Genomic DNA, 115,343 nt, shown 5'->3' with positions numbered 1-115,343 from the left:
TAACTAAGGAGTTTCTCGCTCCATGACCATTTTTCTACCATTCATATCAATTACATGTTTTAGTATTTTTCTTGAATTTTTACTTATGTAATAAGTATTAATCACCTGATTGTCACTAATGTCATCGGTAACATTTAATTTCCATACTTCTACACTAATTCCATTAACCTGCATCTTCTCCGTTAACACACTATTTATAGTTGCATATAACGCCCCAATTTTCGCATTTGGGTTGTAATCAAAAATGGATATTTTAGCACTAAAACCATCTTTATAAGTAAGCCAACGAATTAACTGAGGGTAGCTGCTGCTATCAAAAATTGAGGAGGGTAAATCTTCATTTACAACTCTTTTTTCTTTCACTTTTTTATCCAAATAATATCCTTTCAATTTCCTACCATATTTCAGCACCATATCCCTATTTTGATTGAAGGATGAGTGGTAAATAGGCTCAAAATTCTTTGTTTTTACAATAGTAGTGTCTACCCAAGGTGAAGTAGCTTGAGGCATTTTTACGTTGACGATAAAATTAATTTCATCTCCTTTAACCTGTATTTCTGTATCAACCTCCCCCATTTTTCGCTTTATTGAATCTTGAACTATATACCAGCTAAAGGAATATTTTTCATCAACCAAGGTAAAATTATCAATTGGATTGCTTTTGGAAGTAATAATTTTTTGACCATAAGAACCTGCAGCTATAGTGCAGACAATAGCTAAAACAATTTTTTTCATGAATAGTATTTAAATTTCTAATGATTTACCCATTACGGGTATAAATTCTAGAAAACAGTCGCAGATTTTTAAATTTGTTACAAGTAAATGGCGTAATTATAATTTTGAAGTTGACATTTAGATAAGGATAAACAAAAAAGCAATTATCTTCAAAGCAGGTATGGGCTCATATTAGATTAAGAAATCCAACAAAATTAATTGGGCAGGTCAGATTTTAGCTTTTTTAATTCAGCATCCGCAGCTTCAATTAAGCTCTTAAAATGATTGCAATCCTTTTTAGGGCATGATTGCGACAGATTGTATTTAGAACTTTCAATAAGTCTTTGGCAATAGGAAATCTTCTCATGTAAGGGACAGTTGCATATTGTTTGACCGTAAAGATGGTCCAATTGATGCAACGAGGGGTCAGGGGAACTATTTTTAAAAAACTTGAACATAAAAACAAATGGGTAACCGGATTTTCCTAAATACTACAAAAATCAAGCCATAACATTTTAGTCTATTCTTCTTCTACTCTAAGCATAAAACCCCGACGACTCACATTAACAATGCCGAGTTTAGGGTCTTGGCCAAGGTGTTTTCGTAAATGCGAGATAAAGACATTGAGACTTTTTTTGTTGAAATAATCATTTTTATCCCAAACGGTGGTCAATATTTCCTTGTGCGTGCAAAGTTGATTTTTGTTTTTGGCCAAAAGGGCCAAAAGGTCAAACTCCTTACCTGTCAATTTTATATGTTGCCCTTTATAATTGAGTTCAAAATTGTCCATATTGAGGATATAATCCCCTATTTCATATTGAGAAACTCGGGTCTCTTGCTCTTCGGTATTCACCAATCTGGCCAATAACGCATTGATGCGCACGACGAGTTCTTCTTCGTCAATGGGTTTTTTAAGATAATCCACAGCTCCTAAAGAAAATCCTTTTAGAACATCTATTTTTAGTGAACGGGCCGTTAGAAAAATAAAAGGTAATTCCGGGTTTATGCTCTTTATTTTCTGTGAGAGTTCAAATCCGTCCATGTCCGGAAGCATTACATCCAAAATGGCTAGGTCGAATACATTAGTTTTTGTTTTGAGAAGTCCTTCAGCGGCGTCTTTGGCCCAAGTAATGGCAAACCCCTTCATTCCCAAATACTCGGATAGCAGATACCCTAAAGCATTATCATCCTCCACCAAAAGCAATTTATATATCTTATCCATTCTTGGTCAATTTAAGGGATAGGATGAATTTAGTTCCTTTTCCCAGTTCGCTTTCCACCGAAATTTTTCCACGGTGCATTTTAATAATTTTTTGTACGTAATATAAGCCCAATCCGTAGCCTTTTACTTTGTGTACATCTCCATTCTTAACCCTATAATATTTGCTGAATATTTTTTTGATGTCCTCTTTGGCAATACCCTGTCCATTATCCGAGATAGTGATGAACAACTTTCCCTTATGGGCATATGCCGTTAGTTGGATCTTAGGGTCATCAGAATACTTCCGTGCATTTTCCAAAAGGTTACCCACTACATTTTCCAAATGGAACCTTTCTGCCCGAATGTAATATGGCCCCTCCCCTAGCTCATAATCAAATTTGATGGTCTCATATTCGGCCAACAAAGCAAAACCCTCACAAATTCGCTTTAAATCAGGTTTAAAATCAATTATCTGAAACTGTAACAGTTTTTTACCGGATTCCATACTGGCCAACTCCAGTACTTTATCAATATGCTTCTTTAGTCTATCTATCTCTGTACGGATTAGCTCCACGACTGCTTTTTTATTATCAGGGAGGTCTTCTTCCAAAATCTTACTGGCCAAACCAATAGAAAAAACAGGGGTCTTGAGTTCGTGTGTTAGGTTGTTTATAAAATCGTTTGTTGTTGTAATAATGCTTCGTTGCAGGTAAAACGATTTTAGCACCCAGACTACTACAATAATAATAAGTAATAGAAACAGTAACCCCGGAATTATCAACCCTCTTAATTGACCTAGAAAATAATTATTTAAGTCTTCAAAGCCTATTTCTAAAATGATTTCCTTTTGTAGCAATTCGGGCAGATATCCTTCGATTTGTATTGGATAGGTCAAATTATCCTCCGCCTTGAGGTGTGGTTGTACAGAATTCAAATAAGTTATGGAGTCACGAGAATACAGGGTGTAAGAAAAAGGTGCATCTATACCGGAAACATTCAATTGATAAGAGATATAATCATTTAAATAGTATTGGGAAGCTTTCTCGAGGCTATCCAACCCTATGTTGACCTCGGATGTATCTTTTCTGATAGCATTTCCCAAGGTATAGGTTAAGGAGTTTACCTCGGATAATTCACTATTGATGTTTTCTCTTGCTTTATCTATTTTGTCTGAAAATTGTGCTTTTGCAAGGCCCAATCCTACCCTTAAATATTGATACTGCACTACCAAAAGGCCTATTACGGCAATTACAAAAACAACAACATACAGGTTTCTCTTGGTCAGCATACCGCTAAATAAACAAAAATTCGTCAGCTATTTACCTATTGGTTACCCCTATTAATCTTTCATTAACCTTTTTGACCTTTTGTTAATCTATATGGATTGAATTAAGGCTTAACTTTGCTCTTGAGTTTAGTTAGAAAATACATTAGTAGTGAATCTATCGAACCGGCCTCTTATAGGCCGGTTTTTTTGTTATGATCATTTCGCTTTCTTTTATTTGACCTTTATCATATTGAATGAGCTTGCAGATCCATTATCTTTACAGTCCAAATTTTATGCATGTTCAGTTTTTTTCAAAAGAAAATTTATTTGGCCGATTACTTGCATGGTCTAGTGGATATTCACAACCATATAATACCAGGTATCGATGATGGTGCCAATACTGTGGAAGATTCCATGGCGTTGATTCATGGCTTTTCCGAGTTTGGGGTAACTAACTTTAGATGTACTCCCCATATCATGCATAATCATTATGATAATACTCCCAAAACAATAAAAAACGCTCACCAACAACTTTTAATGGAGTTGGGGAAACAAAGTCTGTCCAACATTACTGTTAATTGTGCAGCGGAACACATGATTGATGACAACTTTGAAAACATTTTGGAGGAAAAGCAAGTAATGCCTTTGAAAGAAGAGTATCTGTTGATTGAAATGTCCTACCTACAACCCTCTTTCAATTTTGATCTTGCCGTTGATAAAATTGCAAAACACAAATATTTTCCGATCCTGGCACATCCAGAGCGATATATGTACTACCATGGCAAGTACAGTAAGTATCCTTCCATGAGGTCGAATGGTATTTTATTCCAGCTCAACTTGCTTTCCTTAACCTCAGAATCTTATGGTTCAGATGTGCAAAAGGTAGCTGAAAAGCTATTAAAAGGCGGCTTAATAGATTTTGTGGGTACTGACGTTCATAATAGTAGACAACTTGGATTATTAAAAGAAATCAAACTTTCCAAAAAGGTCTTGAACAGATTACTTCCTGTAATTGAAAATACAATTCAGACTTTTTATTGATCAAGCGAATTTCCACCACTTTTTAACGGATTTCCCGTAGCCATATCCGTATTTTCCACCGTAACCCAAATTGGCTTGTTTTACATTGTTTACAACAAAAGACAGGCCTTTGAGTTTTCCCTCCGCTTTAAGCTTAACGGGGAAGTTTAGAACTTTTTTCTCTGTACCTCCTGCTTTTACCACATATAAAATTTGGCTTGCATATTCACTAATTAATAATGTATCTGTTACAACCATAAGTGGCGCTGTGTCAACAATCACATAATCATAGAGTTCAGATACCTTTTTAAACAGTTCAGCCATCCTATCCTTCATTAATAATTCTGTGGGGTTAGGTGGTATTTTTCCTGAAAAGATAATATCAATGGGATTTTCATTGACCTGGGCTGGAACTGTTATATCCTTAATGTTTAAATTAGAATTAACCAAGTATTCCGTTAAACCATCCTTGGTGCTTCTTCTTGGCTTCATTTTGTCAGCCTGAATCATGTCGTCGGTCGCGAAAAAATCATACAATTTTGGGTTCCTGATATCCGCACCAATAAGTAACACCTTTTTACCAGTGTTTGCATAGATGGCCGCAAGGTTTGAAGATATAAATGTTTTTCCTTCCCCTGGAACACTTGAAGTAATGAATATTACATTGCTAGGAGTGGATTTATGAGATCTCTGAATATAATTCAAATTAGTCCGAAGTATTCTAAGGGATTCGGCCAATACAGACCTATCTTCTTTTTTCACCAATCTATTATCTTTCTTACCTAACCTTGGAACTTCTACAATAACAGGAATATCTCCTGCGATCTTTTCCAAGTCCAGTTTGTTATGAACTTTATCATCTAATAGCTCCTTTAAGTATATTATTGAAAAGGGAATTATTAGGCCCAAAATTAAAGAGGCCAAATAAACCAATTTACTTTTAGGTGAAACAGGTTGAAAAGACCCGTATGCAGAATCAACTATTTTTGACTTTGGAGAAGCTGATGCAAATGTTATCTGAGATTCTTCTCGTTTTTGTAAAAGATAAAGGTATAAGGATTCCGTAGTTTGCTGTTTTCTTGTAATATCTCTTAAAGCACGTTCATTACCAGGCGCTGCGTAAATTCTTGAATTAATTTGGGATAGCTGCTTACTCAAGCTATTTACCTGTAAATTAAGGTTGTTAGTAACATTGTTTAAACTAGATTGCATTCCTCTTTTTAGAATTTCCAATTGCTGATCTAATTTAACAATGACCGGATTTTTTTCATTAGAACTCTCAAGTAACCTTTTCCTCTGGGCAACCAATTCGTTATATTGAGATGCAGCATTTGTAATACTTGGGTCAGATATTCCCACGTTAGTTGGGATAATATCATAGCCCTCTTGATCGGCAATCAAATCCTTCATTGAATTGGCTATATTCAACTGGATACTAGCATCTTGAAGTTGCTGCTCACCAATGGTACTTTGCTCAAATGTAACATTCGCCTGAGAACCTAAATCAGTAATACCCCTACTGGATTTAAAGTTCTCGGCAGTTTCATCAGCGCTTGATAAACTGTTGTAGATTTCACCTATTCTGTCATTTATAAACTTTGTTGTACGGTCGGCAACCTCCTTTTTATCTCGGACAGCATTAACATTGTTTATTTCAACTAGGGCATTTATAATATCTATCGCTCTTTTCTGTACTCGATCGGTTAAAGAAATATCAATTATGTTCGAGAATTTGCTGTCTGCTGCAGTTATGAGCATAGCCTCCCTATATCTATCTGCGACTATATATATTGGACTTACTACGACATGTATTCTCTGTCCAATATATTTTTCAAGAATATTATTGGGTGTTAAAATAATATCTCCTATTTCAGTTTCTAGCTTTGACCCAAATGTATATCTGTCTATCGCATCATCCTGCTCAACTGAATATCCAAAATTACTTTCTGAAATTACATCCACAAAAAACTCATGCTCAAGCTTATTTGCCAAAGAATCAGGTGCTATGAAACTTAAGTTGAATGGGTGTTGATCTTCCCCATAAAGTTCCTTGCTCTTAATATTCCCAGTAACAAAATATCTGACATTAAGTTTAAGTTCTTTAACAAGGTTTATATAATTGGATCTAGCATTAAGAATATCAATTTCATCATCAATTTTAGTTTTACCTCCTGAAAAAATATTTAGGTCTTCGAGAACACTTAATTCAGAAGTAGCACCGCTTTCTTCCAAGATTTGAATCTTGGCCGAAGCCATATATTCGGGTACTGCATATCTTAAATATATATGCGCCAAAATGACAGCAATAAAAGCACTTAGCGCAAACCATTTCCATTTCTTAAGATAAGTAGATAATTTTTCTTTAAAATCCAATTCGCTATTTGAACTGGTAAGTCCTGTTTTGTTCATTTAAAAACTTTTTGGGGAAAACGAATTTAATTTCTAGTCAAAAAGATCACCGTAGAAGTAATCAATGTTGAAATAATAGAAATTGCTATTGAAGCTCTTTGGTCCAAACTGGATTGTGATTTACCTGATTTGTTAGGTTCAACATATACAACATCGTTCTGTGTTAAATAATAAACTGGGGATTTAAGGGCACCTTTCTGATTCAAGTCGATTCTATTATAGACCTTGGTTCCGTCAAAATCTCTAATTACCATTACATTATCTCTTCTTCCTTTAATACTTATATCACCAGCATAACCTAAAGCTTCCAAAATAGTTATCTGCTCACCATTTATTGGGTAAGTACCAGGTCGATTAACCGCCCCTAGAACTGTTACTGTAAAATTCCTTATCCGAATATTAATTATTGGGTCTTTTAAATAATCTTTTAGCTTATCTTTTAAAAGTTCTCTTGTCTCACTTGGAGAGAGTCCTTCAATCTTCACTTTTCCAATTACAGGAAAATCAATTTCACCATTTTTATCTACTAAATAATTAACCTGCTCTGGTCGCATAGCCACCCCTTCCTCCAATCCTCTAAATAAATTGAATGGTGCACTAGCTTCTGGGTCAAGGGTTGAAACATGTATGCTGACCAAATCATCCACTTTGAACTTGGTAGTGAAAGTATTGTCATCGACCAACGTTTCAAACTGGCTGGCATCTTGAAAGTAGACCACATCTTTAGATGGTGAGCAGGAAATAATTAGACATGTGATGGCTGTGCAACATGCCAATTTAATTTTTTGGTGCATGGAAATGTACATTTTTAGTTGTTGAGTTGAGGGTGTCCAACTTCAAGAGATTTTTTTACTCCCTTTATCGGATTCTTTTTATCCAATTTACAAAAATCTGAATTATTGGAAATATATTCTGGAACAATGTTTTTCATCAATTGGACTACATTGTCCTTGAAGAAAAGGTTAGATATACAAAGTTCATCAATCATGGTTCGTACTTTTGGATAATTGATTTCCCTTACTTTACTGATCATGATTTTATCATGGTATGTAGGAAGCGTATTTTCACCATTGGCCAAAAGCTCTTCATATAATTTTTCACCTGGCCTCAGACCTGTAATTTTTATATCTATATCATTTGGGAAGTGCAATCCAGAAAGTCGAATCATATTCTTGGCCAAATCCATAATCTTGACCGATTCTCCCATGTCGAATATAAATATCTCTCCACCTTTGCCCATTGCACCCGCTTCCAATACCAATTGCGAAGCTTCGGGAATCGTCATGAAATACCTTGTGATATCCTTATGTGTCACGGTAAGCGGGCCTCCTTTTTCAATTTGTTTTCTAAATAATGGTATAACCGATCCATTCGACCCTAAAACATTTCCAAATCGGGTAGTAATAAATTTGGTTTTCCCTTCTTGTTGTCTACAACTAATATACATTTCGGCAATACGCTTGGTAGCTCCCATTATATTAGTCGGGTTAACCGCCTTGTCCGTAGAAACGAAAACAAACTTTTCCACTTCATATTCAGCGGCGAGATCTACTATGGTCTTAGTACCTGCGACATTAATTTTTACCGCTTCATAAGGATTCTGTTCCATAAGGGGAACATGCTTGTATGCAGCTGCATGAAATATCCTATCAGGCTTATATTGTTCGAATAGGACACGCATTTTATTTTTATCCCTGATATCACTGACAATAGGAACAAAGTTGAAAAAACCAGCCTGCTTCAATTCTTGCTGAAGGTCGTAGATTGCAGATTCTGCTTGGTCGATTATAATTAAAGAACGGTAATTGTACTTGCAAATCTGTTTTACCAATTCACTTCCAATAGACCCAGCTCCACCGGTAACCATAATTACCTTATCATCAAAGTCTTTCATCACCTTGCTGTTCCTGATCTCAATTGGCGGCCTGTCCAATAAATCTTCAATCTGAACTCGCTTGATCTGCGATACCTTTAGCTCCCCATTGATCCAGTCCTCGACAGGAGGGACAATTTTAACATTAACAGGAAGATCAACAATTTCATTGACCAAAGTCCTTAACTGTTTAGGATTGATGGTCTGAATGGAAAAGATAACCTCCGATATATTGTGAAATTTAACAAACTCTTCCGTAAGGATAGATTTGTCATATACTTTGACCCCGTTAATTTGCTTACCTACTTTTTGATGGTTATTATCCACAAATCCAATAACCTTTGCTCCCATTTTGGAATGATTGGTCAATGTATTGTATGTAATTATCCCTGATTCGCCAGCACCGTAGATAATCAGATTTTTTGATGGCGCCTGGCCACTTTTCATTATACTCTCGTAAACGATTTTAAACACATACCGAGATGCCGCAAGAGTTATAAAGGTTAACAAACTATTAATAATGATAATGGACAACGGAATTGTAAATCCATCGACCAAATCCATATATCTATTGGTCAAAACGACAGCAATCGCACCTATACTGGCCAAACATACTGCATTAAAAATTGCATAAACATCTTTAATACCGGTGTGTCTTACAACCCCTTTATAACTACCAGAAATTAAAAACGCAGCCAAAAACAATAAAACAACAACCGGAAGCTGGGCCCAAAGGCGTTGGACATCAAAATCAAAACTAAGATTAAACCTAATAAAGTAAGCTAAGATGAAGGAAAACGAGACAATACAAAGGTCTATTAAAAGGACCGTCCATTTTGAAGCATAACGTTTACCTGTTCTAAAAAAGAATTCTTTGATCATTTTAGTAGGTTTTTAATGATTCCACAAATTCTTTCCAAGTCTCCAGTTTCTAGACTGGAACCACTTGGCAAGCACAGACCTCTTTCAAAAAGGTCTTCACTAACACCATTTACAAAGGAAACATTTTTTTCAAACACTGGCTGCAAATGCATGGGCTTCCATAAAGGTCTTGATTCGATATTTTCGTTCTCCAGAGCAATTCGTATTTTCTCCCTTATATCAAAAGAAGGAGTCAACACACAGGTCAACCATCTGTTGGAATAACTCCCTTCAGGTTCATTGATGAATGTAATTTCGGGTAAACTTGACAAATGTTCTTTATAGAATTCGAAGTTACTACGCCTTGCCTCCACTCTATCGGTAAGAACTTCCATTTGTCCTCGTCCTATTCCAGCCAAAACATTGCTCATTCGATAATTATATCCGATACGGGAATGTTGATAGTGTGGTGCATTATCCCTAGCTTGAGTAGCAAGAAAAACAGCTTTTTCTTTTGTACTTTGGAACTTACATAGCAAAGCACCGCCTCCAGAGGTAGTTATAATTTTGTTTCCGTTAAATGATAAAATCCCAAAATCACCAAAGCTCCCACAATTAAAACCTCGATAAGAACTGCCCAATGCCTCAGCACTATCTTCTATCACAGGAATATCATAGTTTCTCGCGATTGCATGGACTTCATCGACCTTATATGGCATTCCATATAAATGTACCGCAACAATTGCCTTAGGTTTAATTCCTTTTGCCAATCTATCTTTTATGGCTTTTTCCAGAAGTACAGGTGAAATATTCCAAGTTTCCCTTTCACTGTCAACAAATATGGGCTCCGCTCCCAAATAAGTGATGGGATTAGCGGATGCTGCAAAAGTAAAGCTTTGGCATATTACCTCGTCTCCATGGCTAACCCCTAAGAGTTCGAGTCCTAAATGTATTGCTCCAGTTCCAGAACTTAAACAAGCTGCATAGGTATTGTTACCAACATAATCCTCAATAGATTTTTCAAATTGCTGAACATTAGGGCCCAACGGAGCTATCCAATTGGTATCAAAGGCTTCCTTAACGTAAGTTTCCTCGCTTCCTCCCATATGTGGGGGTGACAACCAAATTTTTTTAAGTACTGTGGTTTCCATTTCAGTTTTGGGTTGATATAAGTAGGATGAGAAATTCTGTTTCTCGTTAGTAAAAGTAATAGGAAAATTGGGCTGTTTAATCATTTTAAGCTACTATTCGCCAAAGACAAAAAAAAATCGATTAAATGCGTATTGAGGCTATTTTATTGAAATAAGCAATAAGAATAATTTAAACCTTAAGTTTGTTTGAAAAAGTAATCACATAAATACTTACTTTACTCTTTGATACTATCATAATGATTTTTTCGTTGGATTTAGAACTCTGACTTTAAATAAGTTAGAAAACAAAAAATTAAACCTCAGTTAATACTATGAAAATTTTAGTTACCGGTGCAGCTGGATTTATAGGGTTTCACGTTTGCAAGTCACTGTTGAGTCATGGGCATGAAGTTTTAGGTCTGGACAATATCAACAATTATTATGACACTTCATTGAAGTATGCCAGGCTGGGTATGCTTGGTGTAGCAGAAGCTAATGCATCAATATTCAACAAACTATCCAGTAGTTCCAATTCTCATGGGTTTAGGTTTGTAAGGTTGGATTTGTCCGATAAAGAAAGCTTGTTGGCGTTGTTCCAAGATGAGCAATTCGATGTGGTTTGTAACCTAGCCGCTCAGGCAGGTGTAAGATATAGCCTAGAGAATCCATCGGCCTATATAGATAGTAATATTGTAGGTTTTTTAAATATTTTGGAAGGATGTAGACATAACAATGTAAAACATTTGGTATACGCAAGTAGTTCTAGTGTTTATGGGCTCAACAAAAAAGTACCCTTTGAAACATCCGACTCTGTTGACCATCCAATAAGCTTATATGCTGCTTCCAAAAAAAGCAACGAGTTAATGGCACACACCTATAGCCACCTCTATGGTTTTAAAACAACTGGTTTGCGCTTCTTTACAGTATATGGTCCTTGGGGTAGACCCGATATGGCTATGTTTCTATTTACAAAGGCCATATTAAATAATCAACCAATAAATGTCTTCAACCGAGGTAAAATGGAAAGGGATTTTACATATATCGATGATATTACTGAAGGTGTGGTTAGGATTGTGGAAGATAATTACACTAAACAGTATGACTCAAAACCATTGTATAAAGTCTATAATATTGGAAATAACAACTCAGTGAAACTTATAGATTTTATTGAGGCTATAGAGCAAAAGCTACAGGTTAAAGCACAAAAGAATATGATGGGTATGCAACCCGGTGATGTGGAGAGGACTTGGGCCAACGTTGATCCATTAATAAAGGATTACGGTTATAGCCCCAACACTACAATCCAAGAAGGGGTTGATGCTTTTATTGATTGGTATAGGGAATTTTACAATGTTTAGTGCTCAGGTAAAATTATAGATCAACAGCACTTTATCGGATATTCATGAACGTTGTATAATTTTTCATTTTTATTAAAATTGTTTTCCAATATTTGCACTCCAAAACCTAACTATGAAATTAAGCGATCTTTCTTTTAATCGGAATTCTCATGTATTAGTAACAGGCGGAGCAGGCTTTATTGGCAGCAATTTATGTGATTGGTTGGTTGGCAATGGTAACAAGGTAACTTGTCTTGACAATCTTGCGACTGGGAAAAAATCAAATATAGAACACCTTTTAGACCACGAAAAATTCACTTTTATCGAAGGAGATATTAGAGAATTGGAAATATGCCACAAGGCAGTTAGTGGCGTTGATTTTGTGCTTCACCAAGCTGCCTTAGGTTCTGTTCCAAGATCTTTGAACGACCCTATTACCAGCAACGAAGTGAATGTAAGTGGTTTTTTAAACATGTTGGTCGCCTCGCGTGATGCAGAAGTAAAACGTTTTGTATATGCTGCAAGCTCTTCAACCTATGGGGATTCAAAAAAACTTCCAAAGGTTGAGGATGAAATTGGCAAACCCCTCTCCCCTTATGCCATAACAAAATATGTAAATGAACTATATGCCGAAATATTTTCAAAAACCTATAATTTAGAAACTATTGGTCTAAGGTATTTTAATGTTTTTGGTCGCAGACAAGACCCAAATGGAGCGTATGCTGCCGTAATACCGAAATTCGTTATGCAATTGATCAACCACGAATCTCCAGTAATCAACGGAGATGGAACATATTCCAGAGACTTCACCTATATAGATAATGTTGTACAAATGAACATTCTTGCTATTAAAAGCAAAAATAAAGAGGCTGTCAATAAAGTTTATAATGTGGCTTTTGGGGAACGAACCACTTTAAACGAATTAGTTTCTTCACTAAAAAAACACTTAAGTGTATATGATCCAAAAATAGCCGATACCGAGGTTAACTATGGCCCAGTAAGACCGGGGGACGTACCTCACTCATTGGCATCTGTGGAACGTGCAAAAAGCCTTTTGGACTATCAACCCGAATACGGCATTGACGAAGGGTTGAAAAATGCCATTGCATGGTATTACGAAAACTTAAAATAAAATCTAAAAATAAAAGGACAATCAAATGAAATTAACTGTTATTGGAACAGGATATGTTGGTTTGGTAAGCGGGACCTGTTTCGCGGAAATGGGAAATACGGTAACATGTATTGACGTTGATGCCAAAAAAATAGAAAATCTTGAACAGGGAATTATCCCTATATATGAACCTGGACTAGAGGCTATGGTTCAACGTAATATTGAGAACAAAACACTTTTGTTCAGTACAGATATTAGCAAAAATTTAGAAAATTGCGATGTCGCTTTTATTGCTGTGGGTACTCCTATGGGAGAAGACGGTTCTGCCGACCTTAAATATGTACTACAAGTAGCAGCCGACATAGGGAAATACATGACAACTCCTTTGATTGTTGTAGATAAGTCTACCGTTCCCGTTGGTACGGCAGACAAAGTTAGGGCTACAATAAATGGTGAATTGAAAAAAAGAAATTCCGATATAGAATTTCATGTCGTATCAAATCCTGAATTTCTTAAAGAAGGTGATGCCATTAATGATTTTATGAAGCCAGACCGAGTGGTTATCGGTTCTGATGATGAAGCTGCCACAACAATTATGCGCTCGCTTTATTCTCCCTTTTTTAGGAGTAGCATGGATCGCTTGATAACTATGGATGTGAGGTCAGCCGAAATGACAAAGTATGTAGCCAATGCAATGTTGGCTACAAAAATTTCCTTTATGAATGAGATAGCCAATATCTGTGAGTTAGTTGATGCAGATGTCAACAAAGTAAGAATTGGTATAGGTTCCGATAGCCGTATAGGGTATAGTTTTATTTACCCGGGTAGTGGGTATGGTGGTTCTTGTTTTCCAAAAGATGTAAAGGCACTAAAGAAAACAGCAGAAGAGCATGGTTATTCTCCAAGACTCGTAAAATCCGTTGAAGATGTTAATGATGAACAAAAATTTGTGATTGCAAAAAAAGTGATTGCCAAATATGGAGAAGATTTAAGTGATAAAACATTTGCCGTTTGGGGCCTAGCTTTTAAACCAGGGACAGATGATATGCGCGAAGCTCCTGCCATATACATCATTAAAGAACTAACAAAAAGAGGGGCGACCGTTAATGCCTATGACCCAAAAGCAATGGAGGAAGCAGAACATTTTTATCTAAAGGGTACGCCCAATGTGAATTACTTTGCAGCTAAATATGCCGCGTTGGAAAATGCCAATGCAATGATTTTATTAACAGAATGGAAGGAGTTTAGAGCTCCTGATTTTGGTGAACTCAAAAAACAGCTGAAAAGCCCCGTAATTTTCGATGGTAGAAACCAATATAATGATTTAAAACTAAATGCTATGGGGTTTGAATATCATCAGATTGGAAAAAAAACTAAACTTTAAAATCTGATATGGAAACAAAAATTGCTGTTATCGGCCTTGGATATGTAGGGCTACCATTGGCCAGATTGTTTGCAACAAAATATTCCATTGTAGGTTTTGATATAAATCGAGAGCGGATCCAGGAACTACAATCAGGTACGGATAGCACCTTAGAGGTAGAAGACGAAGTTTTGCAGTCAGTCTTAAAGGAAAACCCATCTGAAGAAAAAGGTCTTTATTGTTCAAACAATCTGGATGATTTATTAGGTTGTAATTATTTCATCATTACAGTGCCTACACCTGTTGACGCAACAAACCGACCAATACTCACTCCACTGTACAAGGCAAGTGAGACTGTTGGGAAAGTCTTGAAAAAAGGAGACATTGTAATTTATGAATCGACGGTTTATCCTGGTGCTACAGAAGAAGAATGTGTCCCTGTACTTGAAAAAGTTAGCGGTTTAATTTTTAATAAAGATTTTTATGTAGGGTATTCACCAGAAAGAATTAATCCCGGTGACAAAGAACATACTGTAGATAAAATACTAAAAGTAACATCTGGTTCTACCCCAAAAACCGGTAAAAAAGTAGATGAACTATATGCCTCTGTAATATCAGCCGGAACACACTTGGCTCCAACCATTAAAGTTGCCGAAGCAGCTAAGGTAATTGAAAACTCTCAACGAGACATTAATATCGCTTTTGTAAATGAACTTGCGAAAATTTTCAACCTTATGGATGTTGATACCAATGAGGTTTTAAAGGCGGCTGGCACTAAGTGGAACTTTCTTCCCTTTAAACCTGGCCTCGTTGGGGGACATTGCATTGGCGTTGACCCATACTATCTTGCTCAGAAAGCACAAGCTTTTGGTTACCATCCGGAAATAATATTGGCCGGTAGACGTATGAATGATGGCATGGGTAATTACGTAGCTTCTGAAGTGGTTAAATTAATGGTTCAAAACGATATGAAGGTGAAGAATAGTTCCGTACTTGCTTTGGGAATTACTTTCAAGGAAAACTGTCCTGATGTTAGAAATACAAAAGCTGTTGACGTAATTAACAACCTCATTAGTTATGGAATAAATGTTGATATATATGACCCTTGGGCATCAAAGGAAGAAGTTCAAAGAGAATATAATCTTAATTTATTGAACAAACTACCCAAATGCCATTATGATGTTATTGTACTCTGTGTCTCACATAAAGAATTTTTAAGCCTTGATCTAAACAACAATAAGCACGAGAAATCTCTTATTTATGATGTTAAGGGTGTTCTGGATTATGCCGATAGAAAACTTTAAGCTGTCCATCCAATAAATTATTGCTTTTAAAAAAATTCGAATTATTACTTTTCTAAAAAAAACAATAGTTCAATTATTTTAAAGTAGAATAGTTCATGTTATATCAAAAAATACTCAAAACCATTGTCGGAGCCTCCTTGTGAGGCTCTTTTTTTATTATACCTACTCATTTGAACCTTTGAACCACTCCTAACAGTTCGGTTCCGCAATATCAGATCTTACTATTTATTTGGTTAACGATAAATTGCTTTAACGGGTTCAAGTTTTCTTACATGCATGGATAATTTTTGGAATCTCCGGTAAACTAAAAAATAACTTCTTCAAAACTTTGCCGTTTCACTACCATAAAAAGTGCCATTTCTCGGACTCACTTTTTCTTTAAAATAACAACCCATACATAATAAAGATCCAAAATATTGATTACCTAATAGTGAGCTTTTTTGATCAATCATTATTTTAATATATGTTAAAATCGTGCATTTCATCGAAAAATAGATCGTTGAAACGTCTAAAAATTAGATACATCCGTAAGTTTGTTGTCGTTGGATATGCATTTAAACCTAAAAAATAAGCATTTAAACGATTTTTTTGAATTTTAAAATTTTAAAAGATTGCCCCACATTTTTAAAAAAATCTTACCTTATGATTAACCCCATTAATAATCGAATGATTTCAACAATCATTTCTTGCATCTTTATTTTTTTTCTTTCCTGTTCCAAGGATAGTGATTTATTTGATGAATATGTGATTGAAGAAGACGAACCAGCAGTTGAGCAACCTCAGGATGATATAAACTCAGATAACGATTCCAGTTCAAATGATAACAGTCAAAGTTCCAATAATCAATCCTCAACGGTTCCCGACCCATTTGTTAGTAAACCAAATGAAATCATAGGAACCTTTTATCCTAAATCTTCAGCAGAAATAAGCGACCCTGCATATGCAAACCATAAGGCGGTTATTGAAACTTCCTTTGATTGTAGCAATTGTACTTTTGCTTCAAACCTGACTATTGAATCAGCAGGAGGAGTCATAAATGGTAGTAACGTTAATTTAAATGGTGCTTTTATTGTAAATACCTTCAAACAGTTATTCACAAGTAGTACAACATTTAATGGCGTATATAACAAGTCTAGGTTAAGCCCGGAAATATTCGGTGCAGACGGTTCAGATTCAATTGCGGATGACAATGCTTTGGTTACCCTAATGATGCAAGTAGAATATGCCATAGGTCAAACAGGTTCGGTTTATATTAAAAATGAAGAATCTACGATTCATATGAGGAATGGTACGTTTGACTGGGACATGAACAATTCGACTGTCAGAACAACTAGTGAATCTAACCTTTGTCACTCAAATGATGGAATATGTGCCAAACAATATCTTTTTCAAATTAGGGATATTGACTTAAAAATTACTAATGGTGAATTTGATGGTCAAGACATAGCTAGCAGATGTTTTTATCTTAGAGGGGTTGCTTCATACGATTTTCAAAATGTAAACATTCACAATTATTTTGCCCCTCCTGGAGCACGAGCAAGGGGAATGGCTTTTCTTATTGAAGTGGAGAATAATTTCAAAGGTGGACAAATTCTTAATAGCACAATAGCTAATATTGGCGCTGCTTCTGATGGAAAGATTGCCAATGTACCTTATGGTTTTGCCAAAGGAATATATTGCACCGTAGCCACGGCAAATACGGGCCAGCATGTATACAGAGGCAACACCTTTAGCAACATTTATGGTGATGACGCTGAAGCTTTTTCAAACACTCATACATATGGATATGCAGGAACATACCAACATGCAAGCAATGGACAAAGCTGGGTAATTGATAACAACAATTTTATTGGATCTGAACGCAGAGCCCTAAAAGTTAATTTAAGTAATGTTGACATCACTAATAATTATTTTGAAAGCAAGTCCACTGCACCAATGTTTCGAAACGCACAAGCTGCTCAAATTCAGGTTTTCACACTGCATCAAGGACAAAACATACAAAATGTAAATGTAACAGGAAACACGGTTAAAATTGTAGGGGAAGCAGAGAATGCCGCCTTTGGTATTCATGATGCAACAAATTGTTTGATAGAAAACAATATTTTTGAAGCCGACCATATTAGCTTATACAGGATGGTCACTTTTGGTTCAACAGACGTTCAAGATGGTTTATATGAAGGAGACTTGAGCAACACAGTTATTTTTAGAAACAACGCATTAAAAAACTTGATTGTAAGGTTACCTACCGTTTATGCTCCAGTTAATGGTGGTTTTATCTTTGAAAATGTAGCTATTGATTTTGATGTAGATAGATATTTAAATGGTCATTATGGTGTTTTCCGTATGCTAGGGTTTACAGGAAATAGTGAAAGTTACTCCTTTAAGGACGTGTCCATAAACATTAATCAAACATACGACGCAGGGAGTTTGTTTGGAGGCGCCTTTAGAAGTTTAGGTGTTAATATGAAGAATTTGAGTTTTGAAAATGTAAATGTAAACTATACTGGAGATTACACCTCTAATTTTATTCAAACTGGTCAACCTGGCTATAATGGTGATTTTGATTCAACAAATACTGTAATAGATTGTAATCTAACTGGTCGTGTTGGGACTGGCGCAATAAGCGTGACTGGAAATTCAGGTGTTTTAATTCAAAATAGTATGGGTGATGAATCTACGCCGATTACAGTGAATTAATGCATTTGTTAAAATCAGAGAATAAATCTTTCTTTTTTTAAATCAGTGTAATTTTATAATAACCCAAAAATCCCGATATAAATTTGTATCGGGATTTTTGGGTTTAAGTATTTTTGTAGATTGAGGTCCAAAAGAAAGTAAAAAAATAAGATAGAGATGGGCGTTGGTCAATATTGATTTTTTTTAAAAACATTTTTTTGAATTTACCTTATTGTTACAATTTTTTCTATCAAAAAAGGTTAATAATTAGCATACTGAACACCAAAGAAGTAGGCAAACACTAATTGTATATTATTTAATATATCAAAAAGGGAGATACACGTGAAAATCGTTAAGTACGTATCAACTTTTGAAAATTTTAAAATGCCTCATGAAAAAAATTCACTTATGTTTTGTTTTTTCAATCCATAACAAAAACCTTTTATTCAATTGCAACCAAACACCTCAAAGTCAAGACTTCTGAAGAACAAATCTGGATTCATCAAGTATTTTAAAAACACCTCATGGTTAATGGGGGAAAGGATATTCCGCCTGGCAATTGCATTAACAGTGGGTGTAATGGTGACTCGCTATCTGGGACCAGAGGATTTTGGAACTTTTAGTTATGCCCAGAGTTTTGTTGGTTTATTTACTGCCTTTTCCTCTTTAGGACTAACAGATATTTTGGTGAGAGAATTATTAAAATCAAAAGAAAAGCATTATGAATTAATGGGTACTTCATTTTGGTTGCAAACTTTTGGTTCTTGCTTTATTATGGTATCCTTGATTTGTTTTGTTTTATTGAACAATAACAAACCATTGACCAATAAAATTATTTTAATAGTTGGATTTACAACTTTTCTGCACAGTTTTAACGTAATAACCAGTTTTTTTAATAGTCAAGTAAAAAGTAAGTTCAATGCCATTCCCGCATTTTTGGGTATCACTATTTCTTCTCTGCTCAAAATTTATGGTATATGGCAACAGGCTTCACTTATTTTCTTTGTTTACATTTTGGTCTTTGACACTCTCTTCTTAGCATTGGGGCAAATTTATTATTATATAAAATCAAGCAATCGATTAAAAAAATGGACATTCAAAAGAGCTACCGCAAAAGCTCTTTTAAAAGATTCATGGCCTTTGATACTTAGTGGCATTGTTATTTCGATTTATATGAAAATCGATCAAATAATGATAAAAGAATTAATTAGCAATGCTGCAGTGGGACAATATGCCGCGGCTGTTCGGTTAAGTGAGGCATGGTATTTTATTCCAATGATTATTTGCACCTCAGTTTTTCCCGCAATATTAAATGCCAAGACAAAAAGTATTGAACTATATAAGGAACGTTTGAGCAATTTATACGATTTGATGGTATTTTTAGGAATTGCCGTTATTATTCCAGTGCTGTTATTCGCAGATTGGGGAATTCAATTTTTGTATGGTTCTGATTTTGATCAAACTGCATTCGTTTTAAAAATACATATATGGGCAGGCGTTTTTGTTTTCTTAGGAGTAGCAAATCGTAGGTGGTTTATAAGCGAAAATTTACAGGTTTATCAAACCATATGTTTGGGTTTCGGGATGATAACAAATATTATATTGAATATTATAATGATTCCTAAGTTGGGCATTGCCGGTGCTGCTTATGCTACTTTAATATCTCAGTTTGTAGCATCAGTTTTGGCTCCCGCTTTTTTTTCCAAAACACGTGAATCTTTCTATATGATGATTCAATCATTACTCTTTATAAGTTTTTTCAATAAAATATTACGGAGATAAGTTGGAATTACAATACAGCTGAATAAGTAAAATACCCTAGACTTTAAACAAAAAAAATTAACTTTGCCCATGAAACAACTAATAGAAATGTGTTCTATGCTAAACCAAACAGAACCATTTAAATCAATTCTGATTACAGCAATATATCAAGGGGTTTATTACTATGATCCCGCCAAAATAAGATTTAGCACTAAAAAAATCCATTAACCTTTAAAAAGCCTTGCCAAAGTAGGTAATCCAACCAAGAATTACACCATTTGTAGAATAAATACAATCAGTATTGATTAAAAAAACATATTTGTAAATAAAATTTAAAAAGTGGCAAAAACAGCATTAATTACAGGCGTCACAGGCCAAGACGGAGCATATTTGAGCGAATTTTTATTAAAAAAAGGCTACATAGTACACGGTCTTAAAAGGCGTTCATCACTATTTAACACGGATCGAATAGATCACTTGTATCAAGACCCGCATCTTGAAAATCGTAATTTCATCTTGCATTATGGCGATATGACAGATAGCACGAATTTAATTCGTATAATTCAAGAAATACAGCCTGATGAAATTTATAACTTAGCGGCTATGAGCCATGTTCAGGTTTCCTTTGAAACTCCCGAATATACTGGTAATGCCGATGGTTTGGGAACTTTGAGGGTATTGGAAGCTGTTCGACTTTTGGGTCTGACCAACAAGACCAGGGTATATCAAGCATCCACATCGGAGCTCTATGGAAAAGTCCAAGAGGTACCTCAATCGGAAACCACTCCTTTTTATCCTCGAAGTCCTTATGCTGTAGCCAAAATGTATGCCTATTGGATTACCGTAAACTACCGTGAGGCATATAATATGTATGCTTGTAATGGAATTTTGTTTAATCATGAATCTCCTGTACGAGGAGAAACATTTGTGACAAGAAAGATTACTCGTGCTACCTCCAGGATTGCTTTGGGGTTGCAGGACAAATTATACCTTGGAAATCTTGATGCTCAAAGAGACTGGGGACATGCAAAGGATTATGTAAGAATGATGTGGATGATTCTTCAAGCAGATGAACCCGAGGATTGGGTAATTGCAACGGGCAAAACCACACCCGTTAGGGATTTTGTTCGAATGAGCTTTGCAGAAGTTGGTATTGAACTTGAGTTTAAAGGAAAAGGAGTTGATGAAAAAGCATATGTAAAGGCTTGTAATAATCCAGACTACCAATTGGAAATAGGTAAGGAAGTGCTTGCTGTGGATTCTACATATTTTAGACCCACGGAAGTTGACCTATTGATAGGTGATCCATCCAAAGCTAAGAACAAATTGGGCTGGGTACCTGAATATGACCTGAACGGTTTGATCAAGGATATGATGCAAAGCGATTTGATATTGATGCAAAAAGATCAATATTTAAAAAAAGGAGGGTACAAAGTTCTCAACTATTTTGAATAAATGAAGAAGAGTTCTAAAATATATGTAGCTGGACATCGAGGTCTGGTGGGAAGCGCAATTGTACAAAACTTAAAAAGTAAAGGGTACCATAACATTGTCCATAAAACCCACTCCGAACTTGATTTGACAAATGGTGATGAAGTAGCTCAGTTCTTTTCAGATGAAAAACCGGAGTACGTTATTTTGGCTGCGGCAAAAGTTGGAGGAATCGTTGCAAACAATACCTACCGAGCTGATTTTATTTATGAAAATCTGATGATACAGAACAATGTCATTCATCAGTCCTATTTAAATGGAGTTAAGAAACTATTGTTTTTGGGCAGCACCTGTATCTATCCAAAAACCTGTCCTCAGCCGATGAAAGAGGATTACCTGCTCACTGGTATTCTTGAATATACCAATGAACCCTATGCCATAGCGAAAATTGCAGGTATAAAGATGTGTGAAAGCTATAATTTGCAGTATGGAACCAATTTTATTTCCGTCATGCCAACCAACCTATATGGTCCCAATGATAATTTTGACTTGGAAAAATCCCATGTGCTGCCAGCGCTGATTCGAAAAATGTATTTAGGGAAATTATGGTCTTCAGGCTTGAAAAATGATTTGTTGGCAGATTTGAATTTAACCGATATTCAAGAAGCAGAAACTCACCTCAATAATTTTGGCATTACAAAAACAGCTGTTGAAATATGGGGTAGCGGAAACCCCATGAGAGAATTTTTATGGAGCGAGGACATGGCGGATGCCTGTGTTTTTTTGATGGAAAACCGTGACTTTACAGATACCTTTCCAAAGAATTCCAAAGAGATAAGAAACACCCATATTAACATAGGAACAGGTGAAGATATCTCAATCAAAGATTTGGCATATCTGGTTAAAGATATTGTGGGGTACGAGGGTGAATTGATGTTTAATACTGAGAAACCCGATGGAACCCTTAAGAAATTGACCGATGTAAGTAAATTGAAATCGCTTGGTTGGAAACATAAAGTGGATTTAAAAACAGGGATTCAGAAGCTATATCAATGGTATTTGTTAAACCATGGCTAGTTCAATTGTCCAAACATTACTCAAATTCCTATTTAGAAACATCAATTAATTCAACAAATGAATTTCAATACTCCAATTGTTGTTGTGGCCTACGATCGTGAAAAATCTTTAGCTAGGCTACTTAATTCATTGAAAAAAGCGAACTACCCTAATTCCAATATAGAACTTATCATTAGCATAGATTTTGCTGACAATAATAACCATGTTCTGGAAATAGCAAATGACTTTTCTTGGGAACATGGAAAAAAAACCGTGGTATACCATGAAGAAAACTTGGGCTTAAGAAAGCACATTATAAAATGTGGCGATCTTAGTCAAGAATATGGCTCAGTCATAATATTAGAAGATGATTTGCTAGTATCTCCCAACTTTTATAATTACACTATAAGTGCACTTAAATTTTGTGAATCAGATGACAAAATCGGAGGTATCTCTCTGTATAACCAACAGTTAAATGTTCATTCCAAGGAGAATTTTTCTCCTTTGGAGGATGGCTTTGACAACTGGTATTTACAATATGCCTCATCTTGGGGTCAGGCTTGGAGTGCCAATCAGTGGAAAGGTTTTAAGGCGTGGTATGACCTTGGTCATAATTTAGATAACAATGTTGAAGTCCCGAATTATGTGCGCAGGTGGTCCGAAAAGTCTTGGTTGAAATATTATATAGCCTATCTAATTTCCAAAGACAAATTCTTCTTATACCCTAGGGTTGCTCTATCAACTAATTTCAGTGATGCAGGTACTCATATGCTAAGCGACAGTACCATATACCAAGTTCCAGTCTTATGTTCTGTTAAAAAAGATTATAATTTTTCTAAACTAAATCGGAGTATTAGCGTTTATGATGCATTTTACGAAAATATGCTACTACATCAGCAGTTGAACCTAAAAAGAGAGGATATCACTATTGATTTATACGGAAACAAGGATATCCATCGCAAGTACCTGTTGACATCTAAAATTTTAGATTATAAGATTGTTCAATCGTTTTCTAAATCAATAAAACCTATTGATGCCAATATATTTTTTAAGATGCCAGGTAATGAGTTATTTCTTTATGATACAGAGTCTGATGCTAAAAACATTCATAAAAAAGATGCAACACGTGCCATAATCTATAATCATAAGTATATTTCTCCAAAAAATGCTTTACAGGTTGTTTGGAACTACTGTAGGCACTTAATTAGAAAAATCTTCTCACTTTTTAAAATTATGTGAGATTTTCAACCATTATAAAAAAGTACATTTACGAATAAGTTCCGAAATAACAATCAATTAAAAAACACTGGCCATTGAATTGATTTTTTAAATGAAATTGGTGAAATTGCTAAATTAAACATCCATAAAGTTATTGACCCAACCGCCATTTCGATAGATTTTTATTCAAGTTAAATTATTGACTATTAATACTTTAATATTAATTCTTCTTTACCTTGATAAAACCAATAATTCAATGAACGATTCATTGCTTAAAACAATAAAGTTAATAGGTATAATCCCTTTCACACTAATCATACTATACCTTTTGAATCCGTATGATAAGGGATTTGTAATCGGGTATTTACTTTTCGTTTTTGCCTATTTTGGAAAAGGATTCTCTTTTAAAACCTTGGACAAAACCTATTTTATTCTTTTAATCTTCTCTTTAGTTTATGCTTCATTTTACTTTTTGGATATGAACCAAGGCAATCAATGGTTGATTATATATGCCACTTCTCCTCATACTTTTTATCTGTTAGGGAAAAGAATGGTGCCAAAAAAGATGGATTCCAAGGTGTTGGCCCAAATATTAATTTTTATAGGTATTATTTATTCGGTAACTGCTATTTTATCTGTAGGTTTTAATATAATTGAAGGAGGGTTTGTTCAAGTTGGCAGAACAATAGGAGACTTTTGGAGTGGTAGGGAAAGATTGGCCACCGCCATGGGGGCTTATTTCGTATTTAATATGTCTATTCCAGGGTTATTGATAGTATCAAAGAAAAACCTATCGCTTTGGTCCAAACTACTTCTAATCATCATTTTTATTATATCCCTCCTCTGTATATTTAGACTGGGGAGCCGCACACAAATTGTATTGGCCATTATAGGTGTTTTTGTTGGAATCACCTATCGTTTAAAGAGTCAAAATGCGATATCAAACCTTAAATTCATAGCGGTATTGGCAATCTTAATATTCCTGGGGGTCAATTATATAAGCATTGATTTAGATGCAGAGTATCTTTCATCTTTGGGAAGACGTTTACAAGAAAGTGACAATGCAGGAAGTGCGGGTGGAAGAACCGAGCTATGGTCAAAATCAATTGAAAACCTTTTTAAAAAACCCTTTGGATGGTCTATCAATGAATTTGGCTATTCCCATAATATGTGGCTTGATACAGCTAGAACTGGAACTGTAATATCTATGTTTTTAATCACAATATTTACTTTCTTTTCATTAAAAAACATTATCAAAGCCTTAAAAGTCAACAAAGATGCTTTTTTCTTAAATGCTACAATATTGATTTTCAATATTATAATTTTTCTGCAGTTTTTTGTAGAGCCTGTTTTCGACTCCCCTTTGTTTCAACTTTTCATATTCTTTTGCCTCACACAAGGTTTCATTAACGAATACAGAAATAAACAGGTAATGGAGTATACCTCCGATTAACATTTTAGACAAACCACAATGACTTTGAATAGAAGGTAGCTCTGTAAAGGGGGCTTTTTAGAATATTACTTGATTTAAACTTCCATTGCACACAATGCCCGCTCACCTGTATGAACGGAATCAAAACAGACCATGTCGCCTTTACGGTTCATTCTAGGATGCAAATCACAACACCAATGTTTATAAGGCCTGGATTGGAATTTCTTGAAAGAATTAACCGAAGCCAATAAGGTGACCTCATTACTTTCAATACCTACCTTATACAATTTTGCCACCCTGTGCTTGTCCGGATAGGTGTCGGTCACAAAAATGTTGTCGGATATAAAACTTTGATGACCATCAGAGTTTAATTGAGGGTAGGCAACTCTCCTATGTTTCTGCAAAGTAGGTTCTTCAAATAACACATGACTATCCTTTTCCCCTATTCTGCTATAGGCTATAATCTGATTTTTGCTGTTCCACACATAGTGAGACACCATCTCATTGGTTGGACTAAAATGGAGTTTTTTGGTCTCACGGTCATAAACAACCAATTGAGTCCATCGTTTCATGATATCCTCTACAACAGTGGCACGATACAGAAAGGAAACATACCTACCGTCTGGCGAGAACAATGAATGTGTAACATATTGATGTGCATCTTCAATAAAATATTGTGCCACCCCCCCTTTATCGTTCAGTTCTTGTAAATTAACCACTAATTCTCGGGTTCCATCTTCCAAGCTCCCGATAAAGAGTCCTGTCTCCTCTGTAATCTTTATATCTTTAAAAGACTCATCTTCATAGTCATATCCGTAACCAGGCATAGTCATTTCCAGTCTACCGTAGCTGAATGAAGTAGCAAACTTTCCACATTGTGAAGCCGTATCAATTGGAAACGGAATTGTTTTGGTGGTTCCTTTTTTTATATTGTATAACCGCGAAACTAATTTCCCTCCTTCTGCATCGTTGAAAATAACATGATTCTCTCCTGCCCATTGTAGCCTACAACCTTTATGATAATTCCAAGCTCTAGATTCCCCTATTTTTGTATACTCTCCAAACTTTCCGTTTTTTATATCAAAATAACCAACTTCTAGGGCATCTTTTTTATTTGGCATCCTTAGGGGTATGGTCAGTTTGTTGGCAAGTATTTTAGTATCGTCATAGGAAAAGGGTGATACGTCGTGAAACCCAAAAAAATAACCTTCTTTAGCTTGTATAGGGTTTAAAGAATAATCCTTTTTATTCGGCAGTGCATCATAAAAAGATTGATATAGGTTCCTGACCTTGATTTTTATCTTAGGATTATGCTTTAACGTATCGTAAACAAATTTTTCAATTTTATTCATCTTGGTGGTAGAATTTCAAATACTCTTTTATGAGGTTGTTCCAATCGAATGGTAAAATAGCTTTATTAAGGCCTTTATAATTTGTGCTGGCAACTTGCTCTATACCCTCCGCTATCGATTCAATATTTTTTGGATCAACGGATTGCCCAACAGGTAGCTCTTCAAAAAAACCGTCGATTCCTTCCCCTTTAGAATATATTATAGGTAAACCTTGAGACAGCGCCTCTATGTACACAAGTCCAAATAATTCAGGTTTTGATGGCATGGTAAAAACATCAGCATTTCTATAAAGCTCCATCAGTTTGGATGCATCCTTGATTTTACCTTTATATTCTAACCAATCATAGCTGTCGACCAACTTAAGAAATTCTTGAAAGTACTCTGGTTCATTATGATTTTGACCTCCAACTACATTCAAATTATACTTTATGGATTCTCCTTTATTATTCAAAAGATCAATGGCGGCAATAAGTTCCTTAATGTTTTTTAATTTCATTATTTGCCCAACATAAATTAAGTTCACCATTTTTCGTTGCGCATTGCTTCTTTCAGGAAAAGGGTTGTTTAACCAAATGTCATTAATGCCGTTTGGAATAATCAGCGTTTTTTTTGCAAGCTTCTTAACTAGTTTCTTGGGCATCATGGAGAAAAGTCTATTTCTATAAATTGGAGAAATAAATATAATTCTTTCCGCATTTTTAAGAACTTTGTTGATACTTGCCCTTCTATGATACATATATTTATACTGCAATGTAATGTCAGTTAACCTCACGGTTACAATGTATGGCACTTTGAATGACTTATTGATCTTATAGGCCAAAGCGCCATCTGTGAATAAGTTATGGGCATGTACAAAATCAATATTGGTATGTAATCCCTGATTAATAAGTCTTTTGTACAAAAAATTGATCTTGCCGAAATAATTGTATTTATGAAAAGGTTTTATCTGCTTATCAAAAAACAACTTAGTATTATCAAGGTCGACTATATTCTCAGGTTTCCTGTTCAGTTTAATAGGAATGTATACTTTTTGGTTTATAAAAGCGTCTAACTTAGAATACAATTGAGAGTAAAGATGATTGTCTATGTAATATGAGTTGAGGTGCAGTATTGTCTTATTACTCATTTAAAAAAGTTTTGACAAACTTAACCAATGAGCTCAATAATATAGTCTCGATAGTTTAAAAAACGATAAAAGCACCCTTTTTTCAGTTGAATTTTAAATGTCGATTAGGTAAAAGTATAGTGTCATTTTTTCTGGATTTAAGCTTTATAGAACTTAAAAACCGCCACAGTAATCAAGCCATAAATTACCTCTTATATTATTGGCTCTAACAATTATCAAATTTGTAAATTACACTATAGGTCATACCTTAAGCGCATAAATTAGTTATACATCGATTTTTATTCCCTTCTAAACACTTTAATTATAATTTCAACCAGATAAAATCAATTATATTAAAGGTAGAGAAATGTATGATATCTCAATTTTGCCTGACTATCAAAATAAAAATGTTATTGCCCAAACTAATTTGTCGGCACTTTATTTAAGAGATAAAGTGAAGATTATCGACTTCTTGTTAAGGCTTTCATTTAGGACCTTTAGTCTTTTTTTGATTATATTGGCTCAATTATATCTTTATAATAATTAACAATTTTTATGGGTTTTCTCAAATAAAAAACCTGTAGCTACTTAAATACCCAACACTTACTTTATCCATTCAAAAAATATGGTTCAAGACTTTCAACCAAAAACACCGAATAATAAGACGATACTGTTTTTTTGCAGGGAAAACTGTGAATTTTCCAAAATGGGAATAAACCTAATGCTAGATTTAGGCTATACCCTTAAAGTAGTATTTAACCAAGGAAAAGGCGGAAAACTTCCCAAAGACATTGAGTTATTTGAGTGTGACTACATAATATGTTTTAGAAGTTGGTTTATCTTGCCAAAACAACTGATTGAAAAGCCAAAATACTTTGCTATAAATTTACATCCAGGCCCCCCTGCTTATCCAGGCTCCGGGTGCATTAATTTTGCTTTTTATAATGAAGAGAATTATTTTGGAGTTACTACACATTTAATGGAAGAAAAAGTGGATAGTGGCAAAATCATTGATTATGAAACATTCCCATTATTACAATCACAAACATTGGAAAATGTCTTAAAAACTACACATCAAAAATTATATAATCAATTAACAGATTTAATTTTAAATCTCTCCGCTTTTGGAAATGAGTATGTTCATCAAAAAATAAAAGAAAACGAAGGCGTAAAATGGTCGGAGAAAAAAAGAAAGCTCAAAGAAGTTGAGGAGCACAGGGAAATTAAATTTGACATGGATAAAAAAGAAATTGCCAAGAGGATTCGATCCTTTCACCATCCCGATTATCCGGTTTTCATTATACTTGACGAAAAGCGTTTTTATCTTAAAAAATAATTTGTTCTGAGCTTTTACAATGAAGAGTTTTTAGTTACAATCCTCCAGCACTTCGTATTGCCAGAAACTCCTCCTTTAAATTTTGTACAGCATTGTGTGGAAATGTATGCTCATTTTCAAAAACAAAACTATCTTCAATTTTAGGCTTTTGCTTAATTTCAAAATAGTTCCACTTTTCAATCCATATGTCCAAATGAAAAATTAGTTCCATAGAATCCTTTATTAGCTCATCCGATAGTAAGTGACTATTTTCAACCAAAAGTTGTAATATATTGTCATTGCATTTTTTAAGTATTTTGGCAAATAAAAATTGCTTATTGTTCTGTATATAACTCGCATAAGTTTTATCAGATCTCTTAAAAAGAATATAAAGCTTACCTAGAAATTCTTTTTTTGCTTCTTTTTGCATTTTTAATGGATGTTAGAAAAATTTATCATTAATGAAATCATGTTCTGTTGATTAGCATTATTGTTCAAATTAATAATCAACTATATTCAATACTATTCATTCTGAATTAATATGACCTCATAAATTCAGAATTGTAAGGCTAACTAATTCTTGTCAAATATCGAATTTTCTCATGTTGTTTCATTAAAAAATAATTACAATCAAATACCATAACAATATTCCCTCCCTTTTTATTATATTTTTATTTTTAATACAATATGTAGGGTATGCATAATCAGATCTGAATAAAATTTCTTTCTTCGCTGGGCGCATAATTTAGTTATACATCGATTTTTATTCCCCTTAGCAGTATTATGACATAATTTTGTATCCTATAATTTTGTGTGTATAACCCCAATCAACATAACTACAAAGACATGTATCGAATTGCTGTGCTACTAACATGCCACAATAGAAAAGAAAAGACCCTAAGCTCCCTTAAATCTCTTAAGACAGCCACCCAAGCTTCAAATCAAAAAATAGATGTCACCGTTTATTTAACTGACGATGGATCTACAGACGGAACATCGGAAGCTGTTGCAAGTCAATTTCCAGACACAGTAATTCTTAAGGGTGATGGAAATCTTTTTTGGGCAAATGGAATGATTAATTCATGGAAAGAAGCCATAAAAAAAGACTTTGACTTTTATCTTTTGTTGAATGATGATACAATTTTGTTTGATGATTTTTTTGATGTGATTTTCGATACACATCATAAATGTTTAGACAAATATGGAATGGGAGGTGTTTATGTAGGGTCAACCAAAGATTCCGAAACTCAAGAAATAAGTTATGGTGGCGCTGTAATAATCAGTAAATTAAAATATACATTTTCCAAAATAAAACCCGACGGCAATATTCATGAATGTGATTTGGGTAATGCCAACATTATGATGGTCAGTAAAAATGTAGTTGAAAAGGTGGGGATTCTGTCCGATGGCTACGCCCATGGTGCAGCTGATTTTGATTACACTCTCAAGAGTAAGAAGAAAGGAATGCCAGTACTGGTTGCTACTCAATATTGTGGATATTGTACAAATGACCATAAAGGTATGTACCACAACTTTGATAAAAAGAGCTTGAAAGAGCGAATAGACTACCTATATAGCCCCACAGGTATTGCCTTTAAATCTAGGTTGCGATTCATGAGAAAGTTTTTTCCAGTCCGATATCCTTTTTTCTTTATCGTAGGTTGGGTTAAAGTCCTTTTTCCTAAAATTTATGTAGCAACCATGACCAGTCGTTAATCTTATACATTTCAGACCATTATTTTTACAAAAAATGAATATTCTATATATCCACCAATATTTTGTAACACCAAGTGAAGCTGGTGGCACAAGATCCTATTGGATCAGCCAAGAGTTGAAAAAAAAGGGACACAATGTTACCATGCTGACAACCAATAGGGCAAGTCTAAATAAAAAAAGGGAGACCATTGATGGAATCAATGTTATATACTTGAACATCCCTTATGACAATAAAATGGGTGTATTTAAAAGAATAATTGCATTTTTAAGGTTTATGCTACTATCCTCATGGTATGTAATAAAAAGCAAGGGCTTCGACTTGGTAATTGCTACCTCAACACCATTAACCGTTGGATTTCCTGCCTTAGTTGCAAAAAAACTAAGAGGAATCCCATATATTTTTGAAGTAAGAGATCTTTGGCCAGAAGTACCAATCCAGATGGGAGGGATAAAAAATAAGTTTGCCATAAAACTATTGCGCCTGTTTGAAAAAAAGATTTACCAAAACGCCAAGCACATAGTTGCACTTTCACCAGGGATGTTCGATGGTGTAATAAAAACCGGCATTCCCGAAAATAAGGTAAGTATGATACCCAACATGTCTAAAATTGATAAATTTTGGCCGCGAAAAAAAAACGAATCGGTTATAAAGGAATTAGGCTTAAAAAAAGATTCTTTTAAAGTAATCTATTTTGGGGCTATGGGATTGGCCAACGGTATGGATTATATACTTGATGGCATAAAACTACTTGGAACTGAGCATAATGTTGAATTCATGTTCTTTGGTTGGGGTTACATGGAATCACTTTTGAAGAAAAGGTGTGAAGAAGAAAATATTCAAAACACTAAGTTTTATGGAAAAATGCCTATGGACCGCCTTTCCGAAATTGTAAACATATCTGATGTATCCCTTGTCACATTTACCAACTTACCCATTTTAACTACAAACTCACCAAATAAATTATTTGATTCCCTTTCGGCAGGAAAACCCATTATTGTAAATTCTCCGGGATGGACAAAGCAAATGGTAGAAGAACACCGTTGTGGTATATATGTAGACCCGACCAAACCACTAGAATTAGCTGAAGGCATCATGTTTTTAAAGGAAAATGAGAAAATAAGTGATGAATTTGGTGAAAATTCAAGAAAACTTGCGGAAAACATGTATGACAAGTCCATTCTATGTGAGAAATTTAGTGCCATGGTTGAAAAACTCAAGTAATTTATTTTCTTTGAAACCATTAAAGCAGCAAAACAATACTGAGTTTTTTAATATGTCATCTTCAAAGGATAATTGGTTATAAAGACTCATTTAAGAATTACGAAAGCAATTAATGTTTTCATGTTTATCCGATAGTGGGGTATTAAATCGAATTTTTTCAATAGCATCATAAAATTGAAATATTTTTAATCAAAAATTCCAATTAACTACTTTGGGTGTCAAAGTATAATAACCTTACAATGTACAAGTTTATAAAAAGGCTTCTGGATTTCGTTTTTGCCTTGTCTTTACTTATTATATCATCCCCCGTAATCATTATCACATCAATTGCCTTATTTGTCTCTTTTAAGGAGAGCCCATTTTTTCTCCAAAAACGACCCGGACTGCATGAAAAGCTTTTCAAAATTGTAAAACTCAAAACAATGAACAGCAAAAAAGATCATGACGGAAACCTTTTACCCGACAAAGATCGCTTGACAAAACTTGGTAAAATTGTTAGAAAGTTGTCAATAGATGAATTACCACAACTTGTGAATATAATTAAAGGGGATATGAGCTTCGTTGGACCACGACCACTATTGGATTATTATTTACCCTATTATTCCGATGAGGAAAAATTGAGACACTCTGTTAGGCCTGGCATTACAGGATTAGCACAAGTATCTGGAAGAAACCATTTAACATGGGATAAACGAATGGCAAAAGATATTGAGTATGTTAAAAACAAATCATTGGCACTTGATTTTAAAATTTTAAAAATGACTTTTTTTAAAGTTATTAAACAGGAAGATATTGTTGTAGATCCAAACTCCCATATGGTAGATTTCGCAACGTATAAAAAGAATCTTCAAAAGGGTACAAACAGTACCTCTTGATAAACAACAAGTGTGTTAGTTTCTTATAATCCCAATTTTGTGAACAATAAGATTAATAAGATTATATAACCAGTATTTTACTTTAACCTTAATGTTCCTGATGTGGATACAAGCTTTTTACTATACTCTTAGCAACCAAACTTCTACCGTGCGTATTCCAATGCTGATCATAAATTAGGGTGACAGGAACCTTAGATTTTTCAAATAGTTTTCCAAAATCAATTACTTTAATATTGTTTTCTCTGCAATAGGATAAAAACTCTTTAGGGGTTGTCCTAAAATCCAATAGAAAACTTGTTTTGTTCTTTTCAATCGGGTATAACTTTAACAAGCTATCAAAATTAGAAATATAAGTTCCCGCAGCTTCATCTTTTTCGTTGCTATCCACTATATCTTCTTCCGCTTCATTGTCAGAATCCTTGGTTTTTCCGGAAACAAATCTCTTTACCGAATCGAGCATTCCTATTTCTGAAGCATAATAAAACAACTTGATGTTATTCCTTAACTTAAATACAGTTGAATTTAACAGTTTGATTCTTTTATAATTGGGTTCGTATGTTGCTCTATGGAAATCGGAAGGATAATCCATATAGATAACAATATGGTCAATTTTCTCAAAATCTTGCTTATAAGCGTTGATAAGGTGCAATTGATCGGCCATATCCCATCCAGCATAACCATATTCGTAAACTTCAAGTCCGTCTACCTTCTGATCTATTTTTTTGCCTATAGATTGATCATATTCTTCATGAAAACCCTGAATAAATGAATCCCCAATTAGAGCGAGTTCATTTTTTGATTCGCTTGGATTAAAATTGCGGTAAGAATTAAAACCTTGTTTGTTTATCCTAAACTCTGAAAAGTTCTGCCTTCTATTACCTGTTACGCTGTAACCCGTATATCCGGGAACCCGTTTCTCCACATTTAATTCATCGATAAACCTAGGAGGGTCTTCGGGATATAAATGAAAAACCCTAACCAAGATTTCCAAGGCTATTAGAACAAGAACTCCATATAACAGAATTTTTCCAAGTAATTTTATCATATCAAAATTGAAAATAAATAAAGGACCTATCTACACCATCATCATAAAACAATAATATACCAAATACCACAAGTGTATAAATGGTGAATCGAACAATGCGAGATTTAAAATTGAATGGTTTACGTTCGTTGTCAGATATTAAAAATTCATAACATACAAATATTCCAATAATCAAAAAGTAATCAATCAATCTATATCCTTGCGGATGAAAGTATGGTTCATAATTCCATTTGGCTAAAATTCCTCCGATGTATTTAAAAGCTTCCTGTAAACTGGAACTTCTAAAAAAAATCCATCCAAATGTTACCAATATAAAGGTTAAGAGCATTTGTAGATAATCCTTTATTGGGGTACCAAAGGCCGCAGTACCCTTATCGGCATATTTTCTGTTACTTCCCATAAGGAACGAGGGCACAAATAGAATCGCATTGAACAAACCCCAAAATACAAATGTCCAATTGGCACCATGCCATAATCCGCTCACTAAGAAAATAATAAAAATGTTTCTTAAGGCTTGGGTTTTCCCATTCTTGGAACCTCCCAAAGGGATATAAAGATAGTCCCGAAACCATAAAGAGAGCGAGATGTGCCACCTCCTCCAAAATTCTCCAATGTTTCTCGAGAAATATGGAAACTTAAAGTTTGACATTAATTCCACACCAAAAAGCTTGGAAGTACCTATGGCTATATCTGAGTATCCCGAAAAATCACCATAAATTTGAAAACCAAAAAATATTGCCCCCATAATAAGTGTTGGTGCGGAATATTCGGAATAATTGGAAAAAATATCATCGACTATTGGTGCCAACGAATCTGCAATCACCATTTTTTTAAACAAGCCCCATAAGATAAGTTTTAATCCATCCGAAGCCTGACCATAGGTAAATTTGCCCTTTTTCATCAATTGTGGCAACAAATGGGACGCTCTTTCAATGGGTCCCGCCACTAATTGAGGAAAGAAGGCTACATAGGCTGCGAAGGATATGAAATCATTAGTGGGCTCAAGTTGTTTACGGTAGATGTCCAGGGTGTATGACATGGTTTGAAATGTATAGAAAGAAATACCTACCGGCAGCAGAATCTCCAATGTCCATACCTGTCCAAGTTGAATTCCAAATAAAGAGAAGGAATCAACAAAGGAATCAACAAAAAAATTATAGTATTTAAAGAATCCTAAAAGCCCTAGATTAAAAGAAACGCTTAACCAAAGTAGTCTTTTTCTCAACTTTGCATCGATTACCTTTCCCATATACCTCCCAACAAAATAATCAACAAGCGTTGAAAGAACTATTAAAGAAAGAAAACGGTAATCCCACCAACCGTAAAATATATAACTGGCAATCAACAAGAAAAAATTCCTGGTGACCAATCCTGCATATCGATTCAATATCCAGAAAATTGTAAGGACTATAGGTAGAAAAACAGCAAAATCAATAGAATTGAAGAGCATGGAAGTTTGTTATATCAATTTGAATTGCACTTGCAATTAAGGTTTTAAAATATTTTCAACTTTTTCATTCAAAGCAATAATTTTGGTGTTATTCTTGCCTTTTAATACCAATAAATTATCATCTTCTAATACCCGAAAAAGTTTAACTTCTTTTGATCGTTCCCCAAACAAATACAAAAACTCAAAAACTATTTTATTGATTTTCGGACCATATTCAGGGATGTGTTCCAATTCAAGTTCTTTATTATCAAATTCTTCAAACTTAGTATTGTAATTCGGACTAAGATTTTTTGTTTGAGGTTCTTTTTTTGAAAACAAGAAATGAATCCGGTTTTTAAGTTTATTAATGTCCTTTTCTCTCAAATATTGTTTAAGCCGAAAATATTTTTGTAAAAGAATGGCAATAGTTGTTGACTTTATTGAAGTTTTATCGTAAACCAAATGATATTCAAAATCATATTTTTTTGTACACCATCGGGTTTTATAATCAAAATAACCCTTGGAAAAATCCAATATGGAAAACCTATTTGTAATACCCCAATCAATAAGGTACATAATATTGACCGAGCCCAGATGAAATTTGAAATAATCAATATCAAACACGGTTATCGCATCAAATATGATATCTTTTGAAAAATAATTTAGAGTTACCGCAATTGGTTTTTTATCATCAAATATAACGAATAGACCAGCTTGCTGATTTAGCAGCATTGGGTAGACAACTTCCTTAAAGAAACCCCATTCTTGCGCATCGAGATTGTTATTATACTCTTCCTTATCGGAAAATCGTTTTTCCAATAGTTCTCTAAAGCAATCAAAAATATGGTCGTATTCGGACTTATCCATATTACCGGTGTACATTTTGACATTAATATCAAAACTCTGCTCCAGTTTTTTCCGGTATTTCTTAAGCTTATACCTACTGCTTTTACCAAATTGTTCTTTCATGAAGCCGGCTAAGTCAGCAAACTTCTCCAATTCAATTAAAAAGCCCGGGTACTGTCTTACTCTTTTCACAGCTCTGCCGCCACCTTTGGTACTTGGGCAATCAAAATATGTTGGAACGTCAAAAATAAGACAGCTTTTCCCACTCAGTCGTTTATTTTTTTCTTCAAATTCGTAATAAACACCTTTGGTATGGGTTCTTCCAACATTAACCCATAACCCTGGAAATCGAGACTTATAAAAATCTGCTCCGATAATACTTTTAATAGTAAATGGTTCGTTTCCCTCATTGAAATGTTTAAGCCAAATATTCTTGAAGATTTCAGAATTGAAAGGGTTGTCAATCATTATATAATTGCTTTAGGAGGTTTCGGAGCGTCTAAACGATATAATGGAAAGAAGGAAGATTCCCCATATTCTTCCTTAATTAGTTCTTTATCATATATTCTTTCATTTACCAATTTCCAATATTCATCTTCATCCACTATATATTTCCAAAGACTAAAATCTCTAAAGTCTTTGGAAAAACCAGATTTAAATCTAAATAGCGAGTCATTATTGCTGCCTCCTAAACCACCGCCCAAATTAAAATACTTCTGATTGCCTTCTTCCGTTGATTGAACTCTGACAAAGTCTATTAAAAATTTGATCGGGTTAATTTTTAAATATTCTTCCTTGGCTCCGGATAAATGATATTGAACGATTCCATTTGTTTTTGTGAAGATTGCCCCACCCACTATTTCCTCTGTTTCCTTGTCAATCGCCAACATAAGGTTAGCATTTATTTGTGGGCTATTAAGAAAATTTATGAAATACTCCCGTTTAAAAAAGTAATGAGGTTTAGCTCCAACCCTTTTCATATTTTCATAATAAATTTCAATAAATGAATCCACAGTTTTATCACACTTACCCTTTTCTATCCTATAAAGTGTTTTGGCCTTGTTAACATAGGATTTAAGTCTTCTATTATACTGTTGTCTCTGAGATTCTAAACTTTGGGTTATATCAATGTTCACTACATCCCCATTTGATACGATTTTTCCGATTCCATTTAGAATCAAGTTCTGGTTTAAAATAAAAGGGTGCAATCTGGAAAACACCGAAATAATCTTATTTTTCCTTAGTAACACATTCAACCTGTGCTTAAAATCTTTGTTGTCAAATCCACTATTGACATTCTTATTGGTGATTGGTCCACAATAGCCGTATACCGAGGTTGCATCATTATAGTGGGTACCCGCTATTTTTCTTATTAGCAAAGGAATGGCTATCAATACCTTTCCATATTCATACTTTATCAAAATCGGCTCTTCATCTTCATTTTTGGATAACATATGATAATCGTATGTATGGTAGAAATCAGATTGCTCACAACATTCAACCACTGAATTCCAATTCGCTCTATCTCTAATTACCAACATAATTTATCAAAATTGAAAATTTTCGTTTTTGTTAATTACAAATGAATTGTTTGAAGTAATTTTTAGATTTTATTTCAATCTACTTTTCCAAAACCCAATTACCAATACAAAGCGCATCCAAACCTGTTGAATAAAAACAGCGCAAAGCATGTTGGGGTGATTCAACAACAGGTTCCCCCTGTATGTTGAAACTGGTATTTAATACAACGGGCACACCTGTTTTTTTCTCAAACTCGGAAATTAGTTGATGGTATCGTGGATGCAACTCCTGGTTAACAGTTTGCAGTCTGGCACTGCCATCAACATGGGTAACTGCAGGAATTACACTTTGTTTCTCTTTAAGAACATCACAAACCTTTAGCATAAACGGTGCTTCAACCTCTAAATCAAAAAAGTCCTTGTATTTCTCCACCAAAGCTGAAGGGGCAAAAGGTCTATAGGCTTCCCTAAACTTGACTTCTGCATTAATCTTGTCCTTCATATTTGGGTATGCGGGGTTTGCAAGAATACTTCTGCTGCCCAAAGCTCTTGGTCCGATTTCCATTGGACCTTGAAACCATCCAATAATTTTTCCTTCAGCAAGAAGAGTCGCTGCTTTCTCGCAAATATTCTCTTCATAGTTTGCCTTAAGCTTTGCCCCTTTGATTGTTTTTTCTATTTCATCATTATTATAAGATGTTCCTATATATGCATTGTTATGAACAAAATTTCGTTTTTTATTTAAAATTCCGTTATACAGATAATAGGCTGCTCCAATCGCAGTTCCATTGTCTCCAGCGGCTGGCATTACATATACATCCTTAAATTTACTTTCCCGTACAATCCTTCCATTCATAACACTATTTAAAGAAACACCTCCGGAAATTACCAAATAATCTGCTTTTGTTTTTTCATACAAAATATTGCATATTTCAAGAACACGGTCCTCTAGCACTTTTTGAAAAGCGGCGGCAGCATTTTTATGTCTATCCTCAAACGGTCCATTTCCATCCCTCGGTTTCCCAAAAACTTCTATAAATTTATTTGAATATGTATTTTTTACAAGATATTGAAAGTTAAAATAGCTAAGGTCTACATTTACCTTCCCTTTCCTATCAACTTTCAATATTTTTTCTACTTCACTTTTAAACACATTAGAGTCGCCCATGGGAGCTAGTCCCATAGTTTTACCTTCATCATAATTGGGTTTAAACCCACAAAATTGGGTTACAGTTTCATAGAAAGAACCAAATGAATTGGGAAAAAATGATTCTTGGAACCTTTCAATAGAATTATCTTTTCCATAGCCCATCCATGTAGTTGCCCATTCTCCAGACCCATCAATTCCTAAAAGAGCAGCCTCTTTATAGGGCGAAATAAAAAAAGAACCTGCCACATGAGTTAAGTGGTGTTCAATAAAATGCACCTTGGGACTATCTTGATTTTCTTTCCAATGATTTTTGTACCAAAGCCAAAACCTTCTTTGCTTTGCATAGGCGTTTACGACATGGTGCCCAAAAAATGGCAAAAACGATTTTGGTCTTTTTAAAATATAAATAAGCTTTTTAAACCAATGTGTAGTAGGTTTAATTGAAACTGCTATATGATCAATATCATCATAAGATATCCCAGCTATCTTTAGGCATCGATCAATAGCCATTTGCGGAAATGCTTGGGTATGTTTATCTCTATTTAATCGTTCCTCCTCGATAGCTACAATAAGTTCACCATCTTTAACGATACATGCAGTAGAATCGTGGAAATAATAATTTAATCCAAGTATGATCATATTACCGATATTTAGTTTGAGGGGAAGATTTTAATGTTGGTTATTAAAACAATTTTCAAAATAATGGGTTGTATCTTATATTTGACGAGATACTCGTTAAAATTACTTTTTTATCGATAATAAGCTAGTTAATCAAAACTGTTCAATAATAAACTCCGATCTCCTATTCCTAGCGTGCTGTTCCTCTGTGCAACGGACACCGTCCCCACAATCGTTTACCAATTGGGTTTCACCAAAAGCTTCATGACTCATCCTATTTTCAGAAATTCCTTTTGCAATTACATATTCTACAGTACGCTCAGCTCTTCTTTCCGAAAGCCATTGATTATATTTTTTAGTGCCCCTTGAATCTGTATGTGCCGTGACTTTGATAATTAAGTTTGATTCATCTTTCATTATGGCAACCAACTGATTTAACAACTCTTTATCTTTAGAGGTCAAATAGGAGGAGTTCAGCTTAAAGTAAACATTGCCCAAATCATTGATTTTAGTTTGGATTGCAGCTCTTCTTGCTTCCTCCGCCTCTCTTTTTGCTTTCTCTGCAGCAGCTAGTTCAGCAGCTTCCTTTTCTTTTTGTAGACGTTCTGCCAATTTTTTGGCTTTCTCCACCTCGGTAATGGAGTCTTGGATACGCTGTTGTTCTTTTTCTAGTTCTTCCAACATAGCCAATTTCTCCTCTCCCTTTCTGGAAAGTCCCTTCTCTACCTCAAACCTATAGGCTACACCGAGTGCATGTTGAATGTGGTTTGAAGCATTTTCGGTATCCATGGCCCATTTTCCTGTTGAATTGAAATCCAACCCCCAATGATCAGAGAACCAGGTCCTAAAACCTATGATTGCGTTGTACGTTCCCCTTCCCTGATTATTGGCATCGGTATATCCAGCGCCAATTCCGATATAAGGGTCAAAAAAGCCGGTTTCACCCAAAATCATGTTCAAATCGTAGCTCACCCTAAAATCAAGGCCCCAATAATCTATATCTTCGGGATTAACTACATTATCAATAATCTTTCCTTCTTTATATCGGTTATAGGAACCAATAGCTTCTAGTCCGAGACCGTTTTTAAAATAACGCCCTACACTCACTCTGGATGGGTAAGGAACCATGTTCCACCCTTCTTTAAAATCGAAAAGTTCACCAAATTCATCTCCAGAATCATCAACAGCATTTGCTCCTAATGTAACAAGCCAGTAACTTTGTACTATACTATCTTTTTTTGTCAATTCAACATCTTGGGCATAGGTCAGAGCAGAAAAGATTAGCGCAAAGACCATCATTAACGGTTTAGAAATGTTCATTTTTATCGATTTGAGGTTATCGACTACAAAGCTAGGTCAACCATTCAATAAACAGAATTTTGCACTTTCAAGTGCGTTAATTTTCGATAAGAAGTAAAAAAGATTTTGAAAGCGCTATTTATCAATCTTTTGGAAAGTGATGGTTTTATCGACCAAAGGCATTTTGTACAGATAAAATGGAAAGTATATAGATTGAATAGTTGATTCTTTTTGTTGCTTTTCTTTGATTATTTCAACAGCGATAGAAATCTCATTATCAGTTTCTTTTAGTTTTGACAACATAGGCGTTTTTCTGCCTCGCTGCTCCCCCAAGCACACCAAAATCACTGTCTCTTTGGAAAAGTCGATAATCGGTACAGGAAGTCCTGGTTTACGGGTTTTGTTTATTTCGGCATAAAATTTCCGTAATGATTTTCCGTCCCTTATCACTCTTGTGTCAAAGGCTTCTATATTGGTGAAGTCATCATGGTCTACCAACTCCATATCTTCTATTTTTTCACCTACAAGGGATTGTTCATCCTTTTGTGCCTTGCATGAAAGCAAACAAACAAATGATATGAATAAAAGAGACCTCAATGTTAAAATGTATTTTTAAAACGGGATTTAAAAGCTTTCTCATAAAGATCCTCATACAATGGCAAAATATGGACAATATCAAACTTGGATGCCACATTAAATGCATTTTCTTTGAACTTTTCCAAGGTATTGTCATCTTTTAAAATCTCAATGGCTTTTGTTGCCATGGTTTCCACATCTCCCACATCTGCCAAGTAACCCGAGACTCCATCTATATTTACTTCCGGAATACCGCCTGTATTACTTGAAATAACGGCAACTTTGTTAATCATGGCCTCCAAAGCAGCCAAACCAAAACTCTCGGTTTCCGAAGGCAAAAGGAACAAGTCGGAAAAACAAAGAATTCTATCAATCTCATTACTGTTGCCCAAGAAGAGTACTTTATCCTTTATTCCCAAGGCGTCGCACATATCTTCAGCTTTCTCCTTTTCTGGACCTTCCCCCACCATAATAAGTTTAGCGGGAATCTCTTTCTGAATCCGATGGAATATTTTTATTACATCAGGAATGCGTTTTACTTTTCTAAAATTACTGATATGTGTAATGATACGCTCATCCTCCTTGGCCATCATAGAGCGTTGACAATCGGTGTAATTATTACTGTACTTAGTGGTTTCAATAAAGTTGGGAATTACCTCTATTTCCTTTTCAATATCGAAGAGTTTTAAGGTTTCATTTTTTAATGCTTCGGAAACAGAAGTCACAACGTCAGATTTATTTATACTGAACGTAACTGCTGGCTTATAAAATGGATGTTTGCCCACCAAGGTTATATCGGTACCATGAAGCGTAGTGATCATGGGAATAAAAATGCCATATTCCTGTAACATCTTTTTGGCCATATACCCTGCATAAGCATGCGGAATGGCATAATGCACGTGTAAAAGCTCAATATCATAAAGTTTGATGGTATCCACCAACTTACTCGAAAGTGCCAGCTCATAAGGCTGGTAATGAAACAAAGGATATTCGGGAACGTGCACTTCATGAAAATGAATATTGTTTCCCAAAAGTTCCAAACGTACAGGTTGACGGTAAGTGATAAAATGTACTTCGTGACCTCGCTCAGCAAGGGCAATACCCAATTCAGTAGCTACAACACCACTACCGCCGAACGTTGGGTAACACACAATCGCTATTTTCATAAGACAAATCTAAGGCAATATTCGTTACCTAATTAATAATGGAATCATAAATGGCCTGCTGAATCCGTGTTCGCAATCCGGATTTTATCAATAACGTATTGGTCGCAGACGGATAGGTCCTGTTGGATAAAAAGACATAAACAATTTCCGCATCGGGGTCGGCCCAAGTATAAGTACCGGTAAAACCACTATGCCCAAAACTATTTCTGGATACACATCCGCATGTGGGCCCTTTCTCCTCTAATTGCGGTTTATCAAAACCAACTCCCCTTCTTACATTTTTGTTACAGAAATAGCATGTATTGAATCTCTTGACCGTACGTGCATTAAAAAATCGTTCGCCACCATAATAACCTCCCTGCAAATACATTTGCATAATTTTAGCCACCTCATTTGCCGTACTAAAAAGCCCTGCATGCCCTCCAACTCCACCTTGCATGGCTGCTCCCATATCGTGGACATACCCCTGCACCGTCTGATATCTAAAATAGTCGTCTTCTTCGGTAGGAACTATCTCTTCTTCAGAGAATTTGTTCAATGGGTTAAATGTGGTTCGTTGCAACCCCATGGGTTTATAAAGGAACTCATCCACCAACTCATTAATAGGTCTGCTATAAGTACTTTCAATATATTCTTTAAACACGTAATACCCTACATCGCTGTATCGATATCTATTGGATTTTAGGCTTTGCCTACCAATTCTATTATAGATAGAATCCTTAAATGTTCTGGTGAGATATAAGTGTTCCGCTACCTTATATGGAAAAGCCTCGGAAGGGTTTTTTCTATAAAATTCGGATGATGGCTTTCTATCCTTGGTCAAAGTGTCCAAATAAAAAGCTATCCAAGAGGGAAGACGACCGTAATGGGACAATGCCTTTAGTACTGAAACATCCTTTAGGTCGGTGTCCGCGTATTCTGGAATCAGGTCTTTAAAGGTATCGTTTAGTGCAATTTTGCTTTCTTCTTCCATCTTCATGATCATGGGCAAGGTGGAGAGAATCTTCGTCAAAGAAGCAAGGTCGTAAATAGATTCTTCTTTAATATCCTCTTTGGATTGATAAGTGGGCTTTCCAAAATTCTTGTTGTAAATTACTTTTCCCCTTCTCGCAATCAATACCTGCGCCCCTGGAAACATCAAAGAATCCATCCCATGCTGCACCAGCGTGTCCACCTCGGCAAGCATTCCGGAGCTCATTCCTACACGTTCCGGAATACTATAGCCCAAACGTTGTATCGGTTTAACATCTACACCTGTGCCCTCTGGTAATTCGTCATGGGCTGATACAGGTAGTTTTCCTGTTGCTCCGATAGCTCCAAAAATAACTTCGGCCACCTTTTCCTGTGCTATTTCACTATTCTGATAGCCAACTACTACCCCATCAACAGTATCAAAATTGAGAACATCCAATAAGGCATAGGGTCTAGCAAATAAAGCCAAAATGGTGTTACTTGTTCGTAAACGCGAAATTTCCTCCAACCAAAAAAGTTCGTTTTTTGAGAATCTATACCCTTTCCAAGGGCTTGAATTGTCTTTATGGAAACCAATGATAACCAAATTGAAATTCGCTAGTTCCTTTTTATATTGAGCAATATCTTTGGCTTGAATATGGGTTACTTTGTAATACTTATTCAGTGTTTTTAAAAAAGGGGCTCCAGAATCATCACCAAAGTGAACATAGGCAACTTTTTTATTGTCCAATTTCTTGATGGGCATCAAAGTAAAATTGTTCTTTGCAACCGTGATGGCACCTTCAATAGCCTCTTCATAAATCACATCATTTTCGATACCGTTTAAGTCTTCGTACAAATTTTGCAAATCCACGGGCTGATAATTGTACAGCCCTGCTTTGTATTTGGCCATCAATATTTTTTTAACTGATTCAGCCAGTCGTTCCTCGGTGATAGTCCCCTTATTATAGGCATCAACGATAGTTTCTTTCGCTTTTAGCACATTTTCGGGCATCAAAAGCATATCATTACCAGCTAAAAAAGCTTCAAGCTCTACTTTGCCTTCAGGAGCAAACTCGGAAACAGCCTTCATATTCAAGGCATCTGTGATGACCAAACCTTCAAAACCCAATTGGTTTTGCAATACTCCTGTCACAATATTTTTGGATAGTGTTGATGGATGTCCCTCCCTTGGCTCCAAACTGGGAACATCCAAATGTGCCACCATAGTGGAACTTAAACCACTCTCCATTACTTTTTTAAACGGATAGAGTTCTATGGTATCCAATTGTTCAACGGAAGAATTGATTATTGGCAAGGATTTGTGTGAATCGGTTGCTGTATCTCCATGGCCAGGAAAGTGTTTTCCACTGGAAAGTACACCCGCTTTTTCCATACCACGCACAAAAGCTCTTCCTTTTTGGGCCACATTTTTGGGGTCTTCTCCAAATGAACGGTTTCCAATGATGGGGTTTTTTGGATTATTGTTGACATCCAAATCCGGTGCAAAATTGATATGTACTCCAAGACGTTTGGCATGTTTTCCAATTTGATAGCCTACTTTTTCCACAATAGTACTATCCTGAATTGCACCCAAGGTCATGTTCCATGGAAATGCATAGGTAGAGTCCAGGCGCATGGCCATACCCCATTCCGCATCGGAACCGATTAACAATGGTATTTTGGATACGGATTGATATTCATTGGTCAATTGGGCTTGTTGAACAGGTCCACCAACCAAAAAGATAACGCCTCCAATACCTTGCTCTTTTACTAGGTCTTTAATTCTATCGGTTGCTGTTTTGCTCTGGTTGGAGGCAACACTGACCATAAACAACTGCCCTACTTTTTCCTGTAGGGACATGTTTGCGTATTGGTTCTCCACCCATGCCATTTGAGCAATAGAATCCTTAACAACCAATGGGTTGATTTGCCCCATGGCTTGCAAACAAAACAGTATGAAAAAGGGAAAGTAGCGATTTATCCGCATAAATATCTTGTCTAAGACCTGAACTTATTGCTGATAAAAATATTGCATTTCATCGAGGAATGCACGAAAATTAAGATAATTTATACAAATCTGGAGTGCCAGCTTTCACTAGCAGGAACCTCCCAATTTTCTAAATATTCCTGTTTGGTGGCTACCAAATTGTTAAATACAATAGTATTTGGGGATACTGATTTGGCCTTGGCTAGCTTCTTGAAATCTTTCAACGGTTTGTAAGCGATGTATTCTCCTTGCTTAAAGGATACATTCATTCTATCCAATAATTCCACATTGTACTTCTGCTCCAAACTTTGAACAAAGTGCACGGAGGCATCAATAGAACAGCCCGAAGCACTTACATTGGTCTGGTCCAGGCCTATCACGATAAATCTTTTATATTTCATTTCAAACCCAGCATTAAGGTCACTACCATGGGCTGTCCATTCCTTTAGGAACTCGGTAAGACTTTCCTCCAATCCCTTCTGCTCTTCTTCCGTAAAACTCCTATTGGCTTGATAAACCCAAATTCGTGAATGATCGGGCAATTCATTAAAATCTACTAGCATGTTTTTTCTCCGTTTCGGTCTCGACTGCGCTCGACCTGATATTTTATATTTAATTTATAGCCCTTGGGAGTTTGCCAATAATTCGGCTACATCCATAACAGCAACACTATCTTCTTTTTCGTGTGCTTTAATGCCATCGGTCATCATGGTATTGCAATACGGGCAACCCGTTGCAATAATATTTGGTTTGGTTTCCAACGCATCTTTAGTGCGTAATACGTTAATGTCCATATCACCTTTTTCCGGTTCTTTGAACATTTGGGCTCCACCTGCTCCACAACATAGAGCCGTTTTTTTATGTCGTTTCATTTCCACCAATTCCGCATTGGTTTTGGAGAGCACTTCTCTCGGTGCATCAAAAACAGAGTTCGCACGACCTAAATAACAAGGGTCATGGAACGTAATACGCTTTCCTTTATATCCTTCTCCTGTAATGGTCAGACGTCCATTATCTATAAGCTCTTTTAGATATTGTGTATGGTGGACCACATCATAATTACCTCCTAAACTTGGATACTCATTTTTAAGGGTATTAAAGGAGTGTGGGTCACAGGTTACAATTCGTTTAATTTCATAGCCATTCAACAGTTCAATGTTCATCATGGCCTGCATTTGGAACAAAAACTCGTTACCGGCCCGTTTTGCAACATCTCCAGTAGAACTTTCTTCTGTGCCCAAAACCGCAAAATCAACATCGGCTTTATTTAGTAGCTTCACAAATGCTCTAGAAATCTTTTTGGCCCGGTCATCGTAACTACCAGCAGAGCCAACCCAAAACAATATTTCTGGCTGTTTGCCTTCAGCCATAAACTCCTGCATGGTTTTAACCTTTAATTGTTCGCTCATAATTCTAGATTTATTCGTTCACCCAATTTAATCGGTCCATTTGATTATAAGGCCAAGGGGCTCCGTTGTTCTCGATGTTGGACATCATATTGTTCAATTCTGTTGGTGCGGCCGATTGCTCCATCACCAAATACCTGCGCATTTCCACAATAATGGACAATGGATCTATACTTACCGGGCAAGCCTGCACACACGCATTACAGGTGGTACATGCCCAAAGTTCTTCTCTACTGATATAATCGTCCAACAATTGCTTGCCATCGGGAACAAACTCTCCCTTGTTGGCATCCATGTTTTTACCCACTTCTTCCAATCGGTCGCGGGTATCCATCATGATTTTTCTTGGCGAAAGCTTTTTGCCTGTCTGGTTGGCCGGACATTCTGAGGTACAACGTCCACATTCCGTACAAGTATATGCGTTCAACAATTGCACCCAGTTCAAATCCATGACATCCGATGCGCCAAATTTTTCGGGCTCAGCAGTATCATCCTCTGCAGGGGCTGCAAATGGATCTGCATCGGGGTCCATCATCAACTTAACTTCATTAGTAACAGATTCCAGATTATTGAATTGTCCCTGTGGTTTTAATTTTCCGTAATATGTGTTCGGGAAGGCTAAAAGGATATGTAAATGTTTTGAATAGTAGAGATAGTTCAAAAAAGCTAGTATGCCCAAAATATGTAGCCACCACGCGGATCGTTCCACCAAAATCAATGAAGATTCTGAAAGGCTGTCCAATAATGGAACTATAAACTGGCTCACGGGGAATGTCCCAGCCTCAACATAGTGGTCCGCTCCCAATTGCTGAAGTTGAAAATCCGCAGCGTTCATAGTTAGGAACAAAGTCATCAGTACCAATTCGATGTATAGAATCATGTTTCCATCGGTTTTGGGCCACCCTTTCATTTCAGGTTTTATAAATCTTTGTATCCGTATGATGTTTCTTCTAATCCAAAAAACAATAACTGCAACAATTACCAAAAGTGCCAATATTTCAAATGACCCAATCAAAAAATTATAAAGGGATCCAAGTTGTGAAAACAATCTGTGGGTTCCTAAAAGTCCATCAAGTATAATTTCCAGTACCTCAATATTGATAATGATAAAGCCAACATAAACAATAATATGCATCAATCCAGCAATGGGCCTGACCACCATTTTGGTTTGTCCTAAGGCTATCTTGGCCATGTTTTTCCACCGTTGGGGTTTGTTGTCACTCACATCAACATCTTTTCCAAGCTTAATGTTCCTGGATAACTTTTTTACGTTACGGGCAAAAAAACCAATACCCACAATAAGGGCTATGGCAAATACGATATTGGGCAAATATTCCATTTATTGATTTTCTTTTTGTTCGGTAGAATCTTGTTTTTCAGCTGGGTCATTCTCAGGAAGTGTGTACTCTTTTTGCTTTTTGCCAAATACCGAAACATTGACGTAACGCTTTGGGTTTAGCCTAAAATCCTGTAGCAAAAGATCTAATTCTTTTGATGCATCGGCCAAATTATTGTAAAGGGCATCATCTTGATGCAATTTACCCAATGATCCTTCTCCCCTTTCAATTTTAGCCAATATGTCGTTCAATTTGCTTACCGTAGTTTGAAACTCAGTAAGTGTTCCGCCAAGATCAGAATTTACCAGAGAATCGGAGAGTTTAGAAAAGTTGGAAGTGATATAGTTCACATTTTTCAAGGAACTATCCAATTGCATTTTATTGTTGTCCAACAAAACGTTCAGATTATCTGCACTTCCCTTAAAAGATTTCACCAACGCGTTCAATGAAACTATGGTTTCTTTAAGCTGCTCTTTGGTAGGGTCGTCCAATATTTGGTTTACGTTCATCAGCAATGAGTCCGCATTCGAAACGGCACCTTCCACCTTTAACTGCAATGGAGTCAGTTTTTGTTGAACCAATTCGGTAATTCCCGGTTTTATTTTTGATTGTAGTGTATCACCAGATTTAGCCCTTGGAGCTTTATCGAAAACAGGGACAATTTGAACTCCTTTACCTCCAATAATTCCTGTATCAAAAAGTTCTGCGATACTGTTTTTAGAAAATTCAAATTCATTGCTAACGGATATGGTAACCAACAATTTACCCGAGCTGTCCTTAAATTTTATACTGGTAACATTGCCAACATTGTATCCATTTATGGAAACCTGGGTACCTGGTTGTAACCCCCCAACATTATCATAAACTGCATAAAAAGTCTTGTTGTTTTCAAAAAGCGGAGAGGATTTTAAGTAGCTAAGCCCAAAAATGAAGGCTACAATTCCAGCGACTACGATAATCCCAGTTTTGATTTCCCTGGATAGTTTCAAAAGATTCGGTTTATGGTTTAAACAAATTTAGGAATAATTATAACAAGAGTGCATTTGAAATGATTCTACTTCAATGCTGCCGTAATCGGTACCCTTACCCCATTTTTGTATGCAACAATATACGATGTGGTATATCCTTTGGCATCCGCCTGTCCCTTCAACTTTTTTGCAGCCTCATATGTACTTGCGCTGCCGTACATATATCGGAACATCTTCTTGTACGGTTCTTTGGAGAGTTCGTTCAACCCATTAAAATTACTGCCAGTAAGCGCAATGTTTTTTCCACTGGCCATCAGTTGCACTTTGAACACCAAACCGGCGCCTTGCTCTTTATTGTTATTTTCTTTTGCCACTTGAACCTCTTTGGATTGGGTAGGTTCCTGTTTGGGAGACTCTTCTATTGCCACTGTATTTTCTACAGGGGCCTCTTCTTTGATATCAACAGCTACTTCTGTGTCTTCAATTTTAGGGTTTTCCGCCACTGGGGCTACCGTAAAACCTATTTCATCCTTATAAGCAAGCACGGCATCCGCTATTGCTCCGCCCATTTCATTTTGCCCTTTTTGGGAATTCAGATAGCTACCTTCATTTTTATTGGTTAAAAATCCGGTTTCTACCAAAACACTTGGCATAAATGTTTGATGAAGCACTATAAAACCTGCCTGCTTTACCTTTCTGTCCTTTCTTTTAAGTTTTTTGGTAAAGTTGTCCTGAAGCTTTTTTCCCAGTTGAATGCTCTGCTCCAAAAACTCCTCTTGCATTATCGTCAATCCAATAATGGATTCTGGAGAGTTGATGTCATACTCTGCATAACGTTGTTCGTAGTTATCCTCCAAATAGATTACAGAGTTTTCCTTTTTTGCTACTTCAAAATTTTGTCGATTGGCGTGTAAACCCAGCACAAAGGTACCCGCACCATGTGCATCGGAATTATGGGAATCGCAATGTACGGATACAAAAAGGTCAGCGTTAGCCTGATTGGCAATTTGCCCCCTGACAAAAAGATCTACAAAAGTGTCATCGTCTCGTGTATAGACCACTTTTACATTTGGGTTTTTCTCCAATTCCTTTCCTGCCTTCAATACAATACCCAATGCTATGTTCTTCTCTAAATAGCCATTACCAAGGTTCCCTGGATCATGTCCACCGTGCCCTGCGTCCAAGACCACAACAAATTTATCTTTCGGAAATTCCCCGGTATCATTTTTGTTAAAAGAGGTCAAAGTAAGGACCAGAAGAATAATAATTAAAAATGCAAACCGACTTTTCTTCATAAGAACTGAGTAATTATAGTGTTCTGTAATGGTTAAAAATATCGTAATCCCCCATAAGTAGAACAAAAAATATATGTAAGTTTGACCCCAAAACTGGGCCGTCTAGCACAAAAATAGGATTTATCACGTTGCAACCAAATAAACATCTTTTACTTTTCCTATTTGTTCTTCTTTGTGGCATAGCAACCTTAAGTGCTCAGGAAGACCTAATTACACCTTTGCCCATAAAGGCTTCAAAAGATACTATCACCGCTCCATTATTGCCTCCCAACATCTTGAACGACTCCATTAGGGTTGATTCTGTCGATACAGATACCGTGCCAAAAAAACAGCCTTTGCTATTGGATAAAATTGAATACAAGGCAAAAGATTACGTAAAACTCAGCCAAAAGGACAATAAAATTTATTTGTACGACGAAGCTGAAATTTATTACCAGGACACAGAGCTCAAAGCTGGTGTTATTGTAATGGATTATGTAAAGAACGAAGTCTATGCCGGTCGGATGAAAGATTCCTTAGGTAATTATTCGCAGTTACCTTTTTTTAAACAAGGGGACAATGAGGTACGTCCAGATTCCATACGTTTTAATTTTGATACACAGAAAGCACTCATCTGGAACTCCAGAACAGAACAACAAGCAGGTTTGGGACAATTGGGAAGCGATGCCATGAAGGTATATGCCCAAAAGACCAAAAAGGAAAATGATTCGGTTTACTTTATGAGCGAAGGTAAACTTACCACCTCCAATGATACGGTTAATCCCGATTATTATATTAGGGTCCGAAAGGCCAAGTTTGTTCCCAAAAAGAAAATAATAGCAGGGTATAGCAATATGTATATTGTTGATGTACCCACTCCGGTTGCCTTACCCTTTGCCTATTTTCCATTAACGGGAGGAAGAGCTCCAGGAATTTTGTTCCCAACCTTTGGAAATGATCCAAGAAGAGGATACTTCATACAGAATGGGGGGTATTATCTACCCATAAGTGATTATGTGGATTTGAGTATTACCGGGGATTACTATACCAACGGCAGTTATGGTTTACAAGGAAGGTCTATTTACACCAAGCGATACAAATTCAATGGCAATGTTAACATTAGCTACGAGAACTTGGTAACCAGTCAAAAAGGGTTTGATGATTACAGTAGAACCAGTAATTATAATATTCGAATATCACACTCCCAAGACCCCAAAGCCAGCCCTAATTCGCGCTTTTCAGCCTCTGTTAACTTAGGGTCAAGCCAGTATTACACTAACTCTTTGAATCAAGTAAACCGAAATAATTCGCAGACCAACACTTTTGCATCATCCATAAGCTACTCTAAAACATTTCCAGCCTACCCGTCTGTCAACACGAGTTTAACTGTTAGCCATACTCAGAACTCCAGGACGCAGGTAATCAATATGTCCTTGCCAACCTTCCAAGCCAGCATGGAACGGATTTATCCTTTTGTTAAACGGGATGAAGTAAAAAAGGGGATTTTTGAAAACATCAACTTTCAATATGATGTAAATGCCCAGAATAGTATAACCACTACCGAGGAAAACTTTTTTAAAAGCGGAATGTTCGATGAAGCCAGAATTGGAGCTCGCCATAGAATTCCTATTGCAACCAACTTTAAATTGGCCAAATATTTAAGCGTTAGTTTAAGTGGTAACTACGAGGATGTTTGGACCATGGAAACCATTAGGCGGCAGTACGATGCTGAAACGCAAGAAACGGTGACCGATACTATCGCTGGTTTTGATCGTTTTAATCGATATAGTCTTGGAACGAGTATCGGTACCACAATGTATGGTACATGGAATTTTGGTGAGAATAAAAAAATTCAAGCCTTACGTCATGTCATGCGACCGTCCATAAGTTATAGTTATACCCCTTCATTTGAGCAGTTTTACGAATCTTACACAGATGAAGATGGGGAAGAAGTACAGTACACTCCGTTTGAGACCAGCATTTATGGTAGACCCTCTTTAAACAAAGGGAGTTCCTTAAGTTTCTCTTTACAAAACTCCCTAGAGGCAAAAGTCAGGGATAAAGACTCCACCGCCACGGAACCAAGAAAGGTGAAAATTTTAAGCAACCTTTCGTTTAATGCCAGTTACAACCTCGAAGCCGACTCCTTACAACTTAGTCCTATTAGCATGAGTGGAGCCACCGAGATTATAAAAAATTTACCCATTAATTTTGCTGCTACTTTTGACCCCTACGCCATTGACAACAATGGTAGAAGAATCAATACCCTGAACATAAAGAATGGTGGGGGCATTGCGCGTTTAACCTCTGCTAGGGTGAATACCAGTTTTTCACTGAATAGTGAAATGTTCCAAAAAGGGGGGGCAAAAGAAAAAGCTAACGAAGAAAAACAATCCGACTTTAGCGACAACCCGTTTGCCATGAATGATGTTCGAGGTTCAAATTCTCGTTTTAACAGAGGGAGCAATAATAGGAACAATAGCAACAACGAAGATCAACCCATATATAATAACAAATTACCATGGGATGCTAGGTTTACTTACGTTGCCTCCTATAATAACAATAACAGGCAAAGCGAAATCACTAACCACTCTTTAATGTTCTCTGGGAATATTCAACTTACACCCAAATGGGAAGTTGGCTTCAACTCGGGGTACGACCTTAAGGACAAAGGTTTTACAGACACCCGTTTTGCTTTCAAACGTGACCTAGGCAGCTTTAGACTGAGCTTTGACTGGACTCCATTTGGCAGGTTTGAGAGATGGTATTTTTTTATTGGGATAAAGAGTTCGCTATTAAGCGATATTAAATGGGAAAATAGAAGCCAGCGTTAATATCCTAGTGATATTTTATACCTTCAACACAAATAAAAACATCAAATGAAAAAAATAATCAATACCTCGAAGGCTCCGGCGCCAATAGGTCCTTATAACCAAGCAGTACTTATAAAGGACACACTTTACATTTCTGGCCAAATTCCAATTGACCCTGCAACAGGTAATCTTGTTGAAGGAGACATCAAAAAGGAAACCAAACAGTCCATGGAGAATTTAAAAGCAATTCTTGAAGAAGCAGGAATGACTTTTGAGCACGTGATCAAGTCCTCTATTTTTATAGCGGACATGCACCAGTTTGCTCAAATAAATGAGGTGTATGGGAGTTATTTTGACGCTGATACGGCTCCAGCAAGAGAAACCGTAGAAGTTGCCAATCTTCCGAAGTTTGTCAATGTAGAAATATCTATGATCGCGGTTAAATAGTTTCCCGATGGAATTCCACAAGACCCTCAATAGGTCTTCGACGGATAACGCCTAGAATCAAGTCGTTGCGCTCCATACAGGCGGTAAGTTCATCTCGCAAGAAATGTGCTATACTCCCTACGAAACTAACCGGAACTTTGGTGGCCAGCTCGTACTGCATGATATAATTGTTCACGAACTGTTGCAGTCCTTTCTCTATTACTCCTTTACAATAAGGATGCTCTTTGTTTTCTATAATGAAGCGCGCAAAAGTCGCTAAATAGGTGTTTGGATTGGGTTGTTTGTAAAGATGATCCTTGATAACATCTGCATCAAGGTCGTATTCCTTAGCAAATTTCATCCCCAAATCCTGTGGCATTTTATGGAAATAGTAATCACGAATCAATTTTCTTCCGAAGAAATTACCACTTCCATCATCCATAAGGATGTATCCCAATGAGGTCACTTTTTGAATCAACTGATGCCCATCATAATAACTACAATTGGACCCTGTTCCCAGGATACAAACAATACCCTGTCTGCCGATTTTAGTGGTGGAGTAGATCGCAGCATACGTATCTTCCCTCACCTCTGCTTTGGCGTTTGGAAAGAAGTCCTTGAAAATGGCTTTTAAAAAATTTTTCATCCTATCGGTTCCGCAACCGGCACCGTAGAAATATAATTGACGTACTTGTTCCTTGTTTTTGGAAAGTTCAAAGTTATTGGCCAACCTATCCTCTATAACTTCTTTGGTCAGCACTTCGGGGCTAAGGCCCAAAGTTTGGGTTACAAACAACTGCTCCCCTTTTTCATCCAGGGCAATCCAATCGGATTTAGTGGCACCACTATCCACAATCAAAACCATACGTCGAGATTTTATATTGAAATCCTGAGGAGGGAAATCCCTCCTCAGGATAAACATTTATGAGATAAAAAATATTATAGGCTTGCTGCGTGCAGGGCCAATTCAATCAACTTATTGGAGTATCCGGTCTCGTTATCGTACCAAGACACCACTTTAAAGAATTTGGAATTTAGCTCAATTCCAGCACCTGCATCGAAAATAGAAGTTCTAACATCTCCCACAAAATCTTGGGAGACTACAGCTTCTTCAGTATATCCCAAAATACCGGCAAGTTCTCCTTCCGAAGCATCCTTCATTGCTTTTTTGATTCCTTCGTACGAAGTCTCCTTTTCCAATTTAACGGTCAAATCCACAACAGAAACATCTGCAGTAGGGACTCTAAAAGCCATACCTGTAAGTTTACCTTCCAACGCAGGAATAACTTTGGTTACCGCTTTCGCAGCACCTGTTGAAGCCGGGATGATGTTCAAAAGGGCACTTCTACCACCTCTGTAATCTTTTTTGGATGGACCATCAACGGTCAACTGTGTAGCTGTAGTTGCGTGCACCGTTGTCATCAAAGCTTCATCAATACCAAAGGCATCATCCAACACCTTGGCTATCGGAGCCAAACAGTTCGTTGTACATGAAGCATTTGAGATAATAGTATCGGTTGCTTTTACATCCTTGTGGTTTACTCCCATTACAAACATTGGAGCGTCTTTGGATGGAGCAGAGATTACTACTTTCTTGGCTCCACCATCGATGTGGCTCTGTGCCATATCCAAAGTAGTGAAGATACCTGTACATTCAGCAACGATTTCAGCACCTACTTCATCCCATTTAAGGTTTTTTGGATCGCGCTCAGCCGTAATTCTGATCGTATTTCCATTTACTACCAAGTGACCATCCTTAACTTCTACGGTTCCGTCAAAATTACCGTGTACCGAATCATATTTCAATAAGTAGGCTAGGTGCTCAACATCCAACAAATCGTTGATTGCCACAACATCTACATCACCTCTTTTTACGGTTGCCCTGAATACCAACCTTCCAATTCTACCGAATCCGTTGATTCCTATTTTCAAATTTGACATGTTCTTCTTTTTTGTGTTTAAATTTAAGTTGTCATTATATCCGAAACTCTAATGAGTTCTTCGTCAATTTCTGTATGTGCCTTTATGGCTTCCGCCAATGGTGTGAGCACTAATTTGGTATCTCTAATACCTACCATTAAATTTGATTTTCCTTCCAAAATGCTCTCAACAGCCTTCACCCCCATTCTACTCGCAAGAACACGGTCGAAACAAGTTGGGTTACCTCCACGTTGCATGTGTCCCAACACGGAAACTCTAACATCGTAAATAGGTAAGTGCTCCTCCACATATTCCTTTAGTTCGAAAACATTCTTACCTGTTTTATCTCCTTCCGCAACAATTACAATACTGGAAGATTTTCCAGAGGCCTTACTTCGCTTAAGGGAATCGAGCAAACGTTCCAGTCCCAAGTTTTGTTCTGGTATCAAAATCTCTTCTGCACCTGCACCTACACCGGCATTAAGAGCAATATGACCAACATCTCTACCCATTACTTCAACAAAAAACAAACGGTTGTGGGAGCTTGCCGTGTCACGTATCTTGTCAATGGCATCCACAACTGTATTTATGGCAGTATCAAAACCAAGGGTGTAAGACGACCCCAAGATGTCGTTGTCTATGGTTCCAGGAATTCCAATTACTGGAAAATCATATTCCTCAGTGAACAAAAGTGCCCCGGTAAAACTTCCATTACCACCTATTACAACAAAGGCATCTATTCCTTCCTTGGTTAATTGGTCGTAAGCTTTTTTTCTTCCTTCCTTTGTCCTAAAATCATCGCAACGTGCAGATTTTAGAATTGTACCTCCCTTATTGATTATATTGTTTACGCTTCGGGCATCCAACGTCTTAAAATCACCTTCGATCATCCCCTGGTATCCTCTATAAATACCTACACATTCTATTTTTAGATAGGCACAAGTACGAACAACGGAACGAATTGCGGCATTCATTCCAGGAGAGTCTCCACCGGATGTAAAAACCCCTATTTTTCTAATTTCTGAAGCCATTCAAATTTTTAAGAGATCAAAGCTAGGAAACTTTATTCAAATTTTGAATATCTTAATAATTTATTTGTTTTCAAGGACTTTCTCAAACGTTTTCGTAATAAATTTATCCAAAAACCTTGAAAAATATAAAATCTAATAAATTGATTTATGGATGATTTACGGGCTTTTCCGAAAAACGTATTAGACTGTCTTTTCCCATCACTTGTGTAGGTTGTTTTCCAGGTGAAGGTTTTTTTTCTTCTTCCAATTTCCCTTGCTTGTTGAACACCTTCTGCATCAACTCCTTAAAGCTATTAAAATCTACTTGATAAGATAGACCAACCCCTTGTGTGTAACCTTGTCGTTCTGCCAAAAATTGTTGTATCTGGTTTTCCCTATTAAAGATTTTGGCACTTAATGTGCCCTGGTCATTCAATAATATTTGGACCTCAACATCTCCGGCCACTACGGTTTCCGACACCCCTCCAACAGGAACACCTACTCTACCGTTCACCAAAATACGGTCTGATATCTGTGTGGAAACGGTAACTCCAATCCTATCTTCCGTAGCAATATCAGCATTAGGATCATTATAGCCTTGCTCATAAGATAGTCCAAAGTTTAGTTTATCGTTGTTCCCCGATAAAATTTGATTGAAAAGACCTGAGGCCGTCTGAATCAGGTTTCCAGTGACCGCCTGTTGGTTGATACCACCTGACTGTGGGTTCACAAAAGTTCCTTGTGCCAAAAGAAAAAAGGCATTTCGCTCTTTGATAGTAGGGTCCTGTAAGCGGTATTCCAGCTCGGACTGCACCACGGAGTTAGTTCCAGGAAAATCTATATCGAAATTAATATTGGGGCTTTCCAGTTCCCCATCCAACCTAACTACGACCTCAGTTGGTATTCTACCGGTATAACCTGCATTGTCCAAAAGGGGTGCTGGGTTGGCGTTTAAAGAATATACGGCCTCCAAATTTAATTGTGCGGCCAATGGATCACGTTCCCATAGAATAGTACCTCCTGGGCGAACCTTAAACTTTTTATCTATAACTCCGCCATATTTAAAATTGTACTCTCCAGTAACAGCCACAAATTCCCCATACATGTTGAATTTACCATTGGTGTTAATTTCGATAAGCAAAATACCTTCACCTGTTCCCTTTAGGGAACTACCTGTACTCTGATCTACTACAATCTCAACTTCTGCTTCTGGTGTAACGGCAAGGTCGAAAGCCATTTCCAGTCCTTGATAATCATCCAATACTCGTTCCTGCTCAAAAGAGTTTGAGCCACCTTTTTCGACAAAATTGATAAATGAGTAATCCCCCACACTCGTAACATCGCTCAAAGGTATTTTAAGTGAAGAACCTGCAGCTGTAGTGGCATCCACAGAAATAGTCAAAGCATCTATTGGGCCATAAATACTCCCTGTCCCATTAATGAATCCTGTTCCATAGTATAATGATTCTTCATCGAATTCCGTGTTCAAAATCATAAAACGGTCGTTCTTGGTATCTACATCCAAGCCCAAATACCAATCGTCAAAACCCGTATGGCTAATGGTACCGTCCAAAGTCGCTGTGGTACCTTCCTCCACATCGGACAACTCTATATTTTCGAAATAAAAAGTCTGGTCAAAAAGTCGAACTTGTGAATACGGAGCAAAATCATAATCAACATTAAGGTATGGGATCCCTATTCCTGCTTCATTTAAACTGAGTACACCATTGATTGAAGGGTTTTTTACATCACCGGTGATGGTCGTATTTCCACTAACCTTGCCCCTTATGTTGGATATAATGTCCTCTCCCAATGGCCTGAAAGGTTCCAATGCGAAATCGGAAAAATCCGCCACTAGGTCCAGCTCTTGCTTGTTGTTTATATTGGTGACCTTACCATTAATGCTCATCCGTTCCTTTCCATCATCGTTCAACCACGTACTCACCCCAAACTCTGTTAGGTCGTTATTCCCATAAATGCCAACCTCCAAATCACCCATTCGCATTTCGTTGACACTAAAGTTCTTGACTTTAAGGCTTGAGGTAGGCAAGTACTTTCCGTCTTTTTGTAAAATATTTAGAAAACCGTCCACCTCCCCGTTCATTTTTAGGCTATCTATGGCTGGAGTAATTTTGTTCAGGGAAACCAATTTAAATTGAAGGTCCAAATCCTTATAGGTGGAATCGGCGAATTCTCCCCTTAGGCGAATCTGTTCTTGGTTGTTGTTGTCCATCACCACATCCTCAATACGGATACTGTCCAACGAACTATTGAAAATTACTTTGTTCTTACTATTGCCATCTTTATTGAGCACCCAAGTGTTCCCCTTAAAACTTACGTCTGATTTTTTGAGTCCAATGACCGACCTATTATTCTTGTTAAAGGTGTGATAAAAGTTAAGGTTGTAGCTGTCATCGTATTCGCTGCCTCCTTTAAACTCTGTTCTAAAAAACAGTGTATCCTTCAAGGTAGTATTGATGAGACTGAAATCCTTGATATCATAATAAACAGTGGACATGTCCTCCACAGAAACGAAGGTGTTGAAAAGTGGATTCTTATTGTCTATTTTCAACTCAATATTATCGAACCTGTTACCAAAAGCTTCAATACTGGGTGATTTAAAGGTGAGTTTAAAATCACTTTCATCCGCCTCTATGGCCCCACGTATAAAAGTATTGGCATCAAAGGCCATTTCTGGTACAAAAACATCAACAATTTTATTGTAAATCTTAAAGTTGAAGTCCAAATATTGTCCGTCGGAGATTTCAAAAGGCTGATAATTGGTATATATACTACCTACCGAATTTTGAACAAGTTGTCCCAATTCATTTACCTTAAAATTCCCTCTCATATACCCAGTTATAATATCCGGGGAGTTTATTTCAATGGTTCTAATAGTATCTTGGTCAAAGGAAGAATTTACAGTGAAATCTTCAAAATAGTACGTATCGTTTATATTTTGATAAGTAGTATTGGAAAATTGAAGCTGACCTGCCATGTCATCGAGATTGTTGCCCTCGATATCCATATCTATATGTCCCTTAAAAATAGAAATGCTATCATTGATGAAGTTCAACTCCCTTAAGTCTGCATAATCTACTGCCGCTACAAAATTGAATTTGTTCTCTCGCTGTCCAAAATTGGCCAATCCCTGAAAATCAAACCTAAAGTTGTCATCGTTACATAACAGAATACCATCAAAAAGTTGGTTCCTTAGTATTCCCGTTACTTTAATTTTGTTGTATTCATAATCATTGAACTCAAACTTGTATACGTCTCCAGAAATCTCTGTGTTTAAACTTTCGGCCACGAACCCCTTTCCTTCCACATTCATATCCATGGAAGCTAACCCCAAGTCCTCGTTCTCTATAAATTCCCCCAGATTAAAGTCTATCAAGGAAATAAAACCAATATAAGAGGCATCCTCAATGGTTTGCACATTGGTCATTTGTAAATCCACGTAACTATCTCCAACAGCGGTATTCAAATTAACGGTAACATCAATGGATGTTTCCGTGATTTCCGCATCTCCACGTACTGTAAATTGACCCAATTTTTGAACCGATTCCGGAATGTTCCGGCCTAAAATATCGGGCAGTATGCTTCTAAGTTGATAATAGCTGGAGGTTAGGTTATCAATTTCTCCCTTTAATACAAATGGGGCTTGTTCACTAAACATATTATCGAACCTAAAATCACCTCGAATACCTGTATTGTCGGTAAAAAGGAATAGGTCGTCAACTTGTAGTTGATTGAGGACTCCACTAAAACTCCCAGTAAAATTGACTATTTTATCTTCCCCAAATTCATTAAAAAATGCATTGATTTCGTTAAGAGCCACGGAGGAATCTGTGAAATCAGCATCGATGTTTACCAAATCAACGAAATTGGCCAAATTCTCTCGCTCATAATTAAACACCAAATTCCCCTTTAACTCGGATTGCTCGGTATCTATCAAAAGTGAATCAAAGCGCATTTGCTGCCTAGTGTACTTAAAATCCGTAGCCATATTTTTAAGGCGAATTCCCCTTTTCGCCAAGGTGGACAGGTTCTTTATCTTCAGAGAAACATCGGGGCCAAGAATCTGAAAATTGTACGCCAAAATTTCAATTTCAGAGAAATTCAATACCTCTTGGGATTCCAAGTTCTCATCAATCAACCTAAATTTGCCGCTATTTATTTGAATCTCATCGGAAGACATAAAAAATGGAGGGGTTCCCGGGTCACGTGGTTTGCCGTCATCCAGTTTAGCCACAAATACATCCAAATTCGTATCAGTTTCCCCCTCATAGGTCTTTAAATTAAAAGTAAGACCATCCAACTCAATATCGCCAAACTCCATCTTATTGTTGGCCATATTACGCAGGTTTAAAATAGAAGTGGATAGTTTATGGATGTAAATCAGCGTATCTTTTTTGTAATCCTCAACATAAACCCCTTTAATTCCGGCATTTAAGTTAAAAAGGGACATGCTTATTCTATCTATCTGAATGTTGGTCCCAAACTCTTCGTTCAACGAATCCATTGCATATTTCCCCAATCTGGTCTGCACGACGGGCAAGGAAAGAACCAAAGAGCCCAAAACTATAATGAGAACAATGGCCAGTAGGAAACGTAACAGTATTTTACGAAGTTTTTTGATAGGGCTTTTATGTTTTACCTTTGACAACCAATTTTTGTTCCAAAACCTGTGGAAAATCGAAAAAAATATATTCTTGCGATTGAATCATCCTGTGATGACACCTCTGCTGCCGTGCTTTGCAATACAAAAGTACTCAGCAATGTTGTAGCTACACAAGAAATTCACAAGCAATATGGCGGTGTTGTCCCAGAATTGGCTTCAAGGGCACATCAACAAAATATTGTCCCCGTGGTGCACCAAGCCTTGGCCAAGGCAAATATCGATAAAAAACAACTATCTGCCATAGCTTTTACAAGAGGACCCGGACTTATGGGTTCTTTGCTGGTGGGAACGTCTTTTGCCAAGTCCTTGGCATTAGGTTTGGATATTCCTTTGATTGAGGTAAACCATATGGAGGCGCATATTTTAGCCCATTTTATTGAGGATGAAAACCAAACGGCTCCCACATTTCCTTTTTTGGCAATGACCATTAGCGGGGGGCATACTCAAATTGTAAAGGTTTCGGATTATTTCTCTATGGAAGTCTTGGGCGAAACCTTGGACGATGCCGTAGGTGAAGCGTTTGATAAAAGTGCAAAATTGATGGGACTTCCCTACCCTGGCGGCCCATTGATTGATAGATATGCAAAATTGGGCAAACCCGATGCGTTTCAGTTTCCCAAACCTAAAGTTGATGGATTAAATTTTAGTTTTAGTGGATTAAAAACCAGCATTCTATACTTTTTGCAGCGCGAAACCCAGAAAAATCCTGATTTTGTTTCCCAAAATATGAACGATATCTGCGCTTCGGTGCAGTTCACCATATTGGAAATATTGATGGACAAACTACAATTAGCTGTTGACCAGACAGGTATCAATCAAATTGCCATTGGAGGTGGGGTTGCTGCCAATTCCGGAATTAGAGGTAGGCTCAAGGATGCAGAAGAAAAGTTGGGCTGGCAAACCTTTATTCCTAAATTTGAGTATTGCACGGACAATGCAGCTATGATCGGCATTGTGGGTTACCTAAAATTTGAAAGAGGCAAATTCACAGATCAAAGTATTGCTGCCAAAGCACGTTACGCCATCGGTGGCTAATTAATTTAAACCATAGCTATGCAGCTTTTCTACAACCCCAAATTGGACTACAGTGCCAAACAATTTGTTTTTCCACCAGATGAAAGCAAGCACATTGTGAGGGTGCTTCGTAAATCTGAGGGAGATATTGTGCACATCACCAACGGTAAAGGTTATTTGTTCGAGGCTGAAATTTTAGAGCCTAATCAAAAAAAGTGCAAGGCACGTATCATTTCTAATCGTAAATCTATACCCAAACGGTACAAACTACATATGGTGGTCGCCCCCACAAAAATGAACGACCGATATGAATGGTTCTTGGAGAAGGCCACAGAAATAGGTGTAGACGAGATTACCCCTATTATTTGTGATCACTCAGAAAGAAAGACCATCAAACTGGAAAGAATGGAGCGAGTGCTTCAATCTGCCATGAAGCAATCATTACAAACCGTTTTACCGCAAATTAATCCACCTATTTCTTGCAAGGAATTCCTAGAAAACGATATTTCTACAGGTTTTAAATTTATAGCCCATTGCCAAGATGGAGAAAAAATGGAGTTAAAAAGAAAGGTGATAGCGGACAATGATGCCACAATCCTGATAGGCCCGGAAGGTGATTTTTCCAAAACGGAAATTGACCTGGCAAAAGAAAAAAGTTACATACCCATTTCTTTGGGAAGAAACCGCCTTCGCACAGAAACAGCGGCCATCGTAGCCTGCACAACAGTAGCTATAATCAATAGTTAGTGTCCAATACGTTTTTGTGAAGCACCAATAATATCATGGTTTTGGGTTTCAAGGATCACTACAAGGGTCAGGTCATCAGTGTTTGTGACCAAATCTGGTATCATTAAGAAAGATTCTTTTTCGTAACTATTCAATTCAATCATTTTTTCTGCAACTACAATATTGCTATTTTTTAAGGTTCTATTTCTGTTTTCACCTCTTTTTACTTGCGTCTCTCTTTCATTGACCACCAATACCGCCCTCAACCATTCATTACTTATATTTTCAACGGTATTATAGGAAAAAGATATTGTCCCATTTGATAATTCTAAATCACAAATTTCTACAGGATTATCCCTATTCTCAGTACTATATTCTTTAATTTTTGAATATAGAATTGAGCTATTTGAGCCAACAAAGTGTTCTTTACCATTGATTACCATTTCAGGCGTATAAATGTTTCGCTGACCAAATTTTCTTCCATATTTCCTTTGCTTTTTGGTATAGGCCTTATTGGAAAAAGGGTCCTTCCAGCCTATATAATCCCAATAGTCTACATGGTATGACAATGTGATTACATCATTTGGAAACTTATTCTTTAACTGTTCCAAAAGAACATCAGCTGGGGGACAGCTGGAACACCCTTGTGAGGTAAAAAGCTCCAACACAATTGGATTCTTGTTTTCTTGAATTACCGGTTTTACCTCGTTCGCTGTATATAGCGTGTACAAAGACAAAGCAAAAAAGGTAAATGAGAGAATTATGGCCTTTTTAATCATGAATACTGTACTTTTGATTGTATAGTTATTCGTATTTAAATGGCACAACTTACCAAGTTAATATGTACTTTAACTTTTTTTGTGATGGCTCTGGCTACTTCGCAGGAAATTGCAATTCTTAAATATGGTGGCGGTGGCGATTGGTACTCCAATCCTACGGCACTACCCAATCTGATTCAGTTTTGCAACACCAATATTGGTACTAAAATCAATCCTGAACCAGAAACCGTAGAGGCTGGAAGTGTTTCCATTTTTAAATATCCTTTCTTGCACATGACCGGACACGGAAATGTTTTTTTTACTGATGAAGAGGTGCAAAATTTACGAACCTATCTCTTATCCGGAGGTTTTTTACATATTGATGATAATTATGGCATGGAACCCTATTTAAAAAGAGAGTTGGAAAAAGTTTTTCCGGATGAACCATTGGAGGAATTGGGCTCAGATCATCCCATTTTTTCACAAAAATTTGAATTCCCCGATGGACTTCCCAAAATTCATGAGCATGATGGAAAAAGACCTCAAGCCTTTGGCATTTTTAACCAAGGAAGACTTATTTTGCTATATACTTATGAGTGTGATCTCGGTGATGGTTGGGAAGATCCCTCCGTGCACAACGACCCCGAAGAAGTTCGAATAAAAGCATTGCAGATGGGTGCCAACATTGTGGAATACGCTTTTAAAAGTTAATCGATGAACGCAAAAACAATAGCAAACGGAATACTTCGGGCCGTCGCCATTATAGTGGGCGTGGTGCTTTTGGGTTGGTTTTTTTATAAAATTCAGTCTGTATTGGCTTATTTGGCCATTGCCGCTGTTTTAGCCTTATTGGGCAGACCCATTGTTCTGTTCTTGCGGCGAAGGCTTAAATTTCCGAATACCTTGGCAGTAGTGGTCACTATGGTATTTATGTTATGCATTTTTTTAGGGATTCTAGCCTTATTTATACCGTTAATTGCTGAGCAAAGTAAAAATCTATCTTTACTCGACATAGAAGCTCTTAAAGGCGACCTGAATACACTTTATTTACAAACCTTGGACTATTTTGGTGCCTCCACAGGAAGTTTCAATAATTTATTGGATGAATCCCAAATAGAGGAAAATGTACTTAAAGGATTGGATTTAGGATTCATACCAAATTTCCTCAATTCTTTTGTCAATGCTTTAAGTAATTTCAGTATCGGTCTTTTTTCAGTTCTCTTCATTTCCTTTTTCTTTTTAAAGGACAGTAAATTGTTACAAAATGGAATCTTGACATTTGTTCCAGACAACAAAGAAAGTAACTTGGTAAAGTCCATTGATAAGATCAACAATTTACTTTCCAGATACTTTGCCGGTATATTGCTTCAGCTTTTTATATTGTTTGTAATTTATACTATTGCACTCCTAATTGTCGGTGTAGAAAATGCCATCGTGATTGCGTTCTTGTGTGCACTCTTCAACATCATTCCATACATTGGCCCGATCATAGGTGGGGTAACCATGATTACCTTAACAATGACCAGTTTTTTGGATGCTGATTTTAGCACCGTTATTTTGCCTAAAGCAATGTATGTTTTAATCGGATTGACCATAGGTCAACTCATTGATAATTTCTTTTCACAGCCTTTTATTTTTTCCAAAAGTGTAAAATCCCATCCCTTGGAAATCTTCTTGATTATCATCATCGCAGGGTTGTTGTTCGGTATAGTAGGTATGGTGGTCGCAGTACCAGGATATACCGCCATAAAAGTAATTTTAAAGGAATTTTTAGCAGATTATTCTTTTGTAAAAAAATTGACAAAAAACTTATAGCATCAGTTTGAATAAACTTATTTTAAATACTGGTGTACAGGATTTTATATTTCAGAAAATATCATCTGACATCATGTCAGTTTTATTGCGTGAACCTATTTTTGAAGGAATAGCCCAAAAGGAATTGGCGGAACAGATTGAAGCTAAAAAAAAGTGTCAGGATAAGCTTCCCACATGGTTCAACACGCCCAACATTTATTATCCCAACAAACTAAATATTGAACAAACCAGTTCCGAACTGACCGCTCAATACAAAGCTCAAATAGTAGACGGAAAATCACTCATTGACCTTACGGGAGGATTTGGTGTTGACAGCTACTTTTTTTCCAAAAAAATGGAGTCGGTTTTGCATTGCGAAATTAACCCGGAATTGAGTGAAATTGCTCATCATAATTTCGAAATTTTAGGGCAAGCAAACATTGAATGCTTTTCGGTGAATGGCATTGATTTTTTAAAAAACTCCAGCTCGAATTTTGATTGGGTTTTTGTTGACCCATCAAGAAGAAATGACAAAAAAGGGAAGGTGTTTTTATTAGAAGACTGCCTGCCAAATTTACCCGAACATCTTCCTTTGCTTTTTGAAAAAGCACAAAACGTCTTGGTCAAAACATCCCCACTTTTGGATATTAAAATGGGGATTATAGAATTGAATTTTGTAAAAGAGGTTCATGTAGTGGCCGTTCAAAATGAAGTAAAGGAGCTTCTTTTTATTTTGGAAAAAGGATTCAAAGGAAGCATTGAAATAAAAACCATCAACTTACAACCAAAGCAAAATGATGAGTTCGACTTTTTATTGGAAAAGGAACAGCACATCAACATAGATTTTGGTGAACCTGCTTCTTATTTATACGAACCCAATGCCGCTATTTTAAAATCCGGAGGTTTTAAGTCTGTGGCGAAAGCATATGGTTTAAAAAAGCTACACCCGCATTCACATTTATATACATCCGAGGAAATCCTTGATTTCCCAGGTAGAAGATTTAAAGTCCAACACATCCTCCCCTATTCCAAAAAATCATTGAAATCAATCTCCCTATCAAAAGCAAATATCACGACACGGAATTTCCCGATCTCCGTAGCGGAGCTTCGCAAAAAACATAAAATCAAAGATGGGGGCAGTCGTTATGTATTCTTCACTAAGGCCATTAACGACTCCTTATTAGTTCTAGATTGCGAAAAAGTGGTTGATTAATCCAAAGTTTCAAGCCAATCAAAAAGCAGGTTGGTCCAGTTTTTTAGTTTATCATCATGCAAAGCCAAAGCAAAACCATGTCTTCCTTCAGGGTAAACGTGCATGGTGGTAGGCACGTTGTGTTTTCTTAGTGCATCAAAAAACAAGGTGGTATTCTCCACAGGTACCGCATCATCATCCATAGCATGCAATAAAAAAGTAGGCGGTGTTGCCTCCGTAACATGTTTTTCATTGGACAGGTAAACAACTGCATCTTCGGTTGGGTTCTCCCCCACCAATGAAACTCTGGAACCTGTATGGGTACTGGAAACTCCAAGGGTAATCACAGGATAAATTAAAATCATAAAATCAGGCCTTGCCGATAAATCATCCGCATCATCCTGTCGATTATAAACTTGGTCGTTATAATGTGTTCCTAAGGTAGATGCTAAATGCCCCCCGGCGGAAAATCCCATGATTCCAATTTTATCTGAATCAAGATTCCATTCAGCCGCTTTTGATTTTACCAATCTTATGGCGCGCTGTGCATCCTGAAGCGGGACCACATTTTTATTTTTGGTAATTGACTTGGAGCCTGGCAAACGATATTTCACAACAATACCTGCCACCCCTTTTGCATTTAAAGCTTTTGCTATGTCGGTACCTTCCCAATCATAGGCCAAGCCATAATATCCTCCTCCCGGAAAAATAACCACAGCTTTTCCGTTGGCATTTCTTTGTGCCGGTAAGTATACTTCCAAGGTTGGTTTTTGGACATTGGTGATCCAAACAATCCCATCATCAGTATGTTCTATCACTTCCTTTTCAGAAGTTTCCATTTGATTGGGAATGGCCTTCGGCCATAACGGCATTATGGTATCCTGTGCAGATAGCACCATTGAAAATAATACGCAAAGAAAGGTTGTTTGTATTTGTGCGTTCATGCGAATCAATTTTTGATCAGTCGTTACATTCCCATTTAAAGTTAGCCACCCGATCGTTGGAGGCTGCCGAAAGATTATAATGCCACCATTCTGTTCTGATAGACCAGAACCCATGTGCTTCCATGGTCTCTTTCAATAATTTTCGGTTGTCCAATATTTCTTGGGGCAAGTCCATATTATCATGATAGGCCCTTTTACCGAAGTAGTCAAAGTCGGTTCCCATATCAAGTTCATTCCCTTCCATATCTACCAAAGTAATGTCCACGGCACCTCCTTTGTTATGAATAGACCCTTTATCCGGATTGGCAACGTATTGTGGGTTAGGTACGATCTCCCACATTTTATATTGGACAGAGTTGGGGCGATAGCAATCAAAAAACTTGATTTTCACCCCATTTTTCATAAAATCCTTATTCGCCTCAATCAGTGCCTTTGCCGTTTTTACCCGGGTATAGCACTCAGCACAATCATACACTTTAGCCTTTAAAAAATTATTTTCAGTAGCGTAGCGCATGTCATAGGCGAAGTCTTTGCAAAAATCAGCCAATCGAACAAAAGTGGTATCGGCCAAGCTTTCAAATGTTTTCAAAGCTGATTTCGCTTCTTTTACTATTGTGTCTTTAGAAACTGAATCCAGGATTATTTCGGTTTCAGCTTGAACTGCATGATTTTTATTCGTTTTAGGTTTTTGTCGACAACTTGTGATCAAGAGAAGCCCTAAAAGAAAGATTGAATATTTCATTTGTCTTAATTCATTCGTTTTTTATTGGCAAACCATGTGTATAAAGAGTCCGTCGTGTAGGCCCTTCCCCAAGCATTATGACCAACACCATGGTATCTGGTGTAACGGACATCGCGTCCCATTTCACGTAGCTTTTCGACCATTTTATCGGACTCTTCCACATCAATCACATCATCTTGATCGCCATGAAAAACCCATATGGGCATATTTTGGTCTATCCAATGTGCATAAGGTAAAGGTGTCATTCCACAGACCACGGCCATGGCCGCGAACTTGTCCGGATATTGGGTGGCCAACTCCCAAGAGGCACTTCCTCCCCTACTCAAGCCAGTCAGGTAGATTCTATTTTTATCCACTCTATTGGAATTAACCACGGAATCCAATAATTGGACAACGGCATCTGTGTTCCACCATTTTTTTGCGTGGGAGTTTTGCGGGGCCAAAATCAAAAATGGAAATTGTTTACCTTCCGCCAACATTTTGGGTGGCCCCGTATCCTTGATTTCCTCTATATTTCTACCGGATTCTCCTCCACCATGGAGGAAAAGCAATAGTCCAAAATCTTCCTCTGAATCAAAATAATCCTCGGGGTAATAGAGGTAGTACTTTAAATTTTCTTTCGAAATTGTTTCCAGCTCGTCTTGGACAAGATGTGATTGAGCCGCACATGCTTGTAGGAGCAACAAACCGGCCAAAACTAAAAATCTGGATAAATTCTTTTGCATTGTGGTCACAAGTTACAAAAGTTTATCGGCGATATCTTTCCACGAATTGGCACGTTCAAAGCTGGTAACATTCATATTATGTGGAGAGGTGAACATAATGGACCTTCCATCAAAGGGTCCAAGATTCTTGCTACGGTCGTCTATGAGCACATCACCCTTTAAAACATGCTTGTTGCCACAGAGGATTCGGTTCTGCCAAGAAATAAAAGGAAAGAATTCATCCAGCCAATCCGATTTTTCCCTTAGCGATTGTGGAAACTCCATGGCAGCTGAAGCAATATAGACCTCATGCTTTTTGCTCAACTCCGTTAGTACCTCCTGACTACCTTCAATTATTTTTAAATCCTGAAAAAAGCCATCTCGCCTTGTATGGTCCTTTATGGATTGTTGATGTTCTTGAGGCACACATTGCCAAAATTCCCTACCATGGCATTCTTCTGCTTTTATTTGAGCGTTGAATTCTTGGTTATAAATATCTATATGGGCTTGGTAGGCGTCTGCAATTACCTCGTCCATATCAACAAAAATGATCATGCTTTTTCTTTTTTGTGAAGTACGTTAAAACTCCCCAAAAATTAAAACTTACCATCTAAATCTATTGTTAACGGGAATGAATTTCTCAAAAAGAGCCGAAGCTTTTCAAAAATTTCACAAAATTATTTTATCGCCTGACCAAACTTTATCGCTGAATTTTAATTTTAAGAAATAACAGTTACCTTCACACAACAAGATTGCCTAAAGCGCAAATTGCGTTTTTCTGCTTAAAACCAACCTTACATGTTGCCCAAAGGAAATTTTCCTAAAAAAGTTTATTTAAATGGTAAAATAGTATCTGCTGAAGACGCCAAAATATCAGTTTTTGATCGTGGTTTTTTGTTCGGAGATGGTATTTACGAAGTAATGGTGCAGTTGGAAAATGGTCTTTTCTATAAAAAGGCACACCTAGATAGACTACAAGACAATCTGAATAAAATTGGAATCCAATATAATATCAAGGAAATCGATGATAATTTGGAAGTACTGCTTAAAGCTTCCAATTTGACGGACCAGTCTTGTTTGATTTACATGCAAGTAACCCGTGGAGTAGCTCCTAGAAAACACTCGTATCCAAAAGGTGTTCCTGCAACCGTGATGATGTATGCCCTACCCTTCAGTCTTCCGCACATAAATCCTAAGAACATGAAGGCTATCTTGGAACCTGATTTTAGATGGCATCGATGCGATATTAAATCCACTTCATTGTTGGGCAATATTATGACCAACGAAGCGGCAATGAACGCAAATACCAATGAAGCTGCTTTGGTAAGAGATGGTGTCATTTCGGAAGGGTCGCACACCAATATCTTTTTTGTGAAAGATGGCACTGTTCTCACCCATCCGGCCAACGAACATATCTTGAACGGCATTACAAGAAAGATTGTACTAAAACTTTGTAGTGACCTTGATATACCTGTAAACGAGAAACCCATTGCTGAAAACGAAATTGAACATATGGACGAGGCCTTTTTTACAGGCACAACTACTCAAGTGGCTTCTATCGCCCAACTGGGTTCCCGTACTTTTTATAAAAATGATGAAATCGGCAAAGTCACCATCAAGCTTCAAAAAGCATTTGCACAACTCAGAGAAATAAACACGGCCAATATTACTTTATAAATAACCACTTAATTATGACCAAAACTAATTCCAACACACTTTTTAAAACACTATTGGGAGTATGCCTGCTATGGGTTTTCTCCTGTAGTAACCAAGATACCTATGACATCTTAATTTTAAACGGCAACGTCTACGATGGCAAAGGTGGAGACCCAATAGTTACCGACATTGCCATCAAAGACTCCATGATTGTTGCCTTGGGAGAATTCGACAATGCCAAAGCAAACAAAATAATTGATGCTTCTGGATTAGCTGTTTCACCTGGTTTTATTGACATGCACACACATATTGAGCCCATCATGGAACTTAACTCTTGCGAGAGCCATGTTAGGCAAGGGGTTACCACATCATTGGGCGGGCCCGATGGCAGTTCACCCTATCCGCTCAAACCTTACATGGACAGTCTCCAAAATAAAGGTGTTGGAATGAATGTGGCTTATCTAGTTGGTCATAACACCATTCGAAGAAATATCATGGGGCTAGAAAATAGAGCACCAACAGCAGAAGAGCTCAAAGCCATGGAAGCTGAAGTGGACAGTGCAATGAAAGATGGTGCCTTTGGCATCTCAACAGGTTTAAAATATCTGCCTGGGGCCTTTTCCAAAGTCGACGAAGTCATTAGTCTTTCCAAAGTAGCTTCAGACTATGGCGGTATTTATACATCACACTTAAGAGAAGAAGGTCTGGGGCTATTTGATGCCGTTGCCGAAGCCATTCAAATTTCCGAAGAAGCCGATATTCCTGTGGTATTGACTCACCATAAAGCCATTGGAAAACCTATGTGGGGAAAAAGTGCGCGAACCCTCGCCATGGTGGATTCCGCTAGGGCCAAAGGACTTGACATTAAAATGGACCAATATCCCTATGCAGCGAGTTACACTGGGATATCAGTTTTAATTCCCAGTTGGGCAAGAGCTGGCGGACAAGAAGCCTTTGAGGAACGCGTTGCAGACCCCGTATTGAGAGACAGTATAAAAAATGGCATCGTTTTCAATATCCTTAATGATCGGGGAGGTTCCGATCTGGACAGGGTTCAGTTTGCGAAGGTTGAATGGCAGCCGGAACTGGAAGGAAAAACATTGAAATACTGGTGCGAACAAAACGACTTGGAACCATCGGTGGAAAATGGTGCCGATATGGTCATTAAAGCGCAATTGAACGGTGGCGCCTCTTGTGTTTTCCACGCCATGGCCGAAGAAGATGTAGAACGCATCATGAAACATCCGTTTACCATGATAGGTTCAGACGGTAGATTGGTAGAACCGGGCATGGGTCACCCGCACCCTCGGTGGTATGGAACCTTCCCAAGGGTCCTTGGACGATATGTTCGGGAGAAAAACACCTTGGAACTAAGCGAGGCTATTCGAAAAATGACCTATTTACCAGCGCAAAGTCTTAACTTATCTGACCGCGGTTTAATTAAAGAAGGATTAAGGGCAGATATTACCATCTTTAATCCAGAAACTGTTATTGACAAAGCCACTTTTGAAAAACCACATCAATATTCCGAAGGTATCGAATTTGTAATCGTGAACGGAGGTTTGGCAGTTGAAAACGGTGAATTCAAGGATATAAAATCAGGAATAGTATTAAGAAAACAATAGACCAACAACATGAGAATGAAACATATTACACTAAGCATTTTGATAATTTCCGGCCTCTTCACCAATGCAGTTTTGGCCCAGGAAAGTGCAGAAATCAACAAAAAATACACGAAGGAAGTGGAACGCTTGGCCAAGAATAAACAGGTCAAGGAAGCCTTTGGCCATATCAAAGCACAAATGGACCAAACTACAGAAGACCTTATTTCCTTGACCGAAGTTTTGGCTCCTCCTTTTATGGAAGATGAAAGAGGTAAGGTATTTGCCAAAATGTTGGAAGGAGCTGGCGTGGACAGTATTTGGACAGACAAAGTTGGGAATGTCATCGGGTTGCGAAAAGGAACCTCTGGTGAATCGGGCTATGTAGGTGTGGATGCCCATTTGGATGTTGTTTTCCCCGAAGGAACCGATGTTACCGTTAAAAAAGTGGGTGATACCCTAAAAGCACCAGGTATTGGTGATGACACCCGAGGTTTGGCCATGTTAATCAGTATGCTCAAGGCTATGAACAAAGCTGATATCAAAACCGAAAAAGACCTGTTGATTGTGGGCACAGTGGGTGAAGAAGGTTTGGGCGACCTACGTGGCATGAAATACATGTTCAACGAATCGGGATTGGATATCGATTCTTGGATTGCCATTGATGGTGGCGGTCTTGGTAGAATCAGCAATGCCGGATTGGGATCCAAACGCTATAAATTAATGGTGAAAGGCCAAGGCGGCCATTCTTGGGGTGCTTTTGGATTGGCCAACCCGCACCACGCCTTGGGAAAAGCCATTGACATTTTTTCAGAAGCAGCCTGGGAGTATACCTCTGGAAACATCCCCAAAACCAGTTTCAACGTGGGTAGAATTGGAGGCGGAACCTCTGTAAACTCCATACCGTTTGAATCTTGGATGGAAGTGGATATGCGTGCCATTGACCCAAAAAATCTTGACGAAATCGAAATCATTTTCAAAGAATCCGTGGAAAAAGCGATTTCTGAGTACAATGCCAGTGGTGTACGTGGAGAAGTAACTTACGAACTCATTAAAATTGGAGATAGACCATCAGGAGAATTACCTGCTTCCCTCCCCTTGATTCAAAGAACCATGGCAGCTACCAAACTTTTTGGTGAGACACCCCAATTAGGACGAGGGTCAACCAACATCAACATACCTGTTTCCAAAGGAATTCCATCCGTATGTATTGGTCGTGGCGGTCAAGGTGGCGGAGCGCATTCTTTGCACGAATGGTATTTAAACGACGAAGAAAACGACGAATCCATTCAATTGGCCTTGTTGATCACATTGTCCCAAGCAGGTCTAGCTAAATAAGGTGACCATGAAGTTGTTTCCAAAATTACTTTTCGGGCTCGTCTTTATTTTCTGCACTTGGGTAAGCGCTCAAATAAGTGAAGAGCAATGGGCCAACATTGATAGTTTGTTCTTGCAATGGAACAAGCCCAATCATCCCGGTGGAGCAATTGCCATAATGCAAGGAGATGATGTGATATTCTCCAAGGCATACGGTTTGGCCAGTATGGAATATTTGGTACCGAACAGCACTGGCACTAGGTTCAATATAGCCTCCGTATCCAAACAATTCAGTGCGCTGGGCATTGTAAAACTGCACTTGGCAGGCAAACTTTCCATAGATGATACGATAGACAAATATATTGATGGGCTTGCGCCTTTTGGAAGTGAGATCACTATAAGAGATATGCTTCATCACACGAGTGGATTACGAAGTCTTCATGCACTGTTCGGATTAGCTGGTTGGCGCGGTGATGATGCAAGGACCAATGCAGACCTGGATAGAATCATTGCCAAGCAAAGTGAACTCAATTTTGAACCTGGTTCGGAATATATGTATTGTAATACAGGCTTTATGTTCTTGGCCAACATCATTGAAAAAATTACGGAGACCTCCTTTGTGGATTATATGAAAGAAGAAGTTTTCATCCCTTTAGGGATGAACGACACCTATGTTGGGCCTGATTACGACAGAATTGTTCCTAACAACGCTACTTCGTACAACCAAACTTTGGATGGTTTTGTTCGGTCTGTGGAATATTGGGGCTATGTCGGGTCTGGAAACATGCACACCACAACGGATGACCTGCTCAAATATTTGAAAAATTATTATGATCCATTACCTGGGTGGAAAGCAGCATTCGATACCATGCAAACCCTTGACCCACTCAATGATGGTAGCTTTAATAAATATGCCTTTGGGGTTAATGTTGATAAGCTGTTTGGTAAAAAACGAGTAAGCCATGGCGGTTCCATTGGTGGCTTTAGATCCAATATTGCTGTTTTTCCGAATGAAAAGACCAGTATTGCAGTTATTACCAACTTTTCAAGTTCAGGAGCTGGAGGAAAATCCAATCAAATTGCAGAAATCATTTTTGAAGAGACTCCATCAAACAAAGATTTGAAAGTGGCAAAAGTTTCCAAGAAGAAAATGGAATCCTATGCAGGTACTTATTGGGGTGATGAAACCTATTCCCAACGTATGTTAACCACAGGTGGAGATACGCTATACATTGGTAGAAACGCTTATTTACCTATTCAAAATGATGAATTTGTAGCCGTTCAATCTGGAAATGATACTAAAATCGAGTTTGAAAACGGGACCATGACCATTTATCCTGAAAGTGGGAAACCCATGCTATTTTCAAAATTTGAGGAAGAAGAATTGACCAAAGCCTTGGCCAACGAATATGTTGGCACCTATTTTAGTCCCGAAATTGAAACGGCTTATACCATCCATTACGAAGAAGGTGAATTCTACGCGCATCATATCCGACATGGAAAAATTAGGCTTGAACAAAAGAAGAAAGACCTTCTAGAGGGAAACTATCCGCTGTCCTACATAAAAATCAAAAGGGAGAAAGGAGAAATCAAAGGGGTTTGGATATCCAACGGGAGGGTCCGTAACCTTTGGTTTTCGAAAACCGAATAACAAAAATCAACCACTATGAGACCATTTTTTATCCTTATAATGCTTTGCACCCTAAGCTTGGGAGCACAAACATTCCCAGATAGGGTCTGGCATGATGCCAACGAAGAAGAAGCAAAACCGTGGCAAAACGATAAATCCCAAGTTTTTAGGGAATACTTGATCGACAGCACAAAAATCACTGGGCTAATGATCGTACACAAGGGGAAAGTGGTTTTTGATTTTGGTGATTTGGAAGAGTTGAGCTACATCGCTTCGTGCCGAAAAAGTGTGCTGTCCATGCTTTACGGACAATATGTGGAAGATGGCACCATTGATTTGACCAAGACCATCAAGGAACTGGGAATTGATGATGTGGAAGGAATTCTTCCCATAGAGGAAAAAGCAACGGTCAAAGATATTATTTCAGCTCGATCCGGGGTCTACCATCCCGAAGGCTACCCTGGCGGAATGCAGGAATATGCACCAGAACGAGGCTCTGTTGAACCAGGTTCCCATTGGCTGTACAGCAATTGGGATTTTAATGTGGCAGGCTTCATCTTTGAACAGGAAACCGGCACAAATATCTATGATGAAGTGGAACGACAATTGGCCAATCCATTACATATGCAAGATTGGGACCGCTCCGCACAGCATAAACAAGGCAATACTTCCATTTCCAAATACTTGGCCTATCCCATGTGGTTTTCTACCAGGGACATGGCTCGGGTGGGCTTGTTAATGCTGAACAAGGGTAAATGGAAAGACATGCAGGTGATCAGTGAATCTTGGGTGGATGAAATGCTCAAAACCAGAACCACTCATATAGAATTGAACAAAAATGTTCCCGTATTTAAAGGTAGTGGTGTGAATTACGGATATGGCTACATGTGGTGGTTATGGAAAAATGTTGATGATGAACGCTTTGAAGGCGCATATTCCGCAAAGGGAGCCATGGGACAAAATATTACCGTATACCCTGCCATTGAAACCGTTCTAGCATTTAAAACAAAAGCTGCATATCGAAGAGCAAATCCATCCAAAATCAGAATCAATGTTGCCAAAAAGGCTGCGGAAATCTTTGATATGCAGCAATAATTTTTTTAAGTAAGGAATTATTCGGTTTTGGTAAACACCAAAGCCTTACCTCTATTTTGAGTTACCACAATGTAGGGACTGCCACCATTGGCATTTTCCACCTGAATCATGTCTTTGGCATCACCAGTAACTTTAAACCCACTTTCCTCAGCATTTTTGAACTCAAATCCGCCCTTTTCGTCGCCAACAAGCACACCTCCGTTGAAGGCATCGTACCTGCCGATGAAAACTTCATTGCCAAAGTCATTTCCTATCATCAGCACATCGTTGGAAGCAGTACCGCTTGCATTGGTTGTAATCATACATTTTATGGGCGCTGATTGTGTTTGCCATGGAAGGGTTCCCATCGTAAACTGTCCATTTCCGTTATTCTCAAAATAAGTAGTTTGATCATGATTGGCCATTAACTCATCCACTCCTTCAAGTTCTTCGGCAGTGAATAATTCACTTTTGGTAGTGGCTGCATATTCTCGAAAATAATTAAACTTTTTCCTAAACAAAGGGCTTTGACTCATAAGGTCTCCCCAAAAATTAACGGGATACGGTTTAAAGGTAGAATCCTCAAAATCACTTTTGAAATAGGCAAACAATACTGGATCCACAGCTCCATTATTGTCAAAGTCTTTGGCCAACATGGTAACGGGCCTATCTTGGGATGGTTGATATAGGTTATTCTTTCCTAAATTTCCGGCAATCAAATCCACGTCGCCGTCTCCATCAAAGTCCTGTGCCAGCACGCATTCCCACCAACCTGAAAGTTGTTGCATACCCGTTTGTTCCATTTGTTGAAAGGAATCTTTTTTATTCATGAAAACGGTTACAGGCATAAATTCTCCGACCAAAATAAGATCTTTCATATTGTCATCGTCCAAATCGGCCCATTTGGCATCTGTGATCATACCTAGGTTCCTTAATGCTTTGTTGTATGTTTCGGTCACATCGACCAATTTACCCTTTTCGTTTTTCAACAGATAGCAGTTATCTGGTTTGGGGTATTGTGAAAAAGGGGTGCGACCACCAACAAAAAGATCTACGTAACCATCACCATCAAAATCTTCGGCCTCAACGACAGACCCACTCGAATTAATTTCCGGCATTCTATCCACAGCCTTGATAAATTTTCCATTTCCTTCATTTATCATCAAATAATCCTTGTAATATGGAGAATCCAAATCAAACTCGTTGCTACCTGCCACCATGTAGATATCCAAATCTCCATCATTGTCCAAATCAAAAAGGGAAATACTTGTTTCTTCTCTCATTTTGTATGCTTCGTCCTCAAATAAAGGTGTGCCAGTAAATGAGCCCTTGGAATCTTGAACAAAAATCATGGGTGAGTACCCAGAGGAACTGCCAATAATGAAATCCTCATAACCATCTCCATTAATGTCTCCCTTTGCCAGGCGAGGACCACTTTGTGTTAATTTATGGGGTAAGGTAGGTTGGACATTAAAATCGATTTTATCCGTCTCCTCGTGCACAAAATTGACTCCTATTTTTTCCGAAATCTCCTCATAAAAAGGATTGGTCTGTTTAGGCGCCAAAGGAAATGCTAATTGTTGACCATTTAAGGAAGTTGCTTCACTATAATCAACGCTTAAGATTTGATTGCTTTGTATATCTTTCAAAATCTGAAATTTTCCATCTGGCCATACAATTTCCAGTGATGAAATTTGTTTTTGTGGGCCTAAGCCAAAATGTGCCGTATTGTGCACCGTAGACAAGTACCCTCTATTTAACTGGTGTTCGTAGTATTGAAATGTTCCATCTTTAAAACGTATGGCCACCTTGGTACCCAAACCAGCTTGATTGGACTTTGGGCCTTTAAAGTCCAGTTTGAGAAAGTTTTTATTCTCATTCTTTTTCACTTCTAGATTGTTCCGGAAAACAAATGCTTCATCGTTGATATTGTTCACCACATAATCTAGATCGCCATCATTGTCCAGATCTGCAAATGCGGCCCCATTGGAAAAGGATGGAATGCTCAAGCCCCATTCTTCACCTACATCCTTGAATTGTCCATTCCCTTCATTACGGTAGGCATAGTTGGGTATTTTAACAACTGGAATAGAGTCCAAAATTTGCGCCGTACTCAAATATTTTTGAACATTGAAGTTAAATTCACCAAAATCGAGATCGGTAATATCCCGAGGAAAGCCATTGGTAATCAGCAAGTCCTTTCTGCCGTCGTTGTCGGCATCAACAAAAAGTGGTGACCAACTCCAATCTGTTTTGCCTATTCCCGCCATTAACCCAATTTCACTGTATGGCATATTTGGACCTTGTCCCATTTGAAGCATGTTACGCATATACTGATAATCGTAACCATACTTATCATTCATATAATAATCGTTATACCTAGTTGATTTAACTGTTGTTTTTAACCTGTTATTGGTTTCACCAAGCATATCCAAGGTAACAATGTCCAGATAACCATCGTTATTAAAGTCGGCAATGTCATTGCCCATAGAAAATTTGCTCTGGTGCTTCACAGATTGACTTATTTTATCTGTAAAGGTGCCATCACCATTATTGATATACATAATGTCGTTGCTCAGATAATCGTTGCTCACATAAATATCTGGCCAACTATCATAATTCAAATCGGAAATGGCCACTCCAAGTCCATAACCTTCAATGGTTATTCCTGCCTCTATGGTGACATCTGTAAAGGTGTTGTCGCCATTGTTGAGATATAGATGATCGTTGCTCATGGATGACCCATCCGTGATTTTTTCCCTGTAATTTGCCGGTAGTATATGTATATCCACATTATTGAGCACATATAAGTCCAAAAAGCCGTCTTTATCATAATCAATGAAGGCAGCATTCATACTATTACCGGTATCCGCCACCCCATATGCTTCGGCCATCTCTTTAAAAACAGGAATTCCATCATCATCAACACCTTGATTTATATAAAGTATGTTGGCCTTTTCCTCTGGGCTTTCGTACATCGCGGCACATATATAAATATCAAGTAGTGAGTCATTATTTATATCAATTACAGCAACTCCTGTTTTCCACTTGTCTGCTGCTGCAACTCCAGAGGCATTAGTCACGTCCTTGAACTTAAAATCACCTTGATTAAGGTATAATTTATTGGTTACTTGATTTCCAGTAAAGAAAAGGTCTGGTTTATTGTCATTATTGAAATCACCCACAGCAACCCCACCACCATTGAAGATGTATTCACTTGTTAGTATGTTGAAACTATCTGTCTCAACAATTTTATTGTTAAACGTAATACCAGAGTGATTGGATGAAACTTGGGAAAAAAGCGTATCCTCCTGCTTTTCAGAGCAAGAAATCACCAATATGGAAACTAGTGCAGTTAAAACGAAATGTTTAAACATTGTGGTTGAGGATATTTACAGATTGATAAAAGAATAAAATGTACCAAGAGTTTTTATTACTACAAAATAGGAATCCTGTATTAGCTAAAAATTAATCATTTATTTATCAAAAAATTGATTTCTGATTGTAAAGACACCATAACAAATACTTCATGTAATGTTGTACTTTATTAATTCGGGGCCATGAAGAAAAGGATATAATCAAAATAGGTTGCCAAATTTTGGCAACCTATTTACTTGAATTTAACTAACTCAGAATAAACTACTAATAACCTGGATTTTGAGTCAACACGCCACCACTTTGGTCGATTGCGTTCACAGGAATTGGGAATAAATCATTTTTAGGCTGGTACGTTCCAAACTTGGAACCATAGCTTGCTTGATCAAAATCATCTGCTTCATTTTGAATATAGGTGTTGATGGTTTCCTGAGCATTGCCCCATCTTCTCAAATCGAACAATCTATGTCCTTCCATACCTAATTCCAAACGACGCTCAAAACGGATAGCTTTGCGGGCAAAATCTTGGCTATCAAAAGAAGCATAAGGCTCAATTTGATAATTGGCTGCATCTGCAGAACCATCTTCAGTTTTTACGTAAGTCATATTCTTGGCCCTATTACGAACACGGTTTACATATTCCAATGCCAATGGCAAATTTGGACTGGATTGTTCCACAGCTGCTTCTGCCGCCATCAACAATACATCTGCAAAACGCATTACGTTATAGTTGATACCGGACCAGTCCGATCCCCAACCACCTGTACCGCGTTGGGCATCCACCTCGTCCGCTTGATACATGTTCTTTTTAGGCAAATAAGGCCCAGAAATATCAGCAAACGTTGCCCTTATCCACTCTTTACCTGGATTTATACCAAAACCATTGTAATCAATACCTCTTCTACCAATGGTATAATCAATTCGTGGATCAAGTGGTCCCGTGTGAGGAGTGAAAGGCTCTTCACTTGTAATTCCATAATCATTGGCTACATCAGTTGCAGCATAGGAATCCAATAATGGCAATCCGCTACCATCTGTTTGATAAGCATTAGCTAAATCTTGTGTTGGTTGGTAAAAACCACAGCAAGTGCCCAATGGTCCCCCACCTGGGTAATTCAAGGTACCTGCTCCGTTACCGTTAAAAGAACGTCCATCGTCTGCTGCAAACTGAATGGCAAACATTGATTCTGATGCGTTTTCACCAGCAAGGTTAAAATTGTTAACAAACTCCTCGTTCAAGGAATATGGTCCGTTATTGATCACATCGTTAAACAAGGGTAGGGCTTGCTCATATTTTCCTTGGTACAAATAAACTTTTCCTAAAAAAGCTTTGGCTACCCAAGCATTTGCTCTACCTACAACAATATCATCCCCTAGATTTGCAACAGCAGTTTGAAAATCCGATTCGATTTGTGCCCAAATTGGACCAGGGTTAGGTTGATTGAACTCTGTATTTACCAAGTTCTCCACTGAAATAAAAGGTGGATTACCGTAAAATTTTTGAAGTTCAAAGTTGTAATATCCTCTTAAGAAATAGGCCTCACCCTCTTGCTGGGTAAAATCCCCTTCCTCAATTTGGTTGATCAAATCGAGTACGGCATTACAGCGGTTAACTCCACCATAAAGTGCACTCCATCTTCCTAAAAACCAGCTATTACCAGTCTGCCAGTCCAAAGTTTCGACCTGGAAAAGAGCAGTGTTGTCACCGTCCGTACTTCCACGGTGGGCATCATCAGAAACTACATCAGCCCACCAGTTATCACCACCGGCAGCAACACCTTCTCCCTGTCTACTAATACGTTCTCCATCCATCGCGGAATAAGCCGCTGTCAATTTTAGGTCTACACCCAAAGCATTTTGCAAAGCTGCATCCGAAAGTGCTCCTGTTGCAGGCTTTTCCGTGAAATCTTTACTACAGGCCCATAGCAACAGACCTGCCAAAATTGTTGAAAATAATATTTTCTTTCTCATTTTTTTAAAATTTTAAATTAACTCCAAAGGAATAAATTGCAGCTAAAGGATAGTTGTTATCCGAAACACCAATGGTCAAGTTGTCAATACGGCCATCAACAAATCTAGGTTGTAGCTCAGGGTCAACTCCATCATAACCGGTAATAGTGAACAAGTTGGTTCCTTGAAGATATAATCGAACACTATCCATACCTAAATAACTGGCAACCTCCTCATTGAAAGTATAACCTATTTGAAGGTTCTTCAATCGCATATAAGACCCATCTTCCACAAAGAAAGAATTCGCAGCACCTTCGTTGTTTGTTATACTCTGGCTCAATGCCGGCAACGAAGCATCAGTATTTTGAGGAGTCCAAGAATCCAATACCCTTACACTTCTGTTGGCATTGAAGAATGTTGGGAAATCGGTGTATACCTTATCATTATTAAAAATATCATTCCCTTGAGATCCTTGGAAGAAAGCGGACATATCAAATCCTTTGTAGGCCGCTGTCAAGTTAATACCATAAGTGAAATCTGGGTGAGGCGATCCAATGAACGTTCTATCGTCATCATTGATTACACCGTCATTGTTCAAATCAGCGTATCTGAATCTTCCGACACCTTCAGCAGGAGTTCCAAACCCTTGGTCTGCAGCTGCTGAAACTTCTGCTTCTGAAGCAAAAATACCGTCAACTACCCTACCATAGAAAGAGGAAAGCGGTTGCCCTTCTTGTGTTCTGGTAACGGTACCCGTAGTTCTGAAGCCACCGAAACCAGTTTGGAAAGCACTGATCAAATCGACCACTTCATTTTTGTAATGGGAAATATTAAGGTCAATTCCATAGCTAAAACCGGAATCTGTCTGATCTCTATAACTTAAAGTGGCATCCACACCCTTGTTCTGAATGGAACCAAGGTTTACGAATGGTGCAGCCGCATCAATAGCTGTAGAACTGAACAATTGCTCATCCTGATTGATCAAATCCTTTGTTTTGATGTTAAAATATTCTGCAGAAACATTCAATCTGTTGTCGAAGAATCCAAGCTCTACACCAAAGTTTGTGGTTTCACTGGTTTCCCATCTTAAATTAGGGTTACCCGCAGCAGACAATAGCGCACCCTGTGACGGGCCTCCGTTACCTGTGTAAACATAATTGGCATATTGCTCGCTCAATACAGAAATATTGATTGTTGGGTTATTCACCGGAAGTGTTTGGTTACCCAATTGCCCCCAAGAACCTTTCAACTTCAATCGGCTAACGAAAGAATCTGTTGGCCAAAAGGATTCGTTGCTTACTACCCAACCAGCACTAAAGGATGGGAAAATGTCACTCTTATTGTCTCCAACGAATCGAGAGGATTCATCACGACGTACAGTGGCAGTTAACAAGTAGCGACCATCATAGTCATAATTTACCGTTCCAAATAAAGAGAACAAAGAATTTGCATTGTCATAGGCATAAGCCACGTTTGGTGCACCACCACCATTGCTCAACAAATAATAGTCAGGTGTTTCGAAAAAATAGTCGTTTCTGGTAATCTCTTTTCCTTTTGCCTGATTATCCAAAGCCTCAATACCAACCAACGCATTGATTTTATGGTCTCCGAAGGATTTATTATAATTCAAGGTATTGGTCCATACCCATTCATAATTGTCCTGATCGGCCTCTCTCAATGTGTTCGTGGCAATAGGCTCAGATGATTCTGGAATCAAAGCCCTAAAACGTCTGTCGTTATAAGCTCTAATGGAACCACCAAAGGATGTTTTAAATTGCAATCCATCCATAATATCCACTGTAGCGTAGATATCACCAAATACCCTAAAGGTCTTGGCAAAATCATTTTTTTGACGAGTAGCTTCCGCCACCGGATTGTTTGGGTTGGATAGGCCTGTATCGTTACTGTAGTTACCACCAAAGTTTCCATCCGTATCATATACTGGAACCAAAGGAGACATTCTTTGTGCAAAATTGAACCATGACTGACCACCACCTCTTCGATCGAAGGAAATATTGGCGTGTTGTCCTACCCTAATTCTGTCTCCGATTTTAAACTCTGAGTTCAATCTTACAGTCCCTCTTTTAAAACCGGTATGGATTTGAATACCCTGACGGTTTAAGTAGTTTGCAGAGAAAAGAAATCTTGATTTTTCGTTACCATTTTCCAAAGTAATCGAAGCATTCTGGGTAATGGCACTTCTATAAATTTCATCTACCCAATTGGTACCTCCTGGTCTAACGTTCATAGTTACAGGAACACCTTGTATTGTTGAAGGAACTACCGGACTTGCCCCATCTCCATATTGCGGGTGTGAAGGAGTTCCACCATCGTTTAGAATACTTTGCCAAAGCATTTCCCCATGTTGCTCAGGATTCAACATATCTGGCAAGTTGGTTGCCACAGAGAATCCTGTTAATACATCCACCGAAACTTTTGCAGAATCTAGATTATAACCACCACCTTTGGTCGTTACAATTACAACACCGTTGGATGCCCTTGCACCATAAATAGCAGCAGCACCATCCTTAAGTACGTTCAACTGCTCTATATCCGCAGGGTTAATTGAGTTCAAAATACCTGGGTCATCTGTTTGCACTCCATCAATAATATAAAGAGGGTCGTTACTGTTACCAGTACCGAAACCCCTGATTCGTACTACTGGAGCCGCTCCTGGAGCACCGTTGTTGGTTACGGTCACACCCGAAACCCTACCTTGCAAAGCTTCCGCTGCGTTCACGACCGGAGTTTTTGTGGCCTCCGAAACATCAACAGTTGCCACGGAACCTGTTAATTCTCCTCTTGTTTGGGAACCGTATCCTGTTACCACAACCTCATCCAAGGCAGCCGCATCCTCTTCCATGGTTACATCAATAGTAGTGTTCCCATTTACAGGAATCTCCGTTGTTTTAAATCCAACATAGGAAAAAACCAAGGTTGCGTCGGAAGCAGCCGTGATGGTGTAATTACCATCAAAATCTGTTTGCGTACCATTCGTAGTACCCTTTACAATAACATTGGTACCTGGTAACGGTGCTCCAAAGTCATCCAAAACAGTACCCGTAATGGTTACTTGATAGGGAGGAGCTGTATCCTCCAAATTTGGGGTAGCGGCCATTGTGGATCCACCCACCAACATCAATACCATTGACAAATAAAATGTCCGAAAGGTCTTAACCGTATCAGCCAATCTTGTCAAAATCTGAATTTTGCTTTGATTCATAAATAGTTCATTTAGTTTAGTTACATACATTGATTTCGACAGTGCATATTGTCTCAATCTGGAACAATAATAGTTAAAATTTTATAATTGGCAATATTTTAACACCATATATTAATAAATTTAAAATTTACCCTCTTTAAATATTGATTTGATATTTTGAAAAACTCTCAGCCATGTAAGGGCGTGGCTTGGTTATGTTACTAATATGTTTAAAAAAACCAATATTGGTCACCAAAAAATCAACAATAAAATGTCATATTGTTAGATATTTTATTGTTTCTCATCGCATTCATCAACTTTATATCCAAACGTCTTAATCTTTATCTGTTCGTGTCCCTGTATTTAGTATCTGTTTTATCTTCCGCTGCAGTCAAGATTTTAAAAGTGTTATTTTTTGATAACTGTGTTAAATATTCTAGAACCACCAGTTTATTTAAACACTTAGAATCGGAATCTTACTAGTAAAAGCTATCGCTATGCGAAATAATGCATTCTTATTTATTTAAGTTTTTATTGTATCATTTTGGAACAATAAGATTTAATTTTTTCATATTTGTATTTTTTCGATATAAATTTTGCGATGTTTATAATATGTTGCCGTCAAAAAATAAATATTTATCCAACGTCTCTTTTGATACCGTAATCTTTGGTTTTACTGGAGAGGAGTTAAAAATTTTGGTTCTTGAATACCAAAACTCGGGCATGTTTGCACTACCTGGAGGTTACATTCGGCGTGATAAAAATTTGCTCGATGCGGTTAAAGAAGGGGTTAAGAGACGTACGGGACTGAATAAAATACATTTGGAGCAGTTTCACACTTTTGGAATGTTGAAAAGATCGGATCCCGAACCAACAAAAATAATTGCACGTGGACTAGGTTATGAGTTAGAAGAAGATAATTGGATGTTGGATAGATTTATCACTATCGGATACTATTCCCTTATTAACTATAACCAAGTAAAGCCCAAACCCAATAAATATTCCGACTCTATAAATTGGTACAGTATTAATAACCTTCCCCCGCTAATGATGGATCATGAAAAAATCGTAGAAAAAGCTTTGGAAGTCATTAGAACCGATCTTCTTAAAAAACCTATCGGAATAAATCTTCTACCTGAAAAGTTCACCATGAAGGAATTACAAAAGGTTCATGAAACCATTCTGAACAAAAAATTACGGCGTACTACATTCCAACGTAAAATACTTAATATGGATATTTTAAAAAGACACGAAAAATTGTTTACTGGAGCTGCAAATAAAGCTCCTTATCTCTATAGTTTTGACAAGGATAAAATAGAAAATACGTAGACAGTCCCTTTATCGATACACTTTAGTCTTCAAAAACCATTAGAGTGTAAAACACAAAACAAAATACCAAAATGCCAAACTTTAATATTGATGCCGATCCAAAATATACTTATGATGCCATTGTAATCGGTTCGGGAATAAGCGGTGGATGGGCAGCCAAAGAGCTCTGCGAAAAAGGATTGAAAACCTTGGTGTTGGAGCGAGGACCCATGGTGGAACACCCAAAAGATTACACCACGGCCAATCTTGACCCGTGGGACATGGAACTTCGTGGTGGATTAACACCCGAGGAACAAAAAAAACATTATAAGGCCATCCGCTCCGGGTTTATTGGTAAGGATACAGAACATTTTTATGCCAACGACGAGGAAAACCCCTATACCGAGGTAAAACCTTTCCTTTGGATACGTGGCCATCAAATGGGTGGCCGCTCCCTTTTATGGGGCAAACAGACATACCGCTGGAGTGAGATGGATTTTGAGGCAAATGCCAAAGATGGCCACGGAGTAGATTGGCCCATACGCTACAAAGATTTGGAGCCATGGTACACTTACGTAGAAAAATTTGCCGGTATCAGTGGCGAAGCGCTAGGATTACCGCAGCTTCCCGATAGTCACTTCCTCCCCCCAATGGAACTGAACTGTGTGGAAAAAGAAGTAAAAAAACGAATTGAGAGCAACTTTCCCGGAAGGCATATGATAATTGGGAGGGTAGCGCATTTAACCCAACCACTGAATGGTAGAGGGCAATGCCAATATCGTAATCGATGTAGTCGAGGGTGTCCATACGCAGCATATTTCAGCAGTAATGCAGTGACGCTTCCAGCAGCCAATGCCACCGGGAACCTTACTTTCCGACCCTATTCTATTGTTCAGTCCATTATGTACGATGAAGGAAAAGGCAAAGCTTCAGGGGTACGAATTATTGATGCCGAAACCAATGAAGCTATTGAGTACAAAGCAAAAATCATTTTTTGTAACGCTTCTACCTTGAGTACAACACAAATACTATTGAATTCCACCTCCCACCGTTTTCCAAATGGAATGGGCAACGATAGTGAGGAATTGGGGCACAATTTAATGGATCACACGTATCGCGTTGGCGCCCTTGGAAAAGTTGAAGGCTTTGATGACAAATATTACAGCGGACGCCGGCCAAACGGAATTTATATCCCACGGTATTGGAACATTGATGAAAACTCAAAAACGGATAAATTTTTACGTGGATTTGGATATCAAGGTGGAGGTTACCGTATGGGCAATAGCGAAGCCGCCAACCGCAAAGAATTTGGAGGCAATTACAAAGACAGTATTATGAAACCAGGGCCTTGGGAATTCTTCATTACAGGTTTTGCAGAGTGTCTTCCCTATCACGATAACAAGGTATATCTCAACAAGGAGGTAACCGATAAATGGGGGCAACCTACCCTATCCATCGAATGTGAATACAAGGAAAATGAACTGGCCCAGAACAAGCAAATTCAAGAAGACGCGGTGGAGATGTTGGAAAAGGCTGGAGTGAAAGATGTAGTTGGCTTTGATAATGAACACGAACCAGGCTACGGTGTTCACGAAATGGGAACGGCACGTATGGGTCGCGACCCAAAAACATCAGTTTTGAACGGTACCAATCAAATACATTCGGTGAAAAATGTATTTGTGACCGATGGTGCCTGCATGACTTCCAACTCATGTGTAAATCCTTCACTTACCTATATGGCACTTACCGCAAGGGCTGCAAATTATGCAGTAGAAGAACTTAAAAAATTCAACATTTGATCATGGACCGGAGAAAAGCTTTAAAATTTACGGGAAGTATGGCAGCAGCTGCTGTCGCTGGCCCTTCATTACTCACATTGCTGCAATCATGTAAAAACGAATCTAGAGTTGATTGGCAACCGCAATTTTTAACCATGGACGAAGCCGCCTTCGTATCCAAAATAGTGGATATGATTTTGCCGCGGACAGAAACTCCTGGGGCTTTGGATGTAAAAGTTGACATTTTTATCGATAAGGTCTATACCTATTTGTACGATACCAATGGACAAAATAATGTTCAAAAGGAAATCAAAAAATTCAATGATGACTGCAGAAACAATTACGGAGATGCCTTTGTCTCGCTGTCTGAATCCGACCAAATAAAAGCGCTCCAAAAAGCGGAGGAAAATTCCGGTCAATTTGGAAGCAGTGTTTGGGGAACAGCCATTGGAAACCCAGAACCGGTAGGCTTCTATCGCTCATTAAAATCGACCGCATTATGGGGCTATTTCACCTCGGAGCAAATTGGGAAAAATGTGTTGAATTACGACCCTATTCCAGGAGCCTACCATGGTTGTCTGAACCTAGATGAAGTAGGCAATAAGTGGAGTCTTTAGATTTATGAAATCCACACCATTTTATATCAACCGAAGAAAGTTTTTAAAAGGTACTACGGCTGCCTTGGCTCTTTCATCGTTTGGTGCATACGGTCTAGATTTGGTCTATTCCCAAAAAAAATGGAATGTTGGACTTATTGGCTGTGGATGGTATGGCAAAAGTGATTTGTTTAAACTCATACAAGTAGCCCATGTGGAAGTCGTATCACTCTGTGATGTGGACCAAAAGCATTTGGAAGAAGCGGCCAATTTAGTTTCACAACGACAAAAATCCCGTAAGAAGCCAAGATTATATCAAGACTATCGAAAAATGCTGGCTGAAAAAGACTTGGATATTGTTCTGATCGGTTCACCCGACCATTGGCATGCACTCCAAGCCATTGAATCCATGGAATCGGGTGCCCATCTTTACCTTCAAAAACCCATTAGCCTTGATATTTTGGAGGGCGAAGCCATTCTGGCAACGGCCCGAAAACTTGGAAAAAAAGTACAAGTAGGTACACAGCGTAGAAGCACACCCCACTTAATTGAAGGCAAGAAAAATATTGTTGATGCCGGATTGCTTGGCAAAATATCGCACGTGGAAATGTGCTGTTATTACAACATGCGATGGAATGCAAATCCGCCAGTTCAACAAGTTCCTGATCATTTTGATTACGACTTTTGGTCAGGCCCAGCTCCATTGAGACCATTTATAGGCTTACCGCATGGAAAATGGCGTGCCTTTATGGAATACGGAAATGGCATTGTAGGAGATATGTGCGTCCATATGTTGGATGCCGTTCGTTGGATGTTGGGGCTCGGATGGCCTAAAAAAATTAGTTCCACTGGTGGGATTTATGTGCAAAAAGATTCTATTGCCAATACTTCCGATACACAAACCGCTATTTTTGAATTTGATGAGCTCAATTGTGTATGGCAACACCGAAGCTGGGGCACCCCTACCGATCCCGAATATCCTTGGGCATTTTTTATATATGGTGAAAAAGGAACCTTTAAAGGAAGTGTATTTCAATATGAGTTTATTCCAAATAATGGTGGTAAAACCATAAAAAGAGAGGTAGTTTACGAACGTGCTCAATATCCAGAGGATTTAAAGGAAGAAGGTATCGAACTTCATACCGCACCGGCAACCCGTGGTCATATGTTGGATTTGTTGGATTCTATTGAGAATGATAGACAACCAGTTGCCGATGTGGAACAGGGGCACATTTCCACCGCAAGCTGTATCATGGCCAATCTTTCCATGGGATTGAATCGGCCATTGGTCTACAATCCACAAAAGCAAATCATTGTGGATGACTCCAAAGCCACATCACTACTAAAACGAAAATATCGCGGACCATGGCAGCATCCTTCGGAATCCATATTATAACTAGAAAAGTATGCTTGACTTTCAACCGACAATCGTAAGAACCATGAAAAAAATCAACCTTTTACTTCCTCTTCTTTTCATGATCACTTTTGGATTCTCCCAACACGATATTAAACGTACCATTATCACCACCGATGGAGAAATTGACGATGTGGATACATTCATTCGATTTTTAATGTACACTAACGAATTTGATACCGAAGGTATAATATACTCCAGTTCCATGTGGCATTGGAAAGGCGATGGAAAGGGAACCACCATGGTATCTGAAATGGAAATGACCCGAAATATTTATGGGGAACGAAGTGAGTTGAGATGGCCAGGCACCTCATGGATACAAGAAGTATTGGCCGAATATGAAAAGGTGCATCCCAACTTGTTGCTACACGACAAAAACTATCCTACCGCCAAAGAGCTATTGGCGATGGTAAAGGTTGGCAATATTGATTTTGAGGGAGAAATGGACAATCGGACGGAGGGTTCGGCGTGGATTGCCCAAAAATTACTGGACGAAGACCCTCGTGAAATTTTTCTTCAGGCCTGGGGCGGCACAAACACAATTGCAAGAGCATTAAAATCCATTGAAGAAGACTATTCCGACCATAAAGATTGGGAAAGCATCAAAGAAGGGGTATCAAAAAAAGCCATCATCTATACCATCATGGACCAAGATGCTACCTACAAAAAATATATTGGACCCAACTGGCCAAAAATCCGTGTTTTTTACAACGCCAACCAATTTTGGTGTTTTGCCTATCCATGGAAACAAGTGGTTCCCAAAAGTCAACAACCTTATTTGGAAGGTAGTTTTATGGGGGCTAACATTATAAATGACCACGGTCCATTGTTAAAAAAATACTATTCCTACGGAGATGGGCAAAAACAGGAAGGTGACCCCAACCATTTTGAAGGGGATATTTTAAAAATTGCGAATACCGAACGTGGCAGTTTTTCCAAATACGATTTTATATCCGAAGGTGACTCTCCAGCATTCTTGCACCTAGTAGATGTAGGTCTGGACAATTATGAGAATCCATCACGTGGAGGCTGGAGTGGTAGATTTGTTCAATCTGAAGAAAACCCGCACCGTTATGAAGATGGTAAAGCCGCCTCGGATTTAAATCCAGAAACCGGTGAAATGGATAAGAGTTACGCGCAAACCCGCTGGATAAAACCAATGCAGCTTGATTTTGCTGCTCGAGCCGATTGGTGCATAAAATCTTTTGATGAGGCGAATCACCCTCCAAATATTTCAGTGTCAGAGGGAAATGCCATCCATGCCAAACCAGGTGAAATCATCGATTTAAATTTATCAGGGGAGGATATAGATGGACATCCTGTGTCTTTTAAAGTCTGGCCTTATGTCGAAGCCGGAGATGGTGCTGCAAGCATTGAGTTGAATACCAATAAGGTTTCCGTACAAATACCGGAAACTGCCAAAATAGGAGAAAAATATCATGTTATTGTGGAAGGTACGGATACTGGTTTTCCCGCCCTGACCCGTTACCAGCGAGTAATCATAAAAATTGAATGAACGTACATCTTTGCCAAGTGTCCATCAAAATAAAATAACGCTTACAGATGAATAGTTTTTTAAGATTTAGGGTGCTAGTTAGTTTAATTGAGTTTAGTTAAGCGTTTTCTTTTGCACTCTTGGCCTTGTAGAAATACAAGGCCTTTTTTATTATTCAACACGTTATGTTACCTTTATTTACTCATTAATAGCACAAAAATTAAAACAACCGACCAAATGCAAATGCTAAAACATTGCCTTAACTATGGCATCCTATTATCGACAGTACTTTTTATTAGCTGTAGCCCAAAGTATACAGAAGAAGTTAAAGAGGATTTTAACCTCGTACACAATGAAAATGGTAAAACCTTAGGGTATAGTCCAGATTCCGAAATATCTATTTTAACGGCAGATCGTTTAGCCTTTAAAGACCTCAATAAAAATGGCACTTTGGATCCTTATGAGGACTGGAGATTAACACCAGAAGAGCGTGCCACTGACCTTGCCTCAAAAATGAGTGTCGAACAAATCGCCGGTTTAATGTTATATAGTGCTCACCAATCTATTCCTGGAGGAGGTAACAGCTTTTTTGGACCAGTTACTTATAATGGAAAACCTTATGTCGAAAGTGGCGCTAAACCAAGCGACCTATCGGATGCACAGAAGAAATTCCTTGAAGAGGATAATCTAAGACATGTATTGATCACCAGTGTAGAATCGCCCGCAATTTCAGCGCAATGGAACAACAATGCCCAAGCCATGGTAGAAGGCATTGGACTGGGTATACCAATTAATACAAGCTCTGACCCTAGACATGGAAGTGATTCCTATGCAGAATTCAATGCGGGAGCCGGGGGACAAATTTCAATGTGGCCCAGTACATTGGGATTAGCAGCAAGCTTTGATCCATCTTTGATGCAACAATTTGGAGAAATTGCATCTAAAGAATATCGGGCATTGGGTATCGCAACCGCACTATCCCCACAAATTGATTTGGCCACAGAACCAAGATGGTCGCGTTTTGATGGCACTATGGGAGAAGATCCCAAACTTGCTGCTGATATGGCCAAATCCTACGTGGAAGGATTCCAGGCCTCGGAAGATGGGGATTGGGGCAACCAGAGTGTTAACGCCATGGTTAAGCACTGGCCCGGAGGAGGGCCCGAAGAAGGTGGTCGTGATGGCCATTTTGGCTATGGAGCCTATGCGGTTTATCCTGGAAAAAACCTAGAAGACCATTTAAAGCCTTTTACTGAGGGTGCCTTTGATTTAGATGGACCAACAAAAATGGCAGCGGCAGTTATGCCTTATTACACCATTTCATACAATCAAGACACTGAAAATGACGAAAACGTGGGCAATGCCTATAACAAATACCTGATTACAGACCTGCTACGTGGCAAATACGGCTACGACGGTGTAGTTTGTACAGATTGGGGCATTACGCGCGATGCGCCAAATGTATATGAGTTTAGAGGGAAGCCTTGGGGGGTTGAAAATTTGAGTGTTGCTGAAAGACATTACAAAATCATTGAAGCAGGTTGTGACCAATTTGGTGGCAACAACGAAATGGGTCCCGTTATCGAAGCTTATAACATGGGGGTTGAAGAACATGGTGAAGAATATATGAGAGCACGTTTTGAGACCTCTGCCGTTCGCTTATTGAAAAATATTTTTAGAACCGGGTTGTTTGAAAATCCATATTTGGATGTGGCAGAGACAGAGAAAATTGTGGGTAACTCAGAATTTATGGAAGCAGGATATAATGCGCAGCTTAAATCTGTGGTTATGCTGAAGAACAAAGCAAAAACCCTTCCATTAGAGGCCAAGAAAAAGGTTTATGTGCCACAACGATATGTGGCCCCCGCTGTAAACTGGTTTGGCGTTGCAACACCGGAACGCACAGAACATCCATTCAACATGGAGGTGGTAAACAAATATTTTGAAATTGTGGATAACCCCGACAATGCTGATTTTGCACTTGTTGGCATAGAAAATCCAAATGGTGGAGTTGGTTACGATATTGCGGACAAGGAAAAAGGAGGAAACGGATATGTTCCTATCAGTTTACAATATGGAACCTATACTGCTGCCAATGCAAGAGAAGTCAGTTTGGCGGCAGGAAGTCCTTTGGAAGAAGATGTTTCCAACCGTTCCTATAAAGGAAAAACAACTACGGCCTCCAATATTTCGGATATGGCCTTGGTAACAGATACCAAAAGAAAAATGGGCGATAAACCTGTAGTTGTCATTGTTAGAATAGCCAAACCCATGGTATTTGCTGAAATTGAACCAGCTGCGGATGCAATATTGGTTCAAATGGGTGTTCAGGACCAAGCATTAATGGACATTATTTCTGGTAAGGTGGAACCTTCAGCTTTATTACCATTCCAAATGCCCAATGATATGATGACGGTTGAGGACCAATTTGAAGATGTGCCACGGGACATGGAACCTTATACCGATTCTGATGGAAATGCCTATGATTTTGCTTTTGGACTTGATTGGAAAGGAGTTATCGATGACACTCGGGTTGAAGAATACAAATAATATTATACCAACATTTAGATTTAAAAAGCCTTCTGTAACCGGAGGCTTTTTTATTTTGGATTACTACGATTTACACTTTACATGATAAATCGTACGTTTCCACTACTTTATAACCAATCATGATTTAATTTAAGGACAATGTATTATTTTTAGCCTGCCAACAAATTTTTCAAACTAAATCACATTTTAAATGCTTCATAGCGAAAATATTGAGAAAAATCTGTTTATAATTCCCTTTCTCAATGCTATTTGTCCCTTAAGTCCAAGTCTAAAATCATATCTATTTGAAAATATAAAGACCTGCTCTTTCGAAAAAAAAGAAATGATCAGTAAAGCAGGGGAAATATGTGACAGACTATATTTTATTAAAAGAGGTATGGTTAGGGGGTATTTTGAAATTGATTCTTCAGAGATCACAACTTGGGTGGACACCGAAAATGAGGTTTTCAGCTCCATTACTGGCTTTTTTAGAAATGAAAAAAGCCAAGAAAATATACAAAGTCTGGAAAAAACTTATTGTGATTACTTAGAATACGAAGACTACAAATATTGCTGGGATCACTTTCCAGAGATGCGTCAAATAAACCGTATTCTCCTTGAGGAGTATTATATACTGGCAGAGCAAAGAGTGTATTTAGCGAGAATCCCCAATGCAAGCAAACGGTTGGACTATTTTATGGAGCACAAAAAACCTCAAATTGTTGATAGGATTCCCAAAAAATATTTAGCGTCATTTTTAGCAATGAGGCCTGAGACCTTATCGCGGCTTATGAGGGAAAGAGATTAAGATTAGCACAATAGGCTTCCAATTAATTTCAAGAATTCTCGATTAGAGCAAAAGCTATTGACAAGCTACTACACTTTCAATAACTTAACCTTAAACTTGGTTCCAACACCAACTTCGCTCTCAACTTCAATGGTACCGCCCATGGACTCAATCTGATTTTTTGTAATAAAAAGGCCTATACCCCTGGCATCTTTATTTCCATGAAAGGTTTTGTACATACCAAAAATTTTCTTTCCATACCTTTCTAAATCAATACCCTTTCCGTTATCCTCTACAGATAATACTATAAACTGATCTTCGATATAAGATTGTATCGTAAGTGTTGGTTCCTTTTCAGGGTCGCGATATTTAATGGCATTCGTGGTTAAATTCAAAAAAATGCTTTCAATATATGCAGGCACCCCTTTTACCTTAAAGGTATCCGAAATATTGGTATTTACATTGATTTTATTCTCGAGTATTAGTGCATTTACATCCTCCAAAATCTTATCAAAGGTGTTGCGCACATGTACTTCCTTAAGTTTTTTGCCAGTTTCCAATTTTACTTGCACAACTTCATTCAAGTGTGTTATGGTTTCATTCAGCCCGTCTGAAGCCCTGCCAAGCATGTCAATCATTTCTTTTTGCTCTTCTTGCTTTAATCCATCTTCTGAAAGAAACTTACAAATCATGGTGAGATTGGCCGAATTTGAGCGCAAATTGTGCGATACGATATGGGCAAAATTCAAAAGACTGCTATTCTGGTTAGTAGTCAATTGGAGTAGGTTTTTTAATTTTTTCTCTGCTTTGATGCGGGGGGAAATATCTACAATTTGGGAAATGAAATGAGATAAGGTACCATCAAAATTCTTGACCGATGTAACCGTAAGTAAAATATACACTAATTGGCCACCTTTATCAAAATATCTTTTCTCTATTTGATAGGTACTTCGCTTGCCTTCCACAACTTCACCTAATAAGGCCAAATCAATTTCCAAATCATCTGGATGGGTAATGTCCTGAAAGGTAAGTTGTAACAATTCTTCGTTACTATACCCAAGACTTTCACAAAGACTTTGGTTTACTTTGATGAACTTACCATCCAAAGCAACAAGTGCCATACCTACCGATGAGTTTTCAAAAGCTCCTTGTAGTGATTCTTCGCTGGTTTCAAGTTGTAATTCTGTGGTTTTTAATTCGGTAATGTCCACATTGGCACCTATCATCTTAGTTGCCTCTCCGTTATTGTCCCTCGTAACCGTCGCTTCGGCCTTTATCCATCTAATATCACCGTTTGGCCATTTCACCCTAAAGGTAGTATCAAAGTTCTTTTTCCCTTCTATGGCATCTTTTACTTCATTGGATGATCTTTCCAAATCTTCCGGTAAAACACATGATTCCCAGGCTTCAAAAACCCCTTTAAAATCAGATTCTTCGATTCCGTACAAGCTATACATGTTGGAATCCCACAAGAGTTCATTTCTTTTGATATCATATTCCCAAATTCCAATTCCGGCTTTATCAGTTGCCAAGGCAAGTCTATCACTAACCTTGTTATATTCGATTTCAGTCTTTTTCCGTCTATCAATATCTTGAAAGGTTCCTATTATCCTAACGCATTTGCCATTGATCATTTCCGGTTCCCCAATGGCCCTTACCCAAACCTCTTTATTTTGGGCCGTAATAATTTGAAGCTCGGTATCCCATGCCTTACCATATTCCATCGCTTCCTTAACAAGCTTTGAAATGGTTGTTCTGCTATACCCCTCTTTATAAAACGAAATGGCATCTGCCAGATTGGGAATATAATTTTCGTCCACCCCATGGATCTCTTTGGTGATGTGCGACCAGTAGATTTTATCATTTACCAGATCAACTTCCCATCCCCCAATCCGTGCCACACGTTGCGACTTGACCAAAAGTTCTTCTTCAAGTTTTTTATTGGTGATATCTTCCAAAACAAGTATAATGCCGGTTATGATGTCACTTTCATCCTTAACGCTTTCAATTTTCCAATTGTACCAAACGGTTTCACCATTTTCAAAAACCATACGAGCCTCACCCGATTTAAAACCCTCATGCTCCAAGCAAAACCTCATGTCAGATTTTAGGGCTTCTGGCAACTTAGGCATAGATTCAAAAAATGGCTTCCCTACCATTTCATCAGTCTGACCAAAATATGCTGACCAACTGTCTGAAAAATCTACAAAAACACAATTTGTATCCAAAACAGCTAGAGGAATGGGGGTCTTTTTAAAAAGGGATTGTTTGACTATCACGTAGCTTTCAATTAATTGAAAAAACCTCAATCTAGGTTCAAAATATCGTTAATAACGTTAAAACAAAATACAATATTATTAAGAATTAATAAATTAAGATATCGGACAGGAATCTAAACTTCTGTAAGATATTTATAATTTAGGCCTTTGGTGAATACTGGTAATCTTGATTGAATATTCCAAAGATGGTAACAGGCCTCTCAAAATTATTATTGTGAGAGAGCATATAGGTATATTAACTGAAGAAAAAGAATTTTGGAACTTCCATCCCTTTGTTCAAGACCTAATATTACAAATGAGACTTTTAAAATTAGAGAAAGTCGGGTTTCTCAATTTTTTCGTATCATATCTTATCTGTCATTAGACAAATTTCATTGAAAAAGAGAGAAATCGAAATAGATTCTCGTGAAAACGTACATATACAAGTAAAAGGACTTCAAAAATATAATCTCTCGGAAGGATTTGAACTCAACTGGCCGACCACTATGTTTACAAAGTTTATCCTTGCTTATGCTTTGATAATAAACAAATTATAGATCATTTATGGTATTCTGTCTTTGTAGACTAGAAATTAACCATAAAATATTAAACCGTTTTTGGCGTGTATTTTCCTTTTAAAAATAAAATGGGCTGAACCAATTTGGAACAGCCCGATTATTTTAGTTTTTATAATATGGTTCTTTTAAATATTAGTGAATTCCACAGTATGAACAATTTTAGAATCTTTACCGTTAATTGATATCATTTTAATTCATCAAGTAACTTTTCTGATTCTTCTTTTAATAGATTTTTTGAAATCAATTCGTTTGCGATATGCCTTGCTTTTTCTTCTTTATTCAATGAAGCATAACTTTTGGCCAATAAAAGCTGTAGGTTTTCATTAAAAAAGTACGGCGAGGTCAACTCTACCAATTCAACACCTTTCAATAACTCCTCATTGTTTTCGCTAGAAGCCAAAATTTTATAATAGCCGTAGGCCGCTATCAATGGCATGTCATATTTGGCTTTGTTTTTGGCCAGCTCCGCTTCGGCCCATTCAATTGTTTTTGTTCTATCCAATAAGTCCTGCAATAAGTAAGCGCTCCTTTCATCGTTGTACAATTCTCTTTTAACAGGTGTAAGACCTAAAGATGATACAACAGCTTCGGCCGATCTTGCGGTTGAAAAGGGATTTTGACCGGTAACAAACTTGCCTGATACAACAACTTTGGAGAGCATAAAATCAGTTTGCTTAAAAATGGCTCCCCTTGATTCTAATTTAGTTTCCAGACTAAAAGGGAATTCCTTCACCCATTTTTTCCCAAAAAGCTCCTCTTCAATGTTGCAAAAACTGGTTATTTCCACATTATTTATAATGTAATCATCACCATTTTTGACATTAACGAAGGCTGCAGGGCCATGACAAACAGAAGAAATAATGGCTCCTTCCTTATTGTACAAATTTGAAATGATATCCTGAAGAGCAGGGTCATAGGGCAAATCAAACATCGCACCCTTGCCACCAACTATATAGATGGCATCATAGTCCGCTGCATTTATATCGGCAGTAGCTTTGGTATGGTCCAACAAACTGAGAGCATATTTATCCTCTAAAAGTATTTTGTTGTAAGGTTTGTCCTTGTTGTATTTGTCCGCTTCTACCTTGCCGCCTTTTGGGCTCGCCACATCTATGGATAGATTATTGTTTTTAAAAATTAAATAGGCTTGGGAGAATTCATCAAACTCGTAACCAGGTCTTGCCTCCCCCATATCTTTTCCATAACTGCTGACTACCATTAATACTTTTTTCTTGATGTCGTTGGTTTGAGAAAAAAGCATGACAGGTAAAATAAATACGATACTTAAAATAATTTTTTTCATTTTTTGATTGTTTTGAATTGAATAAAAAACACGAATAAAAGCCTGTTTTGTTACATCAAAAGTTTTACGTTCAATGACAAATTACAGGTGATTGGTTTATGATTTGATCGTTGTTTGAAATTTGTGGACCTTGGAATGAATGTCTTCTTTCAAATCAACATCGTTGATTTCCCCGTTATTGAAATTATCATAGAAAGAGGGCAATGCAAAAGTATCTGTGATGCTGGCTCCCATAAACGGGAAGTAAGCACTTGCAGCTTGCAGTACAGATGCTCCACCTCGGCCTCCAGGTGAAGTAGCCATTAACAGCATAGGTTTTTCTTTCCATATTTTCATATTGACACGGGATAACCAGTCTATGGTATTTTTGAATACCGCTGCATACGATCCATTATGTTCTGCGAGAGATACCATAAATCCATCGGCAGTATTAAACAACTCATCCAGTCTTTTGACCGCAGTTGGAATACCATTTTCAGTTTCAAAATCAACACCATAAATGGGGAGGACATAATCGTTTAAGTCAATTGAAATAATTTCTACATCTTCCAATAAACCAGAGGTATAGGTGATCAAACTTTTATTGATGGATTTTTGACTATTGCTTCCTGCTATTGTGATTATTTTTTTCATGATTACTGTTTTAGATTTTAAATTGTTTATAAAGTTTTTCGGTAATAGAAACCGAGAGATGATTTTTCTATTGGGTCAAGTCCATACTGGTCAAAGTCCATACCTACACCAAATTGGTGCCCATTGAACGACACACCTGCACGCAATTGCTGAAAACTCCTGGAATGGGCTTTAAACTTGTCCCAGACAGTTAAAAACTGCCCATTTAACCAAAGGGATACGTTGTCATTTAGAGGTGAGTTGAACTGAAACTGTGCAAACGCTTCGGCATAGCCAGCATTCTTTTTCTCGGAATGGGCAACCGTAGGAATAATTACAAATAATACGCGTGAATTTTTTAGTGTGAGCTTTGCCGACAGGCGTTCTGAATACCCAGCAAAACTGTTGTAATAAATAGATGGACCAATGGCAACACTCTTGTTGATGTTCCAAAATAAAGTGGGTTGAACGCCTACTTCATCAAAACCCTCATTCTCTTTTTTATTGAATTTTTGAAAGAAGGCAAGGGTTGCAATACTGAGGTTATTTTTCTCATTGATCGGATAACCTGCATACAATGTAAAATCCGTTTTATCAAAACCCGAAAGCAGTTCTACTTGCGTAAATTGCGCATTTGAGTTCTTCGCAAATCCGAAAATTAATAGTGGAATAATGATTACTATTTTTTTCATGCTTCAAAATTCCGCGAGGAACACATGAAAAAAAATGAACTAGTTTAAGACTTTTACATTCGGTTGACTTTGGAGATGATTTTACTCATGAACTCTGGTGTAATGCCAATGTAGGCCGCTAAGTCTTTCTGGGTAATTCTATTGATAATGTTAGGGTATTTCCTTTTGAACTCGATATATCTTTCCTCTGCGGTTAAGGATATCCCATAATTGGAACGCCTTATGTAATTTATGAGCGACCTTTGATAGAGTATGCGATAAAACTTTTCGAATTTTGGTATCTCTTTAAAAAGCAACTCGTAATTAGCTCTAGAAATACCTAATAATTCTGAATCTTCTGTGGCTTTAATGAAATAACGCGAAGGTTCTTTGGTGATAAAACTGGCCATGTCCCCTGTCCAATAATCTTCAACGGCAAACATAGAGATGTGGGGTACACCATCTTCGTCCAAAGTATATACTTTCAAGCAACCTTTGGTGATAAAATACTCGTATTTGGTTATTTCACCAGCTTGCATCAAAAATGTCTTCTTTTTTACTTTCACTTCGGCAAGCAAAGAAATATACTTCTGTTTTTCAAGCTCGGTTAAATCAATAAACCTACCGACATTATCAATGATTAGTTTATGTGAGTACTTTAATTCCAAGATGAGTTTTTATAATTTCTTCCTAATAACTATCCAAAATCAGATAATTAAGGTTGGAATTAATCAACCTACTTATCTGCAGCTATATTTACTATTTAAGATATATTTATTTGCATTGAAACCAGAAAATAATTTTCCGGTTTATAATTGATTGGAAATAATTCCTTTAAACTAAGGAATTAAGCGGAATTTGAAGCAATAAACAGTGTATAAAAGAGTGCTTTAAAAAGAGAAACCCCCATTAATACTGGGGGTTTCGGGCGGTGATCGCGGAAGGATTCGAACCTTCGACCGTCTGCTTAGAAGGCAGATGCTCTATCCAGCTGAGCTACGCGACCAAACTTTGCGGGTGCAAAGATACTAATGTAACCGATTGTAAAAAATATTTTTTTGATTTCTTATCAATTTTATGATGAGAGCATCAAATCGGTTACCCAAGTTTTTATTTAAAGCCTATCTCTTTCAATCCTTTATGGCTGATTTTGATTACTTCCAGTGGTTTTTTATCCCAGGTCATATCTTGTTCCACAAAATATTTTTCCATGCCCGATGTCTCCTTTTCCTTCAAGATTCTGGCAAAATCGATGGTTCCCTCCCCTACCGGGGCGAATTTTCCTTCTTCATCCATGTCCTTTACGTGCCATGATTTGAATCTTCCTGGGTATTTTTTAAAATAAGCAACAGGGTCGGCCCCTGCTCGGGTTACCCAATATAAGTCCATTTGGAAGTTTACATATTTTGGGTCTGTGTTATCCAACAAATATTCAATTGGCTTAATTCCATCTTCATTGTTCTTATACTCAAAATCATGATTGTGGTATAACAATTTCAATCCAGCTGCTTCACATTTTTTACCCAGAGTCATAAGGATATCTGCAAACTCTTTCATAGTACCTTTCATACCCATGGTACGGTTTTCACGATCAAAGGTAAACATGCCCATTGGTGGAACGGGAACAGTAAAATATTCAAATCCGGCAGCCTTGGTGTCGGCTATCTGTTGGTCCGCATTTTCCAAAGTTACTCCTCCCATGTGTGTACTTACAGGAGTTAATCCAATGCTTTCCAAATAGGACTTGAATTCTTGTGGCTCCATGCCATAAAATTTCCCTTCGTTATAACCTGCAGCCTCAATGTAAGAATAACCAGCATCTGCTACTTTTTGTAGCGTTGCTTTGGGATCCTCGCCCATATTGTCCCTCACCGTATAAAGTGCCAGTCCGCCAAAGTTATCTTGTGCGTAAAATGTGATTGTAAATAGTGCAAAGGCCAAGGTAAAAATGCCCTTTGTTGATAGAATTCTGTTCATCATTATTGTTTGTAGTTAATTTCGGTTTAAATGTCTCACAATATAATGCTTTCCCGATTAATATTTTTAATGGATATTGTTAGAATACCCTACTGATTCATGTAAAAAAAAATCCGCTGCATGTAAAAACATCGCAACGGATTTCAAAATAAATGAGTACTTAAATTTTTAAATTTCTTTTAAGCTTAAAGCTACTTTTACTTGTATTTCGTCATGCACCTTGATCATCCCCAAAACTTTTCTGGGAGGCTCCAATCCAAAATCTGTCAATTTTAAAGGTATCGTTCCATCAACACAAATATTGCCCTGTTGTTCACAATATAATATGGTTTCATAGTTTCGGGCTACGCCAGCTATTTTTATCTCCATACCCACACCGATTTTTTGATTATCGGGCTGTGGGGGATCAACATATAATAACCTGAGTTCTACTTGCGGGTGCTCCTCAGTCTGCAATAATTCCCTGAAATCCTTATTGATAGCCTTACCACCGCAATCGAAACAATCGTTGGCCAACTTTAGTTGCGCATTACTGAACTGTATCTGCTCAGCTTTGTCGTCATAGGCCAACCGTATGGGCAGCTCCAGTTCTTCTAGATTATATTTACAGGTAAATTCGTTTACGTTCGTTGTTCCAGAAATCACGACCTCGCTCTCAGGAGCCACACGCACTTTAGTTTCCCTTTCCGGATCGGTAAAACCAAACCCGATTAAAAGAGCAGAAACAATCCAAACAATTTTGGTGATATGTGGACTTGTGGACAACATGAGTATCTAATATAATATTTTTAGGGTTAAAGACCTAGGACATTCCTGCCCTAGGCCTTAATCAATCATCAATCATATTTTAGAAACTGATAACAGCTTCCAACAAAACTCCTTTAAATTCACCTTCGTGGAAGATGCTTGTGGTATCGTATCCATCGTATTGTTGGTTCACATATTCTATTTTGGCCAAAATATTCTTGGTCAAGAATACACCACCACCAAGTTGGAATCTATCAATAGTTATTTCTGATCCAGATGGATCGTCAGATGTAACAGTGTTGTAACGAGTTCCCAAGTAGAAGTTTTCATCATTTCCAAATCTGTAGATCAATTCACCGGCCAACTGTGTAGCGGTTCTATTATCGGTCTCAGCATCGGTTTTTCCGGATGATGTCTCAAAGGTTCCAAAGAATTCCAATCCTTTGTATTTCACAAATGGATTAATCATAAAGGCAGTGATCTCGTTATTAAACCCAGGGTTATATCTACCTGATCTAAAGTTACTAGATGCCCTAGCTTCGGTATCCTCCATCACCAAATAATATCTGGAGCCTGTTCGGTCTGCACTGTACAAGTATACTCTACCCGATTTATTTGTGCTGTACATAGAACCTGTAATTCTAAGTCTCAAGTCTTCATTCACCTGTCCATCATAACCTAATTTGGCCAAAATGGAAGCTCCAGTAGCATCTGGATTGCTAACTGCTTGGTTCAATTTACCATTGGAAAGACCGAACATACCGATGAATCCATTCTTTCTGAAGTAAACTTCACCACCGACCTCAGTGGTAAACGCATCCATGATCAAGTTACCAACAAATGGATTGTACATGGCTTGGGAGTTATCACTTCTTCTAAAATGGGTATCACCATAGTTGTTTTCCATGTGTCCTACTTTAATGGTAAGATACTTCATGGCTTCTTCCAAAAATCCAGGGCTTATGAAGTCCAAATTATCCACTTGGAAATAACCTCCTTTTACATAAGGCTCTGGATGGTGACGAGAAGATAAATAGGTTCTCAGATGCATTCTAACACCTTTGGCCAAGGCCACATCCAAATCCAAGTTAGCAGTCGCCAAGTTAAAGTTATCGCCGATTGGAATAAGTTCCACGGCTCCAGAGTTGTCATGATTTAATGCTTGAAACTGAAGGGTGGATGATCCACCTACTCTTACTTTTACCCCATCAAATGTGGAGACAGTATCTTTTGGTGCTTCAAAAACATTGATTCCATTTTTGTCCGGTGAACGGAAATTATCGAGTTGACGATTTTGTGTAAATCCCGATAGGCTAACTAGAAAAGCAGCTACGAGTAATCCGTGTTTTACATATTTTCTCATGATTGTAGATTTATTTAGTTGAGTATTAAAGTTAATTATTTCCAAACTGTATTAAAGTGAACCTCGATTTCATCACCAGTGGTGATGGTTCCTAAAAGTGCTTTGGGAGGCTCAACGCCGTAATCGGTCATTTTCAAAGCCTTTTTCCCTTTTAGCAGCACCTTATCCCCATTAATGGTTAGATTAAATGGTAAATCGATTGTATTTGTATTGCCAGAAATGGTTAGGTCTCCAGTGGCCACAACCTTATATTTATCGGAAGAAGAAACTACCGGAGATACACTTTTTACATTTTTCAATACAAACACGATTTCTTTGTGTTTTTTAGTATTCAATGCTTTGTAAGTATTTTTGTCCATAGCCCCCTTTCCGCTTTTAAGGCTTTCGGCTTCGACAGTAAACTTTAAAGTTTTGATTTTAGGGAGTTCACCTGTGTTGTCCAAAGCGATAGAACCTGATTTTTGTTCTGCCACTTCTTCCCAGTCATGCAAGGTAGAGGTCCCTGTAACCATAACTTCCCCCTCACCTTTGCTAATTTGATAGCTCTGTGCGGCAAGTGCGATCGGAATCAACCCGAATGTCATCAACAAAATGACTGACTTGATCGAGAACGGTCTTTTTTTAAATTGTGATTGCATAGTATTTTGGTTTTGTTGGGGACAAAGTTCTAATATGAAATATTCGTAAAAGATGATAAATGTCAGTATTTTCCTAAGCTTCTGATTTTCAGTAACAAATGTTACAAAAATCTTCTATTCAATTGGTTTTTAACCCTCTATCTCATCGGTTTTGTACTTAAAGCGTCAATTTTGAAGTCAAAAAACTTCCTAGTTGCATTAACATTGGTGAGAATTACTCTCAAAACATATAAAACGCCTTAAACACTGATTTTTATCATGTTATGAGCCAGCTGCACCCTCTAATTTTACATTCAGATTTTAGCATTTGTCAATCTCTTAATAGATATAAAGATGGAAACACTTACAGAAAACCAACTCAGCGTATATTCTTTCGGCAACAAAAAAGCTGATGGAGGACGAGACATGAAGGAACTGCTTGGTGGTAAAGGAGCAAACTTGGCCGAAATGAGCCGTATTGGTATTCCTGTGCCCCCTGGCTTTACAATAACAACAGAAGTTTGCACACAATACAACGCAGAAGGCAGAGAATCGGTTATAGAACGTATAGAGCCCGAAGTTCGTAGTGCGATCAACAGTATCGAGGAAACCATGGGGGCCGTATTCGGGGATGATGAAAATCCTTTACTGATTTCAGTCCGTTCTGGAGCAAGGGTTTCCATGCCCGGGATGATGGATACTGTCCTAAACCTTGGTTTGAACGAGGAGTCCATTAAAGGGGTAATTAAAAAGACGGGTAATGAACGTTTTGCTTGGGACTCGTACCGACGCTTTATCCAAATGTACAGTAGTGTCGTAATGGGCCTTAAACCAGAGTCCAAAGATGACCTTGACCCTTTTGAAGAAATCATTGATAATTTAAAGGATAAACGAAGAATTGAGCAAGACACAGAATTTACTGTCCAGGATCTTCAAGATTTGGTCTATGACTTTAAGGACATTGTTAAAAAAAGAACGGGCAAACCGTTCCCCACAAATCCATGGGACCAACTCTGGGGAGCCATTGCAGCCGTATTTGACAGTTGGAACGGTGATCGTGCCATTTATTACCGAAAAATGCATGGATACCCTGAAGATTGGGGTACCGCTGTAAATGTCCAGGCTATGGTTTTTGGTAATATGGGTGAAGATTCTGGAACAGGAGTATGCTTTACCAGAGATGCTGGAACCGGGGAAAACGTGTTCAATGGGGAATACCTCATCAACGCCCAAGGGGAAGATGTGGTCGCTGGCGTTCGTACACCTCAGCAAATTACTTTGTTGGGTTCTCAACGTTGGGCCAAACTTGCCCGAGTGGAGGAGGAAGAACGTAAAGAAAGCTACCCGTCGTTGGAAGAACTAATGCCCGATATTTACAAGGAACTTTTTGAGTATCAAAATAAACTGGAAACACACTACCAAGATATGCAGGATATGGAGTTTACCATTCAACAAGGTAAACTCTGGATCTTGCAGACTCGTAATGGTAAACGTACCGGTGCTGCAATGGTAAAAATTGCAATGGATTTACTTAAAGAAGGATTAATAGATGAGAAAAAGGCCCTAATGCGTATAGAGCCCAATAAACTGAACGAACTTTTACACCCCATCTTTGATCCCGATGCTTTGGATGAAGCCGAAGTAATAGCTCAAGGTTTACCAGCATCACCGGGTGCAGCAACTGGACAGATTGTTTTCTTTGCTGATGAAGCGGATAAATTTAAAAACAGTATTCTGATCAGGGTTGAGACTTCCCCCGAAGACGTGGAAGGTATGAATGTGGCCAAAGGTATTGTTACCGCACGTGGAGGTATGACCTCCCACGCAGCAGTAGTGGCTAGGGGAATTGGTAAATGCTGCGTTTCAGGTGCAGGTGCCTTAAAAATCAATTACAAGACAAGGACCCTGAAAGTTGATGGGCATGAATATCATGAAGGTGATTGGATTTCCATTAACGGTTCTACAGGTAACATCTTGGAAGGAAAGGTTGGCACAAAAGAACCAGAATTGAGCGGTGAATTTGCTGAATTGATGGATTTATCGGACAATTATGCCACTATGGAAGTACGAACAAATGCCGACACACCAAAAGATGCCCTGATTGCCCGCAATTTCGGTGCAAAAGGTATTGGTTTAACCCGTACCGAGCATATGTTCTTCGAAGTGGACCGTATCAAGGCCATGCGAGAAATGATTTTGGCCGATACTATCAAGGGACGTAAACTTGCTCTGAAAGAACTACTTCCCATGCAGCGTAACGACTTTGAAGGAATTTTCAGAGCAATGGAAGGATACCCTGTTACTGTTAGATTACTGGATCCACCATTGCATGAGTTCGTACCTCATCAGTTAGCCACCCAAAAAGAGCTTGCCGATGACCTTCATATTTCCTTGTCCTCAGTAAAAAGCAAGGTAGCTGAACTGGAAGAGTTTAACCCAATGATGGGGCATAGAGGATGTAGGTTGGGAAATACCTATCCTGAAATTACTGAAATGCAGACCCAAGCTATTTTGGAAGCTGCATTAAAGGTCAAGAAGGATGGTATTCCCGTTAAACCAGAAATTATGGTTCCCTTAGTTGGTACCGTTGAAGAGTTTAAACAACAAAAAGAGATAATCGATACTACAGCACAAGAAGTTTTCAAAAAACGTAAGGATAGCGTAGCGTATTCGGTAGGTACCATGATCGAAATACCAAGAGCTACCTTGATTGCCGACAAGATTGCTGAAATTGCCGACTTCTTCTCTTTTGGAACCAATGACCTTACACAAATGACCTTTGGATATTCTAGGGACGATTCAGGTAAATTCCTGCCCGTATATCTTGAAAAAGGTATTCTAAAAGCTGATCCTTTTGAAGTACTAGATCAAGAAGGTGTAGGCCAATTGGTAGAAATGGGAACTCAACGTGGCCGCACAACAAAACCCGACCTTAAGGTCGGTATCTGTGGAGAACATGGTGGTGAACCTAGCTCAGTTGCCTTTTGCCACAAAGCAGGAATGAACTATGTGAGTTGTTCACCCTTTAGGGTGCCAATTGCCCGAGTAGCAGCTGCACAGGCAACAATATCTTAAATGTAAATAATTGACCATTCTGTTTTTTAATCCCTGGTTTTTAATCAAATAAAAGCCGGGGATTTTTTGTATGTAATTAGAATGAATTAACTTCTTCATCTAAAACCCAACCACCATGACCAAGCTCTCCATTCTTTTTTGTAGTTGTTTTCTATTATTTATTTCCTGTAATCCCGTTGAAAAATCAAAATATAACATTGCTGTAAGTTTTGATGAAGCTGTAAGTATCGAAAGTAAAGATGGGCGCCTATTATTGATGCTTTCTACGGATGACAGTAAGGAACCACGTTTTCAAATCAATGATGGTTTAAACACACAACTCATTTTTGGAATGAATGTGAATGGCATGTCGGCAGGCGAATCCATTGCATTTGATGAAACCGTTCTTGGCTACCCCTACCCCAGTTTATCCGATGTTCCTCCTGGAGAATACAATGTGCAGGCACTTTTACACGTGTATGAAACTTTTAATTTATCCACAGGACATACTGTAAAACTTCCTATGGACAATGGCGAAGGACAGCATTGGAACACCTCACCGGGGAACCTATATAGCAAGCCTTTTAAAATATCTGTTAGAGAAAACGGTATCCAAAATGTATCTGTTATCATGGATCAAGAAATCCCACCAATTCCAGAGCCCGAGGATACCGAGTGGATTAAACACATTAAGATCAAATCGGAAAAATTATCAGAATTTTACGGGAGGGATATGTATTTGGGAGCTCATGTTTTATTGCCCAAAGGTTTTAATGAGCATCCAGAAGCCAAATATCCATTGATGGTTTTCCATGGCCATTTTCCAAGCGATTTTGGAGGTTTCCGCACCACGCCGCCCGACCCAAACTTGGAACCTGAATATTCGGCACGGTTCGATCTGGACGGCTATAATATTATACAACAACAAGAAGCGTATGATTTTTACAAAAGATGGAACGAACCTGATTTCCCACGCTTTCTGATTATAGAAATTCAACACCCTACCCCCTATTACGATGACTCTTATGCCGTCAACTCAGCAAGCCAAGGGCCCTACGGAGATGCCATCACCTACGAACTGATTCCAGAAATTGAAAAACAATTTCGGGGTATTGGTGAAGGATGGTCGCGTTTCCTTTATGGCGGTTCAACAGGTGGTTGGGAAGCCTTGGCCGTACAAGTGAAATATCCGGAAGAATACAATGGCTGCTTTGCCGCTTGTCCCGACCCTATCGATTTTAGGGCTTATTGCCTGACCAATATCTATGAGGATGAAAATGCTTATTACTATGACTCGGAGCACAAACAATTGGAGGTTCCCTCCCATCGAAATTATCTGGGAGATATTCAATCCACCTTGCGGCAGGGGAACCACCTAGAGTTGGTATTGGGCGATAAATCCAGATCCGGGCAACAATGGGATATTTGGGAAGCCACGTACTCTCCTCAAGGAGATGATGGCTACCCCGTACGGATTTGGGATAAAATGACTGGTGATATTGACCACGAAGTAGCAGAATATTGGAAAGAAAACTACGATTTACGGCATATTATGGAACGTGATTGGGACAAATTAGGGCCCCAATTAAAAGGCAAAATCCACATCTACTGTGGAGATATGGACAATTACTATTTGAACAATGCCGTGTATTTAATGGAAGACTTTTTAGAGAGCACCAGCGAACCTTATTATGACGGTGAAGTTTTGTACGGCGACCGTGCAGAACATTGTTGGAACGGAGACCCTGACCAGCCCAATGCCATCAGTCGTTTACGATATAACTCCATGTACGTACCAAAAATTATGAAGCGAATTGCCGAAAGTGCTCCACAAGGTGCAGATTTGACCAGTTGGAGATACAAATAGGAATAATGATTATTGTATCGGACAATACTATTAATTTAAAGTGGTCATTAAGTACGATGTTAAATACATGAATGAAATAAGTCTACCATATCATTTATTAATTCCCAGTCTAATTTCAATTCTGATTTTAGTTTTTACAGTAGTCAATAGAAAAATACTTTTCAAACAAGGAAAATGGAAATGGTTTTGGATAAGTGTCACTGTTTTTTGTGGAATTTATCTCCTCATTGTTGGAGAAGCGGCATATTTAGATATCTCTTACAAATTAGCCCTTCAAAAATTTGACTTAAATGAAGATGGTTTTTTTACCCAGGATGAAATAACAACGGAACAAAAAGAAGCAATGCGTATGGTAATCACCGATACTGGGAGGAATTTCTCAATTATTACAGGGCTGATTTTTTCTTGTATTATCGCATTATTTGTTTTTGCTTGTGGAAAAATAATGGAATACATCAATTTTAAAATAATAAAAACTAAACGCTACAAGTAATAGGCAACCAATAAAATGTAAAGCAATTGGCCCAAGCGTTTCCAATCAAGCTCAAGATTCTCATATTCCCTTTAAACTAATCTATATCATAGGATAGTACTTTGAATCATATTACCTTCTTTAGGTGAAATTCAAAGTCTATTCCAATGGAACCTACTAAACCAATAACGCGAGATGGTCCCAATGACGGTAAAAAAGTCTTTCGGGAGTTAAAGACGTGTTCTCGAACCTTTTTCTATATTCTGAATCGGCAATTTGGCCATCTAAAGGAACTCGAAGAACGCGCCTCCGATTCTTTGGCAGGAGGTATTATGCAAGAAGGTCATCAATGCGGTATGCTGTGGGGGGCATCATTGGCCGTGGGTGCCGAAGCGTATCGGAGATGTAAAAATCAAAAACAAGCCATTACTGTGGCCGTAAATGCTACCCAAAAAATAATGAACTCTTTTAAACAGCGAGAGCAGACCATAAATTGCCGTGAGATTACGCATTGTGATTTTTCCAGTAAACTCAGCATGGCCAAATACTTTTTCACCGGTAGATTTTTACACTGCTTCAATCTAGCGGAAAAATGGGCTCCTGAAGCCGTAAAATCTGCCATGGAAGGACTATCTGAAAATAATGATGAAACATCCAAAGAGTGTCTTAGCTGTGCCACCGAAGTCGCAAAAAAAATGGGAGCCAGCGATGAGGAGTCCATTATGGTGGCAGGATTTGCAGGAGGTCTTGGGTTATGCGGTGCTGCATGTGGTGCATTGGCTTCGGCTATCTGGATGAAATCCCTTAAATGGTGCCATGAGGTAGCTAAAAAATCATCAATGGACAATCCATATGCAAAAGAAACCTTGGATGCATTCTATCAATATACCAACGCAAGGATTTTGTGTTCCCAAATTACAAATGAGCAATTTAATAACCTCGGGGGGCATACAAGGTTTTTAAAGAATTCTGGATGTGAAGGTCTCATAAATGTGCTCTCTAATTCTTAAAAAAGAATGGAACTCTTAAAAGAAAATATTATCCCATGGTCCATAAGCAATGGTATCGCCCTAGTTATTTTGGCAACTGCTTTTCGATGGACAAAACTAACCCGATTGCTTTTATTTATGGTATTTGCCTGGGCTTGCTGGCTAAATTATAACACTGCCCACAAAACCCCAGATGATTATTTGATTTATGCCACTTTCACCCCTTTTGAAATGTACCACAATTTTATAGTCCATTGGTTCAAGTCCAATATTGTTCCAACGGTTACCTTAATATCGATTGGGCAGGGACTAATTGCTCTAGGTATAACATTAAAAGGTTTGGTGGTTCAAATTGCATGTGTGGGAGCCATTCTGTTTTTTATTGCAATCGCACCATTGGGGATTGGGTCTGCTTTTCCTGCAACGCTTATAGCTGCAGCAGCTACCATACTGATTTTAAAAAAGGATAATTTGAACTATTTGTGGCATTTCAAAAGAAAGTAACCGTTGTCACCAAAAATTTTAAAATACAATATGAATTAAAATATAGTTAATCTAGAAAAACCTACAATCAAAATGAAAAAAAGAGAAGAGTACAGGAAATACATTTTTATGGGAATAGTGGTAATCTCATTGGGAATTGTTTTCTCAACCACCTTAAAGGACAACGTTGAACCATTGGGAAATGTTCTTGTGGCTGTTGGGGGATTATTGTTTATTGTTGGCATGAGCAAAAAGAAGAGAGAAGAAAAAGAAAGGGACAATAATTAAAAACATCAATTGTCCAATTTAGGCTCTAACCACAACCAACCCAAAAACAAAAGCAGTATCATATAAAACCATATTGGGGAAATAGGCTCCAATTCCTTATGTGAAGAAGAGGCTATGCGCTTAAAGTCCTTTTGAGCTCCAAATTCCCAATAGTTTGTTTTCAACCTTTCGGAAAGGGTAATCGACTTTCGCTGATTTTTATCAAAAACAAAATATGAAAACTTGCTAACGGTATCATTGGAAACCTTTATGGTATTCCATCCCGATTTTCTTGGGTATTTAACCCCTTTCCACTTACTGGGCACCAAACTATTTTGAATCAAAGGGATGTGCACTCCTTCGTCGGTGGCGACCTCAATTCCATTCATGGAAGTTCGAACCTCAAATTCAAATGGCTCATTAATTCTTGGAGTTTCTGTAATCGCTTTCCAAGCGATTTTTTGCTCTTGTTCTTTAGTGATGCTCTTTAAGATTTGTGTCCAAATATTGGCATACATCGCTTCGCTTCCATCCAAAACCAACTGATAGGTATTTTGAAGTACCGTGGCACCTATTTTACCCTTTTCCATCGGCACATAAGCCGCTACCTGCACCGAATCAATCATAATTTTTTGAGTTCGGACATCATTTTTAAATTCAAAAGGATATTTCTGTGCGCTTTGGACAGGCACTCCCAAGGTGATTTCAGTAATAAAATCCCGATTAAACTGAAACGGAGATAGCCTTTGAGTCAGTCTGAACAAGCTCTCATTGGGTTGGATAAATACACCTAGGCCATGTATCCTCATTGCTTCCTCCATTGCTTCTTTTGAACTTCTTCCGAGAGCTATATAGGAATCGGTATCGATAACCAATAGATCATATTCTTTTAAATTCTCCTCAGTAAAACCATAAATGGGGTTTGAAGCCCCATTGAAATATTCGAACTTGTATTTACCTTTGGTAAGTTGTGTGCGTGCCATAACCTGGTGCCCCTTGTCAGTTAAGAAGTTTTTTAGGTATTTGGTCTCAAAAGTCGGAAAAGTGTTGACCATCAAAATCTTTAAGGGCTTCCCATCCACCACTTGAACGGGAAGCGGTTCATTGGATATAATTTCGCCCTCATCATTTTTCTCCAAAAGACGATAAATAAACTGTCCACTTGCCTTAGGTTTTGCATTTAACTGAATCAGTTGTTCATCAACCTCTTCAAAAGGCACAGAATCCAAAGGGTTCCCTCCATTATCAGCTAAAATTGCCCAATGTCCAGTTTTTGGATTGGAATGTTTGGCATTTAGATGTAGTTTTTCTCTAAATGGAATTTTATTTTCATGAGAGATAGTTGTCCATCCTTCAATCTTCTTACCTCCCATAAAGGCGATGGGTTTATCTTGTAAGCGCCATACATCAAAAGGCGCCAAACCTTGGCCTAAAAGAAATAAAGAATCCACATCTTTCAAAATTGACAATGGTGTTCCCTTGGTATATTCTTCTATTTGTATTCGCTTGTAAATAGATTTTAAACTATCCAACTGGGCAGGTCGATACCCTTCGGTGAGAACAATGCCCTTTCCACTGGTCGATTTTTGCAAGGTACTTGGCCTTACGACTATCATTACCAATGAAACTATCGCTAAAAATGCCGCAACAAGCTTAACCCAAAACCTTCTTTCCTTTCGCTGCGACCATTCTTTCCAGATGAAAACGCCCCACAGCACCAGACCAACCAAAATTACTGGCCACAAAAGATTCTGGTTTATAAATACCGACCCATCACTCATAAATGGTCAATTCTTTTAGATACAACAAATTGATTTCGTCTTGATATCCTGCCTTTTTCATCGGATTGTCCTCCGCTTCGGGAAGTACTTCCAAAAGATTTTTTTGAACCTCTTTATAATTCTCTTTGGTTCTATTTGCTACCTTTTCAAGGTCACGAAGGCCCTGCAAAACTTTTAGATATGTAAACGGGTCCGAAATGGCTTTTTGCGCCAATTCGTTACCTGCGGCCACAAAGAGTGCACTATCCTCATTATTGAACTGTTTTTCATCTTGAGTCAAGAGTTCCAAAAGAGCTATAGCTTCTCTTGTTGAAGCAAAAGACATTTGGTATTCAAATTCTTCCTTTTTGTTATAATTTTCGATATCCTCGATATCCCCGCTCAATCTGTTTTCTTCTTTAATGGGCGGTGGGTCAAACCCAATACGGTGCACATAAATTCGGGCACTATTTTTTATATCCTGAATTATTTTGAGGGCATCATATTGATAGGGTAATGACTTCTCAGGTTCATAAAGTCGTAAATGGAGCTCAGCGTCCCACATAATACTCAATGCATCCCTAAGCTTTGCTTTCAAGGATTTTTCAAATAGTGTGGATGCTTCTGGGTCCGAATGATTGTGCACATAATTGTGCAACGGGTCCTCCTCTTCTTCCTGGGCTTCACTTTCGTGGTCGTGTTCTTCCACTAAATTGTGTTCGTTTTCACTGTCGTGTTTGTGGCTGTATCCATCCAGAAGGTCTTCCTCGCCTTCCTCACCAGCATGGTCATCATCGTCTCCCTCATTTTCGGTAGATGATACTTGACCGGGAGCCGCTTGCATTTCGGTTTCGTCTCCCATAAACTGCCCATACTTCAAGCGTAACTGCTTTTGGTCAAAGCCCAATTCGTTGCTCCTAAATTTGAAGTCTTTTTCAGAAATGTTGGGTCTATCTGCAATGAGTTTTTCGGTATCGATAATCAATTGGCGTTGGCTCCTAAAATAGTCGGGCATTAAATCCACGCCCAAGTTGCCCTCTACAGTAAATTCATCTGTTATGGTATCTCGAATTACGGCAAAATAGGTTTCGCTACGTGCAATATTGGGTGTTGGCGTCTTTTGATCCAAAGCCTCCACATAAAAATACAATTCATCCCCCGGGTCCATTTTAAGGGCATCCAAATCCAAGGGCTGCTGCAATTGGATTCGTTTATTCCCTTTGGGAATAGCCCTGTCAAAACGAACGGTTTCCTCTCGAAATTTAACCGATTCACCGGAACCTTTACTCACTGTTGCAATAATGTAGGCATCATCAATTCCAAAATCATCAGAAATGTTGGTCATCAACATCAAACGTTTGTCATCATCAAACTCAAAATAAGTGTAGTTGTCCAACCCTTCAATTTGGACCATTGGTGGTTCATCGGTCACCATTTCCAAAGAATACAAATCGCTTACATAGTCATTCCCATCCAAATCTTTGAAGGTAAAACTGTAAAATCCTGATGCTTCCAAGGTCTTGGTCAACCGATACGATTCTTGAGTTTTTGTAAAACCAATG

At 37.9% G+C, this 115,343-nt stretch carries 87 protein-coding genes and 1 tRNA gene (1 of these 88 only partly in view); 40 read left to right on the top strand and 48 right to left on the bottom strand.

Features of this window, described 5'->3' with window-relative positions; all coding sequences use genetic code 11:
• Nucleotides 1-3 precede the first annotated feature (3 nt).
• The 3 genes from D2V08_RS15780 to D2V08_RS15770 all read right to left on the bottom strand — a co-directional run bounded on the left by D2V08_RS15780 (nucleotide 4) and on the right by D2V08_RS15770 (nucleotide 3,203).
• Complete coding sequence (locus tag D2V08_RS15780; protein ID WP_119609290.1) at nucleotides 4-735, bottom strand: DUF3108 domain-containing protein; 732 nt, start codon at nucleotides 733-735, stop codon at nucleotides 4-6.
• Nucleotides 736-1,234: 499 nt separating this feature from the next.
• On the bottom strand, nucleotides 1,235-1,936 hold the full coding sequence (locus D2V08_RS15775) for a response regulator transcription factor (protein ID WP_119609288.1): 702 nt from the start codon (nucleotides 1,934-1,936) through the stop codon (nucleotides 1,235-1,237).
• A complete protein-coding gene (locus D2V08_RS15770; RefSeq protein ID WP_119609286.1) occupies nucleotides 1,929-3,203 on the bottom strand; it encodes a sensor histidine kinase in 1,275 nt (424 codons plus the stop codon). The genes D2V08_RS15775 and D2V08_RS15770 overlap by 8 nt, the downstream gene beginning before the upstream one ends.
• A 276-nt stretch (nucleotides 3,204-3,479) precedes the next feature.
• On the opposite strand from D2V08_RS15770, the gene D2V08_RS15765 reads away from it, so the two are divergent.
• Entirely contained in the window at nucleotides 3,480-4,223 is a 744-nt protein-coding gene (locus D2V08_RS15765) for a tyrosine-protein phosphatase (RefSeq protein WP_119609284.1), read from the top strand.
• Here the strand turns inward: D2V08_RS15765 and D2V08_RS15760 are convergent, their stop codons facing one another.
• Genes D2V08_RS15760 through D2V08_RS15745 form a run of 4 tightly spaced genes read right to left on the bottom strand, consistent with a single transcriptional unit; the run spans nucleotide 4,224 to nucleotide 10,496 of the window.
• Entirely contained in the window at nucleotides 4,224-6,611 is a 2,388-nt protein-coding gene (locus D2V08_RS15760) for a GumC family protein (RefSeq protein ID WP_119609282.1), read from the bottom strand.
• Nucleotides 6,612-6,637: 26 nt separating this feature from the next.
• Entirely contained in the window at nucleotides 6,638-7,405 is a 768-nt protein-coding gene (locus tag D2V08_RS15755; protein WP_245980606.1) for a polysaccharide biosynthesis/export family protein, read from the bottom strand.
• Nucleotides 7,406-7,419: 14 nt separating this feature from the next.
• Entirely contained in the window at nucleotides 7,420-9,366 is a 1,947-nt protein-coding gene (locus D2V08_RS15750) for a polysaccharide biosynthesis protein (RefSeq protein WP_119609278.1), read from the bottom strand.
• Nucleotides 9,363-10,496, bottom strand: coding sequence for a DegT/DnrJ/EryC1/StrS family aminotransferase (locus D2V08_RS15745; protein ID WP_119609680.1), 1,134 nt, complete (start codon nucleotides 10,494-10,496; stop codon nucleotides 9,363-9,365). The genes D2V08_RS15750 and D2V08_RS15745 overlap by 4 nt, the downstream gene beginning before the upstream one ends.
• Nucleotides 10,497-10,807: 311 nt before the next feature.
• Here D2V08_RS15745 and D2V08_RS15740 point away from each other — a divergent pair, with 311 nt between their 5' ends.
• The 10 genes from D2V08_RS15740 to D2V08_RS15695 all read left to right on the top strand — a co-directional run bounded on the left by D2V08_RS15740 (nucleotide 10,808) and on the right by D2V08_RS15695 (nucleotide 25,185).
• Entirely contained in the window at nucleotides 10,808-11,833 is a 1,026-nt protein-coding gene (locus tag D2V08_RS15740) for an NAD-dependent epimerase (RefSeq protein WP_119609276.1), read from the top strand.
• A 112-nt stretch (nucleotides 11,834-11,945) separates the two neighbouring features.
• Complete coding sequence (locus D2V08_RS15735; RefSeq protein WP_119609274.1) at nucleotides 11,946-12,944, top strand: SDR family oxidoreductase; 999 nt, start codon at nucleotides 11,946-11,948, stop codon at nucleotides 12,942-12,944.
• A gap of 25 nt (nucleotides 12,945-12,969) precedes the next feature.
• Nucleotides 12,970-14,307 carry a UDP-glucose dehydrogenase family protein gene (locus D2V08_RS15730; RefSeq protein ID WP_119609272.1) on the top strand — a complete coding sequence of 446 codons (1,338 nt, stop codon included), beginning with the start codon at nucleotides 12,970-12,972 and terminating at the stop codon, nucleotides 14,305-14,307.
• Nucleotides 14,308-14,315: 8 nt separating this feature from the next.
• Complete coding sequence (locus D2V08_RS15725) at nucleotides 14,316-15,590, top strand: nucleotide sugar dehydrogenase (protein ID WP_119609270.1); 1,275 nt, start codon at nucleotides 14,316-14,318, stop codon at nucleotides 15,588-15,590.
• Nucleotides 15,591-16,178: 588 nt separating this feature from the next.
• Complete coding sequence (locus tag D2V08_RS15720; protein ID WP_119609268.1) at nucleotides 16,179-18,287, top strand: hypothetical protein; 2,109 nt, start codon at nucleotides 16,179-16,181, stop codon at nucleotides 18,285-18,287.
• 429 nt (nucleotides 18,288-18,716) lie between these two features.
• Nucleotides 18,717-20,048 (top strand): flippase, encoded by a 1,332-nt coding sequence (locus tag D2V08_RS15715; protein ID WP_262696723.1) that lies wholly within the window; start codon nucleotides 18,717-18,719, stop codon nucleotides 20,046-20,048.
• Between the two features lie 318 nt (nucleotides 20,049-20,366).
• On the top strand, nucleotides 20,367-21,482 hold the full coding sequence (gene gmd, locus D2V08_RS15710; RefSeq protein ID WP_119609264.1) for a GDP-mannose 4,6-dehydratase: 1,116 nt from the start codon (nucleotides 20,367-20,369) through the stop codon (nucleotides 21,480-21,482).
• Entirely contained in the window at nucleotides 21,483-22,535 is a 1,053-nt protein-coding gene (locus D2V08_RS15705) for a GDP-L-fucose synthase family protein (protein WP_119609262.1), read from the top strand.
• A 57-nt stretch (nucleotides 22,536-22,592) separates the two neighbouring features.
• The gene (locus D2V08_RS15700; protein WP_119609261.1) at nucleotides 22,593-23,753 is read left to right on the top strand and encodes a glycosyltransferase; all 1,161 of its coding nucleotides are present in this window, start codon (nucleotides 22,593-22,595) and stop codon (nucleotides 23,751-23,753) included.
• A 235-nt stretch (nucleotides 23,754-23,988) separates the two neighbouring features.
• A complete protein-coding gene (locus tag D2V08_RS15695; protein WP_119609259.1) occupies nucleotides 23,989-25,185 on the top strand; it encodes an O-antigen ligase family protein in 1,197 nt (398 codons plus the stop codon).
• Between the two features lie 74 nt (nucleotides 25,186-25,259).
• Here D2V08_RS15695 and D2V08_RS15690 read toward each other — a convergent pair whose 3' ends face one another.
• On the bottom strand, nucleotides 25,260-26,516 hold the full coding sequence (locus D2V08_RS15690) for a hypothetical protein (protein WP_119609257.1): 1,257 nt from the start codon (nucleotides 26,514-26,516) through the stop codon (nucleotides 25,260-25,262).
• A complete protein-coding gene (locus D2V08_RS15685) occupies nucleotides 26,509-27,642 on the bottom strand; it encodes a glycosyltransferase family 4 protein (protein WP_119609255.1) in 1,134 nt (377 codons plus the stop codon). The genes D2V08_RS15690 and D2V08_RS15685 overlap by 8 nt, the downstream gene beginning before the upstream one ends.
• Before the next feature lie 685 nt (nucleotides 27,643-28,327).
• Between D2V08_RS15685 and D2V08_RS15680 the strand changes: the two genes are divergently transcribed.
• Nucleotides 28,328-28,957: a formyltransferase family protein gene (locus tag D2V08_RS15680; RefSeq protein WP_182835579.1), complete on the top strand. Its 630-nt coding sequence runs from the start codon at nucleotides 28,328-28,330 to the stop codon at nucleotides 28,955-28,957.
• A 34-nt stretch (nucleotides 28,958-28,991) separates the two neighbouring features.
• Here the strand turns inward: D2V08_RS15680 and D2V08_RS15675 are convergent, their stop codons facing one another.
• Entirely contained in the window at nucleotides 28,992-29,366 is a 375-nt protein-coding gene (locus D2V08_RS15675; RefSeq protein ID WP_119609251.1) for a hypothetical protein, read from the bottom strand.
• Nucleotides 29,367-29,782: 416 nt separating this feature from the next.
• Between D2V08_RS15675 and D2V08_RS15670 the strand changes: the two genes are divergently transcribed.
• The 3 genes from D2V08_RS15670 (at nucleotide 29,783) to D2V08_RS15660 (ending at nucleotide 32,749) form a co-directional block, all read left to right on the top strand.
• A complete protein-coding gene (locus D2V08_RS15670; protein ID WP_119609249.1) occupies nucleotides 29,783-30,652 on the top strand; it encodes a glycosyltransferase family 2 protein in 870 nt (289 codons plus the stop codon).
• A gap of 34 nt (nucleotides 30,653-30,686) precedes the next feature.
• On the top strand, nucleotides 30,687-31,874 hold the full coding sequence (locus D2V08_RS15665) for a glycosyltransferase family 4 protein (RefSeq protein WP_119609247.1): 1,188 nt from the start codon (nucleotides 30,687-30,689) through the stop codon (nucleotides 31,872-31,874).
• Between the two features lie 239 nt (nucleotides 31,875-32,113).
• Nucleotides 32,114-32,749, top strand: coding sequence for a sugar transferase (locus tag D2V08_RS15660; protein ID WP_119609246.1), 636 nt, complete (start codon nucleotides 32,114-32,116; stop codon nucleotides 32,747-32,749).
• Nucleotides 32,750-32,837: 88 nt separating this feature from the next.
• Here the strand turns inward: D2V08_RS15660 and D2V08_RS15655 are convergent, their stop codons facing one another.
• The 14 genes from D2V08_RS15655 to D2V08_RS15590 all read right to left on the bottom strand — a co-directional run bounded on the left by D2V08_RS15655 (nucleotide 32,838) and on the right by D2V08_RS15590 (nucleotide 50,345).
• Nucleotides 32,838-33,794 (bottom strand): hypothetical protein, encoded by a 957-nt coding sequence (locus D2V08_RS15655; RefSeq protein ID WP_119609244.1) that lies wholly within the window; start codon nucleotides 33,792-33,794, stop codon nucleotides 32,838-32,840.
• Nucleotide 33,795: 1 nt separating this feature from the next.
• Nucleotides 33,796-35,244, bottom strand: a complete 1,449-nt coding sequence (locus D2V08_RS15650) for an MBOAT family O-acyltransferase (protein ID WP_119609242.1) — start codon at nucleotides 35,242-35,244, stop codon at nucleotides 33,796-33,798.
• 36 nt (nucleotides 35,245-35,280) lie between these two features.
• Complete coding sequence (locus D2V08_RS15645; protein WP_119609240.1) at nucleotides 35,281-36,537, bottom strand: GNAT family N-acetyltransferase; 1,257 nt, start codon at nucleotides 36,535-36,537, stop codon at nucleotides 35,281-35,283.
• A complete protein-coding gene (locus D2V08_RS15640) occupies nucleotides 36,537-37,610 on the bottom strand; it encodes a GNAT family N-acetyltransferase (RefSeq protein ID WP_119609238.1) in 1,074 nt (357 codons plus the stop codon). The genes D2V08_RS15645 and D2V08_RS15640 overlap by 1 nt, the downstream gene beginning before the upstream one ends.
• A 79-nt stretch (nucleotides 37,611-37,689) precedes the next feature.
• Complete coding sequence (locus D2V08_RS15635; RefSeq protein WP_119609236.1) at nucleotides 37,690-39,378, bottom strand: carbamoyltransferase family protein; 1,689 nt, start codon at nucleotides 39,376-39,378, stop codon at nucleotides 37,690-37,692.
• 132 nt (nucleotides 39,379-39,510) lie between these two features.
• A complete protein-coding gene (locus D2V08_RS15630; RefSeq protein WP_245980605.1) occupies nucleotides 39,511-40,677 on the bottom strand; it encodes an OmpA family protein in 1,167 nt (388 codons plus the stop codon).
• 114 nt (nucleotides 40,678-40,791) lie between these two features.
• Nucleotides 40,792-41,220, bottom strand: a complete 429-nt coding sequence (locus D2V08_RS15625) for a hypothetical protein (RefSeq protein ID WP_119609234.1) — start codon at nucleotides 41,218-41,220, stop codon at nucleotides 40,792-40,794.
• A gap of 35 nt (nucleotides 41,221-41,255) precedes the next feature.
• Nucleotides 41,256-42,398: an N-acetyl-alpha-D-glucosaminyl L-malate synthase BshA gene (gene bshA, locus D2V08_RS15620; RefSeq protein WP_119609232.1), complete on the bottom strand. Its 1,143-nt coding sequence runs from the start codon at nucleotides 42,396-42,398 to the stop codon at nucleotides 41,256-41,258.
• Between the two features lie 28 nt (nucleotides 42,399-42,426).
• Nucleotides 42,427-45,339, bottom strand: coding sequence for a serine hydrolase domain-containing protein (locus D2V08_RS15615; RefSeq protein WP_119609230.1), 2,913 nt, complete (start codon nucleotides 45,337-45,339; stop codon nucleotides 42,427-42,429).
• A gap of 80 nt (nucleotides 45,340-45,419) precedes the next feature.
• Nucleotides 45,420-45,902 carry an ABC transporter ATPase gene (locus D2V08_RS15610; RefSeq protein ID WP_119609228.1) on the bottom strand — a complete coding sequence of 161 codons (483 nt, stop codon included), beginning with the start codon at nucleotides 45,900-45,902 and terminating at the stop codon, nucleotides 45,420-45,422.
• Nucleotides 45,903-45,956: 54 nt separating this feature from the next.
• Complete coding sequence (locus D2V08_RS15605; protein ID WP_119609226.1) at nucleotides 45,957-46,748, bottom strand: (Fe-S)-binding protein; 792 nt, start codon at nucleotides 46,746-46,748, stop codon at nucleotides 45,957-45,959.
• Between the two features lie 10 nt (nucleotides 46,749-46,758).
• A complete protein-coding gene (locus D2V08_RS15600; RefSeq protein WP_119609224.1) occupies nucleotides 46,759-48,084 on the bottom strand; it encodes a 4Fe-4S dicluster domain-containing protein in 1,326 nt (441 codons plus the stop codon).
• Entirely contained in the window at nucleotides 48,085-49,071 is a 987-nt protein-coding gene (locus D2V08_RS15595) for an MlaD family protein (protein WP_119609222.1), read from the bottom strand.
• A gap of 65 nt (nucleotides 49,072-49,136) precedes the next feature.
• Complete coding sequence (locus D2V08_RS15590) at nucleotides 49,137-50,345, bottom strand: N-acetylmuramoyl-L-alanine amidase family protein (RefSeq protein WP_119609220.1); 1,209 nt, start codon at nucleotides 50,343-50,345, stop codon at nucleotides 49,137-49,139.
• A gap of 128 nt (nucleotides 50,346-50,473) precedes the next feature.
• On the opposite strand from D2V08_RS15590, the gene D2V08_RS15585 reads away from it, so the two are divergent.
• Together D2V08_RS15585 and D2V08_RS15580 are read left to right on the top strand one after the other, a co-directional pair.
• Entirely contained in the window at nucleotides 50,474-53,158 is a 2,685-nt protein-coding gene (locus tag D2V08_RS15585) for a putative LPS assembly protein LptD (RefSeq protein WP_119609218.1), read from the top strand.
• Nucleotides 53,159-53,203: 45 nt separating this feature from the next.
• Entirely contained in the window at nucleotides 53,204-53,584 is a 381-nt protein-coding gene (locus D2V08_RS15580) for a RidA family protein (protein ID WP_119609217.1), read from the top strand.
• Here D2V08_RS15580 and D2V08_RS15575 read toward each other — a convergent pair.
• The 4 genes from D2V08_RS15575 to D2V08_RS15560 all read right to left on the bottom strand — a co-directional run bounded on the left by D2V08_RS15575 (nucleotide 53,577) and on the right by D2V08_RS15560 (nucleotide 61,162).
• Nucleotides 53,577-54,428, bottom strand: a complete 852-nt coding sequence (locus tag D2V08_RS15575) for an N-acetylglucosamine kinase (protein ID WP_119609678.1) — start codon at nucleotides 54,426-54,428, stop codon at nucleotides 53,577-53,579. The genes D2V08_RS15580 and D2V08_RS15575 overlap by 8 nt on opposite strands.
• A gap of 74 nt (nucleotides 54,429-54,502) precedes the next feature.
• The gene (gene gap / locus D2V08_RS15570) at nucleotides 54,503-55,504 is read right to left on the bottom strand and encodes a type I glyceraldehyde-3-phosphate dehydrogenase (protein WP_119609215.1); all 1,002 of its coding nucleotides are present in this window, start codon (nucleotides 55,502-55,504) and stop codon (nucleotides 54,503-54,505) included.
• Nucleotides 55,505-55,527: 23 nt separating this feature from the next.
• Nucleotides 55,528-56,514: a 6-phosphofructokinase gene (pfkA, locus tag D2V08_RS15565; RefSeq protein WP_119609213.1), complete on the bottom strand. Its 987-nt coding sequence runs from the start codon at nucleotides 56,512-56,514 to the stop codon at nucleotides 55,528-55,530.
• A gap of 145 nt (nucleotides 56,515-56,659) precedes the next feature.
• Nucleotides 56,660-61,162 carry a translocation/assembly module TamB domain-containing protein gene (locus D2V08_RS15560; protein WP_439108282.1) on the bottom strand — a complete coding sequence of 1,501 codons (4,503 nt, stop codon included), beginning with the start codon at nucleotides 61,160-61,162 and terminating at the stop codon, nucleotides 56,660-56,662.
• Nucleotides 61,163-61,183: 21 nt separating this feature from the next.
• Between D2V08_RS15560 and tsaD the strand changes: the two genes are divergently transcribed.
• Both tsaD and D2V08_RS15550 read left to right on the top strand, forming a co-directional pair.
• Complete coding sequence (gene tsaD, locus D2V08_RS15555; protein ID WP_119609211.1) at nucleotides 61,184-62,212, top strand: tRNA (adenosine(37)-N6)-threonylcarbamoyltransferase complex transferase subunit TsaD; 1,029 nt, start codon at nucleotides 61,184-61,186, stop codon at nucleotides 62,210-62,212.
• 18 nt (nucleotides 62,213-62,230) lie between these two features.
• Nucleotides 62,231-62,938, top strand: coding sequence for a 16S rRNA (uracil(1498)-N(3))-methyltransferase (locus D2V08_RS15550; protein ID WP_119609209.1), 708 nt, complete (start codon nucleotides 62,231-62,233; stop codon nucleotides 62,936-62,938).
• On the opposite strand, the gene D2V08_RS15545 is transcribed toward D2V08_RS15550, so the two are convergent.
• Entirely contained in the window at nucleotides 62,935-63,696 is a 762-nt protein-coding gene (locus tag D2V08_RS15545) for a DUF1223 domain-containing protein (protein ID WP_119609207.1), read from the bottom strand. The two genes, D2V08_RS15550 and D2V08_RS15545, sit on opposite strands and share 4 nt — an antisense overlap.
• Before the next feature lie 39 nt (nucleotides 63,697-63,735).
• Here D2V08_RS15545 and D2V08_RS15540 point away from each other — a divergent pair, with 39 nt between their 5' ends.
• The 3 genes from D2V08_RS15540 (at nucleotide 63,736) to D2V08_RS15530 (ending at nucleotide 66,682) form a co-directional block, all read left to right on the top strand.
• Nucleotides 63,736-64,386 carry a DUF4159 domain-containing protein gene (locus D2V08_RS15540; RefSeq protein ID WP_119609205.1) on the top strand — a complete coding sequence of 217 codons (651 nt, stop codon included), beginning with the start codon at nucleotides 63,736-63,738 and terminating at the stop codon, nucleotides 64,384-64,386.
• Between the two features lie 3 nt (nucleotides 64,387-64,389).
• On the top strand, nucleotides 64,390-65,490 hold the full coding sequence (locus D2V08_RS15535; RefSeq protein ID WP_119609203.1) for an AI-2E family transporter: 1,101 nt from the start codon (nucleotides 64,390-64,392) through the stop codon (nucleotides 65,488-65,490).
• Nucleotides 65,491-65,563: 73 nt separating this feature from the next.
• Nucleotides 65,564-66,682 carry a class I SAM-dependent methyltransferase gene (locus D2V08_RS15530; RefSeq protein WP_313790110.1) on the top strand — a complete coding sequence of 373 codons (1,119 nt, stop codon included), beginning with the start codon at nucleotides 65,564-65,566 and terminating at the stop codon, nucleotides 66,680-66,682.
• Here the strand turns inward: D2V08_RS15530 and D2V08_RS15525 are convergent.
• The 4 genes from D2V08_RS15525 to D2V08_RS15510 are packed head-to-tail and all read right to left on the bottom strand — an operon-like array spanning nucleotide 66,679 to nucleotide 69,606.
• A complete protein-coding gene (locus D2V08_RS15525; RefSeq protein WP_119609199.1) occupies nucleotides 66,679-67,605 on the bottom strand; it encodes an alpha/beta hydrolase in 927 nt (308 codons plus the stop codon). The two genes, D2V08_RS15530 and D2V08_RS15525, sit on opposite strands and share 4 nt — an antisense overlap.
• A 16-nt stretch (nucleotides 67,606-67,621) precedes the next feature.
• The gene (locus D2V08_RS15520) at nucleotides 67,622-68,347 is read right to left on the bottom strand and encodes a M15 family metallopeptidase (protein WP_119609197.1); all 726 of its coding nucleotides are present in this window, start codon (nucleotides 68,345-68,347) and stop codon (nucleotides 67,622-67,624) included.
• 5 nt (nucleotides 68,348-68,352) lie between these two features.
• Nucleotides 68,353-69,072, bottom strand: a complete 720-nt coding sequence (locus tag D2V08_RS15515; RefSeq protein WP_119609195.1) for a carboxylesterase family protein — start codon at nucleotides 69,070-69,072, stop codon at nucleotides 68,353-68,355.
• Nucleotides 69,073-69,084: 12 nt separating this feature from the next.
• On the bottom strand, nucleotides 69,085-69,606 hold the full coding sequence (locus D2V08_RS15510; protein WP_119609193.1) for a 5' nucleotidase, NT5C type: 522 nt from the start codon (nucleotides 69,604-69,606) through the stop codon (nucleotides 69,085-69,087).
• Between the two features lie 243 nt (nucleotides 69,607-69,849).
• Between D2V08_RS15510 and D2V08_RS15505 the strand changes: the two genes are divergently transcribed.
• The 5 genes from D2V08_RS15505 to D2V08_RS15485 are packed head-to-tail and all read left to right on the top strand — an operon-like array spanning nucleotide 69,850 to nucleotide 76,350.
• Nucleotides 69,850-70,728: an aminotransferase class IV gene (locus D2V08_RS15505; protein WP_119609191.1), complete on the top strand. Its 879-nt coding sequence runs from the start codon at nucleotides 69,850-69,852 to the stop codon at nucleotides 70,726-70,728.
• Nucleotides 70,729-70,742: 14 nt separating this feature from the next.
• The gene (locus D2V08_RS15500) at nucleotides 70,743-72,332 is read left to right on the top strand and encodes an N-acyl-D-amino-acid deacylase family protein (RefSeq protein ID WP_119609189.1); all 1,590 of its coding nucleotides are present in this window, start codon (nucleotides 70,743-70,745) and stop codon (nucleotides 72,330-72,332) included.
• A 15-nt stretch (nucleotides 72,333-72,347) separates the two neighbouring features.
• Entirely contained in the window at nucleotides 72,348-73,646 is a 1,299-nt protein-coding gene (locus tag D2V08_RS15495) for a M20/M25/M40 family metallo-hydrolase (protein ID WP_119609187.1), read from the top strand.
• A gap of 7 nt (nucleotides 73,647-73,653) precedes the next feature.
• Nucleotides 73,654-75,276 (top strand): serine hydrolase domain-containing protein, encoded by a 1,623-nt coding sequence (locus D2V08_RS15490; protein WP_119609185.1) that lies wholly within the window; start codon nucleotides 73,654-73,656, stop codon nucleotides 75,274-75,276.
• Nucleotides 75,277-75,291: 15 nt separating this feature from the next.
• Nucleotides 75,292-76,350 carry a serine hydrolase domain-containing protein gene (locus tag D2V08_RS15485; RefSeq protein ID WP_119609183.1) on the top strand — a complete coding sequence of 353 codons (1,059 nt, stop codon included), beginning with the start codon at nucleotides 75,292-75,294 and terminating at the stop codon, nucleotides 76,348-76,350.
• Nucleotides 76,351-76,367: 17 nt separating this feature from the next.
• On the opposite strand, the gene D2V08_RS15480 is transcribed toward D2V08_RS15485, so the two are convergent.
• The 3 genes from D2V08_RS15480 to D2V08_RS15470 form a co-directional block, all read right to left on the bottom strand.
• A complete protein-coding gene (locus D2V08_RS15480) occupies nucleotides 76,368-79,706 on the bottom strand; it encodes a VCBS repeat-containing protein (protein ID WP_119609181.1) in 3,339 nt (1,112 codons plus the stop codon).
• 265 nt (nucleotides 79,707-79,971) lie between these two features.
• The gene (locus D2V08_RS15475) at nucleotides 79,972-81,675 is read right to left on the bottom strand and encodes a RagB/SusD family nutrient uptake outer membrane protein (RefSeq protein ID WP_119609179.1); all 1,704 of its coding nucleotides are present in this window, start codon (nucleotides 81,673-81,675) and stop codon (nucleotides 79,972-79,974) included.
• Between the two features lie 4 nt (nucleotides 81,676-81,679).
• Entirely contained in the window at nucleotides 81,680-84,877 is a 3,198-nt protein-coding gene (locus D2V08_RS15470) for a SusC/RagA family TonB-linked outer membrane protein (protein WP_119609676.1), read from the bottom strand.
• A 591-nt stretch (nucleotides 84,878-85,468) separates the two neighbouring features.
• Between D2V08_RS15470 and D2V08_RS15465 the strand changes: the two genes are divergently transcribed.
• The 7 genes from D2V08_RS15465 to D2V08_RS15435 all read left to right on the top strand — a co-directional run bounded on the left by D2V08_RS15465 (nucleotide 85,469) and on the right by D2V08_RS15435 (nucleotide 94,784).
• Entirely contained in the window at nucleotides 85,469-86,185 is a 717-nt protein-coding gene (locus D2V08_RS15465; protein WP_119609177.1) for an NUDIX hydrolase, read from the top strand.
• A 71-nt stretch (nucleotides 86,186-86,256) separates the two neighbouring features.
• On the top strand, nucleotides 86,257-87,963 hold the full coding sequence (locus D2V08_RS15460; RefSeq protein ID WP_119609176.1) for a GMC oxidoreductase: 1,707 nt from the start codon (nucleotides 86,257-86,259) through the stop codon (nucleotides 87,961-87,963).
• Nucleotides 87,964-87,965: 2 nt separating this feature from the next.
• On the top strand, nucleotides 87,966-88,559 hold the full coding sequence (locus D2V08_RS15455; RefSeq protein WP_119609174.1) for a gluconate 2-dehydrogenase subunit 3 family protein: 594 nt from the start codon (nucleotides 87,966-87,968) through the stop codon (nucleotides 88,557-88,559).
• A gap of 4 nt (nucleotides 88,560-88,563) precedes the next feature.
• Complete coding sequence (locus D2V08_RS15450) at nucleotides 88,564-89,934, top strand: Gfo/Idh/MocA family protein (protein WP_119609172.1); 1,371 nt, start codon at nucleotides 88,564-88,566, stop codon at nucleotides 89,932-89,934.
• A gap of 43 nt (nucleotides 89,935-89,977) precedes the next feature.
• A complete protein-coding gene (locus D2V08_RS15445) occupies nucleotides 89,978-91,468 on the top strand; it encodes a DUF1593 domain-containing protein (RefSeq protein ID WP_245980602.1) in 1,491 nt (496 codons plus the stop codon).
• A gap of 216 nt (nucleotides 91,469-91,684) precedes the next feature.
• Entirely contained in the window at nucleotides 91,685-93,997 is a 2,313-nt protein-coding gene (locus D2V08_RS15440) for a glycoside hydrolase family 3 protein (RefSeq protein WP_439108281.1), read from the top strand.
• Nucleotides 93,998-94,187: 190 nt separating this feature from the next.
• Entirely contained in the window at nucleotides 94,188-94,784 is a 597-nt protein-coding gene (locus D2V08_RS15435) for a Crp/Fnr family transcriptional regulator (protein ID WP_119609169.1), read from the top strand.
• Nucleotides 94,785-94,852: 68 nt separating this feature from the next.
• Here the strand turns inward: D2V08_RS15435 and D2V08_RS15430 are convergent, their stop codons facing one another.
• From D2V08_RS15430 to D2V08_RS15380, 10 genes are all read right to left on the bottom strand, one after another.
• Nucleotides 94,853-97,042 (bottom strand): PAS domain-containing sensor histidine kinase, encoded by a 2,190-nt coding sequence (locus tag D2V08_RS15430; protein ID WP_182835577.1) that lies wholly within the window; start codon nucleotides 97,040-97,042, stop codon nucleotides 94,853-94,855.
• Nucleotides 97,043-97,783: 741 nt separating this feature from the next.
• A complete protein-coding gene (locus D2V08_RS15420; RefSeq protein WP_119609163.1) occupies nucleotides 97,784-98,902 on the bottom strand; it encodes a type 1 glutamine amidotransferase domain-containing protein in 1,119 nt (372 codons plus the stop codon).
• 96 nt (nucleotides 98,903-98,998) lie between these two features.
• Nucleotides 98,999-99,535 carry an NADPH-dependent FMN reductase gene (locus D2V08_RS15415; protein WP_119609161.1) on the bottom strand — a complete coding sequence of 179 codons (537 nt, stop codon included), beginning with the start codon at nucleotides 99,533-99,535 and terminating at the stop codon, nucleotides 98,999-99,001.
• Nucleotides 99,536-99,561: 26 nt separating this feature from the next.
• Nucleotides 99,562-100,206, bottom strand: a complete 645-nt coding sequence (locus D2V08_RS15410) for a hypothetical protein (protein ID WP_119609159.1) — start codon at nucleotides 100,204-100,206, stop codon at nucleotides 99,562-99,564.
• A 53-nt stretch (nucleotides 100,207-100,259) separates the two neighbouring features.
• Nucleotides 100,260-100,853, bottom strand: a complete 594-nt coding sequence (locus D2V08_RS15405; protein WP_119609158.1) for a Crp/Fnr family transcriptional regulator — start codon at nucleotides 100,851-100,853, stop codon at nucleotides 100,260-100,262.
• A gap of 264 nt (nucleotides 100,854-101,117) precedes the next feature.
• Nucleotides 101,118-101,191 (bottom strand) — tRNA-Arg (locus D2V08_RS15400).
• Between the two features lie 104 nt (nucleotides 101,192-101,295).
• On the bottom strand, nucleotides 101,296-102,162 hold the full coding sequence (locus tag D2V08_RS15395) for a sugar phosphate isomerase/epimerase family protein (protein WP_119609674.1): 867 nt from the start codon (nucleotides 102,160-102,162) through the stop codon (nucleotides 101,296-101,298).
• A 168-nt stretch (nucleotides 102,163-102,330) separates the two neighbouring features.
• On the bottom strand, nucleotides 102,331-102,930 hold the full coding sequence (locus tag D2V08_RS15390; RefSeq protein WP_119609156.1) for a YceI family protein: 600 nt from the start codon (nucleotides 102,928-102,930) through the stop codon (nucleotides 102,331-102,333).
• Nucleotides 102,931-103,009: 79 nt separating this feature from the next.
• Entirely contained in the window at nucleotides 103,010-104,272 is a 1,263-nt protein-coding gene (locus D2V08_RS15385; protein ID WP_119609154.1) for a hypothetical protein, read from the bottom strand.
• Nucleotides 104,273-104,307: 35 nt separating this feature from the next.
• Nucleotides 104,308-104,910 carry a YceI family protein gene (locus tag D2V08_RS15380; RefSeq protein WP_119609152.1) on the bottom strand — a complete coding sequence of 201 codons (603 nt, stop codon included), beginning with the start codon at nucleotides 104,908-104,910 and terminating at the stop codon, nucleotides 104,308-104,310.
• A 333-nt stretch (nucleotides 104,911-105,243) separates the two neighbouring features.
• On the opposite strand from D2V08_RS15380, the gene ppdK reads away from it, so the two are divergent.
• The 6 genes from ppdK to D2V08_RS15350 all read left to right on the top strand — a co-directional run bounded on the left by ppdK (nucleotide 105,244) and on the right by D2V08_RS15350 (nucleotide 112,042).
• Nucleotides 105,244-107,964, top strand: a complete 2,721-nt coding sequence (gene ppdK / locus D2V08_RS15375) for a pyruvate, phosphate dikinase (protein ID WP_119609150.1) — start codon at nucleotides 105,244-105,246, stop codon at nucleotides 107,962-107,964.
• A 115-nt stretch (nucleotides 107,965-108,079) separates the two neighbouring features.
• Nucleotides 108,080-109,810, top strand: a complete 1,731-nt coding sequence (locus D2V08_RS15370) for an alpha/beta hydrolase (RefSeq protein WP_119609148.1) — start codon at nucleotides 108,080-108,082, stop codon at nucleotides 109,808-109,810.
• A gap of 67 nt (nucleotides 109,811-109,877) precedes the next feature.
• Nucleotides 109,878-110,303, top strand: coding sequence for a hypothetical protein (locus tag D2V08_RS15365; RefSeq protein ID WP_119609146.1), 426 nt, complete (start codon nucleotides 109,878-109,880; stop codon nucleotides 110,301-110,303).
• A gap of 146 nt (nucleotides 110,304-110,449) precedes the next feature.
• The gene (locus tag D2V08_RS15360; RefSeq protein WP_119609144.1) at nucleotides 110,450-111,292 is read left to right on the top strand and encodes a C-GCAxxG-C-C family protein; all 843 of its coding nucleotides are present in this window, start codon (nucleotides 110,450-110,452) and stop codon (nucleotides 111,290-111,292) included.
• A 6-nt stretch (nucleotides 111,293-111,298) separates the two neighbouring features.
• Nucleotides 111,299-111,775 carry a hypothetical protein gene (locus D2V08_RS15355; RefSeq protein ID WP_119609142.1) on the top strand — a complete coding sequence of 159 codons (477 nt, stop codon included), beginning with the start codon at nucleotides 111,299-111,301 and terminating at the stop codon, nucleotides 111,773-111,775.
• A gap of 72 nt (nucleotides 111,776-111,847) precedes the next feature.
• Nucleotides 111,848-112,042: a hypothetical protein gene (locus D2V08_RS15350; protein ID WP_119609140.1), complete on the top strand. Its 195-nt coding sequence runs from the start codon at nucleotides 111,848-111,850 to the stop codon at nucleotides 112,040-112,042.
• 5 nt (nucleotides 112,043-112,047) lie between these two features.
• On the opposite strand, the gene D2V08_RS15345 is transcribed toward D2V08_RS15350, so the two are convergent.
• Both D2V08_RS15345 and D2V08_RS15340 read right to left on the bottom strand, forming a co-directional pair.
• The gene (locus D2V08_RS15345) at nucleotides 112,048-113,766 is read right to left on the bottom strand and encodes a hypothetical protein (protein ID WP_147374167.1); all 1,719 of its coding nucleotides are present in this window, start codon (nucleotides 113,764-113,766) and stop codon (nucleotides 112,048-112,050) included.
• A gap of 28 nt (nucleotides 113,767-113,794) precedes the next feature.
• Nucleotides 113,795-115,343 carry the 3' portion of a tryptophan-rich sensory protein gene (locus D2V08_RS15340; protein ID WP_119609136.1) on the bottom strand. 686 nt of this gene lie beyond the right edge of the window, so 1,549 of the gene's 2,235 nt are visible here — the last part of the coding sequence; the start codon falls outside the window, past its right edge; its stop codon occupies nucleotides 113,795-113,797.

The organism is Flagellimonas lutimaris, from assembly GCF_003581615.1.
In the GTDB taxonomy this organism is placed as follows: Bacteria; Bacteroidota; Bacteroidia; order Flavobacteriales; family Flavobacteriaceae; genus Flagellimonas; species Flagellimonas lutimaris.
The sequence above is the reverse complement of the archived record's forward strand: the minus strand, read 5'-3'. Positions and strand labels throughout refer to the sequence as shown.

Bases quoted from the DNA above. Each gene is read 5' to 3' on its own strand.
- D2V08_RS15455 (WP_119609174.1), top strand. From the start codon at position 87,966: ATGGACCGGAGAAAAGCTTTAAAATTTACGGGAAGTATGGCAGCAGCT.
- D2V08_RS15575 (WP_119609678.1), bottom strand. From the start codon at position 54,428: ATGGTTTTGATTGTGGATAGTGGTGCCACTAAATCCGATTGGATTGCC.
- D2V08_RS15615 (WP_119609230.1), bottom strand. From the start codon at position 45,339: ATGCGGATAAATCGCTACTTTCCCTTTTTCATACTGTTTTGTTTGCAA.
- D2V08_RS15740 (WP_119609276.1), top strand. From the start codon at position 10,808: ATGAAAATTTTAGTTACCGGTGCAGCTGGATTTATAGGGTTTCACGTT.
- D2V08_RS15550 (WP_119609209.1), top strand. From the start codon at position 62,231: ATGCAGCTTTTCTACAACCCCAAATTGGACTACAGTGCCAAACAATTT.
- D2V08_RS15520 (WP_119609197.1), bottom strand. From the start codon at position 68,347: ATGAAATATTCAATCTTTCTTTTAGGGCTTCTCTTGATCACAAGTTGT.
- D2V08_RS15655 (WP_119609244.1), bottom strand. From the start codon at position 33,794: ATGATAAAATTACTTGGAAAAATTCTGTTATATGGAGTTCTTGTTCTA.
- D2V08_RS15665 (WP_119609247.1), top strand. From the start codon at position 30,687: ATGAATATTCTATATATCCACCAATATTTTGTAACACCAAGTGAAGCT.
- D2V08_RS15460 (WP_119609176.1), top strand. From the start codon at position 86,257: ATGCCAAACTTTAATATTGATGCCGATCCAAAATATACTTATGATGCC.
- D2V08_RS15640 (WP_119609238.1), bottom strand. From the start codon at position 37,610: ATGTTGGTAATTAGAGATAGAGCGAATTGGAATTCAGTGGTTGAATGT.
- D2V08_RS15770 (WP_119609286.1), bottom strand. From the start codon at position 3,203: ATGCTGACCAAGAGAAACCTGTATGTTGTTGTTTTTGTAATTGCCGTA.
- D2V08_RS15765 (WP_119609284.1), top strand. From the start codon at position 3,480: ATGTTCAGTTTTTTTCAAAAGAAAATTTATTTGGCCGATTACTTGCAT.
- D2V08_RS15500 (WP_119609189.1), top strand. From the start codon at position 70,743: ATGACCAAAACTAATTCCAACACACTTTTTAAAACACTATTGGGAGTA.
- D2V08_RS15750 (WP_119609278.1), bottom strand. From the start codon at position 9,366: ATGATCAAAGAATTCTTTTTTAGAACAGGTAAACGTTATGCTTCAAAA.
- gap (WP_119609215.1), bottom strand. From the start codon at position 55,504: ATGTCAAATTTGAAAATAGGAATCAACGGATTCGGTAGAATTGGAAGG.
- D2V08_RS15600 (WP_119609224.1), bottom strand. From the start codon at position 48,084: ATGGAATATTTGCCCAATATCGTATTTGCCATAGCCCTTATTGTGGGT.
- D2V08_RS15695 (WP_119609259.1), top strand. From the start codon at position 23,989: ATGAACGATTCATTGCTTAAAACAATAAAGTTAATAGGTATAATCCCT.
- D2V08_RS15485 (WP_119609183.1), top strand. From the start codon at position 75,292: ATGAGACCATTTTTTATCCTTATAATGCTTTGCACCCTAAGCTTGGGA.
- D2V08_RS15635 (WP_119609236.1), bottom strand. From the start codon at position 39,378: ATGATCATACTTGGATTAAATTATTATTTCCACGATTCTACTGCATGT.
- D2V08_RS15410 (WP_119609159.1), bottom strand. From the start codon at position 100,206: ATGAAAAAAATAGTAATCATTATTCCACTATTAATTTTCGGATTTGCG.
- D2V08_RS15355 (WP_119609142.1), top strand. From the start codon at position 111,299: ATGGAACTCTTAAAAGAAAATATTATCCCATGGTCCATAAGCAATGGT.
- D2V08_RS15380 (WP_119609152.1), bottom strand. From the start codon at position 104,910: ATGCAATCACAATTTAAAAAAAGACCGTTCTCGATCAAGTCAGTCATT.
- D2V08_RS15390 (WP_119609156.1), bottom strand. From the start codon at position 102,930: ATGTTGTCCACAAGTCCACATATCACCAAAATTGTTTGGATTGTTTCT.
- D2V08_RS15445 (WP_245980602.1), top strand. From the start codon at position 89,978: ATGAAAAAAATCAACCTTTTACTTCCTCTTCTTTTCATGATCACTTTT.
- D2V08_RS15515 (WP_119609195.1), bottom strand. From the start codon at position 69,072: ATGCAAAAGAATTTATCCAGATTTTTAGTTTTGGCCGGTTTGTTGCTC.
- D2V08_RS15540 (WP_119609205.1), top strand. From the start codon at position 63,736: ATGGCACAACTTACCAAGTTAATATGTACTTTAACTTTTTTTGTGATG.
- D2V08_RS15745 (WP_119609680.1), bottom strand. From the start codon at position 10,496: ATGGAAACCACAGTACTTAAAAAAATTTGGTTGTCACCCCCACATATG.
- D2V08_RS15350 (WP_119609140.1), top strand. From the start codon at position 111,848: ATGAAAAAAAGAGAAGAGTACAGGAAATACATTTTTATGGGAATAGTG.
- D2V08_RS15440 (WP_439108281.1), top strand. From the start codon at position 91,685: ATGCAAATGCTAAAACATTGCCTTAACTATGGCATCCTATTATCGACA.
- D2V08_RS15490 (WP_119609185.1), top strand. From the start codon at position 73,654: ATGAAGTTGTTTCCAAAATTACTTTTCGGGCTCGTCTTTATTTTCTGC.
- D2V08_RS15735 (WP_119609274.1), top strand. From the start codon at position 11,946: ATGAAATTAAGCGATCTTTCTTTTAATCGGAATTCTCATGTATTAGTA.
- D2V08_RS15775 (WP_119609288.1), bottom strand. From the start codon at position 1,936: ATGGATAAGATATATAAATTGCTTTTGGTGGAGGATGATAATGCTTTA.
- D2V08_RS15645 (WP_119609240.1), bottom strand. From the start codon at position 36,537: ATGATTGACAACCCTTTCAATTCTGAAATCTTCAAGAATATTTGGCTT.
- D2V08_RS15610 (WP_119609228.1), bottom strand. From the start codon at position 45,902: ATGCTAGTAGATTTTAATGAATTGCCCGATCATTCACGAATTTGGGTT.
- D2V08_RS15590 (WP_119609220.1), bottom strand. From the start codon at position 50,345: ATGAAGAAAAGTCGGTTTGCATTTTTAATTATTATTCTTCTGGTCCTT.
- D2V08_RS15505 (WP_119609191.1), top strand. From the start codon at position 69,850: ATGTTGCCCAAAGGAAATTTTCCTAAAAAAGTTTATTTAAATGGTAAA.
- D2V08_RS15385 (WP_119609154.1), bottom strand. From the start codon at position 104,272: ATGAGAAAATATGTAAAACACGGATTACTCGTAGCTGCTTTTCTAGTT.
- bshA (WP_119609232.1), bottom strand. From the start codon at position 42,398: ATGAAAATAGCGATTGTGTGTTACCCAACGTTCGGCGGTAGTGGTGTT.
- D2V08_RS15700 (WP_119609261.1), top strand. From the start codon at position 22,593: ATGAATTTCAATACTCCAATTGTTGTTGTGGCCTACGATCGTGAAAAA.
- D2V08_RS15370 (WP_119609148.1), top strand. From the start codon at position 108,080: ATGACCAAGCTCTCCATTCTTTTTTGTAGTTGTTTTCTATTATTTATT.
- D2V08_RS15545 (WP_119609207.1), bottom strand. From the start codon at position 63,696: ATGATTAAAAAGGCCATAATTCTCTCATTTACCTTTTTTGCTTTGTCT.
- D2V08_RS15675 (WP_119609251.1), bottom strand. From the start codon at position 29,366: ATGCAAAAAGAAGCAAAAAAAGAATTTCTAGGTAAGCTTTATATTCTT.
- D2V08_RS15685 (WP_119609255.1), bottom strand. From the start codon at position 27,642: ATGAGTAATAAGACAATACTGCACCTCAACTCATATTACATAGACAAT.
- D2V08_RS15725 (WP_119609270.1), top strand. From the start codon at position 14,316: ATGGAAACAAAAATTGCTGTTATCGGCCTTGGATATGTAGGGCTACCA.
- D2V08_RS15395 (WP_119609674.1), bottom strand. From the start codon at position 102,162: ATGAACAGAATTCTATCAACAAAGGGCATTTTTACCTTGGCCTTTGCA.
- D2V08_RS15450 (WP_119609172.1), top strand. From the start codon at position 88,564: ATGAAATCCACACCATTTTATATCAACCGAAGAAAGTTTTTAAAAGGT.
- D2V08_RS15525 (WP_119609199.1), bottom strand. From the start codon at position 67,605: ATGAACGCACAAATACAAACAACCTTTCTTTGCGTATTATTTTCAATG.
- D2V08_RS15680 (WP_182835579.1), top strand. From the start codon at position 28,328: ATGGGAATAAACCTAATGCTAGATTTAGGCTATACCCTTAAAGTAGTA.
- ppdK (WP_119609150.1), top strand. From the start codon at position 105,244: ATGGAAACACTTACAGAAAACCAACTCAGCGTATATTCTTTCGGCAAC.
- D2V08_RS15580 (WP_119609217.1), top strand. From the start codon at position 53,204: ATGAAAAAAATAATCAATACCTCGAAGGCTCCGGCGCCAATAGGTCCT.
- D2V08_RS15415 (WP_119609161.1), bottom strand. From the start codon at position 99,535: ATGAAAAAAATAATCACAATAGCAGGAAGCAATAGTCAAAAATCCATC.
- D2V08_RS15605 (WP_119609226.1), bottom strand. From the start codon at position 46,748: ATGAGCGAACAATTAAAGGTTAAAACCATGCAGGAGTTTATGGCTGAA.
- D2V08_RS15510 (WP_119609193.1), bottom strand. From the start codon at position 69,606: ATGATCATTTTTGTTGATATGGACGAGGTAATTGCAGACGCCTACCAA.
- D2V08_RS15705 (WP_119609262.1), top strand. From the start codon at position 21,483: ATGAAGAAGAGTTCTAAAATATATGTAGCTGGACATCGAGGTCTGGTG.
- D2V08_RS15365 (WP_119609146.1), top strand. From the start codon at position 109,878: ATGAATGAAATAAGTCTACCATATCATTTATTAATTCCCAGTCTAATT.
- D2V08_RS15475 (WP_119609179.1), bottom strand. From the start codon at position 81,675: ATGAGAAAGAAAATATTATTTTCAACAATTTTGGCAGGTCTGTTGCTA.
- D2V08_RS15730 (WP_119609272.1), top strand. From the start codon at position 12,970: ATGAAATTAACTGTTATTGGAACAGGATATGTTGGTTTGGTAAGCGGG.
- D2V08_RS15760 (WP_119609282.1), bottom strand. From the start codon at position 6,611: ATGAACAAAACAGGACTTACCAGTTCAAATAGCGAATTGGATTTTAAA.
- D2V08_RS15780 (WP_119609290.1), bottom strand. From the start codon at position 735: ATGAAAAAAATTGTTTTAGCTATTGTCTGCACTATAGCTGCAGGTTCT.
- D2V08_RS15690 (WP_119609257.1), bottom strand. From the start codon at position 26,516: ATGAATAAAATTGAAAAATTTGTTTACGATACGTTAAAGCATAATCCT.
- D2V08_RS15660 (WP_119609246.1), top strand. From the start codon at position 32,114: ATGTACAAGTTTATAAAAAGGCTTCTGGATTTCGTTTTTGCCTTGTCT.
- D2V08_RS15465 (WP_119609177.1), top strand. From the start codon at position 85,469: ATGTTGCCGTCAAAAAATAAATATTTATCCAACGTCTCTTTTGATACC.
- D2V08_RS15755 (WP_245980606.1), bottom strand. From the start codon at position 7,405: ATGCACCAAAAAATTAAATTGGCATGTTGCACAGCCATCACATGTCTA.
- D2V08_RS15470 (WP_119609676.1), bottom strand. From the start codon at position 84,877: ATGAATCAAAGCAAAATTCAGATTTTGACAAGATTGGCTGATACGGTT.
- D2V08_RS15535 (WP_119609203.1), top strand. From the start codon at position 64,390: ATGAACGCAAAAACAATAGCAAACGGAATACTTCGGGCCGTCGCCATT.
- D2V08_RS15420 (WP_119609163.1), bottom strand. From the start codon at position 98,902: ATGAAAAAAATTATTTTAAGTATCGTATTTATTTTACCTGTCATGCTT.
- D2V08_RS15670 (WP_119609249.1), top strand. From the start codon at position 29,783: ATGTATCGAATTGCTGTGCTACTAACATGCCACAATAGAAAAGAAAAG.
- D2V08_RS15630 (WP_245980605.1), bottom strand. From the start codon at position 40,677: ATGAACATTTCTAAACCGTTAATGATGGTCTTTGCGCTAATCTTTTCT.
- pfkA (WP_119609213.1), bottom strand. From the start codon at position 56,514: ATGGCTTCAGAAATTAGAAAAATAGGGGTTTTTACATCCGGTGGAGAC.
- D2V08_RS15480 (WP_119609181.1), bottom strand. From the start codon at position 79,706: ATGTTTAAACATTTCGTTTTAACTGCACTAGTTTCCATATTGGTGATT.
- D2V08_RS15435 (WP_119609169.1), top strand. From the start codon at position 94,188: ATGCTTCATAGCGAAAATATTGAGAAAAATCTGTTTATAATTCCCTTT.
- D2V08_RS15360 (WP_119609144.1), top strand. From the start codon at position 110,450: ATGGAACCTACTAAACCAATAACGCGAGATGGTCCCAATGACGGTAAA.
- D2V08_RS15650 (WP_119609242.1), bottom strand. From the start codon at position 35,244: ATGCTCTTCAATTCTATTGATTTTGCTGTTTTTCTACCTATAGTCCTT.
- D2V08_RS15495 (WP_119609187.1), top strand. From the start codon at position 72,348: ATGAAACATATTACACTAAGCATTTTGATAATTTCCGGCCTCTTCACC.
- D2V08_RS15530 (WP_313790110.1), top strand. From the start codon at position 65,564: ATGTCAGTTTTATTGCGTGAACCTATTTTTGAAGGAATAGCCCAAAAG.